The sequence below is a fragment of the Deltaproteobacteria bacterium genome (assembly GCA_035063765.1).
In the GTDB taxonomy this organism is placed as follows: Bacteria; Myxococcota_A; UBA9160; order UBA9160; family PR03; genus CAADGG01.
In genome coordinates this window covers 1-115,343 of sequence record JAPSFT010000010.1, presented here as the reverse complement: position 1 = coordinate 115,343, position 115,343 = coordinate 1, and the positions used below count along the sequence as shown (strand labels likewise).

General features: G+C 74.9%; 88 protein-coding genes (1 of these 88 running past the window's edge). 38 read left to right on the top strand and 50 right to left on the bottom strand.

Annotated elements, in window-relative coordinates:
* The 4 genes from egtD to OZ948_10005 form a co-directional block, all read right to left on the bottom strand.
* Positions 1-166, bottom strand: partial view of an L-histidine N(alpha)-methyltransferase gene (gene egtD / locus OZ948_10020; GenBank protein ID MEB2345069.1) — the start only. Its footprint begins 842 nt before the window's first position; 166 of the gene's 1,008 nt are visible here — the first part of the coding sequence; its start codon is at positions 164-166; its stop codon lies beyond the left edge, outside the window.
* Positions 163-1,446, bottom strand: a complete 1,284-nt coding sequence (egtB, locus tag OZ948_10015; protein ID MEB2345068.1) for an ergothioneine biosynthesis protein EgtB — start codon at positions 1,444-1,446, stop codon at positions 163-165. The genes egtD and egtB overlap by 4 nt, the downstream gene beginning before the upstream one ends.
* Positions 1,447-1,535: 89 nt before the next feature.
* Positions 1,536-2,018, bottom strand: a complete 483-nt coding sequence (gene bfr / locus OZ948_10010) for a bacterioferritin (protein ID MEB2345067.1) — start codon at positions 2,016-2,018, stop codon at positions 1,536-1,538.
* Between the two features lie 66 nt (positions 2,019-2,084).
* Entirely contained in the window at positions 2,085-2,321 is a 237-nt protein-coding gene (locus tag OZ948_10005; protein MEB2345066.1) for a (2Fe-2S)-binding protein, read from the bottom strand.
* A 319-nt stretch (positions 2,322-2,640) separates the two neighbouring features.
* On the opposite strand from OZ948_10005, the gene OZ948_10000 reads away from it, so the two are divergent.
* The gene (locus OZ948_10000) at positions 2,641-2,949 is read left to right on the top strand and encodes a hypothetical protein (GenBank protein ID MEB2345065.1); all 309 of its coding nucleotides are present in this window, start codon (positions 2,641-2,643) and stop codon (positions 2,947-2,949) included.
* Positions 2,950-3,036: 87 nt separating this feature from the next.
* On the opposite strand, the gene OZ948_09995 is transcribed toward OZ948_10000, so the two are convergent.
* Genes OZ948_09995 through OZ948_09975 form a run of 5 tightly spaced genes read right to left on the bottom strand, consistent with a single transcriptional unit; the run spans position 3,037 to position 13,159 of the window.
* Positions 3,037-6,681 (bottom strand): UvrD-helicase domain-containing protein, encoded by a 3,645-nt coding sequence (locus tag OZ948_09995; GenBank protein ID MEB2345064.1) that lies wholly within the window; start codon positions 6,679-6,681, stop codon positions 3,037-3,039.
* A complete protein-coding gene (locus tag OZ948_09990; GenBank protein MEB2345063.1) occupies positions 6,678-10,157 on the bottom strand; it encodes a PD-(D/E)XK nuclease family protein in 3,480 nt (1,159 codons plus the stop codon). The genes OZ948_09995 and OZ948_09990 overlap by 4 nt, the downstream gene beginning before the upstream one ends.
* A gap of 54 nt (positions 10,158-10,211) precedes the next feature.
* The gene (locus OZ948_09985) at positions 10,212-10,673 is read right to left on the bottom strand and encodes an OsmC family protein (GenBank protein MEB2345062.1); all 462 of its coding nucleotides are present in this window, start codon (positions 10,671-10,673) and stop codon (positions 10,212-10,214) included.
* 1 nt (position 10,674) lies between these two features.
* Positions 10,675-11,790 carry an S-(hydroxymethyl)glutathione dehydrogenase/class III alcohol dehydrogenase gene (locus tag OZ948_09980; protein ID MEB2345061.1) on the bottom strand — a complete coding sequence of 372 codons (1,116 nt, stop codon included), beginning with the start codon at positions 11,788-11,790 and terminating at the stop codon, positions 10,675-10,677.
* Between the two features lie 52 nt (positions 11,791-11,842).
* Positions 11,843-13,159 (bottom strand): DUF1329 domain-containing protein, encoded by a 1,317-nt coding sequence (locus OZ948_09975; GenBank protein ID MEB2345060.1) that lies wholly within the window; start codon positions 13,157-13,159, stop codon positions 11,843-11,845.
* Between the two features lie 223 nt (positions 13,160-13,382).
* Between OZ948_09975 and OZ948_09970 the strand changes: the two genes are divergently transcribed.
* Positions 13,383-14,324, top strand: a complete 942-nt coding sequence (locus OZ948_09970; protein MEB2345059.1) for an RluA family pseudouridine synthase — start codon at positions 13,383-13,385, stop codon at positions 14,322-14,324.
* A 27-nt stretch (positions 14,325-14,351) separates the two neighbouring features.
* On the opposite strand, the gene OZ948_09965 is transcribed toward OZ948_09970, so the two are convergent.
* From OZ948_09965 to OZ948_09955, 3 genes are all read right to left on the bottom strand, one after another.
* Entirely contained in the window at positions 14,352-14,966 is a 615-nt protein-coding gene (locus tag OZ948_09965) for a PilZ domain-containing protein (GenBank protein ID MEB2345058.1), read from the bottom strand.
* Positions 14,967-15,056: 90 nt separating this feature from the next.
* Positions 15,057-16,058, bottom strand: coding sequence for an EamA family transporter RarD (gene rarD / locus OZ948_09960; protein ID MEB2345057.1), 1,002 nt, complete (start codon positions 16,056-16,058; stop codon positions 15,057-15,059).
* Positions 16,015-17,526, bottom strand: a complete 1,512-nt coding sequence (locus OZ948_09955; protein MEB2345056.1) for a carboxylesterase family protein — start codon at positions 17,524-17,526, stop codon at positions 16,015-16,017. The genes rarD and OZ948_09955 overlap by 44 nt, the downstream gene beginning before the upstream one ends.
* Positions 17,527-17,633: 107 nt before the next feature.
* Between OZ948_09955 and OZ948_09950 the strand changes: the two genes are divergently transcribed.
* Positions 17,634-18,860 (top strand): MFS transporter, encoded by a 1,227-nt coding sequence (locus OZ948_09950; GenBank protein ID MEB2345055.1) that lies wholly within the window; start codon positions 17,634-17,636, stop codon positions 18,858-18,860.
* A 31-nt stretch (positions 18,861-18,891) separates the two neighbouring features.
* Entirely contained in the window at positions 18,892-19,290 is a 399-nt protein-coding gene (locus OZ948_09945) for a nitroreductase family deazaflavin-dependent oxidoreductase (protein ID MEB2345054.1), read from the top strand.
* A 54-nt stretch (positions 19,291-19,344) separates the two neighbouring features.
* On the opposite strand, the gene OZ948_09940 is transcribed toward OZ948_09945, so the two are convergent.
* Positions 19,345-20,652 carry a hypothetical protein gene (locus OZ948_09940; protein ID MEB2345053.1) on the bottom strand — a complete coding sequence of 436 codons (1,308 nt, stop codon included), beginning with the start codon at positions 20,650-20,652 and terminating at the stop codon, positions 19,345-19,347.
* 148 nt (positions 20,653-20,800) lie between these two features.
* Here OZ948_09940 and OZ948_09935 point away from each other — a divergent pair, with 148 nt between their 5' ends.
* Positions 20,801-23,326 carry a hypothetical protein gene (locus OZ948_09935; GenBank protein ID MEB2345052.1) on the top strand — a complete coding sequence of 842 codons (2,526 nt, stop codon included), beginning with the start codon at positions 20,801-20,803 and terminating at the stop codon, positions 23,324-23,326.
* 12 nt (positions 23,327-23,338) lie between these two features.
* Here OZ948_09935 and OZ948_09930 read toward each other — a convergent pair whose 3' ends face one another.
* Positions 23,339-24,160, bottom strand: a complete 822-nt coding sequence (locus OZ948_09930; protein ID MEB2345051.1) for a sterol desaturase family protein — start codon at positions 24,158-24,160, stop codon at positions 23,339-23,341.
* Positions 24,161-24,251: 91 nt separating this feature from the next.
* Here OZ948_09930 and OZ948_09925 point away from each other — a divergent pair, with 91 nt between their 5' ends.
* Both OZ948_09925 and OZ948_09920 read left to right on the top strand, forming a co-directional pair.
* Complete coding sequence (locus OZ948_09925) at positions 24,252-25,652, top strand: aldehyde dehydrogenase family protein (protein ID MEB2345050.1); 1,401 nt, start codon at positions 24,252-24,254, stop codon at positions 25,650-25,652.
* Positions 25,649-26,053 carry a hypothetical protein gene (locus OZ948_09920; protein MEB2345049.1) on the top strand — a complete coding sequence of 135 codons (405 nt, stop codon included), beginning with the start codon at positions 25,649-25,651 and terminating at the stop codon, positions 26,051-26,053. The genes OZ948_09925 and OZ948_09920 overlap by 4 nt, the downstream gene beginning before the upstream one ends.
* 50 nt (positions 26,054-26,103) lie before the next feature.
* Here OZ948_09920 and OZ948_09915 read toward each other — a convergent pair whose 3' ends face one another.
* From OZ948_09915 to OZ948_09905, 3 genes are all read right to left on the bottom strand, one after another.
* A complete protein-coding gene (locus OZ948_09915; protein ID MEB2345048.1) occupies positions 26,104-27,207 on the bottom strand; it encodes a ferritin-like domain-containing protein in 1,104 nt (367 codons plus the stop codon).
* Positions 27,208-27,227: 20 nt separating this feature from the next.
* Positions 27,228-27,899, bottom strand: coding sequence for a TetR/AcrR family transcriptional regulator (locus OZ948_09910; GenBank protein MEB2345047.1), 672 nt, complete (start codon positions 27,897-27,899; stop codon positions 27,228-27,230).
* 107 nt (positions 27,900-28,006) lie between these two features.
* Positions 28,007-28,312 carry a PilZ domain-containing protein gene (locus OZ948_09905; GenBank protein ID MEB2345046.1) on the bottom strand — a complete coding sequence of 102 codons (306 nt, stop codon included), beginning with the start codon at positions 28,310-28,312 and terminating at the stop codon, positions 28,007-28,009.
* A gap of 155 nt (positions 28,313-28,467) precedes the next feature.
* Here OZ948_09905 and OZ948_09900 point away from each other — a divergent pair, with 155 nt between their 5' ends.
* From OZ948_09900 to OZ948_09860, 9 genes are all read left to right on the top strand, one after another.
* Positions 28,468-29,325 carry a class I SAM-dependent methyltransferase gene (locus OZ948_09900; GenBank protein ID MEB2345045.1) on the top strand — a complete coding sequence of 286 codons (858 nt, stop codon included), beginning with the start codon at positions 28,468-28,470 and terminating at the stop codon, positions 29,323-29,325.
* The gene (locus tag OZ948_09895) at positions 29,322-30,392 is read left to right on the top strand and encodes a galactose mutarotase (protein ID MEB2345044.1); all 1,071 of its coding nucleotides are present in this window, start codon (positions 29,322-29,324) and stop codon (positions 30,390-30,392) included. The genes OZ948_09900 and OZ948_09895 overlap by 4 nt, the downstream gene beginning before the upstream one ends.
* A gap of 159 nt (positions 30,393-30,551) precedes the next feature.
* A complete protein-coding gene (locus OZ948_09890; protein ID MEB2345043.1) occupies positions 30,552-31,613 on the top strand; it encodes an efflux RND transporter periplasmic adaptor subunit in 1,062 nt (353 codons plus the stop codon).
* Positions 31,610-32,308 (top strand): ABC transporter ATP-binding protein, encoded by a 699-nt coding sequence (locus tag OZ948_09885; protein MEB2345042.1) that lies wholly within the window; start codon positions 31,610-31,612, stop codon positions 32,306-32,308. Before OZ948_09890 ends, OZ948_09885 begins: the two co-directional genes overlap by 4 nt.
* A complete protein-coding gene (locus OZ948_09880; protein MEB2345041.1) occupies positions 32,308-33,543 on the top strand; it encodes an ABC transporter permease in 1,236 nt (411 codons plus the stop codon). Before OZ948_09885 ends, OZ948_09880 begins: the two co-directional genes overlap by 1 nt.
* A gap of 3 nt (positions 33,544-33,546) precedes the next feature.
* Positions 33,547-34,785, top strand: a complete 1,239-nt coding sequence (locus OZ948_09875; GenBank protein ID MEB2345040.1) for an ABC transporter permease — start codon at positions 33,547-33,549, stop codon at positions 34,783-34,785.
* A 39-nt stretch (positions 34,786-34,824) separates the two neighbouring features.
* A complete protein-coding gene (locus tag OZ948_09870) occupies positions 34,825-35,868 on the top strand; it encodes a hypothetical protein (protein MEB2345039.1) in 1,044 nt (347 codons plus the stop codon).
* Positions 35,869-35,906: 38 nt separating this feature from the next.
* Positions 35,907-37,871: a DUF885 domain-containing protein gene (locus tag OZ948_09865; GenBank protein ID MEB2345038.1), complete on the top strand. Its 1,965-nt coding sequence runs from the start codon at positions 35,907-35,909 to the stop codon at positions 37,869-37,871.
* Positions 37,872-37,930: 59 nt separating this feature from the next.
* Positions 37,931-41,173 carry a hypothetical protein gene (locus tag OZ948_09860; GenBank protein ID MEB2345037.1) on the top strand — a complete coding sequence of 1,081 codons (3,243 nt, stop codon included), beginning with the start codon at positions 37,931-37,933 and terminating at the stop codon, positions 41,171-41,173.
* Here OZ948_09860 and OZ948_09855 read toward each other — a convergent pair.
* Positions 41,161-41,865: an XRE family transcriptional regulator gene (locus OZ948_09855; GenBank protein ID MEB2345036.1), complete on the bottom strand. Its 705-nt coding sequence runs from the start codon at positions 41,863-41,865 to the stop codon at positions 41,161-41,163. The two genes, OZ948_09860 and OZ948_09855, sit on opposite strands and share 13 nt — an antisense overlap.
* 10 nt (positions 41,866-41,875) lie before the next feature.
* Positions 41,876-42,532, bottom strand: coding sequence for a glutathione S-transferase family protein (locus OZ948_09850; protein MEB2345035.1), 657 nt, complete (start codon positions 42,530-42,532; stop codon positions 41,876-41,878).
* 335 nt (positions 42,533-42,867) lie between these two features.
* Here OZ948_09850 and OZ948_09845 point away from each other — a divergent pair, with 335 nt between their 5' ends.
* Positions 42,868-44,244: a M48 family metalloprotease gene (locus OZ948_09845; GenBank protein MEB2345034.1), complete on the top strand. Its 1,377-nt coding sequence runs from the start codon at positions 42,868-42,870 to the stop codon at positions 44,242-44,244.
* 19 nt (positions 44,245-44,263) lie between these two features.
* On the opposite strand, the gene OZ948_09840 is transcribed toward OZ948_09845, so the two are convergent.
* Both OZ948_09840 and grxD read right to left on the bottom strand, forming a co-directional pair.
* The gene (locus OZ948_09840; protein MEB2345033.1) at positions 44,264-44,521 is read right to left on the bottom strand and encodes a BolA/IbaG family iron-sulfur metabolism protein; all 258 of its coding nucleotides are present in this window, start codon (positions 44,519-44,521) and stop codon (positions 44,264-44,266) included.
* Between the two features lie 10 nt (positions 44,522-44,531).
* Positions 44,532-45,149 carry a Grx4 family monothiol glutaredoxin gene (gene grxD / locus OZ948_09835; GenBank protein ID MEB2345032.1) on the bottom strand — a complete coding sequence of 206 codons (618 nt, stop codon included), beginning with the start codon at positions 45,147-45,149 and terminating at the stop codon, positions 44,532-44,534.
* Positions 45,150-45,313: 164 nt separating this feature from the next.
* On the opposite strand from grxD, the gene OZ948_09830 reads away from it, so the two are divergent.
* The 4 genes from OZ948_09830 (at position 45,314) to OZ948_09815 (ending at position 52,325) form a co-directional block, all read left to right on the top strand.
* Positions 45,314-46,564 carry an efflux RND transporter periplasmic adaptor subunit gene (locus OZ948_09830; GenBank protein MEB2345031.1) on the top strand — a complete coding sequence of 417 codons (1,251 nt, stop codon included), beginning with the start codon at positions 45,314-45,316 and terminating at the stop codon, positions 46,562-46,564.
* Between the two features lie 3 nt (positions 46,565-46,567).
* Positions 46,568-49,741 (top strand): multidrug efflux RND transporter permease subunit, encoded by a 3,174-nt coding sequence (locus OZ948_09825; GenBank protein MEB2345030.1) that lies wholly within the window; start codon positions 46,568-46,570, stop codon positions 49,739-49,741.
* Positions 49,738-51,159, top strand: a complete 1,422-nt coding sequence (locus OZ948_09820; GenBank protein MEB2345029.1) for an efflux transporter outer membrane subunit — start codon at positions 49,738-49,740, stop codon at positions 51,157-51,159. Before OZ948_09825 ends, OZ948_09820 begins: the two co-directional genes overlap by 4 nt.
* A gap of 176 nt (positions 51,160-51,335) precedes the next feature.
* Positions 51,336-52,325: a hypothetical protein gene (locus OZ948_09815; protein ID MEB2345028.1), complete on the top strand. Its 990-nt coding sequence runs from the start codon at positions 51,336-51,338 to the stop codon at positions 52,323-52,325.
* Positions 52,326-52,328: 3 nt separating this feature from the next.
* Here the strand turns inward: OZ948_09815 and OZ948_09810 are convergent, their stop codons facing one another.
* The 4 genes from OZ948_09810 to OZ948_09795 form a co-directional block, all read right to left on the bottom strand.
* Positions 52,329-55,412 (bottom strand): discoidin domain-containing protein, encoded by a 3,084-nt coding sequence (locus tag OZ948_09810; protein ID MEB2345027.1) that lies wholly within the window; start codon positions 55,410-55,412, stop codon positions 52,329-52,331.
* Positions 55,409-58,792 (bottom strand): hypothetical protein, encoded by a 3,384-nt coding sequence (locus OZ948_09805; GenBank protein MEB2345026.1) that lies wholly within the window; start codon positions 58,790-58,792, stop codon positions 55,409-55,411. The genes OZ948_09810 and OZ948_09805 overlap by 4 nt, the downstream gene beginning before the upstream one ends.
* Positions 58,789-60,495: an ABC transporter transmembrane domain-containing protein gene (locus OZ948_09800; GenBank protein ID MEB2345025.1), complete on the bottom strand. Its 1,707-nt coding sequence runs from the start codon at positions 60,493-60,495 to the stop codon at positions 58,789-58,791. Before OZ948_09800 ends, OZ948_09805 begins: the two co-directional genes overlap by 4 nt.
* Before the next feature lie 66 nt (positions 60,496-60,561).
* Positions 60,562-62,964, bottom strand: a complete 2,403-nt coding sequence (locus OZ948_09795) for a phosphoketolase family protein (protein MEB2345024.1) — start codon at positions 62,962-62,964, stop codon at positions 60,562-60,564.
* Positions 62,965-63,086: 122 nt separating this feature from the next.
* Here OZ948_09795 and cax point away from each other — a divergent pair, with 122 nt between their 5' ends.
* The 3 genes from cax to OZ948_09780 are packed head-to-tail and all read left to right on the top strand — an operon-like array spanning position 63,087 to position 65,618.
* Entirely contained in the window at positions 63,087-64,166 is a 1,080-nt protein-coding gene (cax, locus tag OZ948_09790; GenBank protein MEB2345023.1) for a calcium/proton exchanger, read from the top strand.
* 8 nt (positions 64,167-64,174) lie between these two features.
* Complete coding sequence (locus tag OZ948_09785) at positions 64,175-64,840, top strand: potassium channel family protein (protein MEB2345022.1); 666 nt, start codon at positions 64,175-64,177, stop codon at positions 64,838-64,840.
* A 34-nt stretch (positions 64,841-64,874) separates the two neighbouring features.
* A complete protein-coding gene (locus OZ948_09780; GenBank protein MEB2345021.1) occupies positions 64,875-65,618 on the top strand; it encodes an LOG family protein in 744 nt (247 codons plus the stop codon).
* Here OZ948_09780 and OZ948_09775 read toward each other — a convergent pair whose 3' ends face one another.
* A complete protein-coding gene (locus OZ948_09775) occupies positions 65,619-66,299 on the bottom strand; it encodes a DUF4410 domain-containing protein (GenBank protein ID MEB2345020.1) in 681 nt (226 codons plus the stop codon). It lies immediately after the preceding gene.
* 297 nt (positions 66,300-66,596) lie between these two features.
* Between OZ948_09775 and OZ948_09770 the strand changes: the two genes are divergently transcribed.
* Positions 66,597-67,040 carry a hypothetical protein gene (locus tag OZ948_09770; protein ID MEB2345019.1) on the top strand — a complete coding sequence of 148 codons (444 nt, stop codon included), beginning with the start codon at positions 66,597-66,599 and terminating at the stop codon, positions 67,038-67,040.
* Position 67,041: 1 nt separating this feature from the next.
* Here the strand turns inward: OZ948_09770 and OZ948_09765 are convergent, their stop codons facing one another.
* From OZ948_09765 to pyk, 6 genes are read right to left on the bottom strand one after another with little or no spacing between them, the layout of a single operon-like run.
* On the bottom strand, positions 67,042-68,034 hold the full coding sequence (locus OZ948_09765; GenBank protein MEB2345018.1) for a succinylglutamate desuccinylase: 993 nt from the start codon (positions 68,032-68,034) through the stop codon (positions 67,042-67,044).
* Positions 68,031-69,368, bottom strand: a complete 1,338-nt coding sequence (gene astB / locus OZ948_09760) for an N-succinylarginine dihydrolase (protein ID MEB2345017.1) — start codon at positions 69,366-69,368, stop codon at positions 68,031-68,033. Before astB ends, OZ948_09765 begins: the two co-directional genes overlap by 4 nt.
* Positions 69,365-70,843, bottom strand: a complete 1,479-nt coding sequence (gene astD / locus OZ948_09755; protein ID MEB2345016.1) for a succinylglutamate-semialdehyde dehydrogenase — start codon at positions 70,841-70,843, stop codon at positions 69,365-69,367. The genes astB and astD overlap by 4 nt, the downstream gene beginning before the upstream one ends.
* Positions 70,844-70,852: 9 nt before the next feature.
* Entirely contained in the window at positions 70,853-71,878 is a 1,026-nt protein-coding gene (gene astA / locus OZ948_09750) for an arginine N-succinyltransferase (GenBank protein MEB2345015.1), read from the bottom strand.
* A gap of 23 nt (positions 71,879-71,901) precedes the next feature.
* A complete protein-coding gene (locus tag OZ948_09745; protein ID MEB2345014.1) occupies positions 71,902-72,621 on the bottom strand; it encodes a TIGR00730 family Rossman fold protein in 720 nt (239 codons plus the stop codon).
* On the bottom strand, positions 72,618-74,084 hold the full coding sequence (gene pyk, locus OZ948_09740) for a pyruvate kinase (GenBank protein ID MEB2345013.1): 1,467 nt from the start codon (positions 74,082-74,084) through the stop codon (positions 72,618-72,620). Before pyk ends, OZ948_09745 begins: the two co-directional genes overlap by 4 nt.
* A 90-nt stretch (positions 74,085-74,174) precedes the next feature.
* Here pyk and OZ948_09735 point away from each other — a divergent pair, with 90 nt between their 5' ends.
* A complete protein-coding gene (locus OZ948_09735) occupies positions 74,175-75,698 on the top strand; it encodes a M48 family metalloprotease (protein ID MEB2345012.1) in 1,524 nt (507 codons plus the stop codon).
* A gap of 49 nt (positions 75,699-75,747) precedes the next feature.
* Here OZ948_09735 and OZ948_09730 read toward each other — a convergent pair whose 3' ends face one another.
* Complete coding sequence (locus tag OZ948_09730) at positions 75,748-76,062, bottom strand: cupin domain-containing protein (protein ID MEB2345011.1); 315 nt, start codon at positions 76,060-76,062, stop codon at positions 75,748-75,750.
* Positions 76,063-76,207: 145 nt separating this feature from the next.
* Between OZ948_09730 and thiD the strand changes: the two genes are divergently transcribed.
* On the top strand, positions 76,208-77,005 hold the full coding sequence (gene thiD / locus OZ948_09725) for a bifunctional hydroxymethylpyrimidine kinase/phosphomethylpyrimidine kinase (protein ID MEB2345010.1): 798 nt from the start codon (positions 76,208-76,210) through the stop codon (positions 77,003-77,005).
* Here thiD and OZ948_09720 read toward each other — a convergent pair.
* Complete coding sequence (locus OZ948_09720; protein MEB2345009.1) at positions 76,981-78,186, bottom strand: metallophosphoesterase; 1,206 nt, start codon at positions 78,184-78,186, stop codon at positions 76,981-76,983. The genes thiD and OZ948_09720 overlap by 25 nt on opposite strands.
* 24 nt (positions 78,187-78,210) lie before the next feature.
* On the opposite strand from OZ948_09720, the gene OZ948_09715 reads away from it, so the two are divergent.
* Entirely contained in the window at positions 78,211-79,509 is a 1,299-nt protein-coding gene (locus OZ948_09715) for an MgtC/SapB family protein (GenBank protein ID MEB2345008.1), read from the top strand.
* On the opposite strand, the gene OZ948_09710 is transcribed toward OZ948_09715, so the two are convergent.
* The 3 genes from OZ948_09710 to OZ948_09700 all read right to left on the bottom strand — a co-directional run bounded on the left by OZ948_09710 (position 79,499) and on the right by OZ948_09700 (position 83,024).
* Positions 79,499-81,133, bottom strand: coding sequence for an alpha/beta fold hydrolase (locus OZ948_09710; protein MEB2345007.1), 1,635 nt, complete (start codon positions 81,131-81,133; stop codon positions 79,499-79,501). The two genes, OZ948_09715 and OZ948_09710, sit on opposite strands and share 11 nt — an antisense overlap.
* 64 nt (positions 81,134-81,197) lie before the next feature.
* Positions 81,198-82,202 carry an alanine racemase gene (locus tag OZ948_09705; GenBank protein MEB2345006.1) on the bottom strand — a complete coding sequence of 335 codons (1,005 nt, stop codon included), beginning with the start codon at positions 82,200-82,202 and terminating at the stop codon, positions 81,198-81,200.
* Positions 82,203-83,024, bottom strand: a complete 822-nt coding sequence (locus OZ948_09700) for an SDR family oxidoreductase (protein MEB2345005.1) — start codon at positions 83,022-83,024, stop codon at positions 82,203-82,205.
* A gap of 109 nt (positions 83,025-83,133) precedes the next feature.
* Here OZ948_09700 and OZ948_09695 point away from each other — a divergent pair, with 109 nt between their 5' ends.
* The 4 genes from OZ948_09695 to OZ948_09680 all read left to right on the top strand — a co-directional run bounded on the left by OZ948_09695 (position 83,134) and on the right by OZ948_09680 (position 86,259).
* Positions 83,134-83,844, top strand: coding sequence for an ABC transporter ATP-binding protein (locus OZ948_09695; protein MEB2345004.1), 711 nt, complete (start codon positions 83,134-83,136; stop codon positions 83,842-83,844).
* A 31-nt stretch (positions 83,845-83,875) separates the two neighbouring features.
* Positions 83,876-84,691, top strand: a complete 816-nt coding sequence (locus OZ948_09690) for a hypothetical protein (GenBank protein MEB2345003.1) — start codon at positions 83,876-83,878, stop codon at positions 84,689-84,691.
* Positions 84,688-85,374: a hypothetical protein gene (locus OZ948_09685; protein MEB2345002.1), complete on the top strand. Its 687-nt coding sequence runs from the start codon at positions 84,688-84,690 to the stop codon at positions 85,372-85,374. Before OZ948_09690 ends, OZ948_09685 begins: the two co-directional genes overlap by 4 nt.
* Positions 85,375-85,626: 252 nt before the next feature.
* A complete protein-coding gene (locus tag OZ948_09680) occupies positions 85,627-86,259 on the top strand; it encodes a hypothetical protein (protein ID MEB2345001.1) in 633 nt (210 codons plus the stop codon).
* Positions 86,260-86,370: 111 nt separating this feature from the next.
* Here OZ948_09680 and OZ948_09675 read toward each other — a convergent pair whose 3' ends face one another.
* From OZ948_09675 to gatC, 6 genes are read right to left on the bottom strand one after another with little or no spacing between them, the layout of a single operon-like run.
* Complete coding sequence (locus tag OZ948_09675; GenBank protein MEB2345000.1) at positions 86,371-87,306, bottom strand: branched-chain amino acid transaminase; 936 nt, start codon at positions 87,304-87,306, stop codon at positions 86,371-86,373.
* A gap of 9 nt (positions 87,307-87,315) precedes the next feature.
* Entirely contained in the window at positions 87,316-88,389 is a 1,074-nt protein-coding gene (gene mtnA, locus OZ948_09670) for an S-methyl-5-thioribose-1-phosphate isomerase (GenBank protein MEB2344999.1), read from the bottom strand.
* A complete protein-coding gene (locus OZ948_09665; GenBank protein ID MEB2344998.1) occupies positions 88,386-90,566 on the bottom strand; it encodes a DUF748 domain-containing protein in 2,181 nt (726 codons plus the stop codon). The genes mtnA and OZ948_09665 overlap by 4 nt, the downstream gene beginning before the upstream one ends.
* Position 90,567: 1 nt before the next feature.
* Positions 90,568-92,040: an Asp-tRNA(Asn)/Glu-tRNA(Gln) amidotransferase subunit GatB gene (gene gatB, locus OZ948_09660; GenBank protein ID MEB2344997.1), complete on the bottom strand. Its 1,473-nt coding sequence runs from the start codon at positions 92,038-92,040 to the stop codon at positions 90,568-90,570.
* Between the two features lie 19 nt (positions 92,041-92,059).
* Positions 92,060-93,529: an Asp-tRNA(Asn)/Glu-tRNA(Gln) amidotransferase subunit GatA gene (gene gatA, locus OZ948_09655; protein ID MEB2344996.1), complete on the bottom strand. Its 1,470-nt coding sequence runs from the start codon at positions 93,527-93,529 to the stop codon at positions 92,060-92,062.
* Entirely contained in the window at positions 93,529-93,831 is a 303-nt protein-coding gene (gene gatC / locus OZ948_09650) for an Asp-tRNA(Asn)/Glu-tRNA(Gln) amidotransferase subunit GatC (GenBank protein ID MEB2344995.1), read from the bottom strand. The genes gatA and gatC overlap by 1 nt, the downstream gene beginning before the upstream one ends.
* An 80-nt stretch (positions 93,832-93,911) precedes the next feature.
* Here gatC and OZ948_09645 point away from each other — a divergent pair, with 80 nt between their 5' ends.
* From OZ948_09645 to OZ948_09630, 4 genes are all read left to right on the top strand, one after another.
* Positions 93,912-95,414, top strand: coding sequence for a DEAD/DEAH box helicase (locus OZ948_09645; GenBank protein MEB2344994.1), 1,503 nt, complete (start codon positions 93,912-93,914; stop codon positions 95,412-95,414).
* Positions 95,415-95,426: 12 nt separating this feature from the next.
* A complete protein-coding gene (locus OZ948_09640; GenBank protein MEB2344993.1) occupies positions 95,427-96,020 on the top strand; it encodes a TIGR00730 family Rossman fold protein in 594 nt (197 codons plus the stop codon).
* Positions 96,021-96,090: 70 nt separating this feature from the next.
* Positions 96,091-99,447 carry a carboxypeptidase regulatory-like domain-containing protein gene (locus OZ948_09635; protein MEB2344992.1) on the top strand — a complete coding sequence of 1,119 codons (3,357 nt, stop codon included), beginning with the start codon at positions 96,091-96,093 and terminating at the stop codon, positions 99,445-99,447.
* Entirely contained in the window at positions 99,429-100,733 is a 1,305-nt protein-coding gene (locus tag OZ948_09630; protein MEB2344991.1) for a HEAT repeat domain-containing protein, read from the top strand. The genes OZ948_09635 and OZ948_09630 overlap by 19 nt, the downstream gene beginning before the upstream one ends.
* A 45-nt stretch (positions 100,734-100,778) precedes the next feature.
* Here OZ948_09630 and OZ948_09625 read toward each other — a convergent pair whose 3' ends face one another.
* The 3 genes from OZ948_09625 to OZ948_09615 all read right to left on the bottom strand — a co-directional run bounded on the left by OZ948_09625 (position 100,779) and on the right by OZ948_09615 (position 104,794).
* Positions 100,779-101,615 carry a hypothetical protein gene (locus tag OZ948_09625; protein MEB2344990.1) on the bottom strand — a complete coding sequence of 279 codons (837 nt, stop codon included), beginning with the start codon at positions 101,613-101,615 and terminating at the stop codon, positions 100,779-100,781.
* A 34-nt stretch (positions 101,616-101,649) separates the two neighbouring features.
* Positions 101,650-103,344 carry a hypothetical protein gene (locus OZ948_09620; protein MEB2344989.1) on the bottom strand — a complete coding sequence of 565 codons (1,695 nt, stop codon included), beginning with the start codon at positions 103,342-103,344 and terminating at the stop codon, positions 101,650-101,652.
* 76 nt (positions 103,345-103,420) lie between these two features.
* Positions 103,421-104,794 (bottom strand): DUF2142 domain-containing protein, encoded by a 1,374-nt coding sequence (locus OZ948_09615; GenBank protein ID MEB2344988.1) that lies wholly within the window; start codon positions 104,792-104,794, stop codon positions 103,421-103,423.
* Positions 104,795-105,085: 291 nt separating this feature from the next.
* On the opposite strand from OZ948_09615, the gene OZ948_09610 reads away from it, so the two are divergent.
* Positions 105,086-107,557: a sulfatase-like hydrolase/transferase gene (locus tag OZ948_09610; protein MEB2344987.1), complete on the top strand. Its 2,472-nt coding sequence runs from the start codon at positions 105,086-105,088 to the stop codon at positions 107,555-107,557.
* 22 nt (positions 107,558-107,579) lie between these two features.
* The gene (locus OZ948_09605; GenBank protein ID MEB2344986.1) at positions 107,580-109,544 is read left to right on the top strand and encodes a hypothetical protein; all 1,965 of its coding nucleotides are present in this window, start codon (positions 107,580-107,582) and stop codon (positions 109,542-109,544) included.
* 57 nt (positions 109,545-109,601) lie between these two features.
* Here OZ948_09605 and OZ948_09600 read toward each other — a convergent pair whose 3' ends face one another.
* From OZ948_09600 to OZ948_09585, 4 genes are all read right to left on the bottom strand, one after another.
* A complete protein-coding gene (locus OZ948_09600; GenBank protein ID MEB2344985.1) occupies positions 109,602-112,490 on the bottom strand; it encodes a fused MFS/spermidine synthase in 2,889 nt (962 codons plus the stop codon).
* Between the two features lie 15 nt (positions 112,491-112,505).
* Entirely contained in the window at positions 112,506-113,912 is a 1,407-nt protein-coding gene (locus OZ948_09595; protein ID MEB2344984.1) for a sulfatase, read from the bottom strand.
* 200 nt (positions 113,913-114,112) lie between these two features.
* Complete coding sequence (locus OZ948_09590) at positions 114,113-114,847, bottom strand: hypothetical protein (protein ID MEB2344983.1); 735 nt, start codon at positions 114,845-114,847, stop codon at positions 114,113-114,115.
* Positions 114,848-114,983: 136 nt separating this feature from the next.
* Positions 114,984-115,343 (bottom strand): PEP-CTERM sorting domain-containing protein (locus tag OZ948_09585; protein MEB2344982.1); only part of this gene is annotated, 360 nt, incomplete at its 5' end.

The window sequence follows — 115,343 nt, the reverse complement described above, 5'->3', positions numbered from 1 at the left end:
GCGCCGAGCCGGCCGCGTCGTAGAGCCATTTGCAGGGCAGGGTCTTGCGCGGCGCGGCGAGCCCTGCCCAGATCTCGTCGCGCATGCGCAGCCGGTCGGGGCCACGGTCGCGGAGCGCGAGGGCTGCTCCCGGACGGCCGCCAGCCGCGGGGTGCGGGAGGTTCAACCGCCGTCCTTCGCGAGCCGCAGGCCGCTCCACTGCCAGCGCGCGGGAGCCGGGAAGAAGTTGCGATAGCTCGCGCGCAGATGCCGTCGCGGAGAGACGCACGAGCCGCCTCGCAACACCATCTGGTTGCACATGAACTTGCCGTTGTACTCCCCGAGCGCTCCCGCGGCCGGCCGATAGCCCGGGTAGGCGACGTAGGGGCTCGCGGTCCACTCCCAGACGTCGCCGAACAGGCGAGCCGGCGCATCCCGGCCCTCGTCGGGGCCGAGCGGCGCGGGCTCGAGGGCCCCGTCCTCGACGAAGTGACCGGCAACCGCGGTCCCGGTGGCGGCGGCTTCCCACTCCGCCTCGGTCGGCAGGCGCGCGCCCGCCCAGCGCGCGTAGGCGTCCGCTTCGTAGAAGCTCACGTGACACACCGGAGCGTCTGGATCGAGCGGGCGCAGCCCCCCCAGCGTGAACACGGACCAGCCGGCCGGGCCGCGCTCCCAGTAGGCGGGGGCCTGCCAGCCTTCCGCGCGGACGGCGCTCCAGCCGTCGGAGAGCCACCACTCGGGCTGGCGATAGCCGCCTGCCTCCACGAAGCCGGCGTACTCGGCGTTGATCACGGGTCGCGAGGCCAGCACGAACGTGCCGAGCAGCTGCCGGTGGCGCGGCTCCTCGTTGTCGAAGCGGAAGCCGGCCCCGGGCCCGGCGCCGATCGCTCGCACCCCGGCCTCGAAGCGGTGCCAGCCGAGCGCCGGCGCGCCGCCGCTCCGCTCCGGAGACGGGAGATCGGCGCGGTAGGCGGGCCGCAGCGGGTGCTGCCCGAGCAGGTGCTTCACGTCGCTGAGGATCAGCTCCTGGTGCTGCTGCTCGTGCTGGAGCCCGAGCTCGACCCGCTCGAGCAGCTCCCCGGTAGCCTCCGTACCCGCGAGCCACGCCGTCAGGTGCCGGTCCACGTGCGCCCGATAGGCGAGCACGTCGGCGAGCGACGGCCTCGTCAGCAGCCCGCGCCGCGGGCGCGGGTACGGCTCACCGACCGCGTTGTAATAGGAGTTGAAGAGCACGCGGAAGGCGGGGTCGAAGGGCGCGAGGTCGGGCCGGGCGCCGGCGAGCACGAAGGTCTCGAAGAACCAGGTGGTGTGGGCGAGGTGCCACTTCACCGGGCTCGCGTCCGGCATCGACTGCGCGCTGCAGTCCTCGGGCGAGAGCGGGGCGGCGAGCCGCTCGGTCGCAGCGCGCACCGCGCGGTAGCGTGCCGCCAGGGCGGCGGCGTCGCGGGCCTGCGGACGGGGGGTCACCGACGCGCGCATGCGCGCCCTCCTGCCCTCCCCCGCTCCCGGCGCAGCGTAGCAGGCCAGGCGGGCCTGCCAGCCGGCTCCGGGGGCGCTCAGCTCTCCTCGCCGCCCCCGAGCTGCTCGGCCAGGTAGCGCTCCTTGCCGATCTCCGACACCACGTGGAGCTGGGACTCGAGCCAGTCCACCGAGTCCTCCTCGCCCCGCAGGTTGTGCTCGAGCAGCGCTCGGGTGCCGTTGTCGCCCTTCTCGCGTGCCAGCGCGATCGCGCGGTTGTAGCGCTGCACCGCGTCGAGCTCCATGGCGAGGTCCAGCCGATGCTGCTCGATCGGATCCTCGCCGACCCGCACCGGGTTCAAGCGCTGCATGTTCGGCACGCCCTCGAGGAAGAGGATCCGCTCGATCAGCCGATCGGCGTCCTTCATCTCGTCGATCGACTCGTCGCGCTTCTTCTTCTCGAGGCGCCGATAGCCCCAGTTCCCGCACATCCGCGCATGCAGGAAATACTGGTTGATCGCCGTCAGCTCCGCGGTGAGGATCTCGTTGAGCGCTTCGAGGATCTGCGGATCGCCGCGCACGGGCTCCCTCCTTCGCTGTCCCGCCGCCGGCGACGGGACCCCGAAGCTAGCAAGGAGCGTGCTTCGTCAGTGCGTGGCGTGGAGGTCGAGGTCCGCGCTGCGCGGCTCGAAGGCGCCGAGCTCGGAAGCAATGATCTCGTGGACCGCGCCGGCGCAGCCGCCGCAGGCCGACGCGGCGCCGCACGCGCGCGACACCTCCTGGAGGGTGACGGCGCCATTGCGCACGGCGCGGCGGATCTCGCGGTCGTTCTTGGCTCGGCAGTGACAGACGATCACGGCTTCCACTCCCAGGCGGGCGGGCATGGGGAATCGTAGTCGTGATGAAAATGAAAATCAATGTCGATATAGGACACTGGTGCCTCTTCGGCCTCACCCAGGGCAAGAGCCGAACCAGAACGACAGTTCATAAGATGCATATCCAGGATGCACTTCATCATTCAAGAGCAACTTTTTGATGCATTGCTGCATCTATTGGATGCATCTATTTGCGCTCGATTGAGCCCTTCCCAGCGTCTAGAGCCATCTCCTTTCGTTTCAAGCCTCTGGAGCATCCGGCACGACCCTTGCTCTCTCTTCTCGACGCGTCGCGTTGCTCGGCAACGGCGACAGGAGGAGAGACGAGATGTTGCGCTTCACCACGACGGCCCTGGCAGCCCTGGCAATCGGCACCTTCCCGCTGGTTTCGCTGGCGGAGACCGCCGTCGACCAGAAGGAGACCGCGGCCGTGGTCGTGGCCGCCGTCGAGGACGCCGAGCCGGTCCCCGCGCCGGTCGCCAAGGGCGAGCTGCGGAACGAGAGCAAGGCGAGCGACCGGCTCGTCGCGCACGGCTCGAGCCAGAGCGAGGCCGGCTACCGCTTCACGAACCCGTACGCGGTGCCGCAGCAGACGCTTCCGGTGACCTTCCCGGCGCTGGCCGTCTTCAGCTTCTAGCCCCGATCCCCGCAGCGTCCTTCGGGACGCCTTCCCCGACGCCCCGCTCCGGGCCCCGCCCGGAGCGGGGCGGCTCGTTCGTGGCGCTCAGTCGAGCGCCACGGCCTGGTCGGCGTCGAGGAACCACAGCTCGACACGCGGCGGCGTACCGAGTGCGAGTGCCTCCGCGAGTGCGCGCCGGTAGGCGAGGCCCTGGATGCGGTGGTGCTCGACGCGCGCCGCCAGCTCGCGACCCTGCACGGCGTCGGTCTTGAAGTCGACGATCGTCCAGCCATGGGCGGGATCGCGAACGACGAGATCGATCGCGCCGACACCTGCGCCGACAGGCTCCCCGCGCCACCCGCCCCCCTCGGGCCGGAGCAGCACCGGCAGCTCGCGGGCGACGACGTGCGGCGCGAACGCACGCAGCCGCTCGCCGAGGCGCCCGCTGCGCAGGCGCTCGACCAGGGCATTCGCACGCGCGAGCGCCCGCCCGAGCGCCGGCGGCGGGAGACCCGCGCTCGCCAGGCTCGCCCGCAGTCGCGCGCCCCCTGCCTCCCATTCGACATCCCCGAGCGCATCCAGCGCCAGCCCCTCGAGCAGCGCATGGATCGCGGTGCCGACCGCCACGGCGATCGCCCGCGCCTCGGGCGCAGGCGAGGGAGGGCGCCAGCGGGCGCGTCCTTCGTCGTCCTCGTGGTCCGCGGCGGCATCGCGCACCAGGGGGTCTCCCGTCACCGGCGCCGCGAGGGCCCGCTGCGACCGTGCGAGCGCCTCCGCGCGATGCCGCGCGAGTCGCTCGGAGTCCGCGGCCACCCGGGCCTCGTCGAGGGCGCCCTCGGACCCTGCCGACAGGGGCGTCTCGCGCGGCCGCCCGCTGTGGTCGAGGAAACGCCAGAGGGCGCCGTCGTGCTCGATCACGCCGTTCCACCCGGCGCCCGCCGCGCGCCCCCGCTCGGCGGCCTCCTCGAGGGCGGCACCCCGGCCTGCGGCGAGCAGGACGCCGTGGACGCCGTGGCTCGCTGCGCGGGACCAGTGTCCCGACACCACGAGGCGACGGCATGCGCGGGTCAGGGCGACGTAGAGCGTGCGCACGCGTTCGGCGCGCTCGATCCGCTCGCGGGCGCTGCGCACCTCGTCGAAGCCCAGGCTGGCGACGCGGGCCGCTCCGAGGCACCACTCGCCGGCGAGGACGCCCGTGCCGGCGAGGAAGGCCCCCGTGGAACCGCCCCCCTCGCGCTTGTGGACCTGGAGCAGGTAGACGTGCTCGAACTCGAGCCCCTTGGCAGCGTGGATCGTCATCACCTGCACGGCGTCGCCGCCGGGCCGCGCCGGGCGCCCCTCGTCGCGTTCGGCGTCGTGCTCGCCCGCGCGGCGCAGCCCGCGCAGCACGCTGGCCGTGTCGCCGCGGCTCGCCTCGAGCAGCTCGCCGAGCTCGCGAAAGAAGCGCTCGAGGTTGGCGAGCCGCCACGGGCCGAGGAAGCGCGCGGCCTCGCCCGCCGGGAGCAGCGGCAGCGTCCGCACCCGCTCGACGAAGCGCTCGGCCGGCTCCCGCGCGAACGACCGCCGCAACGTGGCCAGCACCTCGAGCGCGTGGAGGAGCGCCTGGTCCCAGCCCGCAAGCGCCGCCAGGCCCGGCGGCGGGGCAGGGTCCGAGGCCACGGCCGCCGCCGCGGTGCCCACGATCCGGACGATCTCGCCCCGCGCCCGTGGCGCTCCTTCGAGGAGCTCGCGCACGGCACCCGGGAAGCCGTGGACCCAGAGCGGCCGCCAGGCCACGTCGGGGACGCCGGCCCATGCGGAGCGCAGAGCCGCCACCAGCGCGATCTGGTCGCCGGGATCGAGCACGGCGCGCACGAGCGAGCGGGCCTCGACGACCTCGCGCCGGCTCGCGTACTGCCGGTCGCGCGCGACCGTGTAGGGAACCCCCGCCTCGCGCAGCGCTGCCAGGTAGACCTCGAGGTCGCCCGTCGAGCGCAAGAGGATCCCGACCCGTTCCCAGGCGAAGCGCCCGCCCCGCTCCCGGGCCTCGCGCGCGAGGCGCAGGAGATCCTGCGCCAGGTGGTCCGCCTCGCGCTCGCTCGCGAGCCTCTGGGGCGTGCCGGCGGCGCCCCCTGCCCCGGCTTCGAGGTCGTCCCGATTGCTCGCGATCCAGTACTCGACGAGCGGCCCCGATCCCTCCTGCGTACCGCTCGCCAGGAGCGGCTCGAAGGGCGGCTGCTCGCCCGGCGTCTCGATCATCACGTCGCGCATCACCCGCGCCACCTCGTCGAGCACGGCCGGCGTGGAGCGATGGTTCACGCACAGGAGGTGCCGCTCGCCGCCGGCCGCGAGGAGCCGCTCGCGAAACGCCTCGTAGGCGGCGAGGTCGGCGTTGCGCCAGCCGTAGATCGACTGCTTCGGGTCGCCGACGACGAACAGGCCCGGCCGGGGGCCGCCCTCCTCGTCGAGGGCGAGGCGCGCCACCAGCGCACACTGCTCGGCGTCGGTGTCCTGGAACTCGTCGACCAGGAGCTGGTCGATGTGCGCACGCTCGCGGGCCGCCACCTCGGGCCGGCGCGCGAGCAGCTCGTGCGCACGGAGCAGGAGGCCGTCGAAGCCCACAGCGCCGGCCGCGTGCATGCGCCGGAAGGCCTCGGCGTAGAGGGTGGCGACGACACGGTGGGTGCGCGCGAGGCGCGGCAGGTCGAGGCCGAGCGCGTGCTGCAAGAGGGGTGCAAGGCTCCTCGCCGCGGTGACGAGCGAGCCCTGTGCTTCGCCCAGGGCTGCCCGTTCGCGGTCGCCGAGGCGGCCCTCTGCGAAGGTGGCGAGCCTCTTCTGCGCGCGCTCCGGCCACGCGAGCCGGAGCTGCGCGAGGAGCACGGCGAGCCCGCCCCCGTCGGCAGTGAGGAGCGGGAGGCTCGCCGCCGCCGCCTCGGCGACCTCGCGGCCGTTGCTGCGCCCGCGGAGCGCGAGCAGCCGCCCGGCGCCCGCCGCGACGAAGGCGCCGAGCGCAGCGTCCAGCCGGGCCACGAGCCGCGCGAGGTGCGGCGGGGCGAGGGGGTCCTCTGCGAAGCGCCCGGGGTCGATCGCCGTGGCGAGCATCGCCTCGAGGGCGGCCTCGAGCTCGGGCGCCGCGACGCCGTCCTCGACCAGCGCGAGCAGGTCGGGATCGTCCGCCCGCGCCGGGTCGAAGAGCCACTCCTCGATGGCAGCGCGCGCCGCGGCGGCCCGCGCGACACCCGCCGCGTCGACCGTGAAGCGCGGGGGCAGGCCCGCCTCCTGTGGGTGCTCCGCGAGCAGACGCCGGCAGAAGGCGTGGATCGTCGAGACCCGCAGCCGGTCGAAGGCGGCCAGCAGCGCGCGCGCCCGGGTCCGACGCAGATCGGGGTCGGACGGCAGGGCCTCGGGGTCGAGCGGCTCGCGCCCCGCTCCGTCCACCGCGAGCGCCTGCAGGCCGGTGGCGATGCGTTCCTCCATTTCGGCGGCCGCCGCCTCGGTGAAGGTGATCGCCACGATCCGGTCGAGGACGCGCGCCGCCACCGTCTCCGGCTCGGGCGCGCCGCCGCGGCGGCCAGCCAGCACGCCGGCCGCACGCTCCCAGCCGCCGCCGAGACACCAGGCGAGGACGCGCGTCACGAGCACGCTCGTCTTGCCGGTGCCGGCACCGGCCTCGACCAGCAGCGGGCGCAGGAACTCCCGCTGGGCCCGGCGGCGCGCCAGGTCGTCGCGCGCGCGACGCTCGGAAGGTGCGCCGGAATCGGCCGGGCTCACGCGCCGCTCCCGCTTCCGCTGCCGGCGGCACTCGCTGCCTTTGCGTCCGCGAGGAGCCGCGCGAGGCCGAGCAGCGCGCGCTCGGGCGGCGAAGCCGTCTCCTCGCTGGCAGCCGCCTTCCACGCCGCGAACCGGCGCCGCGCGCTGCTCTCGCCCTGCAGGCAGGCGGCCGACACCTCGCACCAGGAGCAGGGCGGCTCGTCCGGACTGCCATCGAGGCGCGGCGCGAGCGCGCCGTGGTCGACGGCGGCGAGCACGCGCCGCACGGTCGTCGCGAAGACGCCGGCGACCGCGTCGCCGGGCGCGTCATCCGCCACCGAGACGACCCGCGCGGGCTGCGGGGCATCGCCGCCCAGGTAGAGATAGCGGCCCTCTGCCGCGCCCCCCGGCGCGAGGGCGGCCGCGGCGAGGCGGTACGCCGCGCCCTGGAGCAGCCGCCCCTCGCCGACGGCACGCACCAGCGCGCGCCAGCGCGCGTCCGCCCCGGCCGCGGTCGAGAGGGGCTTCGTCGCCTTGTAGTCGGTGACACGGAGCCGGTCGCCGGCCAGGTCGGCACGGTCGGCGACGAAGCCGATCCGGCGGATCCGGCCGCCCGCCTCGACCTCGAGCTCGCCGCGCAGCTCCGCGCCGAGCACCGGCGGGCCGGCGGGATCGGCCCAGTCCGTCGCGCGTGCGGCGTCCAGCAAGCTGCGCGCACGCCGCGCGAGCGCCTTTGCGAAGCCGGGGATCTCGATCCCCTCGCCCCGCGCCACGCGTGTCGCCGCCTCCTCGAGCCACGCCTCGAGGCGGGCGGCGTCCGGCCACGGCGCGCGCACCGGCCCGCGCGCGAGCGCGTCGGCGAGGCTCGCCCGCGGCGCGGGCAGCGCCTCCGCCACGATCCGCTCGAGCACGGCGTGCACGACCCCACCGAGCAGGAGCGTGGTCGGCGCCGGCAGGGCTTCGAGTGCATCGGGCACCGGCTCCAGACCGAGCTCGCGGCGCAGGAACGCCTGCCAGGGGCAGCGCGCCAGCTCCTCGAGCCGGGTCACGTAGAGCTCGGGGCCGGGGTCCGCGGGCGCCGCCGCCGCACGGCCGACCCAGCCGAACCAGGGCCCGGGCGGAGCCGGCGGCGCGCCGGGCGGCGGCGCGCCCTGGTCGAGCTCGCGGAGCGCGGCGAGCTGGTGACGGGCGAGCACGCCCGGGTCGGGCACGAGCGCCGCGGCCTCGCCGATCACGGGGTCGGCGCGCAGTACGGCCTGGACCTCCGCCAGGGCGAGCGCCCGCACGCCGGCCCGCGGAGCGCGGCGATGCCGGAGGCCGGCGAGCACGAGGTGCTCGCCCGCGGGCCGCGGCCCGCGCGGCTCCGCCTCGGCGTCGAAGAGCGCCGGCTCCTCCGTCGCGGGCGCGAGCTCGCGGCGCGCGACGCGCAGGCGCACGACGAAGGGCGACTCGATGCGCCTGCGCCCGTCGTCGTCCGCGTGCTGCCAGGCGAGCGTGACCTGCGGCGCCGCGTCGCACAGCGACGCGAAGAGGTGCCGGTCCTCGTCGCGCGCGCGCGCCTTCACGGGCATCTCCGGCAGGATCACGCGCAGGCGCGCGCGCAGCGCGTCGGGCAGCAACGGATCGTCCCCGATCCCGCGCGGGAAGGCGTCGCGGTTCAGCCCGAGCAGGAACAGGTGCTCGAACGTGCGACCGCGTGCCGCCGTGACCGTCAGCACCTGCACGCCCGCCCCGGCGCCTCCGAGCGAGGCCTCGCCGGCCTCCTCGAGCGCCGACGCCACGAGCTGCGCCAGCTCCTCGCGCGCCAGCAGGAGCCCCGGCGGCAGCTCGCGTCCGAGCTCGTCGAGCGCACCGAGCAGCGGCTCGCAGCCGGCGCGGTCGGCGCGCCAGCCGAGAGCGCCGGCAACGAGCGCGTCGAGCCGCTCGAGATGGGCCGGCAGCTCGGCTTGCGCCGGCCAGCTCGCGAGCGTTGCAACGGCCACGAGGGCGCGCTCACGGGCTCGCACGAGCCGGTCGAGCGACACGTTCCGGCGGCGGTTGCGCGTCGGGTCGGCCGGGGCCGCGGCCGGCGCTGCCTCCATGTCCTCCGCGCAGGGTGCCGCCTCGCCGGCCTCCGCGCCGCGCTCACCGCCGCTCGTCCCGACCGAGCCACCGCGCCGGAGCGGCAGCGAGAGGGACTCGCGGGGCGCGAGCCGTGCGGCCGGATCGAGCCCTGCGAGGGCCGTGAGCCGGCCCACGCCCAGCACGTGGAAGGCCATGCGGAGGTCGGCGTCCTCCGCCTCGCGGTGGGCGTCGGCGGCGAACCAGGTGTCGACCGGCGCCGCCGCCTGCTCGCGCAGCAGCGCGACGAGTGCCGCCGCCCGGCGCGTCGACGCATCGGGCCCGGCGCCGGCCCCGATCACCGAGAACGGCACGCCGAGCCGCCCGAGCTGCGCCGCGAGCGCCGCGCGATGGGGCTCGAGCCGGCGCGCGACGATGCCGATCGCCTCCGGTTGCACCCCGGCGTCGAGGCGCTCGCGCACGCGCAGCGCCACGGCGCGCGCCTCGGCCTCGGCACCGGGTGCCTGCAGGAGCTCGAGCGCGGCCGGCGCCGCCCGCGCCGCGAGCGCCTCGACCCGCCCCGCTGCCCCCGCCATGCGCTCTCGTAACGACGTGGTGTAGGCCTCCTCCCGGCGCGCGGGCTCGGCAGGGTCCGGCGGGAGGTCCACCACCACGCGCCCCGCGAAGGCGCGCGCGAGCGCCTCGAGCCAGTCGCCCACGAGGCCGGTGGCGTCGGCGAAGCCGTGGATCCAGAGGCCGGCGGTCGGCAGCACGGCGGCGGGCCCGGTGCCGGGCGCGCGCAGCACGTCGGTCGCCCGCGCGAGCAGGGCGGAGCGGTGGCCGAGCCCGAGCTCGTCGAGGGCGGCGAGCGTCTGCCCGGCGACGGCGGCCACGGCGCGCGCCCGCCCGGCCGTCGCCGCGCCGAGCTCGCCGGCAGCGACGAGCTCCGCGAGCGCGTCGTCGAGCGGCTCCGCGAGCCCGGCGTCGAAGCCTGCGTCGAGCAGATCGCGGACCGCGCCCTCGACGGCCGCGAAGCCCTCCTCGAACGTGCCGAGCCAGTCGCACAGGACGGGCTCCCGGGCCGCATGGCGGCGGACCAGGACCGGTACGAGCGAGTCGCCGCGCGGCGCCCCGGCGCCGGCCCGCGCCAGCGTCTCGAGCGCGACCGCCACGTGGGTCTGCACCGCGACCCCGAGCAGCGACCCCGCCCGCTCGACGAGCCGTGCGGCGAGGTGCTGGCGAAGACTGCGCGAGGGAACCACGACCCGTAGCGGGGCGCGCACGGACGTCAGCTCCCCGCCGCGCAGCCGCTCCGTACGGGCGCGCGCCGCCGTGAGCACCTCGTCGAGCACCCGCTCCTCGGCGACGCGCGGCCCGGCGGCGAGCAGGACGCAGCCCCGCTCGCGGGTGTCGAGCGGCAGCGCGAGCTGCCCGGGGCGACCGGTCGTGGAGGCCATGGCGGCCGATCCTGGGCCGCCGCTGCGACGGATCCGGTCACCCGTGCCCGGGGCTCAGGGGCCCGCGCGAACGCTGGCCTCGAGGTGGACCGGGCAGCGCAGCGAGTTCGAGATCAGGCAGCCCTTCTCCGCCTTCGCGAGCAGCCGCTCGCCGGTCGCCGCGTCGGCGCCGGCCGGCGCTTCGAGCTCCGCGCGCAGCTCGATCGCAGTGAAGCGCGTGACGCCCTCGGCGCGATCGAGGACGCCCTCGGCGTCGGCCCGCAGGCGCGTCCACTCGAACTTGGAGGCGCGCGCCACGGCGCGGAAGGTGAGCAGGAAGCAGTCCACCACGGCCCCGAGCAGGAGGGTCTCGGGCGACCAGCGGTCCCCGGGGCCGCCGAACTCGGCAGGCGGCGCACTCTCGAGCTCCGGCAGGCCCGGCGCGTGCAGCCGGACCGTCGCCGCCCCCTCCGAGGGGCCTTCCGGGTGGCCTTCCAGCCGTCCCGACACAGAGTAGTGATGAGGAAGGGGTTTCATGTCAGTCGAAGCCTACCACGGTGCGGATCGACTCGCCCTCGTGCAGCAGGTCGAAGGCCTCGTTGATCGCCTCGAGCCGGCGGCGGTGGGTGATCAGCGGCTCGATCCGGATCCGGCCGTCCATGTACCAGTCGACGAGCTTCGGCACGTCCGTGCGGCCGCGGGCGCCGCCGAAGGCGCTGCCGCGCCAGACGCGACCGGTCACGAGCTGGAAGGGGCGGGTCGCGATCTCCTGGCCGGCGCCGGCCACGCCGATGATCACGCTCTGTCCCCAGCCCTTGTGGCAGCACTCGAGCGCCTGGCGCATGGTCGCGACGTTGCCGATGCACTCGAAGGAGAAGTCGGCGCCGCCGCCGGTCAGGTCGACGAGGTGGGGCACGAGCTCGCCCTCCAGCTCGGCGGGGTTCACGAAGTGGGTCGCGCCCAGCGCCTCGGCAAGGGCCTGCTTCTGCGGGTTCCGGTCGACGCCCACGATCATGCCGGCGCCCGCGATGCGCGCGCCCTGGATCGCCGAGAGGCCGACGCCGCCGAGCCCGAACACGACGACGTTGTCGCCCGGGCGCACCTTCGCGGTGAAGAGCACGGCGCCGATCCCGGTCGTGACGCCGCAGCCGAGCAGGCAGGCGGCGTCGAAGGGCGCGTCCTCCCGGATCTTCGCCACCGCGATCTCGGGCAGCACGCAATGGCTCGCGAAGGTCGAGGTACCCATGTAGTGGCGCAGCGCGTGGCCCTGGGCGTCGGACAGGCGGCTCGTGCCGTCGGGCATCAGCCCCTGGCCCTGGGTGGCCCGGATCGCCTGGCAGAGGTTCGTCTTGCCCGACAGGCAGAACTTGCACTGTCTGCACTCTGGCGTGTAGAGCGGGATCACGTGGTCGCCGGGCTTCACCGAGGTGACGCCCGCCCCCACCTCGACGACGACGCCGGCGCCCTCGTGCCCGAGCACCGACGGGAAGAGCCCCTCCGGGTCGGCTCCCGAGAGCGTGTAGGCGTCGGTGTGGCAGACGCCGGCCGCCTTGATCTCCACCAGCACCTCGCCGGCCCTCGGGCCCTCGAGGCGAATCGTCTCGATCGTGAGGGGCTTGCCGGCGGCACGGGCGACGGCGGCGCGGATCTGCATGCGCGGTCCTCCTGCGACCAACGTAGCGTCACCGGAGGGACGTGCATGGGCCTCAGCGCCCGCGCGTGAGGCGCCCCACGTCGATGTAGCGCCGGATCCGCGCCTTGTTGCCGATCGGCTTGCCGCCCGCGTCCCAGAACTCGATGCGATTGCCGGTGCCGGTCTGCACGTTGATGATGGTGTCGCTCACCACGGCACTGATGCGCGGCTCCGGCACCTCCTCCCACGGCTCGTACCACTTGCCGGTGAGGGATTCGTCGCCGCTCCAGCGCTTGTTGTGGTAGATGATCTTCCACAGCTCGTTCTTCTGGTCGTAGGCCATCGAGTAGAGCGGCGTCATGTTTTGGGTGTCGATGTAGATGTCCTTGTGCGAGTAGGGATGGTCGGCGTTCTTCGGCTTCATGCGCACGATCACGGCGTGGCGCAGCTCCCAGCGGTCGCTCGCGAAGGAGAGCCCGTAGGGCCCGAAGTTCTGGCCCTTCACGTACGGGTAGCCCTTCACCTTGGTGTTGACGGGCGCGATCACGTCCTGCTTGCCGAGGCACTTCCACTCGTACTGCGGGACGATGCCGTTGAAGCTGAACAGGTCGTCGAAGGTGAAGTCGGTGCCCGAGATCGCGTCGGTGCGCTGGGCGGTCGAGATGCGGCGCACGCGGCGCAGCGTCGGCACGTAGACCCAGGTGTCGTCGTTGCGCGCCTTGCTCGGGGGCAGGTCCGAGTCCTTGTAGCGGTAGGTGAGCAGCATGATGCCGCGCGCGTCGAAGGGCGCGGTCACCTCGGCGCCAGCGGCGCCCTTGCGGCTCTCGCCGCGGAACAGGTCGCTGCCCTGCTCGAGGTACATCGGCTCGGGGCGGTGCGAGAGCATGACGCCGCCACCGGTGCCCTCATAGTAGAGCGGCAGCTCCTCGCCGCGGTCCCAGTACGAGTAGAAGAAGCTCGAGAAGCCGCTGATCGGCGCCCAGCGATAGGAGAAGTCCCACATGATCTTGGACCCGGCGTCGGGATCGGCCGCGCAGTCGATCGCGTCGATCGGGAAGGGCTGGCCGGCCGTGTAGTTCTCGAGCGAGCCGTCGGGTCCGAGCCTCGGCTGGCCCGCGAACTTCGCCGTGGCCTCCTGGTACGCGGGCGCCGGCGAGTAGTCGGCGAACGCGGGGCCGATCTCCATCTTCATGCCCTCGTAGAGGAAGAAGTCGCGGTTCGCCCAGACCTCCTTGGGCAGGTACGGCCGCAGCTTCTCGATGTCGCCGAAGCCGAGCACGTCGCCCTCCCGGAAGGGGGGCGGGCCGGCCGGCGCATCGTCCTGCGCGCGCGCGGGCGCGGCGGTGACGAGCGCGAGGAGCGCGAGGACGAGCGGAAACGGAGCGCGCATGGCGGGGGCCTCCAGGGTCGTGGGGCGGGCATCGTATATCGAAACGGGGCGTTTCGCATCCGGAACCGGGGTCGAGCGGGGCCTCTCCCGGCCGCCCCGAGCCGCTCCGGCCGGCTCGGACGCGGGCTCCCGCCCCGCTCTTCGATGCTCCTCGCCTCGATCCGCCTCCCCCTCGATCCGGTTTCCCTCGCCGCTCGCGCCGCCGCTACCCTCCCCGGCCGCGATGGCCCTTCCGCCCCCGCCGGCCTCCGCCCGCGAGCGCTTCGACCCCCCGGTGCTGCGCGCGCGCTGGACGCTCGAGGCACCTTGCTCCGGGGAGGCCTTCACGGCCTCCCTCCCGGCGCGGACGGGCTGGGACCACACCGTCGTCGAGCGCCTGCTCCGGCACGGGGGAGCGCACCTCGACGGGCGCCCGCACGGCGCGGACACCCTGCCGGCCCGGCTCGCGGCCGGCACCCAGGTCGACCTGCACGCGCTCGCCCGCGAGCCCGAGCCGCTCGTGCTCGGACCCGAGCACCTGCTCGCCGAGCGCGACGACTGGCTCGCGCTCGACAAGCCGGCGCACGTCGCGGTGCAGGCCACGCGCGCGAGCCGGCTCGCCGCGCTCGAGCCGGCGCTGCGGGCGGCGCGCGCCGAGCCCGGCTGGTCGGCGGTGCACCGGCTCGACCGCGAGACGAGCGGCGTCGTCGTGTTCGCGCGTGACGCGCGGGCCGCAGCGCGGCTCGGCGCGGCCTTCTCCACGCGACGCGCCCGCAAGCGCTACCTGGCCCTGGTGTCGCCGCCACCCGCAGCCGATGCCTTCACGGTGTCGGGCTGGATCGCGCGCACCCTGCACCCGACGCGCTACCGCTTCGCGCTGCGCGCCCGCGCGGCGCCGGGCCATCGCGCGAGCGAGACCCGCTTCCGGGTGCTCGCGCGTGCCGGCGACCACGCGCTCCTCGAGGCCGAGCCCCACACGGGACGGACCCACCAGATCCGGGTCCACTGCGAGGCGCAGGGCTGCCCGATCGTCGGCGACACCCGCTACAGCGGCGTCCCGGCGCCGCGCGTCCAGCTCCATGCCGCGGAGCTCACCTTCGGCGACCGCGGGGAGGAGCTGGTCCTGCGCGCGCCGCTCCCCGGCGACCTGGAGCCGCTCTTCCTCGCGCTCGCGCGCTCCGGGTGAGTCCGCCGCGGGCGGCGGCCGGCGTGGTCAGAGCCGCTCGAGGAGCTGCCGCACCGCCTTCACGAGCTTCTTGCGCTCGGCCAGCCGGATGTCGTGGAAGACCAGGCCGAGCTGGTCCCCCTGCTCGTAGGCCGCGACCGCAGGGCCGCCCAGGCGCTCGCCCCAGGGCATCTCGATCTCGAGCGCGAGCCGCGCGTCGAGGGCCGGCAGGCGCTCGCCGCTGACCAGGCAGCCGTTCTCGGAGAGCGACGTGATGCGCAGCTCGAAGCGCTGGCCGTCGTCGGGCACGGTCGCCCGCGCCGCGAGCGAGCAGGGAACGCGCGGCACGGCGCGCGGGTGCGCTTCGGTAGCGGCCTGGAAGAGCCGGTAGAGCTCGTGCAGGCCCGCGGGCCGCCGCACGCTGCCGACGACGCGCGGGTCGGCCGGCTTCGCCTTGCGCGCGCGCGTCAGGAGGATGATCGGCTCCGCGGTCGGCGCCGGGACCTCGTCCAGGCGGTCGTCACGCACGACGCGCAGGGCCGGCGAGCCGGCCTCCTCGGGCGGCAGCAGCGCGTAGCCGAGCTTCCAGAGCAGGACCCGCGAGGTCGGCGCGTAGTCCGAGTCCGCTGCGTGGGAGGCGATCGCGAAGCGGGGTTCCGTCATGGCGGAGGGTGGATCGGCGTGGGATCGACCGGGGTTGAGGGATCCGGGAGTGCGTCCTCCGTGTCCCGGAATCGGGACGCAACGCCACCGCTACGAGCCGGAGGAGGGCGGCTCCGGCAGGGCCGTCGCGGGGACCGCGACGGCCGGTCCGAGGGAGCGATACAGCCGCAACGACTCGAAGGAGTAGAGCGCGAGCGCGAGCCAGATGCAGCCGAAGGCCACGGCGTGGGCCCGCGTGAAGGGCTCGCCATAGAGCCCGACGGCGCACGCGAGCGAGAGGCTCGGCGCGATGTACTGGAAGAGCCCGAGGGTGGCGAGCCGGAGCCGCCGGGCGGCCGACGCGAACCAGAGCAGTGGCAGCGCCGTCACGATCCCCGCCGCGAGGAGCCCCGTGGTCTCCAGCGCGCCGAGCGCGCCCGAGCCGAGCGCGCCGGCGCCGCGCGCCTCGAGGAGCGCGATGCCGGCGAGCGCCGCGGGTGCGAGCAGCGCCGTCTCGACGGCGAGGCCCGCGAGGGAGCCGGCGGCGACCGTCTTGCGGATCAGCCCGTAGAGCGCGAACGACGTCGCCAGCGCCAGCGAGATCCACGGCAGGCCGCCCGCCGCGGCCGTGAAGTAGGCGACCCCGGCTGCGGCGATCCCGACCGCGGCGAGCTGGAGCCGCGTCAGCCGCTCGCGCAGGAGGAGCAGGCCGAGCGCCACGTTCGCGAGCGGGTTCAGGTAGTAGCCGAGGCTCGTCGCGACGATCTGGCCCCGCTGGACGGCCCAGATGAAGATCCCCCAGTTGGCCGCGATCAGCAGCGCCGAGCCGAGCAGCGCGAGCAGCCTCCGCCGGTGGCGCAGGATCGCGCGGACCTCGCCCCAGCGCCGTGCGAGCGTCAGCAGCAACGCCGCGAACAGCGCCGTGCCGGCGATGCGGTGCAGCAGGATCTCGAGCGGCGCGATCGCCGCGAGCCCTTTCCAGTAGACCGGCATCACGCCCCAGCTCGTGTACGCGAGCAGGGCGTAGAGGGCGCCGGCGGGTCCGGTGCGGCGGGCGCTCGGGGACGTCCTAGAGGACTCCGTCCCAGAGGGCCCGCTCGGCGGCCTGGGGATCGTCGTGCACCGGGCACTCGCGGCCGAGCTCCTGGGTGGCGCGGCGCTGCGCGTCGTAGACGGGCCAGGCGGGAAGGCCCGCGTGACCGGGATCCCCGCTGCGGGCGAACGCGAGCCAGGCGTCCATCGTGCGCTCGGCGAGGCGCTCGGCCTCCGGGCCCGTGCCCACGAACTGCTCGCCGCCCGGCAGGGAGAGCGCGCCGAACACGAAGGGCAGCTCGATCGCGTGGCAGGCGCCGAGCAGGCCGCCGAAGCCCGGCGACTCCCAGGTGAAGCAGTAGGCGTGCACGCTCGGCGCGTGCGCCGCCTGCGCCTCCGCGAGCCGGATCGCGGGGATGCGGAACACACGGTCCGTCTCGATCGCGAGCCACAGCGCGGCCCCGTCGGCCCCGGGGCGGCTCGCGCGATAGCCCTCGACGAGCCGGCGGCCGTCCGCGTGGGGCAGCCGCTGCTCGAGGCGCGCGGCGATCTTCGCGTCGTCGAGCTGGCGGAGCTCGGGGTCCAGGAAGCCGAAGAGCCTCCACTCGTCGCGCGTGGTGCCGACCAGCACCGGTACGCCCGTGGCATGGCCCGCACGCACGGCCTCGAACGGATGACGCGGGAGGGTGTCGCCGTCGACGACCGGCTGGAGCGGCAGCAGGTGGCGGCCGCCCGCCGCCATCGCCTGGAGGCTCACCTGCTGCTGCGCCGCCAGGAGCTTCTCGACCGGCAGCGCCCGCAGCGCGGGGAGGGCCGGGCCGGTGAGTCCCAGGGCCGCGAGCAGCGCGGCCGTCACCGCCCCCGCCGACTCGCGGTCGTGCACGTTGTGACAGGCGCCGCTCTGGGGGATCGCCTTGTGGAAGAGCCCGCGTGCGGCCGGTGTGCCGAGCAGCGTGCCGACGCTCATGCCGCCGGCCGACTCGCCGAAGATCGTCACGTTGCCCGGGTCGCCGCCGAAGGCCTCGACGTTGTCGCGCACCCAGCGCAGCGCGGCGATCTGGTCGAGGAGACCCGCATTCGCGGTCGCGTCCCCGGCCGGCTCGCCGGGATCGAGGAAGCCGAGCACGCCGAGCCGGTAGTTGATCGTGACCACCACCACGCCGCCGCGGCGCGCGAGCGGCGCGCCGTCGTAGACCGCCTGCGCGCCCGAGCCGATCACGAAGCCGCCGCCGTGGATCCAGACCAGGACGGGCTTGCGGTCGCCGGGGCGCGCGCCCGCCGGCGCATACACGTTCAGGTACAGGCAGTCCTCGCCCTGCGCGCCCACGTCCATGCCGGGCAGCGCCGCCAGCAGGAGGGGAGGCTGGGGCGCGGAGCCGCCGAAGCGGCTCGCGTCGCGCGTGCCGGCCCAGGGCGCGGCCGGCTCGGGCACGCGGAAGCGCAGCGCACCCACCGGCGGCTGCGCGAAGGGAATCCCGCGGAAGACGCGGACGCCCTCCACCTCGGCGCCGGCCACCCTGCCCAGGGCCGTCTCGACCTTCGCTGCCATGGATCCCTCCTCCTCGTAGGCCGCGCCGGAGCGCCGCAGCGTACCACACGGGTCGACGGTGCCTCGCGGCGCTTGCGGCGGTGCGGGCTCCGTGCGATCCCCCTCGCGTGGCCGCCGCCCTCCCTTCCCCCGTCGAGATCCCGCCCTCGTTCCGGATCTACCTCGCGAGCCGCTTCTGCGCGGCGACCGCGATGATGCTGATGCGCACCGCGATCTTCTGGCACGTCTTCGACCGCACCGGCTCGACCTTCCACGTGGGCATGGTGGGTGTGGTCCAGTTCGCGCCGACGCTCGCGCTCACCCTGGTGGGCGGCGCCGTCGCCGACGCCTACGACCGCCGGCGCGTGATGCGGCTGGCGCAGCTCCCGCTGCTCGCGGCCGGGGCGACGCTCTTCGGGTGTACGGCGGCCGGGGCCGCGTCGCTGCCGCTCCTCTACGGCGCCGTGTTCCTGGTCTCCTGCGCGTTCGCCTTCGACAGCCCGGCGCGCCAGGCGCTGGTGCCGACGCTGGTCCCGATCGCGGCGTTCCCGCGCGCCGTCACCTTCGCCTCCACGATCCAGGCGCTGGCCTTCGCCGCGGGGCCGGCGCTGGCCGGGCTCGCGATCGCACGCGGCGGCCCCGGGCTGGCCTACGGCCTGTACGTCGGGCTGATCGCGCTCAACTGGCTCGGGATCGGCTTCTTCCGCCCGCTGCGTGACTCCGGCGAGCGGCGCGCGCCGAGCTGGCTCGCGGTGCGCGAGGGGCTCGCCTTCGTGCGCTCGGAGCCGGTCGTGCTCGGCTGCATGGCGCTCGACATGTTCGCGGTGATCCTCGCCAACGCGACCGCCCTCTTGCCGGCCTACCAGGAGATCCTCGGGGTCGGCCCGCGCGGCTTCGGGCTGCTCGCCTCGTCGCTCGAGATCGGCGCGCTCGGGATGGCGGCGGCGATGGTGCTGCGCCCGCCCGCGGCGCGGCCGGGCCGCGCGCTGCTGATCGGGGTCGGCGTCTACGGCTGCGCGACGGTCGCCTTCGGCCTCTCGCGCGCCTTCCCGCTCGCGGTGGCGACCTACATGGTCGTGGGCATGGCCGACCAGGTGAGCGTGGTGATGCGACAGACCGCGATCCAGCTCTCCACGCCCGACGCGCTGCGCGGCCGGGTCAGCGCCGTCAACCTGATCTTCATCCAGGCCTCCAACCAGCTCGGCGCGGCGCGCGCGGGCTTCGTCGCTGCTGCCACGAGCCCCGCTTTCGCGGTCGTGAGCGGGGGGATCGGCTGCCTGCTCGTGCTGGCGCTCGTGGCCTGGCGGATTCCCGAGCTGCGCCGCTACCGGCTGGGTACACTGGCGCCCGCATGAGCCGGGCGACCCCGGCCAGCGAGGTGCGCGTGTGAGCCAGGTCGATCTGCGTCCCCTCGAGCGGCACTGGAACTGCCGGCTCACGGTGCGCGGGCGCCGGAGCGGCGAGCCGCGCACCGTCACCATGTGGTTCGCGCTCGACCCGGCGGCGCGCCGGATCTACCTCACCGGGAGCGGGGAGCCGCCGCAGTGGGTGCGCAACGTGCGGGCCCACGAGGCGGCGGGGGGCGCCGTCACCGTGCAGATCGGAGCGACCCGCCTGCACGGCCGGGCGCGCGTGGTCGACGATCCCGCCGAGGCCGAGGCGATCCGGCTGCGCTTCGTGCGCCGCTACCTGGGCGCGCGCCTGGCCCGGCTGCTCGGTCGCGGCTACGTCGACTCGACGGCGGTGGTCGTCGCGCAGCTCCGGGCAAGCGAGGCAGACGGGTAGCGCCGGCCGCGCGCACCGGGTGCTCCGCACGAGCAGGCCGGCGGGCGCCCCCCGTCAATCGGGCAGGCCGGCGCCGATCTCGCGCATTTCCTGGAGGGCCGGCTTCTCGCTGCCGTCGGCGCGATAGAGCCCCCAGTAGCCCTCCACCGCCTGCACGACGGCGGCGAGCTGGCTCTGCACGTAGTCGAGGTGGGTGAGCGCGTACTGGAACAGCGCCTCGGCGTCACCCGTCTCGAGGAAGCCCGCGAGCAGCGCGACCTGCTCGAGGTCGTAGGGCGTGATCGCGACCGTGTGGGTCTCGGAGGTGCGCGCGCCGAACAGGAAGAAGCCGCGGACGCCAGCCGCCACCGAGTAGGCGAAGGCGTCGCGCACGAAGGCGGCCTGCTGCGCCTCGTCGTAGCCGGACTCGGACGGACCCGTCGGGTAGCCGGTCTCCATCACGACGACCGGACGCCCGCAGGCCTGCGCTCGGACCAGGCCGGCGCGCACCCCCACCGTGAGGCCGTCGGGCGGCGAGGCCCGGTAGTAGTTCGGATAGGCGTCGAAGGAGATGACGTCCATCTGGTCGCGCCACTCGCGGATCGCGTCGAGCCAGCCCGGATGCCCGAAGTACTCGTTGATGCCCGCGTGCACGTCGGTGTGGAAGTTCATCGTGGTGAGCGCGGTGGGGTCCGCGTCGCGCACCGCGAGGCGCAGGGTCTCGAGGATCCGGGTCACGTAGGCCCAGTCCTGCCACGCCGAGCCGAAGGCATCGATCATCGCCGGGTGGCGCCAGCCGAAGATCGCCGTGAAGAAGGCCTGGTTCAGCTCGTTCTCGGTCTGCCAGAGCGGGATGCGCAGGCCCGAGGGCGCGTCGTCGACACCGTCGCCGTCGTAGCGCTCGACGACGGCGCGCGTGAAGCGGTACTGGCGCGCCAGGTACTCCTCGCGGCCCAGCACGTCGGGTGCAGCCGGCACTCCGCCGAGCAGCGGCAGCGTCGTCGTGTAGCCGTGGCCGACGATCGGCACCGGCTGGAGGCCCGCCGCCGCGATCGCGCCCAGGCGCTGGTCGAAGTTCGACCAGTCGCGGCTCGCGGCCCAGGTGGCGATGCCGGCCGGGTCGCCGCGCACGCCGGCGAGCGTGAGCCCCTCGGCCGTGAGGGCCGGCTCGACCACGCGCCAGGAGAGCGTCGGGCGCAGCGCGCCAGCGCCCACCTCCTGCGCGATCGCGATCGCATCCGCCGGCACCTGCGAGAGCCCGAAGAGGAACTCCGGCAGCTCGACCGGCTGGTAGCCCGCGGGGCAGCCGTCGTCGCAGGTCGCGCCCATCGCGAGCACGCCCAGGAGGGCGAGGGGAACGACCCTCGGGATGCGCTGCTGCATGGCCAGCCTCCACCGCCGCCGCGCGGCCGTCCGCAACGGCCGGATTATCCCCGGCCCGGGGTGGGTGGCAAACACCGCCCGCCCCCCTTTACAACCGGTCGATCGCATGAAACGATACGGCCCGGATCGGAATTGGGAGGAGCCTGCCGTGCATCGAACCCGAAGGATCGCGCTCTGGGTCGCCCTCGGACTCACCATCGGTGCGTCCTGCAACCCCGGCGCCCAGCTCCTGCTCGACTCCCCGGTGCACGGGACGTTCCTGAACGGCGCGCTGGTCACCGTGACGGGCCGCCTGGTCCAACCCGGCCAGTTCGCGAGCCTCGCCGTGAACGGCGTGCCGGTGACGCCCGCCGCCACCTGGTCGGTGGACGTGCCGGTCGACACGAGCGCGGTGTTCCAGCGGCTCAGCGCGGTGGGCGCGCTCCAGTCGGGCGCGAAGTTGAAGCGCTTCGTCACCGTGGTCGTGGGCGACGGTGTGCAGACCGGTTTCGTGCTCGACGGCGAGGCGTCACCGCAAGGCGTCGCGCTGCGCATCGCCGACACCGGCCTCGACCAGATCTCGCCGATCGTCGAGAGCCTGTCGGGCGACTCGCTCGACATCAGCGGCCTGATCACCGCCCAGAACCCGATCGCCCAGGGCAGCATGAGCGGGGTCTCCTACACCGCCAACGTCGTCGAGGTGGGCTTCGGAGGCTTCGGGATCGACGTGGACCCGACGCCGGCCGGCCTGGCCACCACGATCGCGATCGACGACTTCTTCCTCGAGATCGACCTCGACCTCGACTGGCTCGGTGCCTGCACGCTCGAGATCGAGACGGCGAATGCCACGATCGCCGGCACCTACGACCTCCAGCCCCTCGCGGCGGACCCTTCCCTCGTGGACGTCAACCTGGTGTCGCCGATCGCGGTGACGCTCGGCGGCTTCGGCTCGCAGTTCGTGTCGGGCATCTGCGACGACCCGCTGCTCGGCGACATCGTGAACTCGATCATCGGCGAGGGGGACATCCAGGCGCTGATGCAACAGGGCTTCCAGGACAACCTGGCGGACCCCGACGGTGCGGGCCCGCAGGACTCCCCGCTGGCAGGTGCGATCGAGAGCGCGCTGGCCGGGATCTCGATCGCGGGGCCGGTCGGCGCGGCGCTCGGCGGCGTGCTCGAGGCGCCGTTCACCGCGATCACCGAGGAGGCCACCGGCCTGACCCTCGCGGCCGACGCCGCCATCACCTCGACGGCACCGGCCCCGGGCGCACCGGACCTGCCGGCCTCGTACGCGGTCGCCGAGCCGTTCCCGAGCTTCGGTCCCTCGACGCCGAACGGCGGCCTGCCCTACGGGCTCGCCTTCGCGATCTCCACCTCCGCGATGAACCAGCTCCTGAAGACGCAGATCGAGAACGGCCTGCTGCGGACCGACATCACCGAGTTCATGGGTCTGCCGCTGACCGCGGAGCTGCTCTCGCTCTTCATCCCGCAGCTCGCAGCCGCCGATCCCTCCGAGCCGATCACGATCCGGCTCCGGCCGACCCTGGCCCCGGTCTTCACCGGCGCGGCCGGACCCGGTGGCGAGTTCGCCGAGCTGAAGATCGCGGCGCTCGCGGTCGACCTCGAGTTCTCGGCCCAGCAGCAGACCTTCCTCACGCTCGAGGTGGATCTCGACGCGGGCCTCGATCTGGCCTTCACCGCGGCCGGGCTCGAGTTCACGCTGGTGACGCCGCCCGCGAGCGAGATCGACATGACCGTCACGAAGAACCTGATCGGCGCCAACGAGACGTCGCTCGTCGAGACCTTCCGCATGCTGTTCCCGTATTTCGCGCCGCAGCTCGAGAGCGCGATCGAGGCCTTCCCGGTGCCCTCCCTGCTCGGCCTCGACCTCGAGCCGGTCGAGGTGGCGCGGCTCGCGGGCGGCTACATCGGGCTGTTCGCGAACCTGGTCCAGAAGCCGACCACCCGGCTCGCCAACGTGACCTTCACGGACCTCGCGAGCGGGGACTTCCGCGAGCAGGGGGGCTGCTGGCTGCGCGAGTGGCGCCACCGGCTCGCCGGGAGCGTGCTCGGCAACCAGGTCTCCACGAGCCTGCGCGGCATGCTCGGCGCCGACGCCGGCTGCACGACCAACGACGCCCACTCGACGGCGACGCTCTCCTATCGCGTGGAGCTCGACGTCGTCTCGGTCCCGGGCGAGCAGTGGACCCTCGACCTCGACCATGCCCTGCGCGGGGCCTTCGACCGCATCAGCGACGGCTACAACGACGGCATCGGCTTCCAGGACGGCGGCGGCACCGCGTCGCTCCTGCCCCCCGTCGAGGCCACCTGGTCGATCACCGGCGGCCCGAGCGGCAGCTTCGGCTTCACGCCCTCGGCGACCGGCATCAGCGACGGCGTCGGCGGCTCCTCGAGCAGCCAGGACCTGGAGTTCAGCGGGGCAGCGGCGGCGGCGATCCAGGGAACCGGCGACGCCCACGTGGTGGTGACCTTCCACACGGCGCTCGACGCCTTCTCGAACTCCAACACCGCCTTCCCGACCGCGAACGGCGACGAGATGGCGATCCGGCTCGGCAAGAACGACACGATCGACAACAACTTCACGGCCGGGGGCTACCCGGGCATGGGTAGCCGCAACATCGCCGGCGACGGGCACCGCGCGACGATCGAGCTGAGCTCCGCACCGACCCCCTGAGGCCGGGCGCGCTCAGCGGGTGCGGAAGGGCTGCGAGAGCATCCGATCCAGGCGGAGCTCCCCGGGATCGCGGAAGGCCTCGAGCCCGATCGTCATCCGCTCGTGGCCGGCCGCCGGGGCGGCGCGATAGGTCCCGAGCAGCCGATCCCAGCAGGAGAGGTTGAAGCCGAAGTTGCTGCCGGTCTCGGCGGGGACCGCCGAGTGGTGCACGCGGTGCATGTCCGGCGTCACGAGGAGCCAGCGCAGCGCGCGATCGAGGGGCCCGGCGAGGCGCACGTTCCCGTGGCCGAAGAGCGCGGTCGCGTTGAGCAGGACCTCGAAGAGGAGCACGGCGGCCGCGGGGGCGCCGAGCGCCACCACGACCGCGATCTTCCAGAGCATCGAGAGCAGGATCTCGATCGGGTGGAAGCGGTTCCCGGTCGTGACGTCCACGTCGAGATCGGCGTGGTGCATCCGGTGCAGGCGCCACAGCAGGGGCAGCGCGTGGAAGAGCACGTGCTGGAGGTAGATCGCCAGATCGAGCACCACGACGGCGGTGACCACCGCGGGCCAGCCCGACACGCCGAGCGCCGGCAGGAGCCCCCAGGCGCGCGCCTCGCCGAGCAGCGCCGTCCCGAACGCGGCGGTGGGCAGCAGGAGGCGGAGCAGCAGCGTGTCGAGCACGGCGATGCCGAGGTTGCCCGGCCAGCGCCGCCGGCGCCCGATCGCGAGCGGGCGCCGTGGCGCCCGGCGCTCCCAGAGCGCCATCAGCACGAACACGACGGCGAAGGCGGCGAGCCGGAGCGGGGGCTCGAGGGCGAGCAGCGCGGGCGCCGGAGCGGGCTCCACCGTCATGAGGGGACGCGCGGCCGCGCTGCCGGAGTCGGATCCATCCCGGCAGGCTACACTCGGGGCGCTCCCGCGCGCCCGCGCCCCGGAGGTTCCCATGAGCGCCGCCCCGCAGCCCGCCAGCCCCGTCGACGCGATCCCCGAGCGGGTCGCCCGCCTGCGGGCGACCTTCGACGCGGGCCGCACGCGCCCCGCCGCGTACCGGCTCGCCCAGCTCGACCGGCTGCGCGCGCTGCTCCACGAGAACGGCGACGCGCTGGTCCGCGCGCTCGAGGCCGACCTGCGCAAGCCCGACCCCGAGGGCTGGGTCACGGACGTCGGCTTCGCGATCGGCGAGATCGACATCGCCCGCAAGCAGCTCCGGCGCTGGATGAAGCCGCGCCGGGTCGCGACGCCGCTCCAGATCCAGCCCGCCCGCTCGTGGATCGTGCCCGAGCCGGTCGGCGTGGTGCTGGTGATCGCGCCCTGGAACTACCCGGTGCAGCTCGCGCTGGCCCCGCTCGCGGCGGCGATCGCGGCGGGCAACGCCGCGCTGATCAAGCCCTCCGAGGTGACGCCGCACGTCTCCGCCGCGCTCGCCGGGCTGCTCCCGCGCTATCTCGACCCCGATGCCTACGCGATCGTCGAGGGCGGCGTCGCCGAGACCCAGGCGCTGCTGGCCGAACGCTGGGACCACATCTTCTACACCGGGAACGGCCGGGTGGGCCGGATCGTGATGGCGGCGGCCGCGAAGCACCTGACGCCGGTCACGCTCGAGCTCGGCGGCAAGAGCCCCTGCCTGGTGGACGAGGACGTGGACCTCGACGTGGCGGCGCGCCGGATCGCCTGGGGCAAGTTCCTGAACTGCGGGCAGACCTGCGTGGCGCCCGACTACGTGCTGGTGCACGAGGCGCGCGAGCGCGAGCTCGTCGAGCGCCTCGCCCACTGGGTGCGGACGTTCTACGGCGACGCGCCCCAGCAGAGCCCCGATCTCGCGCGGATCGTGAACGAGCAGCACGTCGACCGGCTCGCGAAGCTCCTCGAGAGCGGGACGGCGGTGATCGGCGGACAGGTGGACCGCGCCGACCGTTACGTCGCGCCCACGATCCTGCGCGACGTGTCCCCGGACTCGCCGGTGATGCAGGAGGAGATCTTCGGCCCGATCCTGCCCGTGCTGCCGGTGCGCGACATGGAGCAGGCGATCGGGTTCGTGAACGCGCGCCCGAAGCCCTTGGCGCTCTACGTCTTCACGCGCCGCCAGGCCGTCGAGGAGGCGGTCCTCGAGCGGACCAGCGCCGGCGGCGTCACGGTGAACGCGGCGATCTGGCACCTCGCCAACCCGAACCTGCCCTTCGGCGGCGTCGGCGAGAGCGGGATGGGCGCCTACCACGGCAAGCACGGCTTCGACGCGATGAGCCACTGGAAGCCGGTGCTCAAGAAGAGCACCCGGATCGACCCGAAGCTCGGCTACCCGCCCTACACGAAGCTCGAGAAGGCGCTCATCAAGCGCTTCGCATGAGCGCGCCGCGTGCGCCCGCCGCCGGCACCCTGCGGCGCTACCTGCTCCTCCAGGCGCCGGGCTGGCTCCTGGCCGCCGTGATTCTCGCGCTCGCGATGCGCTGGTGGGCTCTGCCGCTGCCCTGGGCGCTGGCCGGCATGGCCGCCTGGCTCGCGAAGGACGCCCTCCTCTACCCGGTCGTGCGGCGCGCCTACGAGCCCGACGGCCGCGCGCCCCACGGACCGATCGGCGAGAGCGGCGTCGCCGACACCGTGATCGACGACGAGGGCTGGGTGCGGATCGGGCCGGAGCGCTGGCGCGCGCGGCGCGCGGCCGGTACGGCGCCGATCGCCGCGGGCGAACCGGTCCGGGTGCGGCGGCTCCGCGGACACGAGCTGGAGGTCGAGCGCGCCGGCCCCTGAGAGGGTTGCCGGCGGGGCGTGCGAGCGCGTTCCTGGCGACCCGGTGAGGCTCAGCCCGGCGCGCCCGGCGTCTCCGCCTGGCGGCTCGCCAGTACCTGGAGCAGGAGCTGCACCAGCTCGGCCGGCGGCTGCACCTCGGGGTCCTCGACGGAGTCCTTCAGATGCTCGAAGCGCAGCAGGTCGAGCTTCGCGTACGCCTCGCGCACGCGCGGCGTGAGCAGCCCCAGGCGCTTCAGGTTGGGCACGATCTTCGAGAAGAGCATCTGCCGGAAGCCGCGCATGAAGGGGGTCTCGAGCGCCCACGGCATCCACACCTCGAGCGGCCAGCCGAGGCGCTCGAAGACCGGCTGCATGAGCAGCCGCTCGCGCATCAGGTGCGTGGCCTCGATCACGAAGTCCTCGCGCTCGCGCAGCTCGGCAGCCGACATCCCCTGGTAGACCTCCTCGAGCGAGATCACGCCGAAGGCCACGTGTCGCGACTCGTCGGCCATGATCCGCGTCGTGATGTCCACGATCAGCGGCTCCTCGGCCATCATGAGCTTCTGCATGCCGAAGGCGGCCAGCGCGAGCCCTTCGATCAGGATCTGCATGCCGAGGTAGGTGACGTCCCAGCGCGAGTCGCGGAGGATGTCGTCGAGCATCGTCGCGAGGCTCGGGTGGACCTCGTAGGAGACGCCGAGCTTCTCGGTGAGGTAGCGGTGGTACACCTCGACGTGACGGGCCTCGTCGGCCACCTGGTTGGCGGCGTAGAACTTGGCCTCCGCCCAGGGCACCGTCTCCACGATCTTGGCCGTCGCCAGGAGCGCGCCCTGCTCGCCGTGCAGGAACTGCGAGAGCATGAAGGCGTTCATGTTCAGGTTGAGGGTCAGCGCCTCGCGCTCGTCGAGCGGGCGCGGGGGGGCCAGGAACTGGTTGACGACGCCGCCCCCGCCCGCCATCTGGCGCTGCGACACCATCTTCTCGATGTCCACGTCGATCGACCAGTCGAGGTCGGTGGCGTTCCAGGTGGCCGCCTTCCCCTTCTCGTAGAGCTCCATCAGCTTCTGGCGCTTCAGCTCGTACTGCCAGTCGAAGACGGCGTCGATCGTCGAAGAGACGCGCTGGAACTCACCGGCGGCGGGGATCGGAAGGGGATTGCGCTGGGAATAACGCACGGGGACGTGCTCTCCTGGGTTCAGGGTGCGGCCGAGCGGACCTGCAGGTGACCGAGGAAGTTCCGCGCGAGCTCCTCGGCGGCCTCCTCGGCGGGCAGCGAAGCGATGCCGTCGCGCGGGTCGCCGAAGAGCACGCCGGCGGTCATCGCGCCGAACACGATCGCGACCGCGACCCGGACGCCGAGCGCCGGCCGCGGATGGCCGATCGCGTCCGGGCGCGAGAGCAGGAGCGCCGTCACGCGGTCGGCCACCGCGCGCTCGAAGCGCTGCGCCTCGCCGCGGAACTCGAGGTCGTGGATCGCGCGCGCCACGAAGGCACGGATCAGCGTGCGGTGCTGGCGGAAGACCCCGACCAGCTCGGCCGCGCAGAAGCGCACGATCTCCGCGACGCCCGCCTGGCCCCAGGCCTCGGGCCGGGTGAGGCGCTCGAGGCGGGCCTGCTGCTCGCGGAAGAAGCGCTCCTCGAGCGCGCGCAGGAGCTCGGTCTTGTCGCGGAAGCGCGCGTAGAAGCCACCCACCGACGAGCGCGCGCGGCGCACGATCGCCGGGATCGAGATCTCCGCGGAGCCGGTCTCCTCGATCAGCGCCTCGGCGGCGTCGAGCAGCCGCTGCAGGGTCGCCTCGCTGCGGGCCTGCTTCGGGCGCGCGACGCTCGCGAGCGGGAGCGGGTGGAGCGGAGGGGAAGCGGACACCGGCGGCCCTCGTTGCGAATCGGAACCCGATTCGTATCTAGGCGAGCCGCCCGACTTCTGTCAAGTGGCCGACAGGAACCCCCGAGGGTGCGGTCCCCGTGCTCCGCTCAGAGCGGACGCGCGGAATCGAGCGGCGTCCAGCGCAGCCCGATCCCCGGCGTCGAGACCCAACGCAGGAACGAGGGCACCGGGCGCTCGTGCACCACCAGCGCGAAGCGCTCCTCACCCTCCCAGCGCACGCGGACCCGCGCGCCGCGCCGCACCGGCGCGTCGGTCCGCACGAACGCACCGCCGCGCGAGACGTCCTCGATCGTGCCCTCGAAGCGGCGCGCGCCGACGAAGAGCTCGCACGCGGTCCGGGGCTGCACGCGGCGCTGCCCGCGCCGCTCCAGCTCGGCCATCAGCTCGGGCATGACGCACACCTCCGCTGTTCCGTGGGTCCGCACGGCGCCGCGAAGGTGACGCGGCCGCCGCCCTCCCGCGCTCTTGCGCAGGGGAGGAGCGCGCACGAAGCTGCTCCGCTCGCGCGCAGCGCGCGCGCAGAACGGGGGTGTGGATGCGGGACTCCTTGCGGGATCTGCGGCTCGGGGCATCGGGGCCGCAGCCCCCCCCTGTCGCACGGCGCCGCGGCGCCACCGCCGCCGCCCGGGCCGACCGCTACGCCCTCTACCAGATCGCGGTCCAGGATCCCGAGGGCGACGTGGTCCGGGTGCGGCGGATGTACGAGCGGCTCCACGGCCGCACGCCCCGCACCCTGCGCGAGGACTTCTGCGGCGCGGCCGCCTTCGCGAGCGCATGGGTCGCGGCGCACCGCGAGAACCGGGCCTGGGGCGTCGACCTCGACCCCGAGCCGCTCGCCTGGGGCCGCGCCCACAACGTGGCGAAGCTGCGCCCCGAGCAGGCCGCGCGCCTGCGCCTGCTCCAGGGCGACGTGCGCACGGCCCGCACGCCCCGGGTGGACGTGCTCGCCGCCTTCAACTTCTCGTTCTTCCTGTTCAAGGAGCGCCGCGAGCTGCTCGGCTACTTCCGCCGCTGCCACGCCGCCCTGGCCCGGGACGGGCTCTTCGTCCTCGACGCCTACGGGGGGCCCGAGGCGATGGAGAAGCGCAAGGAGCGCCGCCGCTGCGAGGGCTTCACCTACGTCTGGGAGCAGGCCCGCTTCGACCCGATCACCCACGACGCGAGCTGCTACATCCACTTCGAGTTCCGCGACGGGAGCCGCCTGCCGCGCGTCTTCGGCTACCACTGGCGGCTGTGGACCCTGCCCGAGCTGCGCGACCTGCTCGCCGAGGCCGGCTTCTCGTCGAGCACCGTCTACTGGGAAGGCACCGAGTCCGGGACCAACGAGCCGAACGGGATCTTCCGGCCGCGCGCCTGCGCCGAGGAGGACCCGGCCTGGATCGCGTACCTGGCCGCGAAGAAGTGAAGACCCCGGCGGGCCGCCCGGAAGACGACCCGGCGCTCCGCCCGATCCTGCTGCGCAGCGACGCCGGCGTCGAGGCCGAGGTGCTGCCCTTCGGCGCCACCCTGGCGCGGCTGCGCGTCCCGGATCGCGAGGGCTGCCCCGGCGACGTCGTCCTCTCGCTCGCCACACCCGCCGATCATCTCGGCAACCACCCGCACGTGGGCGCGACGGCGGGCCGCTACGCGAACCGGATCGGCGGCGCGTCCTTCACCCTCGACGGGCGCCGCCACGCCCTGCCGGCGAACGACGGCCCCCACCATCTCCACGGCGGGCCGCGCGGCCTCGGCCGGCGGCCCTGGCGCGAGCTCGAGCGCTTCGCGCTGCCGGGAGGGGCCGGCGTGCGGCTCGGGATCGAGAGCCCGGACGGGGACGAGGGCCACCCGGGCGCCGTCTCGGTGCGCGCGTGCTACGCGCTCGACGCCGCGGGCGCGCTCCACGTCGAGTACCACGCGACGACCGATGCCCCGACCGTCCTGAGCCTCGCGAGCCACGCCTACTTCCATCTCGACGACGGCGGCGCGAGCTCCGTCCTCGATCACCGGCTCTGGCTGCGCGCCTCCCGCTACGCGCCGGTCGACGCCTCGGGGCTCCCGACCGGCACGCTCGAGCCCGTCGCCGGCACGCCCTTCGACTTCACGCGCCCGCGCGCGCTCGGCGAGCGGATCGAAGCCCTGGTCGCGCTGCGGGGCGGCTACGACCACCCCTTCGCGCTCGACGCGCCGGGCGAGCTCGCCTTGCCGGCGGCGCGCCTCGCGGCGCCGCGCAGCGGCCGCGTGCTCACCGTGCGCACCACCCAGCCCTGCCTCCAGCTCTACACGGGGAACTTCCTGGACGGCACGCTCCCTTGTCGCGACGGCGTCCGGCCGCGCCGCTGGGGGGCGGTGTGCCTCGAGGCCCAGGCCTTCCCGAACGCGCCGAACGAGCCGCGTTTCCCCTCCGCACGCATCGCGCCCGGCCAGCCCTACCACCACACGACGGTGTACGAGATCTCGGTGGACCCCCGAGCCCGGGCGGAGCGACCGTCCTGAGCGATCGCGCGCACCACCCCCTCGGGCCTGCTCGAGCGGGTCCGCTGCGAGCTCGACGCTCCGGCCGCCGGGCGCTGACTCCGTGATCAGCCGCCCGCAGCGTGCAGCGCGCCGCCTGCATTGCTGCGCCACGTCCGTGTCGAGTAGCATCGACGGTCCGTGTCGGCCCAGCTCCGCACCCGAGCGCGGACCCGACCCGCCCCCGGGCTGGCCGTCGCGCTCCTCCTCGCGTCGGGCTGCTCGGGAGGCCGCGACGGCGCGCCGCCGCCCACCGCCCCGGTCGAGCGCGGGCGCATCGAGCGGATCGTGGTCGCCACCGGCACGATCGAGCCCGAGCGCGAGGTCGAGGTGCGGCCGCGCACGCCCGGCATCGTCGAGCGCATCCTGGTGGACGACGGCGACACCGTGCAGCGGGACCAGGTCGTCGTCGAGCTCGAGAAGGAGCTGCTCGCGGCGCAGGTCCGGGAGGCGCGTGCGGCCGTCGAGGCTGCGCGCGTGGGCCTGCGCTACGCCGGCATCGAGCTCGAGCGCATGGCCACGCTGCACGAGCGCGGCGCCGCCTCCGACCAGAAGCAGGACGAGGCGCGCGCGAGCCACGAGACCGCGCAGGCCGGGCTCGCCCAGGCCGAGGCACGGCTCGCCTCGCTCGAGGTGCAGCTCCGCTACACGACCATCCGCGCCCCGCTCGACGGCACCGTGCTCGACGTCGCCATCGAGGAGGGCAACGCGGTGTCACCGGTGACGGCGGTGACGGGCGGCACGCTGCTGCTCTCGATCGCCGGTGGGAGCGAGGTGCACCTGAAGGGGCTCGTCGACGAGAACGAGGTGGCGCGCGTCGAGCCCGGGCAGCCGGCACGCCTGCGCACCGAGGCCTTCGCCGATCGGGTCTTCGCGGGACGCGTGCGCAGCATCAAGCCGCTCGGCCAGCGCGTGCAGAACGTGACCTACTTCGAGGTCGAGATCGAGATCGTGGACCCCGAGGCGACACGGCTGCGCCCGCGCATGTCGGCCGACGCCGACATCGTGACCGAGGTGGTGGAGGACGCCGTCGTCGTGCCCGAGACGGCGCTCCGCTATCGGGGCACCGAGGTGCAGGTCGACGTGTGGAACGGGGACGGTGCCGAGCCCTCACCGCGCACGGTCGAGCTCGGGATCGTGGACGGCGCGCGCGTGCAGATCCTGGCCGGCGCCGAGCCGGGCGAGGCGGTGGTGGTGCCATGAGCGCACCCGCGGTGATCGAGCTCGAGGGCGTCCACAAGCACTACGACTTCGGGCGCGGGCGCGTCCATGCGCTGCGCGGGGTCGACCTGCGCATCGAGGCCGGCGAGTGGGTGGCGGTGATGGGGCCCTCGGGCGCCGGCAAGACCACGCTGCTCGAGATCCTGGGCTGCCTCTCGCGGCCGAGCGGGGGCCGCTACCGGCTGGGCGGCCGTTCCGTCGACGATCTCGCTCCGGACGCGCTCGCGCGCGTGCGTGGCGAACGGATCGGCTTCGTGTTCCAGAGCTTCAACCTGCTCCCGCGCCTGTCGGCCGCCGACAACGTGGCGCTGCCACTCGTCTACCGGCGCCGGCCGCGCGCCGAGCGCGTGCGCCGCGCGCACGAGGCGCTGGCGCGGGTAGGCCTCGAGGCGCGCGGCGAGCATCGCCCCGCCGAGCTGTCGGGCGGGGAGCGCCAGCGCGTCGCGATCGCGCGCGCGCTCGTGAACGCCCCCTCGCTGCTGCTCGCCGACGAGCCCACCGGCAACCTCGACAGCGGCACCAGCGAGGAGATCCTGGCGCTCCTCCACGGCCTCCACGACGAGGGCAACGCGATCGTGCTGGTGACCCACGATCCCGCGATCGGCGGGCGCGCGCCGCGGCTCGTCACGATCCGCGACGGCCGCATCGAGAGCGACCGGCGCACGGGAGCCGGCTGATGGCCGACGCGCTGCGCGAGGCGCTCGCGACCCTGCGCGCCCACAAGGGCCGCGCGCTGCTCACGCTCTTCGGGATCACCTGGGGCACGGCCTCGGTGATCTTCCTGACCGGCTGGGGCGACGGCGTGCGGGTCATGATGGAGCGCGGCTTCTTCAAGGCCGGCCGCAACCTGGGCGAGGCGTGGGCGGGGCGGATCGGCGAGGAGTTCACGCCGGCGGTGGACCGCCGCTGGCTCTGGTTCGTGTCGGAGGACCTGTTCGCGCTGCGCGAGCGCGCGCAGCTCTCGGAGCGGGTCGGCGGCGAGAGCTGGGCGTGGGCCGCCGCCACCTTCGGGAGCCGCGCCCGCCACGTGGACCTGCGCGGCGTCGATCCCGAGGCGCAGGCCGTGCGCGGCGTCCCGCTCGCCGCGGGCCGCCCCATCACCCAGAGCGACCTCGACCACCGGCGCCGCGTGGTGGTGCTCGGCGACGAGCTGCGGCGCACGCTCCTCGGCCCGCAGGGGGGAGTCGGGAGCTGGATCCGGCTCGACGGCCGGCCCTTCCAGGTGGTCGGCGTGCACGCGCGGGTGGGGGTCCAGCTCTCGCAGGACCGGATGCTGATCGACAAGCAGATCTGGGCGCCGCTCACGACCGTGCAGCTGCTCTGGCCCGCCTGGTGGACCGACGAGCCGGTGGTCTCGAAGATCGTGTTCCGGATCCGCGACCGCGCGCTCGTGGCGGAGGCCAAGCAGGAGGTGCGCGCGATCCTCGCCGAGCGGCTCGGGGTGTCGCCGTACGACGACGAGGCGGTCGGCATCTTCAGCCCGCTCGAGATGCTGAACCGCTTCCCGCTCGACGAGAGCCGCGGGCTCATGCTCGTCCTCGCCGTCACCACGCTCGGCGTGGGCGGGATCGGCGTGCTCTCGATGATGCTCGACGCGGTGCACGAGCGGCGCCAGGAGATCGGCGTGCGGATGGCGCTCGGCGCCACGCGCGGCGCCGTCGTGCGGCTGTTCTTCGTCGAGACCTTCGCCATCACCGCGCTCGGCGGCCTGGCCGGGGCAGCGCTCGGCGTCGCGATCGCCTGGGGTCTCGGCCGGCTCGAGGTCCCGGACCTCGTCCCCCTGCCGGTGCTGAAGGCGTCTCTCGTGTGGGTGGCGCTCGCCGTCATGACGATGGTGGGGGTGGCGGCCGGCGTGGTCCCGGCCTGGCGCGCCGCACGCGTCGATCCCGCCGTGACCTTGCGGATGGAGTGAGCCGTGCGCGATCTCCTCGCCGAGACCGTCCGCACGCTGCGCGCCCACGCCTTCCGCTTCGCGCTCACCTCGCTCGGCGTGAGCTGGGGCACCCTCATGCTCACCTACCTGACGGCCTCGGTGACCGGCATGGACCGCCACTTCTCGCGCGAGATCGAGGAGGTGGGGCCGCGCATCGTCTGGGCCTTCCCGGGGGTCGTGATCAAGGACAAGGTGGGCGAGCGCGGGGCGCGCCCCGTCGAGCTCGAGGTCGAGGACGCCGAGCGGCTGGCTACGCTGCGGCTCGTCGAGCACGCCGCGCCGAACATCGCGGTCTGGTCGTCGGTGGTGCGCGGCGGGGGCCGCACGCGCCTGTTCACGGTGTACGGCGTGGCGGCCGAGTCCGCGGAGATCCGCCGCCTCGAGCCCGAATACGGCCGCTTCCTCAGCGCGCGCGAGGTGGAGGCCGGCGCGCGCGTCGCCTTCCTCGGCCACGAGGTGGCCATGCGCCTGTTCCGCCGCAGCGACGTCGTGGGCGAGACGCTCCAGGTCGAATCGCTGCGCGTGCGCGTGGTCGGCGTCGGCCGCGCCAAGGGCGACCAGCTCGTCAACATGGGCGGCCAGGACGACAAGGCGCTCTACCTGCCCCACACGACCGTCCAGCGCTGGTTCGAGCACGAGGCGCCGCTCGAGGTGATCGTCTTCGCGCCGGAGACCGCCGGGGCCACCGCCGCCACGATGGAGCAGGCGCGCGCCCTCGTCGGCCTGCACCACGACTTCGACCCGAGCCTCGACACGGCGCTCTCCTTCGTGAGCATCCAGGACGTCCTCGACCTCGTGCGCGGCATCGGCTTCGGCCTGCGGATCTTCCTGTTCGCCGCCGGCGGCATCACGATCCTGGTCGGCGCCGTCGGCGTGATGAACATCATGCTCGTCGTCGCGAACGAACGGCGCCGCGAGATCGGCCTGCGCAAGGCGCTCGGCGCGCGCGACCGTGACGTCTTCGTGCAGTTCCTCGCCGAGGCGGCAGCGGTGTGCGTGCTGTCGGGCGCACTCGGCGCCGCGCTGGGCGTGCTGGCGATCCGCGGCATGGCCGCGCTGATCCGCTCCCAGGGCTCGAGCTTCACCTCCCCGCCGGAGCTCGGCACCGCCGCCGTCCTGGGCATCGCCGCGGCACTCGGGCTCGTGGGAATCGCGGCGGGCCTGCTGCCGGCGCTACGGGCGGCCCGGGTGGAGCCCGCGGAGTCGTTGCGGGCGCCCTAGCCTAGCCACCGCGCGGGGCGCTGGAGGAGGACGAGCGGGATGGCAGCGATCGGTGTCGAAGGGGTGCGGCCGATCGAGCAGCGCCTGGCCGAGGCGACGCGCCTGCCCGCGCCCGTCGTGTGGATCGCCGTCACCCTGGGCGTCCTCGTGCTCTGCACGGCGTGGCACAACCTGACGGGGGCCTGGCGTGGGCTCGCGGTGGGCGGCGAGCCGTTCTGGCGGACCTCCTGGCGGCTCGAGATCGTGTTCGCTGCGATCCTCGGCTACCTCTTCGCGTGCGGAAGCTGGATCGTGCGCAGCGTCCGCTGCGACCTCGATGCGCTGGCCCCCGTGCTGGCGATCGAGCCCTCCGAGCTGGCCTCCGAACAGGCGCGGATCGGCCGCTTCGCGCCCGCTTCGCTCCTCGTCGCGTCCGCCGGAGGCGCCGCGACGGGCATCACCGTCCACGCGATCGTGAACGCCATCCTCCCGCCGGGGCATTCGGCCCTCGAAGATCTCGCCTGGCGTTTCGCCCGCGACGTGGCGACCTGGATCCTCGCGATCCGGCTCATCACCGTGGTGACCGGAAGCTCGCTGCGCGTGTCGCGGCTGTCCGAGCGCGCGGCGCGCATCGACCTCCTGGACCTGCGCGGCCTGGCGCCGCTCGCGCGCATCGGCCTGCGGAACGCCTTCGCGTTCGCGCTCGCGGGGACGATGACCGCTGCCATGGCTGGCGACGAGCTCACGCTTCCCGTGACGCTCGTCACGGTGGCGATCGTGGCCACCGTGGGAGCGTTCACGCTGCTGCTGCCCGTGCGCGGCGCGCACCGCGCGATCCAGGCCGCGAAGGGCACCGAGCTGCGCGCCGTGCGCGAGGCGATCACGCGCACGCGCGCCCCGGCCCTCGCCGGGGGGCCGGGGTCCGAAGCCGCCGCGACCCGCCTGGGCGGCCTCCTCGCCCTGGAGGCCCGGATCGCCGGTGTCGGCGAGTGGCCCTTCGACGTCGGGACGGCCCTGCGCTTCGTCGCGTTCCTCTCGCTGCCGCTCGCTTCCTGGATCGCATCCGCCCTCGTGGAGTGGGGCGTCTCACACGCCTTGGACTGACGGGGTAGCATGGGCCGGTCTTTCGCCGAGGGGGGGCCATGCGAAGGATCCTGCGCGGCGCGGCCGTGCTCTTCGTCCTGGCGCTGGCGGCGCTCGCGGTCTTCGCGATCCCGACGATCTGGGGCCGCCCGTGGTCGATCGAGCACTTCTACACACGGGTGTTCGCGGAGACGCTCTGGGAGCACCCGATGCTGCTCTCACAGCTCCGGGTGCTCGAGCCCTACGGCATCCGCTGGCACGACGACGAGCTCGACGACTTCTCGGTGGCCTTCGCGGAGCGCGAGGCCGAGCGCGTCCGCAAGAACCTCCGGACGCTGCGCGAGTACCCGCTCGACGAGCAGAGCGAGGAGCAGCGCTTCTCGACCCGGGTGCTCGCGTGGTATCTCCAGGTCCTCGCCGACGGCGCGGAGTTCCAGTTCCACCCGTTCCCGCTGAACCAGTTCGACGGCATCCAGACCACGATCCCGGACTTCCTGCTCAACGTGCACCAGATCCGCGACGCGCGCGGCGCGCGCGACTACGTGACGCGGCTCGAGAAGACCGGCGTCGCGATCGACCAGGTGATCGCCGCGATGCGCTTCCGGATGGAGCGCGGCATCGTGCCGCCGCGCGTGATCGTCGAGCGCGTGGGCGCGGACGTGGAGCGCTTCCTGGCCGGCGGGCCCGAGGCGAGCCCGCTGCTCACGCACTTCGGCGAGCAGGTCGCGAAGCTCGACGCGGTCTCCGACCAGGAGCGCGGCCAGCTCCTCGGGGCCGCGCGCCGGGCGGTCGGCGAGGTCGTGTGGCCCGCCTGGGAACGCCTGCGCGGCTTCGTCCCCGAGCTCGCGGCGAAGGCGCACGAGGAGGTGGGCGCGTGGGCGCTCCCCGAGGGCTCGCTCTACTACGGCTGGGCGCTCCGCTACCACACCACCACGAACCTCGGCGCCGACGCGATCCACGAGCTCGGCCTGCGCGAGGTCGAGCGCATCCACGGAGAGATGCGGGCGATCCTCGCGGCCGAGGGCTTCGCGGTCGCCGAGGTCGCGACCGAGGCGGTGGCGCCGCCGCCGGCCTTCACCGAGGCAGCCCCGGCAGGGGGCGAGCCCGCCGCCCCAGCGCCGGCGCCCGATCCCGCGGCGCAGGCCGCCCCGGCGCCCGCGCCCGCCGTCGTGCCGAGCCTCGGCGACGTGCTGCGCGCGGTGCAGGCGAACCCGCCGGTCCGCTACGGGGACGACGAGGCCGGCCGCCAGCGCATCCTCGCCGACTACCAGGCGATCGTCGACGAGGCGCAGCGGCGGCTCCCGGAGCTGGTGACGCGGCTGCCCCGGGCTCCCGTGCGCGTCGAGCGCGTGCCGGCCTTCAAGGAGAGCGGCGCCGCGGGTGCCTACTACATGCCGGCGCCCCTCGACGGCTCGAAGCCCGGCGTCTTCTACGCGAACCTGCGCAGCCCGGCCGAGGTCGTGCCCTTCTCGATGCGCACGCTCGCCTACCACGAGGCGATCCCCGGCCACCACCTCCAGATCGCGCTCGCGCAGGAGATGGGCGGCGTCCCGTTCTTCCGGCGCGTGATCCCCTTCACCGCCTTCATCGAGGGCTGGGCGCTCTACGCGGAGCGCATCGCGGGCGAAGCGGGCTGGCACCCGACGCCGATGGACCGCCTCGGCCAGCTCGTGGCGGAGGTCTTCCGCGCGGCGCGGCTCGTCGTGGACGCCGGTCTCCACGCGCGCCGCTGGACCCGCGAGCAGGCGATCGACTACATGCTGCGCAACACGGGGATGCCCGAGACCGAGGTCGAGGCGGAGGTCGAGCGCTACATCGTGCTGCCGGGCCAGGCCACCGCCTACAAGGTGGGCCAGATGAAGATCCTCGAGCTGCGCGAGCGCGCCCGCGAGGCGCTCGGCCCGCGCTTCGACGCGAAGGCCTTCAACGATCTCGTCCTCTCGCGGGGCGCGCTGCCGCTCGAGCTGCTCGAGGAGGTCGTCGGCGAGTGGTTGGTCCGCCAGCCGACGTCCGATCGACCTTGAGCCGCGGGCTCGGATCGGAGTAGAGTCGGACGCGCGAGCCCGCTTCCCGAGGAGGGGTCATGTCGAGGCCGTCCGCACTGGCGCGCGCGCTCGTCGCCGCCGCCACCTGCCTTGCCGCGCCCGCGGGTGCCTTCGAGTACTTCGACGGGCGCCTCCAGGTCCACGGCTACTTCGAGGGCCAGTTCCGCGCCATCGCCCGCGACATGAGCGCCAACGACGACTGGGATCTCACCCAGTGGTACAACGTGCTCAACGTCGAGATCGAGGCCGCCCTCGCCCCCGACGGCTTCGGCCCCTTCGACCTGGTGTCGGCGTTCGTGCGCGTGGAGGCGCGCTACGACTGCGTCTGGACCAAGGCGTGCGGGATGTTCCCCTCCGTCGACACCTACGGGAACAACGCGCGCCACTTCCCGTTCCGCTACGCCGACGGGCGCGAGTCGGGTCTCACCGGCGCGGTCGAGACCGGCGACCGGCGGCTGCGCCACGGCATCCCGATCGACCAGCTCGGCTTCCACTTCAAGGACTTTCCCCAGAGCGGGACGCGCACCCCCGCCTACATCTGGCACGTCCCGGGCGTCTCGACCCTGTTCGGCGTGCCCGGGCCGGACGGCGTGCAGGGCACGGACGACGATCCCGCCTTCTACGTCTTCGACCGCTACGTGCAGCAGGGCGAGGAGTACCGCTTCGGCCTGCGCCGCGTGAAGGGGGGCGAGAACGGCCGCGAGCTCCAGGTGCTGGGGCCCTGGGGCCCGCGCAATACCATCGTCCCGAACGCCGCGCTCTCCGACCGCGCGAACCCCTTCAACCCGCTCGACGTGAACCCGATCTTCGGCACGCCGGGCGCGGCCGCGCTGCCCTTCCGGCCGGCCCCCGAGGTCCCGGTCACGCAGGCCACCACCGCCGACCGCAGCCGCGGCCTGCACTATCCGAACGCGGCCGTGGCGCGCCTGCTGCGCAGCGAGGAGTTCGACGACTTCGACCAGAACTTCAGCGAGGAGGAGCTCGCCTGGAACCGCGGCGCGAGCCAGCAGGACGAGAAGGAGCTGAAGGAGGCCTATCTCGACATCGAGATGTTCGACTCGCGGCTGTGGATCCGGGTGGGCAAGCAGAGCATCGTGTGGGGCAAGACGGAGCTGTTCCGCACCACCGACCAGTTCAACCCGCAGGACCTGGCGCTCTCGACCCTGCCGAGCCTCGAGGAGTCGCGCATCTCGCTGTGGTCGGCGCGGGCGGTGTGGTCGTTCTACGACGTGGGCCCGCTCGAGGACGTGCGTGCCGAGATCGCGGCGAACTTCGATGACTTCGAGCCCGCCGACATCGGCCGCTGCGGCGAGCCCTACACGCCCTTCCCCGCCTGCGACAAGACCGCCGGGCTCTTCGCGCACGGCCTGGCCGGCTTCGGCCTGGCCGGTGAGGTCCGCCCGCCCGATCCCTGGGACAGCCAGAAGGGGATCGAGATCGGCGCCCGCCTCGAGTTCCGCTGGGACCGCTTCAGCTTCGCCCTCACCGACTTCTACGGCTACGAGGACCTCCCCTGGGTCGACCCGGTCTTCCTCTACGAGCGCAACGTGGATCCGCGCACCGGGCGCCCGCGCCGCGCGGGCAGCCGCGCCGGCTGCGACCCCGACGGCCTCTTCGACGGCGACACGAGCGGCTGTCTCCAGCCCGGCGTCGACGCGGCCCGCAACCACCACGCGAACCTCTCGCGCTTCGCCGTGATCTGCGCCGCCAGCGTGGGCTTCAACGAGCTCGACCGCTCCGCGTGCGCCCAGAGCGTCTTCAACAGCGCCGAGCTGGCGGATCCGCCGATCGGGCTGGTGAGCGAGCTGCTCGGCTGGGCGATGGCCGGCTCCCCGGAGTCCGCCCTCACGATCGGCGGTGCGCTCGCCGGGGTCACACTCCCCACCGTGCCGCTCAACCAGGGCCCCACCGACGGGCCCGGCCAGGGCGTCGCCGCGGCGGCCAGCCTGACGCTCGGCAACACGCTCACCGACGAGCAGGAGGCGCTGCTCGGCTGCGGGAGCTTCTGGGGCACGACCTGCGACGTCTCGACCACCACGGCCTACGGCGGCCTCGACCTGCTCAACGCCGACCTGAGCATCCTCGCCCAGTCCTGGCTCGGCGCGCAGGGCACGAGCGGCGACCCGACCACGCTCGACGCGAGCTTCGCCCAGCCCGGCACGGTGGGCTTCCGGGGCGGCCCGGCGGGCCGCGTCTTCTACGAAGGCGTGTCCTACGTGCTGCCCGGCGCGCGCTCACCCTTCGCGACCGAGACCGACCTCGACCCGTCGGGCTGGAACGCCAACGTGGACGGCTGCGTGAGCGCCATGCACGCGGGCTGTGCGGGGCAGGGCGAGCTCCTCCACCCCTACACCGGCCAGTACTTCGCGAGCGAGCTCGCGACCTTCTCGTGGAACTTCGAGCAACTGCTGGTGGCGCTCTCGGGCCTGGGCAAGCCCGCGGTCGCCTGCCCGGACGGCCAGGTCGACACCTCCGGCTGCCGGCAGATCGACGAGTTCCTGACCAGCGAGCCGCTCCGCCTCGACGGCTGCTCGTTCGCCAAGCCCCAGCTCTGTGCGAACGTGCAGGCGCTCTTCGCGGTGGCCCACACCACCCGCAAGACGGTGCGCGCCGGCGGCAACGGGCGCCTGGGCCGCATGCAGTTCGACTGGCACGACGGCGGCTCGGGCGTGCTGCGCTACGAGCGGCGCAACGTGCTCGGCTTCGCGATGGACTTCGCCGAGGACCGCAGCAAGTCCACCTGGAGCCTCGAGGCCACCTGGATCGAGGGCGTCCCCTACGAGGACAACGACCAGATCGACGGCACCACCGACGTCGACGCCTACAACCTGACGGTCTCGGTCGACCGCCCGACCTTCATCGACTTCCTGAACGCCGACCGCACCTTCTTCATCAACACCCAGTGGTTCTTCCAGTACCTGTCGGGCTACCGCGAGGGCATGGTGAGCCACGGGCCCTTCAACGTGCTGGCCACGCTGCGGGTGGAGACCGGCTACTACCGCGACCGGCTCACCCCGGGCTTCACGCTGGTCTACGACTTCAACTCGGCGTCGGGCGCGATGATCCCCGACATCAGCTACCGCTTCACCGAGAACCTCTCGGCAACCGTCTCGGTCGCGTGGTTCTGGGGCCGCTTCGACCGCATCGTGCCCCCGACGCACCCGGTGGGCGGCACGCCCTTCCGGGGCGGCAAGCACGCCCAGAACGACTACACCGAGGAGGGCCTCTCGCCGGTCTCGGACCGCGACGAGGTGTCGCTGATCCTCCGCTACACCTTCTGACGTCGGGCGGGGCGGCGCACGGCCCGGCGGCGGCGGCCGCGCGGAGCGAGCCCCTCCTGCTCGGCGACGAAGCCGAGCGCCAGCTCGAAGGCCGTGCGCAGGAAGGCGAGCACGCGCTCGAAGCCCTCGTCGGAGAGCTCGCGGGCCACGTCGTGGCCGCGGAACAGGTTCAGGAAGCGGCGCTCGCGCTCGAGCTGGAGCGGGATGCGCCCGACCCCCCAGTCCTCGAGCACGCTCCACAGCGCCGGGTTCGAGCCGCGCGCCATCTGCGCGACGAAGGGGATCGGGTCGTTGCGGGCGACGAGCGCCGACAGGCGCAGGATCAGCTCGAAGGAGAGGGTCGCGGTGCCGGCCTCGACGGCCTCGAGGAGCGTGCGGTCGCGCAGGTCGAGCGCCCGGGCGAGCTCGTCGACGGTGAGCCCGGCGAGCTCACGCAGCTCGCGCAGGGTGCGGCCGGCCTCGAGGCGCATGCGGGCCGCCTCGCGCGAGAGCAGGAGCCTGCGGCCCACCTGGAGGCCGATGCCGGGCGTCGCCGCGACGGTGCCGCGCACGCCGCCGGTGAGGGCGCCGAGGCCGCGCGCGAGCGCGGCCGAGAGCCCGCCCGCACCCGCCGGGGCCGGCGCGCCGGGCGATCGCGAAGGAGCCTTCCCCTTCTTGCGCGGGCGGCCCCGCTTGCGGGTGCGCGCGGCCACGGCGCGGTCCTCAGCCGAGGCCCAGCAGCCGGGTCTCCTCGGCGATGCAGCTCGCGAACGAGGGCCGCGCCAGCGCCCGCTCCGCGAACGCCGCCACGTGCGGCCAGCGCCCGGCGTCGAGCGTCTCGCCGGCGTGCCGGAGCTGCTGGAGCATCGAGGCCGCCGCGATGTCGGCGACCGTGAAGCGCCCGCCGGCCAGCCATTCGGCGCCGTCGAGCTGGCCCTCGAGGTAGTCGAGCGCCGGCGGGAGCAGCTCGGCGAGGCTCTTGCGCACGAGCGCCTCGTCGGGCTCCTGCTGCAGGACGAGCTTGCGCACGACCCGCTGGAAGAAGGCCGGCCCGGTCGCCTCGACGAGCCGGGAGTCCGCGAACTCCTCGAGCCAGAGGGCGCGGGCGTAGGCCCGGGCGTCGCTCGGGTAGAGCGGCGGCGCGGGGTGCGTGCGCTCGAGGTAGGCGCAGATCACCGACGAGTCGGAGATCGCGAAGTCGCCGTCGCTGAGCGCCGGGATCTTGCCGAGCGGGCTCATGCGCCGGAACTCCGGCGTCGCGTTGGCCGGCGGGAAGGGCAGCACCGGCACCAGCTCGTAGGGGATGCCCTTCTCGATCAGGGCCACGCGGACCTTGCGGACGAAGGGGGACGGCGCCGCGCCGTGCAGGACCAGGGCCATGGGTGCTCCTTTGCGAGGCTCGCGCCGGGGGCCGGTTCCGAACCGGGTGAAGCTCGGCTACTCCTCGGCGGTCGAAGCCTGGACGCGGCGGGAGGGTAACCATGTCCGGAGCCGCTCGGCTCCCGTCCGGACGCCGCCGCGCCGCGGCGGCCAGGGCCGCCCTCGGACTCGGACGCGGACGAGGCCTCGGGCTCGGACGCAGACTCGGACTCGGGCTCGGACGCAGGCTCGGGCTGGGCCTCGGGCTGGGCCTCGGGCTGGGCCTCGGACTTGGCCTCGGGCTCGGCTGCGCGACCGCGGTGAACCCGGTCTCGGGCCGGACGGAGCTCACGACCATGTCCCCCGAGCGCGAGATCGCGCTCGGGCGCCAGGCCTCCGTCCAGGTCGAGCGCGAGATCGGGCTCGTCCGCGACCCGAAGCTCACCCGCTACGTCGGCGAGATCGGCGAGCGCCTCGCGGCGGCCTCGCCGCGCCAGGACGTCACCTACCACTTCGCGGTGGCGGACATGGCCGAGGCGAACGCCTTCGCGCTGCCGGGGGGCTGGGTCTACGTCTCGCGCGGCCTGCTCGCGCTCGCCAACAGCGAGGACGAGCTCGCCAACGTGATCGGTCACGAGATCGGGCACGTCGCCGCCCGCCACGCGGCGCAGCGCGAGACGCGCTCGACGGGGGTCGGCCTGCTCTCGGCGCTCGGCTCGATCGCCGCGGCGGTGGTGGGTGGGCCGCAGGCGGCGCAGATGGTGGGCCAGCTCGGCCACGTGGCCGGTGCCGGGCTGATCGCGTCGTATAGCCGCGACCAGGAGCGGCAGGCGGACGTGGTCGGGCAGGACATCGCGGCGGAGGCGGGCTGGGATCCCGCCGGCATGGCGGGCTTCCTCGCGACGCTCGAGCGCGAGGGGCGGCTCGAGGCCCGGGGTGCCGGGCGCGCGCCGAGCTTCCTCGACTCGCACCCGGCGGCGGGCGAGCGCGCGCTGGCGGCGGGGCGGCGCGCGGAGCAGATGGGCGCGCACCGGAGCGCGCCGATCGCGCGCAGCCGGGCGGACTTCCTGCACCGGATCGAGGGCGTCCGCATCGGGCCCGACCCGCGCGAGGGCGTCTTCGAGGACACCCGCTTCCTGCACCCCGAGCTCGACTTCGCGATCGACTTCCCGCGCGGCTGGCAGACCCAGAACTCGCGCGAGGCGGTGGGCGCGATGGCGCCCCGGCAAGATGCGGTGGTGGTGCTCGAGTCGCAGGGTGGGCGCGAGCAGCCGGCGACGGCGGCGCGCCGCTGGCTCGCGTCCAACCCGGACACGCGGGTGGTCGACGGCGGCTCGCTGCAGCTCGGGCCCTGGCCGGCCTACCGGGCGCTCGTGGAGGCCCCGACCCAGCGCGGTCTCGCCGTTCTCTCGCTCACCTGGGTGGCGCACCCGAGCGGGACCTTCCGCCTGACCGGCATGACCGCACCCCCCGCGTGGCGCTACTACGCGCCGGTCTTCGACGCCGTCGCGCGCAGCCTGCGCCCGCTCTCGAGCGCCGAGCGGAGCGGGATCCGCGGCCTGCGCCTCGCGATCGCCGAGGCGCGCGGCGGCGAGACCCTGGCCCAGCTCGGCCGGCGCACCGGCAACCGCTGGAGCCTCGACGAGACCGCCGTCGCCAACGACCTCCCCCGCGACGCCCGCCTCGAGTCCGGCCGGCTCGTCAAGATCGCCCTCGCCACCCCGCTCGATTGAGGGGACCGCTCCCCGGGACTCAGGGGGCTTCGGTGGCGAGGTGGTCGATGGCGTGGACGGGAGGGGCGTCGCCGGCCATGAGGGGGGCGATGGCGGCGTACACGAGCTGCTGCTGCTGGAGGCGCGAGCGGCCGCGGAAGGCCTCGGCGACGACGCGCAGCTCGAAGTGGCCGGCGCCCGCGGCGCGCACCTCGACCACGGCGCCGGGCAGCGCACCCGCGATCGCGTCGCGCAGGCGCGTGCCGGTGGGGGCCTCGGTGTCGAGCATGCGAGGCATTCCGGCGGGCCTAGGAGCGCCCCGCCGGCGCGTTCGGGTTGTCGATGCGGAGCTCGTGGCCGCCCGGGGTCTCGACGTGGTCGATCACCAGGCCCTCGGCGCGCCCCGCGCTCGCCAGGTCGAGCAGGATCCGCACCCCGTTCGACTCGGCGGCGATCTCGCCCGGCTCCTCGGGCCCGAGGTAGGCCTCGTTCTGGAACGCGCGGTCGATGCGCAGGTGGATCTCCTTGCCGCCCGCGCGGGTCGCGGCGTCGCGCAGGAAGGCCGCCGCGGCGTCGCTCACGTGGAGGTTCGGCACGCGCCGCTCCGGCACCGGCACGCCGAGCTTCCCGTGCAGCTCGCCGCTCCCGTAGAGCTCCTTCACGATGTCGCAGCCGCCCAGGAACTCGCCCTTCACGTAGAGCTGCGGGATCGTCGGCCAGCTCGAGTAGGCCTTGATGCCGTCGCGGATCTCCGGGTCCGAGAGCACGTCCACCGTCGCGTACTCGGGGAGCAGCTCGTCGAGGATGCGCACGACGGTGGCCGAGAAGCCGCACTGGGGCTGGCGGCGGTCGCCCTTCATGAAGAGCACCACCGGGCCCGAGGCGATGGCGGCGTCGATGCGCTGGCGGGTCTGGTCGGACAGCATGACATCCTCTCCTGGCGCGGGGCCCGAGGGTAACGAACGCGACCCGCCTCGGCGCGGACCCAGATCCAGCTCGGCGCGGACCCCGCCCGGCGCGGCCCCGGCCGGGACGGACCCGATCGACGCCGCTACGATCCGCCGCACCTCGAGTGTCACCGGGAGCGTGGATGCCGATCGCCTGGCGCCGGACCGCTTGGCCCCACCTCCTGCTCCCCCTGCTCGCGGTCGCCCCCGCCTGCGGCCCCGAGGCTCCGGCGCCCCCCGCGCCTCCCGAGGTGCTGACCGTCGAGGCGGTGGCGCGCGACGTCCCGGAGATCAACGAGTGGCTCGGCACCACCGAGGGCTCGGTCGACGCCGAGATCCGCGCGCAGGTCTCGGGCTACCTGGTCTCGCGCGACTACCAGGAGGGCTCGCGGGTCGCGAAGGGCACCCTGCTCTTCCGCATCGACCCGCGCCCGTTCCGCGCCGCCCTCGACCAGGCGCGCGGCGACCTGGCGCGCGCGCAGGCCGCGCTCGAGCGCTCGCGCCTCGACGTGGCCCGCTACCGGCCGCTCGTGGCCGACGGCGCCGTGAGCCAGCAGGAGTTCGACAACGCCGTGCAGCGCGAGCTCGCCGACCAGGCCTCCGTGCAGTCGGCGAAGGCGGCCGCCGAGCGCGCCGGGATCGAGCTCGGCTTCACGGAGATCCGCGCGCCGATCGACGGCCTGGTCGGCATCGCCCAGCGCCAGCTCGGCGACTTCGTGGGGCCCAGCGATCCCCAGCCGCTCACCACGATCTCGCAGCTCGACCCGATCCAGGTCGAGTTCCCCGTGAGCGAGCAGGAGTACCTGCGCTTCGCCCAGGCCTTCCAGGAGGCGCTGCGCGAGGGCCACTTCCGCCCGGGCAGCCTCGAGCTGATCCTCGCCGACGGCAGCTCCTATCCCCACCGCGGCACCGGCTATCCGGCGGGCCGCGAGATCGACCCCCGCACCGGCACGATCACCGTGAAGGGCGTCTTCCCGAACCCCGACCAGCTCCTGCGCCCCGGGCAGTACGCGCGCATCCGCGTCGAGACGAACGTCCTGCGCGGCGCCGTCGTGGCGCCGCAGCGCGCGATCCAGGACCTCCAGGGCATCGGGCAGGTGGCGGTCGTCGGGGCCGACGCCAAGGTCGAGCTGCGCACGGTCGAGCTCGGGCCCGCCTGGGGCACCCTGCGCGTGCTCCGGAAGGGCGTGGCGCCGGGCGAGCGGCTGGTCGTCGAGGGCTTCCAGAAGGTCCGGCCCGGGATGGAGGTCGCGGCCCAGGAGGCTCCGGCCGAGCTCGCGGGCACGCCGGGCCCTCCGCCTCGCGTCGAGAGCCCCGCGGAGCCGGTGGCGGGCCTGCCCGAACGCGAGCCGCCGCCCGCCGCGACGCCGCCCGGTCCGGCCCCGGAGCCCTGAGGGGTGTCGTCGTTCTTCGTCCGGCGCCCGATCGTCGCGATCGTGATCTCGATCCTGACCGTGCTGCTCGGTCTCGTCGCCATCGTGCAGCTCCCGATCGCGCAGTTCCCCGACATCGCGCCGCCCGCGATCCAGCTCGCGACCACCTACGTCGGCGCCGACGCGCTCACCGCCGAGCAGGCGGTGGCGACGCCCATCGAGCAGCAGATGAGCGGCGTCGACGACTCGATCTACATGTACTCGGTGAACACCAACGCCGGGAACAGCACGCTCTACGTCTACTTCGAGGTCGGCACCGATCCCAACATCGACCAGGTGCTCTCCCAGATGCGCCAGTCGCAGGCGGAGTCGCAGCTCCCCGAGGACGTGCGCAGCTACGGGGTCACGATCAAGAAGTCGACCACGAGCCCGCTCGCGCTCTTCTCGCTCTACTCGCCGAACGGCACCTTCGACGCCGAGTTCCTCGCGAACTACGCGTACATCAACGTGAACGACCCGATGTCGCGCGTGTACGGCGTGGGCCAGGTCTCGATCTTCGGGGCCGGCCAGTACGCGATGCGCATGTGGGTCCGGCCCGACGTGCTCGCCCAGCGCGGCATCACGGTGCCCGAGATCGTCTCGGCGATCCAGCAGCAGAACCGGGTGAACCCGGCCGGCCAGGTCGGCAGCGAGCCGGTGCCCCCGGGCCAGGAGTTCACCTACACGGTGCGCGCGCAGGGCCGCCTCGTCGACGCGGAGGAGTTCGGCGACATCGTGGTGCGCGCGATGCCGGACGGCTCGGTGATCCGCGTGCGCGACGTGGCCCGCATCGAGCTCGGCGCCCAGTCCTACAACGTGACCGGCCGCCTGAACGGCAAGCCGGCGGCGATCGTCGCCATCTACCAGAAGCCCGGTTCCAACGCCCTGCAGTCGATCCGCGAGGCGCGGGCGCTGATGGAGGAGCTGAAGCAGCGCTTCCCGGCCGACCTCGACTACGAGGTCTCGCTCGACACCACGCTCGCGGTGAGCGAAGGCATCACGGAGATCCTGCACACGCTCTGGGAGGCGATCGTGCTGGTGATCCTGGTGGTGTTCGTGTTCCTGCAGGGCTGGCGCGCCACCCTGATCCCGCTGCTCGCGGTGCCGGTCTCGCTGATCGGCACCTTCGTCTTCTTCCCGCTCTTCGGCTTCTCGATCAACACGATCTCGCTGCTCGCCCTGGTGCTCGCGATCGGCATCGTGGTGGACGACGCGATCGTGGTGGTGGAGGCCGTCGAGCACCACATCGAGCACGGGCTCTCGCCGCGCGACGCCACCTTGAAGGCGATGTCCGAGGTGTCGGGCCCCGTCGTCGCGATCGCCCTGATCCTCACGGCCGTGTTCCTTCCCACCGCCTTCGTGCCCGGCATCACCGGCCGGATGTACCAGCAGTTCGCGGTGACGATCTCGATCTCGGTGCTGCTCTCGGCCTTCAACGCCCTGACCCTCTCGCCGGCGCTGGCGGCGCTGCTCCTGAAGCCCCGCAAGGAGGCGCGCGGCCCGCTCGGCGCCTTCTTCCGCTGGTTCAACCGCGTCTTCGGCCGCGTCACCGACGGCTACGTGCACGGGTGCAGCGTCCTGATCCGCAAGTCCGCGCGCGCCATGCTGCTGCTGCTGGGCGTGACGGTGCTCACCGGGCTCGTGGGCTCGCGCCTCCCGAGCGGCTTCCTGCCCGAGGAGGACCAGGGCTACCTCTACCTCGCCGTCCAGCTCCCGAACGCGGCGTCGCTCCAGCGCACCGACGTGGTGTGCCAGCAGATCGAACGGATCCTCGCCGAGACCCCGGGCGTCCACAGCTACAACACCGTCGTCGGCTTCAGCCTGCTCTCGACGGTGTACGCGACCTACAACGCCTTCTTCTTCGTCACCTTCGACGAGTGGGGCGAGCGCACCGCGCCGGACGAGCAGTACGCGGCCATCAAGGCCCACATCAACCGCGAGCTCGGGAAGCTCCCCGAGGCGATCGCCTTCGCGTTCCCGCCGCCGGCGATCGCCGGCGTCGGCACCGCCGGCGGCGTCACCTTCATGCTCGAGGACCGCTCGGGCGGGACCCCCGCGTTCCTGGCCGCCCAGACCCAGCGCTTCCTCGCGGAGGCCCGCAAGCGCCCCGAGATCGCGTCGGCGACCACGGTCTTCGTCGCCGACGTGCCCCAGCTCTTCGCCGACGTGGACCGCGACAAGACGCTCAAGCAGGGCGTCGCGATCGCAGACGTGTTCCAGACCCTCCAGGCCTTCATGGGCGGCTACTTCGTCAACTACTTCAACCGCTTCGGCCGCACCTGGCAGGTCTACGTGCAGGCCGAGGGCGAGTTCCGCACGCGCGCCGAGGACGTCGGCCAGTTCCGCGTGCTGAACGACGCGGGCGAGAGCGTGCCGCTCTCGGCGCTGGTCGAGATGAAGCCGACCGCGGGGCCCGAGTTCACGATGCGCTTCAACCAGTACCGGGCCGCGCAGATCAACGTGACCGCGAACGCGGGCTTCAGCTCCGCGCAGGTGATGCGGGCGCTCGAGCAGGTCTTCGCGGAGACCATGCCCCGCGAGATGGGCTTCGACTACAACGGCATGTCGTTCCAGGAGAAGGTGGCCCAGGAGGGCATCTCGGCCGGCGCCATCTTCGCGCTCTCGCTGCTGGTCGTGTTCCTGATCCTGGCCGCCCAGTACGAGAGCTGGTCGCTGCCCTTCAGCGTCCTGCTCGGGATCCCGATCGCGGTCTTCGGCGCCTTCCTGGCGCTCTGGCTGCGCGCCTTCGAGAACAGCCTGTTCGCGCAGATCGGCCTGGTCGCCCTGATCGGGCTCGCCGCGAAGAACGCGATCCTGATCGTCGAGTTCGCGAAGCTCGAGCACGAGCAGGGCAAGAGCGCCGCCGAGGCCGCGCTGGCCGGCGCGCGGCTGCGCCTGCGCCCGATCCTGATGACCGCCTTCGCCTTCATCCTGGGCGTGGTCCCGCTCGCCCTCTCCTCGGGCTCGGGGGCGGAGGCGCGCAAGCTGATCGGAACGACGGTGATCGGCGGGATGCTGGCCGCGTCGCTGCTCGCGATCTTCCTGATCCCGGTGTCGTTCTACGTCGTCGAGCGGCTCGCGGGCCGGAGCCGTGCGCCCGCCCCGGCGCCCGCGCCGCCGGCAGGCGATGCCACGCCGCCCGGCGGAGGGCACCCGTGACGCCGCGCGGCGCGCTCGCGGCGCTGCTCGCCGTGGCGCTCGCCGGCTGCGCCGTCGGCCCGCGCTACCGCCGTCCCGAGGGGGTGGCGCCTGCCGCCTACCGCGCGAGCGCCGAGGACCCGGCCTCGATCGCGGACCTGCCGTGGTTCGAGGTGTTCCGCGATCCCGTGCTGCGCGCGCACGTCGAGGAGGCGCTCGCGAACAATCGCGACCTGCTGGCCGCCGCCTCGCGGGTCGAGCAGGCGCGCGGCCTCGCCGCCGTGCAGCGCGGCGAGCTGTTTCCCGACGCCGGCTACGAGCTCGACGTCCATCGCGAGCACGACGCGACCTTCGGCTCGCCGACGCCCGACACCGGCACCGAGAGCCTCTACCTGGGCGTGCTGAACGCAGCCTGGGAGCTCGACGTGTGGGGCCGCATCCGGCGCGCCACCGAGGCCGCGCGCTCCGAGATGCTCGCCAGCGAGGCGTTCCGGCGCGGCATCGTCCTCTCCCTCGTGACCGGCGTCGCACAGGCCTATTTCGAGCTGCGCGAGCTCGACCTCGAGCTCGCGATCACGCGCCGGACCGTCGAGTCGTTCCGGGAGACCCGTGACCTCTTCGAGCGCCAGTTCCGCGGCGGCGTCACCTCCAAGCTCGACTACCTGCGCGGCGAGGCGGCGCTGGCGCAGGCCGCGGCGTCGCTCCCCGACCTCGAGCGGCGGATCGTCGCCAAGGAGAACGAGCTGTCGGTGCTGCTCGGCCGCCCCGCCGGCGAGATCGAGCGCGGCGCGGTGCTGACGGCGCAGGAGCTCCCGCCCGAGGTCCCGCCCGGGATCCCGTCGCAGCTCCTCGAGCGCCGGCCGGACGTGATCGAGGCCGAAGAGGTCCTGCACGCGGAGACGGCACGCATCGGCGAGGCCTTCGCCGGGTTCTTCCCCCGCATCGGACTCACCGCGGTGGCCGGCCGCACGAGCGGCGAGCTCGACTCGGCGCTCTCGGGCCCGAGCTTCTGGACGCTCGTCGGCAGCGCCGTCGGCCCGCTCTTCACCTTCGGCCGCACCTGGTACGGCTGGCGCGCGAGCGAGGCGGGCGCGCAGGCGGCGCTCCACGACTACCAGCAGTCGGTGCTGGTCGCCCTGCAGGACGTCTCGAACGCGCTGACGGCGCGCGAGAAGCTCGCCCAGATGCGCGTCGAGCAGGGGCGCGCGGTCGAGGCTCTCGGCGAATCGCTGCGCATCGCGCGGATCCGCTACGTCGGCGGGCTCGCCACCTACCTCGAGGTGCTCGACGCGCAGCAGCAGCTCTTCCCTGCCGAGCTCGACCTCGCGCGCACCCAGCGCGACGAGCTGAACGCGGTGGTGGCCCTCTATCGCGCGCTCGGCGGGGGCTGGCAGGAAGCGCCCCCCGCGCCGACCATCCCCCAGCCGCTCGCGCCCTGAGTCTCCCCGGCGGACCGGGCTTGGACGCCTGGTCCGCTCCTCCCCGAGAAAGCGAGGACCGCGATGACGAGAACCCATTCCCCGTTCGTTCCGAGCCGGACCAGCCGCGGCTACACGGCCCGATGACGCGCCGCCGATAGCGTCCCACCCGTGTCGGCGGATCGGAAGGAGAGCCCATGCCCACCCCGGAAGCACAGGGAGGAGGTCTCGGCTTCCTCGACTCCCTCGGCCGGCTGTTCCGAGCGAAACCCGAGCCGGCAGCCGCCCCCGGGCCGCAGAGCGGCTTTGCCCGGGTCGAAGCCGACTTCGAGGCCGCGATCCGGGGCCTGAACGAGCGCATCGAGGAGCAGCGCCGGGCGGGGGGCGCCACGAGCCTGGCGTCCCCCACCGCGCGCAAGCGGAGCGCCGAGGAGCTCGCCGCGGAGCGGGCGCAGCGCGTCGAGGCCGCGCATCGCGCGATGCGCGAGGACATCGAGCGGATGCACGGGGAGCTCGGCACGGGGCTCTCCGGGAGCGACCTCGACGCGATCCAGACGCTGCTCGGGGAGCTCGAGGTGATGGGGGCGGCCGGCAAGGGCTCGCACGAGCTCGTGCCGCGCGCTCGCCATGCGATCGCGGAGCGGCTGCGAGCGGAGGCCGGTGAGCTCGCGGTGGCGCGCGTGGTGGCGCTGCTCGGGGAGAAGGGACGGACCTGGCCCGACCCGAGCCGCCCCCCGGCGTCGGCCACGCCCGACGAGATCGAGAGCGCGCGCCGGCGGCGCCTGGCCGACGTGCGCAGGGCGTTCCTCGGCGAGGGGTTCGCGCGCACGGCCGAAAGCCTCCAGGGCGTCGTGAAGGGGTGGGGCGGCGACTATCCCGAGCGCGGCTCGCCCTTGTGGGAGGCGTGCGTGCTCGAGGGCGTGGCGGCCGGCATCCGGGGCCGGCTCGTGCGCGACTTCGTCGCGCTCCTGCGGCGCGACAGCGACTGGCTGCTGGCCCAGGTCGAGGCCGCGGTCGGCAAGGAGACCCGGACGCTCCAGGAGGCGATGGCGGGTGGGGTGCGCTCGGTCGAGCAGGCGAGCCGCGCGGTGCAGAGCGCGCTCGAGGTGGTCGACGAGGTGCTCCCGGCGATCGCCTGGGAGCGCATCCGCGACCAGCTTCCCGAGGCGCGTGGCGAGCAGGCGTAGCGCTCACGACTCCATCGAGACGATCGCCGGCGTGCGCCGCAGGGTGAGCGTGTCTCCGCCAACGTCCGGGACCGGCGCGCCGTCCACGGTGACGCGCGCGAGCGGGCGCGCGAGCGGCGGCCGCACCACGATGCCGCCCGGCGGTGGGCGCAGGCCGGGGCCGAGCTCGAGGCGCAGGGCGCCCGGCCCGCTCCGCCGCAGCGTGTAGGACAGGGATCCCCACCAGGTGGGCAGGCCCGCAACCGCCACCTCGCCGGCGTCGAGCCAGGCGTCCGAGACGCCGGCGGCGACGACCAGCGCGCCGTCCGCGGGGCGCTCGTAGGCGAACATCGCGAGCAGGGCCAGCACGTACTCGGCGCCGATCCAGGCATGGGGGACGTCGCCCAGGTGGCCGGGGCTTCTCGGGTCGCGCCAGGAGATCTCGGGCCACTGGTTCCAGGCGCGGGGGCGGCGGTCGCCGAGGAAGAAGGCGAGCAGCTCGTGCGCGTCGGCGCGCCGGCCGAGCCGGACGAGCGCCCCCAGGATGCGGATCTCGTAGGCGCTGTAGTTGTTCCACTCGATCTCGCCGCGGCGCCGGCGGCGCAGGCCGGCCAGGTACTCGTCGTAGGTGGCGGCCAGCACGCCCGGCGGCAGGCGCTCGGCGGCGTCGGTGGTCGTGAGCGCGGTGGCCGTGGCGGCCGGGTCGAAGTCGGCCCATTCGACCGAGCCGGGGACGTAGGCGAGGCCGCGCTCCTCGATCGTCGCCTCGATCGAGGCGTAGAGCGACGCGTGCAGCGCATCGCGCAGCGCTGCGAGCCGGAGGGCTTCCGCCTCCTCGCCGAGCGCGCGCGCGAGGTCGGCCGCGTCACCGATCCCGCGCAGGGCCCAGAAGTCGTCCCAGTAGGAGTGGACCGGCTGCGCGAGATAGCCCTCGTGGCTCGCGGACTCCGGCAGGATCCCGAAGCGGGCCCGCTGCTCGGGCGCCCGGTACTCCGGCGTGCAGCGCTGCGCCCGCAGCCCCTCGAGGTAGGCGACCGCCCGCTGCGCCGCAGGCCACAGGCGGCGCGCGAACGCGAGATCGCCGGTGAAGCGGGCGTACTCGACGAGCGTGAACACGAGCTGGCCGTGGCTGTCGTGCTCGGGCAGCCAGTCGGGACCGCTGCGGTCCACCGCGCAGGGGACGTTGCCGTCCGCGGCCTGGTGCGGCGCGTACCACGCGAGGAAGTCGCGCACCGGGCCGGCGCAGCCGATCCGCAGCAGCGCAGCCGACATGGTGGCGCCGTCGCGGATCCACGAGCGGGTGTAGCGGCGCGGGCCGGGCTGGAGCGCCGGGCCGTCGCGCACCGCCAGCACGTGGCCGGCGGCGGTGCGCAGCGCGTCCACGCAGCCCGCGTCGGCGGCCAGCGCGATCCGGACGCGCCCGAGGGCCTCGCCCCAGGCCTCCGTGACCTCCCGCAGCGTGCCGGCGGGCTCCGACCCGAGCGCCACCGGCCCGAGCGGCTCGCGCTCGACGAAGGGCACCGCGAGCTCGATCTCGCCCGCCGCGCCCGGCGCGAGCTCGAGCTCGAAGAGCAGCGCGCCGGAGGCGTGCGCGAAGGGGTCGGCGACCTCCGCGCGCGCGGGCAGCTCGCCGCGCGCGAGCGCGCGCAGGACGCCGCCCTGCTCGAAGGCCGCGGCGCCGAAGCCCGTGGGTGTCCCGAGCGGCCACACGCGCGCGATGCCGTCCACCTCGACGGCCCCGTCGCGCCACGCGAGCGTGCGGATCGGCGCCGTCCCGCCGATCCCCTGGAACGACTGCCAGGGCGGCGAGACCTGGAACGGTCGCAGCGCCACGAAGAGCCGCACCCGCGGCGTGTCCGCCGCCTCGTTCACGAGCCGGTAGCGCACGCGCGCCGCGGCGCCGGAGGCTTCCGCCACCGCGAAGGCCGTCGTCTCGAGCGACCAGCCGCGCCAGCGCCAGGTCACCGACGGGATCGGCAGCCAGCCCCGCGCCAGGGTGAGGTCGATCGCCGCGTCCGCCCAGGTGCCGAGCGTGCCCCCGGCGAACAGGAAGGGCTCGAGCGTGAAGCTGCCGCGGTCGGGCTCGAGCAGGCCCTCCTCGTTCAGGATCGCCGCCGTCGTCCCGCCGGCGACCCCGGCCGGCGTCCAGTACGACTGCTCGCGGTGCAGCCAGCGCGGATGCCGGCCGCGCGGCTCGCGGGCCGCGACGGCATGGAAGAACTCGGCGAGCGAGCGGGAGAACTCGAAGGGCTGCACCTCGAGGGAGCGGATCGCGAAGCCGCCGGCGCCCGCGGCGGGCTCGAGCAGGTGGAGCCGCAGATGGCGCGAGGAGCCGCCCGGCAGGTACACGTAGCTGCGCTCGCCCTCCGCCTGGCGCGCCGACCAGAGCGTCGCCCAGGAGGCGCCGTCGCCGGACGCCTGCACCTCGAAGGCACGCGGGGCACCCTCCTCGGCCCAGTCCACCACGAGCCCGCCGTACTCGTGCTCGCGGCCGAAGTCGAGCGCGAGCCACTGCGTGCCGCCGGCGCCGGGCGCGCTGCGCCAGCCGCTTCCCCCGGCGGCGAGCGCGCACTCCGGATCGCGGCCGGGTGCGGCACTCGAAGCCGTCGCGCGCGGCGGCCCGGCGAGCGAGCGGTCCTCGAAGCGCAGGTCGGCGATCCAGAGCGATCCGCGGCCGCCCGGCCCGGCGGCGATCGCGATCTCGAGCGCGCCGAGCTCGCGCAGCACCCCCCCGCCCGCAGGTCCCCAGGCAAACGCGACCTCGCTGCTGCGGATGCGCAGCGGCGTCCACTCGGCGGGGAGCTCGAAGGCGTCCCGGTGCCACCACCAGACGTTGCGGTTGCTGGGATCGGCGAGCTTGATCTCGAGCTTGTTGGCCGGCGCGGCGCCGCGCACGCGCAGGGCGAGCGCCCACGCGCTCGGCAGCGCGAGCGGAAGGCTCCTGCGTGCCACGACGAAGCCGCCGCCGCCGCGGAAGTCGTAGTCGAGGCGCATCGCCGCGCCGCCGTCCGGGCCCGCGCCGCTCGTGATCGCGAGCTGCGCCTCGCCCGAGGCCACGGCGCTCCACGCGGAGACGTCGCGGAAGTCGTCGAGGAGCGCGTCCGTCATCCGAGCTCGATCGTGAGCTCGCCGGCTCCGCTCCGCAGGCGCTCGCGCAGCTCCTCGGCGGCGACGACGGCGCCGCCCTCGCGGTAGGGATTGGCTTCCCGTGCGAAGCGAAGTGGAGATCCGTTCCAGGTGAGCCGCACCGGCCCGTAGCCGCGCGCGCCCACCTGATAGCGCACGCGCACGGACTGCCCGAAGAGCTCGACGCCCGCGCACAGCCCGTCGAGCGCCCGCGCGAGTACGGGATCGAAGACCACCCCGGAGCGCCGCAGGCGCAGGCCGAGGAGGCGCTGGCGGAGCAGGCTCACCGCGATCCCGGCGCCGCTCGAGTACACCCGCCAGCCCCCTTCGACGGCCACGGCGCCGGTCCGGACCGCGTCGTAGCCCGCCGAGGCGGCGTAGCGATCGGGGAAGTCCGCGTCCGAGCTCGACGTGTAGCAGTTGGCCTGGCGCAGCCGCGCGCTCGGCACGACCTCGCGCAGGCCGGCGGACAGGGCCTGACGCAGCGCGAGGTGGAAGGCCTCGGCGTCGCCCAGGTGCGCCATCGCCTCCGCGTAGCGCAGGTGCGCATGCGTGTACATGATGCCGATCTCGCGGCCGAAGAAGGTGCTGGTCTCGGCGCGCTGGAAGCGGCGCTGGGTGCCGCCCCGGTACGGGAACGGCCGGTCGAAGAGCCGCGCGCCGTCGGCGGCGAGCAGGTGGCGGCGGATCACCGCTCCGTGTCGGGCTGCCTGCTCGGGGGTGAAGAGCCCGGCCAGGATCGCGTGGACCATCGGGAGCAGGCTGTAGTGGACGTCGCCCTCCCGGTCGCGCGGGTGGATCCAGTGCTCGACGGCCCCGTCGGGGCGGAAGCGCGCGAAGCCGGCGACGACCCCGTCCGCGACCAGGAGCCGCTGGAAGTCGTCGCGGATCGGGCCGAGGGAGGCCTCGAGCGGGGCGGCGAGCGCACTCCGGTCCACGCTGCGCAGCGCCTCGGCGAGGGTGGCGAGGGTCTGGTGGTGGAGCGTCACCGTCCAGGCGCTGCAGAGCTGCTCGGCGAGCGCGGGATCGGCCGGCTGGAGCGAGTCGTTCCAGTCGCCGTGACCGTAGGCCGCGAGCCGCGTGCCCGGGATCACGCGCCGCTCGATCAGCGCGAGCGCGCGCTCGACGTGGCCGAGCAGGGTCGCGCGCTCGGCGCGGGCCTCCCCCTCCGGGTGGAAGAAGGGCAGCTCCTCGTCGAGCAGCGCCGCGTCCTCCGAGGCCAGCAGGTACCTGGCGAGCGCCAGGAGCGGCCAGAAGACGATGTCGCCGTGCGAGTCCCCGGGGCGGATCGAGCGCTCGCGCTCGAAGAACATGAACCACTGCGGCCAGTCGCCGTCCGGGTCCTGGTTGCGGAAGACGGTGCGGAGCAGCGCGCGCACCGGCTCCACGCGCCCGAGCCCGAGCAGCAGCTCGACGGGCCCCTGGCACACGTCGCGCGTGCCCCAGCCCCCGCCCGAGTACTGCTCGAGGCCACGGGGAGCCAGGTGGTGGATCCACGCGTCGTGCGCGAGCCAGGGCAGGACGGCTTCGAGCCGCTCGCTCTCGGCGGGCGCCGGCGCCTCGAGCGTGAGCCCGCCCGTCAGGTCGCGCCAGAAGCGCCCGGCCTGCGCCGCGTCGGCCGCGTGGCGCTCCTCGACCGCTCCGGGCGGCACCGGCATCACGAGCTGCCCGGTGATGCGCAGGGCCAGGGACGCGGCCGGCGCCGTCACCAGCGTGAGGAAGGGCTGTCCACGCGAGCGGCCGTCGGCGAAGAGCAGCTCGTCGCCGCCGATGCGATCGATCGGCGTGTCCGGTGTCGGGTCGATGCGGAAGCCACCACCAGGGAAACGGCGGCCGAGGTCCGTGTCCGGCAGCAGGGCGATCGCCACGCCCTGCGCGTCGCGCGTCCAGCGCGCGGCGACGGCGTCGGCGCCGTCGTCGCCGTTCACCGCGAGGTGGTGGGAGACCAGGAAGCGGCAGGGGGATCCCGCCAGGACGCGTGCGGCCAGCCACAGCTCGTGGCGGTCGGTCGGCGCCCAGCTCCGGACCTCGAGCAGGCCCGCCGCGTGCTGGTACCACCAGGTGGCGCTGCTCGGGGTCATCGCGAAGGCCGACGGCACCCCGAGCAGCCGCCAGCCCTCGCCCGCGTCGACGAAGATCCGTTGTCCGTGCGAGCGGAACAGGCCGAGGTACGAGTGGGTCGTCGAGAGCAGGCGTCCGATGCTGACGTGGCCCTGCGTCACCATGGAGTGGAAGACGCCGCCCATCCAGACCGTGGTCGTGAGCGAGGCCTCGTCGGGCTCGAGCCGCTCGCCGGTGCGCAGGATCTGCCCGTGCGGGCGCAGGCTCGCGCGCTCCTTGGCCGGCAGGACGACGTGCGCGCCGCCGCCCGTGAAGAACGACAGCAGGCGGCCGCCGTCCTCCTCGACCGCACGGCGCTCGCTCCCGCAACGGGCGGCGAGCGCGGCAGGCTCGAGGTCGTGCACCGCGAGCACGGGCTGCTCGCTGAAGAGGGTGACGGCGGGTGGCGCGGCGGAGGGTGCCGTGCGCTCGCCGGGGGGCGCGGCCTCCGGGAGCGCCAGCGCGCGGTCGGCGAACGCGAGATCGCCGGCCGAGCTCGCGTCCGGGTGGTCCGGCTCGAGCCAGGCGAAGAAGCCGAGCGTCGCGCGCGCGCCGGGGGCGAGGCGCAGCGGCTCGTCCTGGATCCCCGCGAGCGAGTGCTCGTGCTGGTGGCGCACGCCCGGAAGGCCGGCGCCGGCGAGAGCTGCCGGCGCGTCCCCTGCGCGGGTCGAGAGACCGTGGAGCTGGATCGCGTCCGTGCAGAAGCTCGCCGCCCGGGCCAGCGAGCCGGTCACGAGCCAGGGGTGGCGCCCCCCGATCGCGAGGTTCTGCCGCACCGCCAGGACCACGCCGTGCCCGGGGTGGTCGAGCGGCGTGTAGTCGACGTACTGGCTCACGTAGTACTCGTTGAGCCGCACGGCCCCGTAGTCCGCGAGCGCCAGATCCTGCACGTGCACGAGGTCGATCGTCGCCACCGTGGCTCCCGCGTTCTCGAGCGCCACGTGCCAGAACCAGGCCGGCGCCGACCCGGCGAGCACGAGCGCCACCCGGAAGCGCAGGCCCGACCACTCGCCCGTGACCTCGAGCCCGCGCTCGTCGAGCCGGACCCGGCCGGGGCTGCGGGGCCCGAGGAGCGGCGTCCAGGCACCGGCCTCGTCCCGGCGGCGCAGGAACAGGTTCGCGGGCCCGCCCTCGAGCGCGTTGCCGGGGAACAGGTTCACGATCACGTCGCGGTGGTCGATGCGCCGGAGCGAGCCGTTCGCGTGGACCTCCGCCACGAGCCCGGAGGGGCTCGCGATCCGGACCGGGCCGGGCGTGCTCATGCGCTGCGGCTCGCCTGGGCGAGGGGCCGCCAGACCCAGCGGCCGCCCTCGCCGATCTCGAGCTGGGCATCGTGGTGCGCGGCGAGCGCCGCGTCGCGCTCGAAGGTGACGACGGTGATCGCCGACTCCGCGAGCAGCGCGCAGGTACGCTCCACGAGCTCGCGCGGCAGCAGGGTCGCGGGGCGATCGAGGACCGCGAAGCGCGGCTTCGCCAGCACGATCCTCGCGAAGCCGAGGAGCTGCTGCTCGCCGAGCGACAGCAGGTCGTCCCAGTCCTGCTCGGCGTCGAGCCCTCCGCTCCGGGCGAACACCCCGTCGACCCCGAGCGCCCGCAGCACCTCGGCGATGCGCGCGTCGGAGATCGCCTGCTCCTGCCCGGTCTGCACCAGCGCCTCGCGCAGGGTTCCCGGCGGCAGATAGGGCCGCTCGGGCACGAACAGGATCGTGCCCGGCGGCGGCCGCACGATGCGCCCCTCGCCCGCGTTCCAGAGCCTGGCCGTCGCCCGGAACAGGGCGAAGCGCGCGGCCTCGTTCGGCCCCGTGACGAGCACGCGGGTGCCGGAGCGCACCGAGGCCGACAGCCCGGCGAGCAGCACCGTCCCGTCGTGCGGCGAGCGCAGCGTGAGCTCCTGCCAGGCGATCCCGTCCCCGCCGTCGTCGTGCACGATGCCCCGGGCGCCGTCGGCGGCCACCTCCTCGACGCTCTCGGCGAAGACCCCGAGGCGCGCCAGCACGACGGCGTACGACGAGATCTGCTGGAACTGCGTGACGATCAGCGAGAAGGCGCCGATCAGGGTCGAGAAGGCCATCGAGGACTGGGTGATCACCCCGAACTCGACGTGTCCCCCGATGAAGAGCGGCGCCACGATCAGGACCGGGATGATCTGGATCAGGTAGTTGTAGCCCGTCGTGAAGAAGCCGAGGTTGCGGTTCACCGCGATGATCCGCCTCGTGTTGGCGACCAGCGCGTCGACCCGCTTCCCCAGGCGCGCGCCGAGCCGGCCCTCGCGGTGCAGGAGCGCCACCGACTCGGCGTTCTCGCGCACGTGGACGAGGCTCGCGCGCAGGTCCGCCTCGCGGTCGGACTGCTGGTAGTTGAGCCAGATCAGGGGCCTCCCGAACAGGACCGTGAGCCCCGAGCCGAGCGCGGCGTACGCCACCGCCGTGCCGAAGAGCAGCGGGCTGATCGACCACAGGACGCCGGAGAAGGCGACGATCGTGAAGGTCGCGTTGAGCAGGATCAGCAGGAGCGAGAGCGTGGTGGCCGTGAAGGTCCGGACGTCCTCGGCGATCCGCTGGTCCGGATTCGGAAGCTCGTCGTGCTCGCGCAGCCAGTAGTAGGTGTCGTCGTGCAGGTAGCGCTCGATCAGCCCCCGCGTGAGCCAGGCGCGCCACAGCAGGCCCAGCCGCTGCTCGCAGAAGCTGTAGATCACCGCGGCCACCGTGGACGCCGCGAAGACGCCGACGTAGAGCAGGGCCTCGAACAGGAAGCCCGACTTGCTGCGCGCCTCGATCGCGGTCATGAAGTCGCGGCCGACGTAGCTGTTCACCACGTTCAGGCCGTTGATCGCGACCAACAGCGCGAGGAGCGCCAGGAACAGGGCCCGGGCCCGCCCCCCGACCTCCGACCTGACGAACCTCCAGGTCGCGCGGCGCCAGCGCTGCCAGGTGAGTCGATCGAGCGGGATCCGGCGGCCTTCCATCGTCCCCTTCCCCGGCGACGAAGCGCGCCGGAGCCTAGCCCCCCGGCCGGCGCCCGGCCGCGAGCTTCAGGAGGGCCACCGCCACCCGTCGAGCTCGGGCTTGTCGACGCCCCACTCGTAGGCGTAGCTCTGGCATTCGATCTGCATGCTGCGCAGCGCCTCCTTGGCGTGCGCGCCGGCGACCCGGAGCCCGGGCACGCGGTCGATCACGTCGATCGCGAGGCTGAAGCGGTCGATCTGGTTCTGGATCGCGAGGTCGAGGGGCGTGTTGATGCTGCCCTTCTCCTTGTAGCCGCGGACGTGCAGGTTCCGGTGGTTGGTGCGCCGGTAGGCGAGCCGGTGGATCAGCCAGGGATAGCCGTGGAAGTTGAAGATGATCGGCCGGTCCACGGTGAAGAGGCTGTCGAAGTCGCGGTCCGCGAGGCCGTGCGGGTGCTCGCTGGAAGGCGTCAGCTTGTAGAGGTCCACCACGTTGACGAAGCGGATCTTGAGCGCGGGGAAGTGCTCCCGGAGCAGCACCACCGCCGCCAGCGCCTCCTTGGTCGGGATGTCGCCCGCGCACGCCATCACGACGTCGGGCTCCTCGCCCTCGTCGTTGCTCGCCTGGCGCCAGATGCTGACGCCCTTGGCGCAGTGCACGATGGCCTCGTCCATCGTCATGTACTGGAGGTGCTTCTGCTTGTCGGCGACGATGACGTTGATCTCGTTCGTGCTGCGCAGGCAGCGGTCGGCGATGCACAGCAGCGTGTTCACGTCGGGCGGCAGGTAGATCCGGCACACGTCGGGGCTCTTGTTCACGACCACGTCGAGGAAGCCCGGGTCCTGGTGCGTGAAGCCGTTGTGGTCCTGGCGCCAGACCGTCGAGGTGATCAGCAGGTTCAGCGACGACACCGGCGCGCGCCACGGCTGCTCGCGCGAGGCGGCGAGCCACTTCGCGTGCTGGTTGAACATCGAGTCGATGACGTGGGCGAAGGCCTCGTAGGTCGAGAGGAAGCCGTGGCGGCCGGTCAGCAGGTAGCCCTCGAGCCAGCCCTCGAGGGTGTGCTCGGAGAGCATCTCGAGGACGCGCCCGTCGGGCGCCAGCTCGCCGCCGTCGGCGTCCTCGGGCAGGGAGTCGGCGAGCCAGAGCTTCTTGCTCACCTCGTAGATCGCGTCGAGCTTGTTCGAGGTGTTCTCGTCGGGCCCGAAGACCCGGAAGGTGTCCGGGTTCGAGCGCATCACGTCGCGCAGCAGGCGCCCGAGCGGGCGGGTGTTCTCCGCCGTCACCTGGCCGGGCGCCTCGAGCTCGATCGCGTAGTCGCGGAAGTCGGGCATGCGCAGCGCCTTGCGCAGCAGGCCGCCGTTGGCGTGCGGGTTGGCGCTCATGCGCCGGCGCCCGGCCGGCGCCAGCGCGCGCAGCTCGGCGACCAGCCGCCCGCTCGCGTCGAAGAGCTCCTCGGGCCGGTAGCTGCGCAGCCACTCCTCGAGCTGCTTCAAGTGCGCGGGGTTCTCCCGGACGCCTGCGAGCGGGACCTGGTGCGCGCGCCAGGAGCCCTCGACCTTGTGACCGTCCACCTCCTTCGGGCCGGTCCACCCCTTCGGGCTGCGCAGCACGATCATCGGCCAGCGGGCCCGCAGCGCCCTGCCGCTCGCGCGCGCCTCCTCCTGGATGCGGCGGATCTCGAGCACGCACTCCTCGAGGGTCGCCGCCATCGCCTGGTGCATGCGCTCGGGCTCGTGGCCCTCGACGAAGCGCGGGCTCCAGCCGTAGCCCCGGAACAGGCTCTCCAGCTCGTCGTGGGAGATGCGGGCGAGCAGGGTCGGGTTGTTGATCTTGTAGCCGTTCAGGTGGAGGATCGGGAGCACCGCGCCGTCGCGGATCGGGTTCAGGAACTTGGTCGAGTGCCACGAGGTGGCCAGCGGCCCGGTCTCGGCCTCGCCGTCGCCGACCACCACCGCGACGAGCAGATCGGGGTTGTCGAAGGCCGCCCCGAACGCGTGCGACACCGAGTAGCCGAGCTCGCCGCCCTCGTGGATCGAGCCGGGCGTCTCCGGGGTGCAGTGGCTGCCGATCCCGCCCGGGAACGAGAACTCCTCGAGGAAGGCCCGCATCCCGTCCAGGTCCTCGCTCTTGTTCGGGAACACCTCCGAGTAGGTCCCCTCGAGGTAGACGGGCGCGAGGACGCCGGGCGCGCCGTGCCCCGGGCCGGCCAGGAAGATCGCGTCGAGGTCGTACTTGCGGATCAGCCGGTTCAGGTGCACGTAGGCGAAGGAGAGGCCCGGGCTCGCCCCCCAGTGGCCGAGCAGGCGCTGCTTGATGTGCTCGCGCTGGAGGGGCTCGCGCAGCAGGGGGTTGTCGCGCAGGTAGATCATCCCGGCGGCGAGGTAGTTGCAGGCGCGCCAGTACGCGTCCGTCCTGCGCAGCTCGTCCGCCGAGAGCGCGGTGCCCTCGGGTGTCTCTCGCCGCGGATCGGTGTAGGTGCGAACCATCTGCTCCTCCGTTCGGATCCCGGACGGACCGGACATCGCCTCGGGGCCCATGACGCTCCTGCGTAGTATGCTGGGAGACGCTCCATGCCTTGTCGACCCCGGCCCCGGTCCCTCAGGAGGCGATGGATTTGCGCTGGATGCTGCTGCTCGCGCCCGTCGCGCTCGTCCTCGACGCCCTCGGGACGATGCCGGCACCGGCGGTCTTCTTCTGCGCCGCCCTGGCGATCGCACCGCTCGCGATGCGGATCGTGGAGAGCACCGAGGCGATCGCGGTCCGCACCGGTCCCGCCGTGGGCGGCCTGCTGAACGCGACCTTCGGCAACCTGCCCGAGCTGATCATCGCGGTGGTCGCCCTGCGCGCCGGGATGATCGAGCTGGTGCGAGCGTCCCTGGTGGGCGCGCTGCTCGCGAACCTGCTCCTCGGTCTCGGCCTGTCCTTCCTGCTCGGCGGCCTGCGCTACCACGCGCAGGACTACAACCCGCTCGCCGCGCGCTCCTACGCCTCGATGATGCTGCTGGCGGTGATCAGCATGGCGGTGCCGAGCGGCTTCCACCGCTTCTTCGGGGCCGAGCAGGGCTTCCGCCACACGGGGGTGCTCGACACGAGCGTCGCGGTCGTCCTGCTCGCCACCTACGGGCTCTACCTCCTCTACCAGCTCCGCACCCACAGCGAGACCTTCTCGAAGCACGAGGGCCCCCCACCGGGCGAGCCCGCCGCAGGAACGCACGCGAGCGTGCAGCGCGCCCTGCTGCTGCTGGTGGCGGCCTCCCTCGGCGCCGCCTGGCTCAGCGAGGTGCTGGTCGGCGCCGCCGAGGCGACCGGCCACGCCCTCGGGATGTCGCCGACCTTCCTCGGGCTCGTCGTGCTGGCGGCCGTCGGCGGCGCGGCGGAGATCGGCTCGGCGGTGGCGATGGGGCGGCGCAACGAGATGGACCTCTCGATCGGCATCGCGCTCGGCTCGTGCATCCAGATCGCGCTCTTCGTGGCGCCGCTCCTCGTGCTGCTCGGCGGCCTGATCGGCCCGCAGCCCTTCTCGCTCTCCTTCACGCGGGGCGAGATGGGGTTCCTGTTCGTCTCGGTGCTGCTCGGCGGCCTGGTGGCCTCCGACGGGCGATCGAACTGGTTCAAGGGCGTGCAGCTCCTGGCGGTCTACGTGCTGCTCGCCCTGGTCTGCTACCTCGTGCCCTCGGTCTCCCCCTAGGACCTCGCATGCTGGGCTCCCTGCTCGAGCGCTATCGCCGCCGCCGCTTCGCCTGGCTGTTCGGGGCGCTGCTCGCGACGCTCGGCGCGCAGCCGGTTCTCGAGACCTTCGGCTCGGACGGGAACGTCTTCGAGCTGCTGGTCGGCGTGAGCCTGTGCGTCGCCGCGCTCGGGCTCGCCCGCGAGCCCGGCATGCGCTGGCTGGTGGCGGCGGCGGCCGCCCTGGTGGCCGTGCAGGGCATCCAGGCCGTGCTGGGGGCGGCACCCGCGCAGACCGCCGGCGCGCTGCTCTGGCCGGCGGGCTTCGCGCTGGCCGCGACCGCCAGCGTGCGGCATGCCTTCGCCTCCGGCCGGGTGGACGGCGAGCGGATCTTCGCGGCGCTCGACGCCTACCTGCTCGTCGCGATCCTCTTCGGCGTCGGCTACCGGGCGATCGATCGATGGCGACCCGGCTCGTTCGCCGGCGACGTCGGGGCGGACGGGCTGGGCCTCCAGGATGCCGTGTACCTGAGCTTCGTCACGATCGCGTCCCTCGGCTACGGCGACCTGGTGCCGAAGAGCGCGGCGGCGCGGGGCCTCGTGATCGTCGAGGCGGTGGGGGGCCAGATGTACATCGCGGTCCTGCTCGCGCGTCTCGTGAGCCTCTATGCGCGGGAGCGGGAGCCCCGGGCTTGAGCCTCCGCTCCGGCTGCCCTACACGCTGCGCACGATGAGCGACGACCCGACCTGCTTCGACCGGCCCGACGCCGTCCCGCTGAGCGACGAGGAGGCCACGGCTGCGCTCTTGCAGGGCGCCGTGAAGGGCCTCTGGGAGGTCGTCGGCCAGCTCACCCGGCTCCGCCGCTCCCGGCGCTCCCGCTACCGCGTCTCGATCTTCGGCTCCGCCCGGATCGCCCCGGGCACGGCTGCGTACGAGCAGGTGGCCCGGCTCGCGGCGGAGCTCACGCGCATGGGATGCGACGTCATCACCGGAGGCGGCCCCGGCCTGATGCAGGCGGCCAACGAAGGGGCTGCCAAAGCCGGTTCCGGACGCCCCGAGGGATCGGTCGGGATCCGCATCACGCTGCCCTTCGAGCAGCACGTGAATCCCTTCGTCGGGGATGCCTACGAGCACCGGACCTTCTTCACGCGCCTCCACCACTTCGCGCTGCTCTCGGACGCCTTCGTCGTGGTGCCCGGAGGGATCGGGACCCTGCTCGAGCTGTCGATGGCCTGGCAGCTCCTCCAGGTCCGGCAGCTCCACGACGTGCCCTTGATCCTGGTCGGGAAGATGTGGCCCGAGCTGATCGCGTGGGCGAGGCGATCGATGCTGGCCGAGGGGAGCGAGCTCGCCGGGGCGGCGGACCTCGACCTCCCGCAGTGCGCCACGGGCGTCGAGGACACCGTGGAGCGGATCCGGGCAGGCCGCGAACGATGGCTCCGCGCGCAGGAGCCCTCGCCCCGGGGCCGGTGATCAGTCGGCGATCCAGCCCCGCTCGCGGTAGGCGCGCACGATCCGCTCCGCGAGCTCCCGCCCGGTGCGCCGGGCGTCCGCCTCGGCGCTGGTCAGGAACAGCTCGCTCACGGTCGTGGTGCCCGCGGCGACGACGGCGGCCGTGGCCGCCGTTCCGGCCGCGGCCCCCGCGCCGAGGGTCACCGCGGCACCCGGCTTGCGGCCGCTCTTCGCCGTGGTCTCGGCCTCGGCGATGAGCTGGCCGTCCATCCAGGCCTGGGCGCGCGTGCGCACCTCGCTCGCGCCCGCGCCGAAGCCGACCAGCGTGCGCATGGTCTGGTTGCCCTCGTCCAGGGTCAGGAACTTGCCCGCGATCACGAGCGTGGTCGGCGTGAGCGACACGCGGCCCGAGGAGCGCTGGGCGGGCAGGCCGGCTTCGCGGAGCTTCTTCGTCAGCTCGTCGGCCAGGGCGTCGGCCGCTGCGCGGCCGAGCTGGAGCTCCTCGCTGCTCGTCACCTCGCCGGTCGCCTCGCGCGCGATCGTCGGGCCGATCCCCCGGTCGAGATCGACGTCCGCCATCGTCACGGCGAAGGTGCGCACGAGGATGCGATCGGGCTTCGCGAGCACACCGGCGCGCCGGGTCTGCTCCACGTTGGTGGACGCACAGCCGGCGGCCAGTGCGGCCACGGACAGGCACGCCACCCCTACGGACGCTCGCACGAGCCGTCGCATCGGATCCCCCCTTCGGCCGGCATCGTATCGGCTCGCGGCGCGGCTCGCACCGCCATGGGTGCCGGATCGAATCTGCACGCGAAGACCTGTGCCCACGATCCGTATCGAGCACGGCTTCCCGCATTGCCGAAGCCCGCGGCTGCTCCTCGCCGAGGTCGCTGGCCGCGGCGGCGGCGCGCTCGTACCGGTCCGGCCGTGTCGCAGCGGCCACGGGCTCCGGGCGGTGCGGCTGCGGTAGCCTCCTCGCCGTCGCCGGGAGGATCACAGGTGCGGGAGCGGCATGCGTGGCTCGTCGGAACCGTGGGGCTCTGGGCGGTGTTGGCCGTCGCGACGGCGCGACCGTCCGCAGGAGCGCCGGAAGCGCGCCCGGCGGCGGCCGAGATCATCCGGCTCACGGTCCGGGAGGGACACGAGACCCAGATCGAGGAGTTCCTCGCCCGGCTGGCGGAGGCCGCCCGGCGCACGAAGGCGCCGGTCCGCTGGCGTGTCCACCGGCGGGTGGACGGCGAGCGCCCGCTCTACGTGCTCGTGCTGCAGGCCCCGAGCGCCGAGCAGCTCGAGGCCTGGAGCAGCCTCGACGCGAGCTCGACGCTGCAGGCCGCGTATGGCGGCGACGAGGCGCAGCGCCTCCTCGCTCTGCGCGAAGCGGCGCTGGAGGGCATGCAGCGCGAGCGCTTCCTCGCGCAGCCCGCGCTCGGCTTCGACGACTGAGTCACGACCCGGCGTGCTCCGCGGGCGCGCGCTCGGCGATCACGAGCAGGCCCGCGCGCAGCCCGGGGGCGACCTTCGGGTTCGGGAACACGATCCGCTCGCCGGGCTCGGCGATCCAGGTGGTGTCGCCGTCGCAGGCGATCGGCTCGCCCGGCGCGAGCGGCGTGAAGTTCGGGGCGTCGGGTGGGATCGTGAGCCGGAAGCCGTCGCTCTGCTTGAGGAGCTCGCGGCGCACGCGATAGACCACGGGCGCCGGCGCGGCGGGCGGCAGGGGTGCGCCCGCGATCAGCGCGCGGACGCCGCCCCCGGCGGCCGCCAGCTCGCCCGCCGCCCCTTCGCCGAGCGCCCGCACGCGGCCGAGCTCGAGCGTGTAGGCCTCGCAGCCGTGGGCGCGCGCGGTATGGCCCGTGAAGGTGGGCGACGGCAGGCTGCTGCGGACCAGCGCGTCGATCCCGAGGCCCGCGAGCAGGCGCAGCGCGGCGGGCGGGAGCGCGGCGGCCTCGTCGAGCGGGTGGACGGCGAAGCTCGGGTGCAGCGAGGCGCGGATCGCGCTGTGGAGGTCGAGGTGGAGGGCGCCCGGGTGGCGCGCGCAGAACGCCCCGGCCGCGGCCTCGAGGGCCGCCGCGCGGGGCGCGTCGCGGGCGTCGCGGCGCGCGCCGTGGCGGCCGCCGAAGAGGCGGTTGAGATCGTGGTCGAGGTAGCGGAGCCCGGCGCGCAGCGCGCCGAGGTTGCCGAGCGCCAGGAGGACGGGCGCGCCGACCGGGAGCGCGCCCGCCGCGATCGCGTCGGCCGCCGCGCACAGGAGCTCGACGGGCGCGGTCTCGTCGCCGTGGACGCCGGCCGAGAGGAGGAGCGGCCGCGCGTCCCTCGCTCCGCCTGCGGGCTCGATCCGCCAGATCGCGGGCCCGAGCCGCTCGATGGCGGCGCCCGACGGCGCGCGGGCCGGGAGCGCCGCGTCGTCGCCGGCGAGCACGGCGGCGAGCAGGCCCGTCATGCCTGCTGGAACGGGTAGAGGGCGCCGAGACCCAGGATGGCGGTCAGCTCGTCGAGGGCGGTCCGGCACTCGTCGAGGAGCGCCGGGTCGGCGAGCTCCCGGGCGGTGAGCCGGTCGCGGTGGTGGCGGCCGATCCAGGCGACGAGGCGGGCGTCGAGCGCGTCGTCGAGCCAGACCCCGGGCGCGACGGCGGCCGCGCGCTCGCCGTCGAGCACCACGCGCAGGCGCAGGCAGGCCGGGCCGCCGCCGTTGCGCATCGACTGGCGCAGGTCGAAGGTGAGGACCTCGGCGACCGGGCCGCCCGAGGCGAGCAGCTCCTCGAGCCATTGCCACACGCGCGGGCTCCGCCGGCACTCCTCGGGCGCGACCAGCAGCATGCGGCCGTCGGGGCGCGCGAGGAGCTGGCTGTTGAAGAGGTAGCTCGCGACGGCGTCGCCGAGCCCGAGCGCCGCGTCCGGCACCTCGATCGCCCGCAGCGGCACGGGGTCGAGCGCCCGCCGCAGCTCGTCGAGCACGCGCGCGCGCTCGCGGAAGGCGCGCTCGTGGAAGAAGAGCACGTCGCGGCTCCCGACGGCGACCACGTCGTTGTGGAAGGCGCCCGCGTCGATCGCGTCCGGGGCCTGCGCGGCGAAGACGGTGCGCGCCGGGTCGAGCCCGTGCAGGCGGGCGATCGCCTCACCGGCCTCGCGCGCCTGGCGCGCCGGATAGCGGAGCGGCGCGGGCTCGCCCGCGGCGGCCGAGCGCCCGTACACGAAGAGCTCGACGCCGGGGGCGCCCTCGTCTCCACACAGCCGCGTGTGATTGGCCGCGCCCTCGTCGGCGAGGGCGGGGCCGGCCGGCAGCGGCGCGTGGTGCGCGAAGGCAGCGCCTTCCGGGAAGATCGCGCGCAGGACGCGGGCGGTGGTCGGCGCCTCGATCGAGCGGTGCAGGTGGCTGCACAGGTTCGCGGGGGTGAAGTGGGTGCGGCCGTCGGCGGTGTCGGGTCCGGGGCTCACGGTGGCGGCGTTCGCGGCCCACATGGCGGACGCCGAGCCTGCCTGCGCGAGGAGGCCCGGCGCCTCGGCGGCGGCTCTTCGCAGCACGGCCGCGTCGTCCCCCGTGAAGCCCACGCGCCGCAGCAGCAAGAGGTCGGGGCGCTCGTGCGGGGGCAGGACGCCCTGGCGGAAGCCGCGCCGGGCGAGCGCGCGCATCTTCGCGAGCCCCTGGAGCGCCGCTTCGCGCGGGCTCGACACGAGCCCGGCGTGGCGCTCGGAGGCCAGGTTGCCGAAGGAGAGCCCTCCGTAGTGGTGGGTGGTCCCGACCAGCCCGTCGAAGTTCGCCTCGAAGGCGCTCATCGCGGCTCGCCCCCGAGCGTGAGCCCCGGCGGCAGGACCTCCGGGAGCGTGGGGTGCGGCGCCTCCAGGCCGGCGACCGGGTAGGCCACGGAGTCGGCGGCGTAGTACGCGCTCGGCCGGTGGTTGCCGCTCCAGCCGACACCGCCGAAGGGCGCGGCGCTCGAGGCGCCCGTGAGCGGCCGGTTCCAGTTGACGACGCCGGCCCGGATCCCGCGCCAGAAGCGCTCCCAGGCGGAGGGGTCGTCCGAGATCAAGCCCGCGGCGAGCCCGAAGCGCGTCGCACCGGCCCGCCGCAGCGCGTCGTCGAAGCCCTGGAAGCGCGCGACCAGGAGCAGCGGGCCGAAGTGCTCCTCGTCGGCGAGCCCTGCGACCGCGCCGACGTCGAGCACGCCGGGGGCGAGCAGCCCGGTGCCCGGCGCGAGCGGGCGCATCGCGAGGAGCGGCACGGCGCCGCGCGCGACGAGCTCGGCCTGCACCGCGAGGAGCTGCGCGGCGCGCGCGGGCGTGATCAGCGCCCCCATATAAGGCTGGGGCTCGTCGTCCCAGCGCCCGACCGCGAGCCGCTCCGAGACCTCGACGAGCCGCGCGAGGAGCGCGTCGCCGGCCGGGCCGGCCGGCACGAGGAGCCGGCGCGCGCAGGTGCAGCGCTGGCCCGCCGACAGGAAGGCCGACTGCACGATCGTGACGACAGCGGCGTCCCGGTCGGCCACCTCGTACACGACCAGTGGGTTGTTGCCGCCCATCTCGAGCGCGAGGAGCTTCTCGGGCTGGCCCGCGAGCTGGCGGTGGAGCGCGACCCCCGCCGCGCGGCTCCCGGTGAAGAGCACGCCGTCGACCCCCGGCTGCCCCGCCAGCGCGGCGCCGGTCTCGCGCCCGCCCTGCGCGAGGCCGAGCACGCCCGGCGGCAGCCCCGCCTCCTGCCAGAGCCGGAGCGTGTCGCGCGCGACGCCGGGCGCCAGCTCGGAGGGCTTGAACACGACGGTGTTGCCCGCGAGGAGGGCCGGCACGATGTGGCCGTTCGGCAGGTGGCCCGGGAAGTTGTAGGGCCCGAGCACCGCGAGGACCCCGTGCGGGCGGTGGCGCACGGCGGCGCGCACGCCCGCCGCCTCGCTCTCGCGCGAGCCCGTCCGCTCGGCCTGCGCGCGCGCCGAGTGCTCGATCTTGGCGATCATCGCCTGGACCTCGCCGGCCGCCTCCCAGCGCGGCTTGCCCGTCTCGCACCCGATCGCCGCCGCGAGCGCCTCGGACCGCGCGGCGAGCCGCTCGCCGAAGCGGCGCACGATCGCGAGCCGCGCCTCGAGCCCGAGCTCGCGCCAGGGCTCGAAGGCGGCGCGGGCGGCGGCGACGGCGGCCGCCACCTGCTCGGGGCCGGCCGCCCGGCCCTGCCAGACGGGCGCGCGCGTGACGGGATCGAGGCTCGCGAAGGCCGCGCCCGTGCCCGGCTCCCAGCGCCCGCCGACGAGCTGGTCCGGCACGCAGCCGCCTCAGCGCGCGGGCTGCACGGGCACGACCCGCACGCTCGCCCCGGCCGCGACGCCGAGCGCCTCGAGATCGGCCTCCGCCAGCGCGAAGCCGCCCTCCGCGCCGACCGCACCCGGCGCCAGCAGCACCCGGAACGCGCGCTCGTCGCGGTTCGAGACGAGGTGCAGGGGCCCCGCACCCGGGCCGCCGGCGGCCGCCTCGCAGACCCTGCTCTCGCGCACCGCCCGGATCGCGGCCCGCGCGCACGCGAGCGCCGGGCCCGCGTCGAAGATGTCCACGTAGCCCTGGTAGGAGAAGCCCTCCGCCTCGAGCAGCGCGCGCGCCGGGCGCGTGTGCTCGTGCACTTCGCCGATCGCCGCCCGTGCCGCCTCCGACAACAACGAGGTGTAGACCGGGTGCTGCGGCATGAGCTCGGCGATGAAGACCTTGTTGCCGACCCCGGAGAGGTAGTCCGCGCGCGAGAACTCCATGTCGAAGAAGTGCCGGCCGAGGCTGTCCCAGAACGGCGAGCGGCCCTCGGCGTCGGCGACCCCGCGCAGCTCGGCGATCACCTTCTCCGTGAAGCGCTCCGGGAACTCCGCCAGGTAGAGGAAGCGCGCCTTGGAGAGCAGCGCGCCGTGGGCGCCGCGCCGGGAGCCCGGGTGCAGGAAGAGCGAGCAGAGCTCGGTCGCACCCGTCAGGTCGTTGGTCAGGAAGAGGGTCTGCATCTGGCGGTGCACGCCGATCTCTCGCGAGCTCGTGACGAGGGTGCCCACGCGGTAGTTGTACCAGGGCTCGTCGAGGCCCACGGCGGCGGCGATCCCGCTGGTGCCCGCGACGCGGCCGCCCGCCGGGTCCTCGAGCACGAAGAGGTAGCTCGCCCGGGCGGGCTCGAGGCGCCCCGCGAAGGCCTCGCACGAGATCTCGATCCGGCGCGCGAGCCGCGCCTCGTCGGGCGGCAGCGTGGTGACGCCGATCCCCGCGCCGCGCGCGAGCTCGATCAGCGCGGGGAGGTCCCCGGCCGCGATGGGCCGGACGACCGGACGCATCGGCGCGCCGGCCCCTGCCCCGCTCACGTGCCGGCCGGCGTCACGCGCGCGATCGCCTGGACGTGCGCGAGGGCTTCCGCGGGCGAGTCGGTCGAGAACACCGCGAGCTCCCCCTCGCCGACCGTGCCCGCGCGCAGCGCCTGGCCTCCGAAGGCCGACAGGATCGGCGCCCAGTAGTCGACCCCCATCGCGACCAGCGGGAAGCGCTCGATCTTGGCGGTCTGGATGAGGGTCGCCGCCTCGAAGAGCTCGTCCATCGTGCCGAGCCCGCCCGGCAGGATCACGAAGGCGCTCGAGTACTTCACCAGCATCACCTTGCGCACGAAGAAGTGGTCGAAGGTGAGGATCCGGTCGAGATAGGGGTTGGGGCGCTGCTCCTCGGGCAGGAGGATGTTGCACCCGACGCTGAGGCCGCCGGCCTCCCGCGCGCCGCGGTTCGCGGCCTCCATGACGCCCGGCCCGCCGCCGGTGACCACCGCGTAGCCGGCCTCCGCGAAGGCCCGCCCGACCGCCCGCGCGAGCGCGTACCAGCGATGCTCCTCGGCGAAGCGCGCCGAGCCGAACACGGTGACGGCGGGGCCGAGGTCGTAGAGCGCCCGGCAGCCGCGCACGAACTCCTGGAAGATCCGGAACGCGCGGTCGAAGTCGAGCAGCAGGTCGTCGGGCCCGCGCAGCCAGGCTTCCTCGGAGTGCACGCGGTTCGGGGGCTCTCCGCCGGGAGGCTGCGGGAGGTCAGCGCTCATCGCGGCTCCTGCCGGGCCAGGTCGAGGATCTCGATCCGGTCGTTGGCGTCGGGGTGGCGGGGCGAGGGTCCCTCGGTCACGAGCACGAGCTCGCCGTCGATCCCGTGCGCGCGCAGCCAGTCACGGGCGAAGGGGCGCCAGTCGTGGGGCCGCTCGACGACCCGCACCGGCAGCACGCCCCAGGTGAAGAGCAGCCGCTGGCAGGAGGCCTCCGAGGCGCTCACCGCGACGATCCAGGGCCCCGGGCGGAAGCGCGCGATGCGCCGCGCGGTGGTGCCGCCGATCGTCGGCACGAAGACGGCGGCGGGCGCGGCGCGCTCGATCAGCGTGTCGACCGAGAGCGCGATCAGGTCGTAGACGGGAGCGCCCTCCTCGCGCGGCCGCTCGCGCAGCGCGTCGCGCACCGCGCGTGCCGGCCGCAGCCGCTCGATCGCCGCCGCGATCCGGGCCAGCATCGCCACCGCCTCGACCGGGTAGCGGCCGATCGCCGACTCGCCCGACAGCATGACGGCGTCGGTGCCGTCGAGGATCGCGTTGGCGACGTCGGTGGCCTCGGCGCGCGTCGGGCGCGGGCTCCCGGTCATCGACTCGAGCATCTGGGTGGCGGTGATCACGGGCTTGCCCGCGAGGTTCGCGCGCTGCACCAGGCGCTTCTGCACCAGCGCGATCTCCTCGATCGGGATCTCCACCCCGAGATCGCCGCGCGCGACCATCACGCCGTCGGCGGCGGCCAGGATCTCGGCGACGCGGTCGAGCGCCCGGCGCCGCTCGATCTTGGCGATCACGAAGGGCTGCGCGCCGAGCTCGGCCGCCGCCCGGCGCAGCGCCGCGATGTCCTCGGCCGACTCGACGAAGGACTGCGACACCGCGTCGACGCCGGCGCCGAGCGCGAAGCGCAGGCACTCGCGGTCGCGCTCGGTGAAGGCCGGGATGCCGAGGTCGGAGCCCGGCAGGTTGAGGCCCTTGCCCGAGCGCAGCTCGCCGCCGACCTCGACCCGGCAGTGCACCCGGCCGGCGGCCACGCGCTCGACCGCGAGCCGCACGAGCCCGTCGTTCAGGAAGATCGGGTCGCCGGCGCGCACCGCGTCGGGCAGGCGCGCGAAGCTCACCGAGGCGCCGTGCTCGTCGCCCACGTGGTCGCCGGGCGCGAGCTCGAAAGGGTCGCCCGCCCGCAGCTCGATCGGCTCGCGGGCGAGCGCGCCGATCCGCAGCTTCGGGCCGGGCAGGTCGGCCAGGATCGCGAGCGGGCGGCCGGCCGTGCGCGAGGCCTCGCGCAGCCGCTCGATCACCCGCGCGTGGCCCTCGAAGTCTCCGTGCGAGAGGTTGAGGCGCGCCACGGAGAGGCCTGCCTCGATCATCCGGCGCAGCACCTCGGGTGCTTCGGACGCGGGGCCGATCGTCGCGACGATGCGGGTCTTGTGGGCCGGGAGCGTCTTGTGGGCGGGAAGCGGATGGGGCGGCAACGCTCGCTGCTCCAGTGCGCGCGCTCCGGTTGCAGTCCGACGGGGGCTGGGCGAGGCTCGCGCGGGCCCAGCCTCACCTGCGGAGAGCGCGTGCGCAAGGCCGATCTGCCGCCGACCGACCCGCCGCGCCCCGTTCCGCCGCCCCGCCTCGCGCCTCGCCTCGCGCCCCGCCTCGCCGGGCTGGCGCCGGTGCTGCTCCTGGCGGCGGGCTGCGGCCTCTTCTCGCGCCCCGCTCCGGAGCCGCCCGTCGCCGGCGAGCCCCGGCGGCGCACGGTGCTCTCCACCGAATGGGACGACCGGCGCGCCGGCGAGGAGGCCGAGCAGTCCGCGATCGCCGAGCTCGGCCTGCTCCAGGACGAGGCGCTCCAGGCCTACGTGCGCGAGGTGGGCGAGCGCGTGGCGAGCCACGCCCGCCAGGGCGCCTTCGACTACCGCTTCCAGGTGGTCGACGCCTGGACGCCGAACGCCTTCGCGCTGCCGGGCGGCGCGATCTTCCTCTCGCGCGGCCTGCTCGCCCTCACCAGCTCCGAGGACGAGCTCGCCAACGTGCTCGCCCACGAGATCGTGCACGTGGCGAACCGGCACGCAGCCGCCCAGCAGCTCGTGGTGGCGGCGACGCCCTTCGCCTTCGGCTGGTGGGGCGCGGCGCAGGTGGCGGCCTACGCGCGCGACCAGGAACGCGAGGCCGACGACGGCGGCCAGCGCCTCGCGGCGGCCGCCGGCTACGACCCGGCCGCGATGGCGAGCCTCCTGCGCGGGCTCGAGCAGGAGGAGCGGCTCCAGCTCGGCGCCTCGCGGCTGCCGAGCTTCCTCCAGCACCATCCCGCCAACACCGAGCGCATGGCGGCCACCTTCTCGCTCGGCGCCGAGCTCGACGCGCTCACACCGCCGCGCGCGCACGATCCGGCCGCGCACCTGCGCCGGCTCGAAGGGCTCGTCGTGGACGCCAACCCGGCCGAGGGCGTCTTCCTCGGCAGCCGCTTCGTGCACCCGGACCTGGGCTTCGCGCTGAGCTTTCCCGAGGGCTGGAAGCTCGTGAACACGGCCCGGATGGTGGCGGCCTTCTCGCCGCAGCGGAACGCGCGCTTCGCGCTCGAGGGCGCCGGCCCCGGCGACGACCCGAAGGTGGCGGCGGGGCGCTTCCTGGCCGTCGAGGCGCGCCAGCTCGGCGCGCAGATCGTCGCCGCCCAGTCGCTCGAGATCGACGGGCGCCCGGCCTACGAGGTGCGCGGCCAGGTCTGGACGCCGAACGGCGCGATGGCGGGGCAGCTCACCTGGATCGCGCACGGGGGCTCGGTCTACCGGCTCTCCGCGGCGGCGCCCGCGCCCTTCGCGAGCAGCTACTTCGGCCGCGCCCGCGCAATGGCGCGCAGCTTCCGCGCGATCACGCCCGAGGAGCGCGCTGCGATCCAGGTGCAGCGGCTGCGGATCGTGCCCGCGCTACCCGGCGAGGACCTGGCCGAGCTCTCGCGGCGGACCGGGAACGCCTGGGACCCGGCGCGCACCGCGGTGCTCAACGGGCTCGTGCCCGGCACGAAGCTCGCGGGCGGGCGGCTCGTGAAGATCGTGATCTCGGAGCCGTACCGCGGGCGCGCCGCCGGGACTTCGCAGTAGGCCCGCGGCGGGGCGTCCGGAACACGCGCGAGCGGCGGGGCCGCGTGCGTCAGGCCTCGTCGAGCCGGCGCGCGATCAGGTAGACGGCGCCGTCGGGGCCGGCCTGGGCGCTGTGGAGGGTGCCGCGCGGGAGCTCGAGGGCGTCGCCCGGTCCGAGCGGGAAGACCCGTCCCGCGACCTGGAAGACGATGCGCCCGCGTACGACCTGGAGGCGCTCGTCGTCGGCGTGGGTGTGCGCGTCGTAGCTGCGGTCGGCGGGATCGCGCCAGACCGTCACCTCGAAGCCGTCGGCCTCGAGTCCGCGGCGCAGTGACAGCTCGCCGGGCGCCCCGAGGTCGGTCCACGGAATGTGTCGGAGCTCCACGTCGTCCTCCGATCGTGGCCGCTCCGCGCCGCCCGGGCGGGCGGCGCAGGCGGGGGGATGCGGGTAGCGTACCGGGCGACCCCACCCGCCGCAGCGCCCCAGCCGACATCCCCCTCCCCCGCCCCGCAAGGATCCCGTCACGTCGATGCCGCCGCCGATCGCGCTCACCATCGCCGGCTCGGACCCGGGCGGCGGCGCCGGGATCCAGGCCGATCTCAAGACCTTCCATCGCCTCGGCGTGTACGGGACCAGCGCGCTGACCCTGGTGACCGCGCAGAACACCCTCGGCGTCGAGCGGGTGGACGTGCTCGCGCCGGCGACCGTGTCGGCCCAGATCGACGCGCTGGCGGCGGACCTGCGCCCGGCCGCGGTGAAGACCGGGGCGCTCGGCGCGGCCCCGGTCGTCGCGGCGGTGGCCACCGCGCTCGCCCGGCACGGGCTGCGCCCGCTGGTGGTGGACCCCGTCATGCTCTCGAAGCACGGCGATCCCCTGCTCGCGACCGGCGACGTCGACGCCCTGCGCCGGCTCCTGCTCCCCCACGCGACGCTGCTCACGCCGAACCTCCCCGAGGCCGCCGCGCTGCTCGGCGGCGGGGCGCTCGAGCGCGAGGCCGACGTCGAGGCGGCGGCGCGCGCGCTGGCCGCGCTCGGCCCCGCGGCGGTGCTCGTGAAGGGCGGCCACGGAGAAGGCCCGGAGGTGGCCGACCTCCTGTTCGCGGACGGGAGCTGCACCTGGCTGCGTGCGCCCCGCCTCCCGACCCGACACACCCACGGGACGGGCTGCGCCCTCTCGGCGGCGATCACGGCGCGGCTCGCCCACGGCGACGGCCTCGAGCGCGCGGTGCGCCGGGCGCGCGCCTGGCTCCAGCGCGCGATCGCCGGTGCCCCGGGGCTCGGCGCGGGCCAGGGGCCGCTCGACTACTGGGCGGAGCCGCCCGGGTAGCGCAGCACCAGCTCGCTGATCTCGGCCGGCGCGCGCAGCCGCATCGGCGGGCCCCAGAAGCCGGTGCCGCGGCTCACGTAGAGCGTGCTGCGCCCGACCCGGTGCAGGCCCTCGACCCACGGCACGGTGAGCCGCACCGCCCAGCGGAAGGGCCAGATCTGGCCGCCGTGGGTGTGGCCCGAGAGCTGGAGGTCGACCTCGCGGCGCGCGGCGCGCCGGAAGGTCGCCGGATCGTGCGCGAGCAGGACGACGGGGCGCTCCGGGTCGCGCCCGGCGAGCGCGCGCTCGAGGTCCTCGCCGCCGCCGGGCCCGACGAGCGCGCCGTGGTGGTCGTCGACGCCCGCCAGGTCGAAGCCCGCACCGTCCGCCCCGATCGCGACCCGCTCGTTGCGCAGCGCGCGCCAGCCGAGCGCGCTCACGCGCGCCACCCAGTCGTCGGCGCCCGAGTAGTAGTCGTGGTTGCCGGTCACGAACCAGACGCCGTGGCGCGCACGCAGCGCGCCGAGCGGCGCCACCTCGTCCCCGACCCGCCCGACACCGCCGTCGACCAGGTCGCCGGTCACCACGACGAGGTCGGGCGCGAGCGCGGTGACGCGCTCGACGAGCGAGGCCGCGAAGCGCCGGTCGAGGAGCGGGCCCAGGTGCAGGTCGGAGAGCTGCACGATGCGGAAGCCGTCGAGCGCGCGGGGCCAGCGGGCGAGCGGGATCTCGACGCGCACGAGCGACGGCGGGGCCATGCCCCCGCGCAGCGCGGCAGCGGCCAGCGAGAGCCCGACCACCGCCGCCACCAGCGCGCGCACCCGGGCCGGGGCGACGCCGCCGGTCGCGCCGGCCGGCTCGGCGGCGCCGAGCAGGGCCAGCGCCGCGTCGCTCGCGAGCGTGGCGACGAGCAGCAGGAACACGAGACCGAGCCAGGTGTAGGCGCTCCAGGCGAGCACGCCGAGCGCGCGGCTCGTGCGCCGGCGGACGAAGACCTGCACGAGCAGCGCCGTGAAGCCGGCGCCGAGGAGGCCGAGCCCCGCGGCCTGCCAGGCACCGGGCCAGGCGGGGGCCAGGACCAGCCGCTGCGCCAGATAGGCGTGGATCGCCAGCGCGAGCGTCAGGAACACCGCCAGGAAGGCGAGGCCCGCCGTGACGCGGCGCGAGCGGGCAGCGGGGCGGGCGGCGGGGCCGGAGGCCATCGCGCGCAGGCTAGCATCGGCGCGATGGACCTCGACGACCCTCCGGCGCTCGTCGGCTTCGCGATCGCGCTCCTGCTCGGCGCACTGATCGGGCTCGAGCGCGAGAAGCGGATCGCGGAGGAGCTCGAGAGCGGCGTGCGCAAGCAGCGCGGGATCGGCGGGCTGCGCACCTTCATCCTGTTCGCCGAGGCGGGCGCCCTGGCGGCCTGGCTCTCGCTCGAGCTCGGGACGCCGTGGCTCTTCGTCGGCGTGGGCGCCATGGTGACGGCAGTGGTCCTGGCCGGCTACACCGCGACCTCGCGCGAGGAGGGCCAGCTCGGCCTCACCACCGAGACCGCCGCGCTCGTGACCTTCCTGCTCGGCGCGACGGTCCTGGTCGGACACGCCGGAATGGCGGTCGCGCTCGCCATCGCCACCTCGGCGGTGCTCGCCTTCAAGCGACCGCTGCACGGGCTCGTCGAGCGCATCGACCGCGACGATCTCTACGCCGGGCTCGAGCTCCTGATCGCGGCCTTCATCGTGCTGCCGGTGCTCCCGAACCGGCCGGTCGACCCGTGGGGCGTGCTCAACCCGTGGAAGATGTGGTGGCTCGTGATCCTGATCTCGGCGCTGTCGCTGGTCGGCTACGTGGCGACGCGCGCGCTCGGCGCGGGACGCGGGATCCCGCTGACGGGGCTGGCGGGGGGCCTCGTGTCGTCGACCGCGGTGACCCTCTCGCTCGCGCGCCGCAGCGCCGAGGGGCGCGGCGACGCACGCCTCGACCACGCCCTGACCGCGGGGATCCTGCTCGCCTGGGCGACGATGTTCGCCCGCATCGGGGTCCTCGTGGCAGCGGTGAACGCGCCGCTCCTGCCGGGGATCGCCGGGCCGCTCGGCGCGATGATCGCGGTCACCGGCCTTGCCGCCGCCTGGCATCACGGGCGCAGCCGTGCGCACGGCGCCGGCGGCGATGCGCTCCCCCTCGCGAATCCCTTCCGCCTCGTGCCGGCGATCCGCTTCGCGCTGCTCTACGCGGGGGTGCTGCTCGCGGTCGCGTTCGCCGAAGGCCGCTTCCCGGCACGCGGCCTCTACGCGGTGGCAGCGCTCGCGGGGCTCACCGACGTCGACGCGATCACGCTCTCGGTGGCACAGCCGAACGAAGCCGTGGCGGCCGGGCCGGCGATCGCGGCGATCGCGATCGCAGCGGCCAGCAACACCCTGGTGAAGTGCGCCCTGGCCGCCGGGATCGGGTCCCGCGCGCTGCGCCGCCACGTCGTGACGGTGACGGCCGCGCTGCTCGTGACCGCCGCCGCCGCATGGGCGCTCGCGACCCTCAGTACGTGACGAAGGGCAGCGGCTCGAGCAGCTCGAGGCAGGCCGGCAGTGGCGCCGCCGGATCCTCCCAGAAGCTCTGCATCGCCCCGTAGGTGCAGGCGTCGAAGCCGGCGGCGCCGTGGCCCGCGCGCGGCGCCGAGACGAAGCGCGCGTTCGGCATGCGTGCGGCCTGGGCCTGCGAGTCCTCGTGGGGCGTGATCGGGTCGAGCGTGCCGGCGAAGACCAGCGTCGGGACGTCCACCGTCACCGGGTCCTGGAAGCTCCGCGGCACCGACTCCACGTCCCACACGTCGCAGAAGGGCTGCGAGAAGCCGAGCAGGACCAGCCCGTCCCGGCCGGCGCCGCGCAGCGCCCCGCGAACCCGCCGCGGGGGGTGGAGGCGCTGCCCGTCGGCGCAGTCCACCGACAGGTAGGCGCCCTCGGAGAGCTGGAGCAGCTGCGGGACGCCCAGGCTGATGAAGAGCGGGATGATGCCGCGCTCGCCCGCAGCGAGGCTGTCGGCCACGGAGGGCAGGAGCGGGATCAGCGACGTCTGGTAGAGGGCCGAGAACAGGCCCCCGCGCACGTCCGCACCGGTCAGCGTGAACGAGCGCGTGAAGGTCTCGCCGCCCACCGTGTAGGTGGCGTCGATCGTCTCGGGATCCGCGTCGAACGACGCCGCGGCGGCGTCGATCGTCGCGCCGAGCGCGGGGAAGGAGGCGTTGCAGGCGGGGTCGGCCGCGCATGCCGCCGCCAGGACGTCCACGGCGCGGTCCGGCAGCGACAGCGTGCGGTGCACGCCCCCGACGTCGGGCGGATACACCGAATCGAGGAGCAGGGAGCGGACCCGGCGCGGGTGCTTGCGCGCATAGTCGAGGGCGAGACGCGTCCCGTACGAGCCACCGTACACGTTCCAGGTGTCGACGCCGAACGCGCGCCGGATCGACTCCATGTCGGCGACCGAGGCCGGCGTGTCGTAGTCGTCGAGATCGACGCCGGAGCGGACGAGCCGGTCGCGGCAGGCCTTCACGGCCCTGCGGTTGTCGGCGAGCTCCGTCCTCCACGAGGCGGCGGCGCCGAGCGCGGCCAGGATCGCCTCCTCCTTCTCGGGGCACTCCAGGCTCGGGAGCGAACGGCCGGCCCCGCGCTGGTCGAAGGTGATGAGGTCGCGGCCGGCAAGCGCGGGCAGCCTCGCCAGGCCGGCCGGCGCCGCCGTCAGGGCGCTGCCGCCGGGCCCGCCGTGCAGCACGAGGATCGGCGGCGCGGCCGGGTCGGCGCCCGCGCGGTGGATGCGGGCGACGGCGAGCTGGATCCACGACCTGCCCCGCCAGGGGTGCCACGGCGGCGGGCGCTGGCGCTCGCGATCGTCCGGCACCGCGACGGTGCCGCAGGTGATGGTGGTGTCGGCCGGGATCGTCTCGGGGCGCGGCCACCAGCATTCGCGCTCGACGAAGACGGGGGACTCGAGCACGGGCCGCTGGCGATGCGCGAGCCCGCTCTCGTGCTCGCGGGCGGGCTCGCGCCCGACGCCGCTCCCGTTCCAGGACGCGTGCGGCCCGCCCGCAGCGGCCGCACCGGCCGCACCGGTGGCGAGCAGCGCCGCCAGTCCGGCCGCGAGGGCCCGATTCCTCCCCCTGCTCGCGCTCCCGGTCATGGTCCGCCTCCCCCTCGCGTGGCGCGGCATTGTCGGCGGTGATCCGCCCGGGCGCAAACCACGCTCACCAGCCCCGCAGGTCGACGGCCCAGCTCTCGACGACCCGGTCGCCCTCGACGAGGTGGAGGCGCTCGTGGTAGGCGACGGTCGGGTCCACGTGCGCCGGCCACACGCGCAGGCGGTCGCCGACCTTCACCTGCCGCGCGCCGCCGGGCGCCTCCGGGTCGGCGGCGAAGGTCACGTGCTCGTCCGAGCAGAACCAGACCCGGGCGCCCTCGATCGCGGGATTGCCGTGGTCCATGCCGAGGGACTTGAGCCCCGCGTCGCACACCGCCCAGGCGGGGCCCACCGACACCACCGTGCTCCAGACCGCGAGCGCGGGCCGGAAGGGCAGCCCGAGCTTCGCGTAGGCCGTGTCCATCAAGGAGTAGGAGCCGGCCTGGATCTCGGTCGCGAGCTCGTTCAGGTCGAAGGAGCCGGTCCCGCCGGCCGACACGACCTCCCCGCCGACCTCGGCGTGGGCCGCCGCCAGCTTCGCCATCGCGGCATCGACGGCGGCCTTGCGCTCGGCGCGGCCGGCGAGCCCGACCGCGTGGCCCTCGTAGCCCATGACGCCGCGCACGGAGAGGCCGCGCCGCCGCGCGCGGTCGGCGAGGGGGCCCGCCTGCTCGGGGGCGCAGCCGCAGCGCGGGAGCCCCACGTTCACGTCGATCAGCACCTCGCGCACGCCGCCCGCCACGGCGGCCTCGATCGTCTCCGGCGAGTCCACCGCGACGGTCACGCGCGCGTCGAGGCGCCCGAGCCGGCGCGCGTCGAGGGTCTCGTTGGCAAGGAGCAGGTCCTCGCCGAGGCCCGCCGCCGCCAGGCCCTCCATCTCGCGCACGGTCGCGCAGCAGAAGCCGCGGTGGCCGAGCGCGGCCTGGCGGCGCGCCAGGGCCGTCGCCTTCGTGGCCTTCACGTGGGGCCGCAGGCGCGGGCCGGGGAGCGCGCGGGCCATGAGCGCGAGGTTGTGCTCGAGGGCGGCGGTGTCGACCACCAGCGCCGGCGTCACCAGATCGTCGAGCCTCATTCAGAGCGCGATCTGCCGCGGCGGGCGCACGACGATCTCGGCGACGTTCACCTCGATCGGCTGGGTGACGGCGTAGAGCACCGCCTTTGCCACGTCGTCGGGGCTGCCGAGGAGCTGCTGTAGCGCGGGCTGGAGCTTCTCCACCACCTCGTCGGGCAGCCGCTCGCCCTTCTTCACCTCGACCTCCAGGCCGGTCGCCTTCACGATGCCCGCCACGAAGGCGGGGTCGAAGTTCCGCGCGAAGTTGGTGGCGATCGCGCCGGGCATCACGTTCACGACCCGGATCGTGTCGCCCTCCAGCTCCTCGCGCAGCGTGTGGTGGATGCAGTTCACGGCGTGCTTGGTGGCGCCGTACACGCCGGAGTTGTTGCGCTGCGCCGCGATCGAGGAGATGTTCACGATGTGGCCCTGCGCGCCGCACCGGCGCATCGCGCGGATCGCCGCCTGCGCGCCGACCAGGAGCGCGAGCACGTTGGTCTCGAGCATCGCGCGCCACTCCTCGGGCTCGCCCTCCGCGATCTTGCCCGGAAACGACACGCCGGCGTTGTTGACCATGACGTCGAGCCGGCCGGTCGCCTCGACGGCGCCCTCGACGAGCGCGCGCACCTGCGCCGGCTCACGCACGTCGAGGGTGACGACCCGCGCCCCGCCGCCGGCCTTCTCGAGCTCGCGGGCGGTCTCCTCCATCGCGGCGCGGGTGCGCCCGCCGAGGGTCACGTGGGCGCCGGCCAGGCCGAGCTGGCGGGCGATGGCGCGGCCGATGCCGCTCGAGGCGCCGGTCACGACCGCGGTCTTGCCGGCGAGGGGATGGGCTGCGGACATGGTGCCTCCGGGTCCGGAACGGGTGCGCGGGCCGAAGGTACCAGGCTCGGCGGGCGGGGCGGGCCGAAGCGATGCGCGCGCGGGGGAACCTGCCTACGCTGCCGCCGCCGTGTTCGCCTTCGAGCTCGCCGCCGCCACGAAGCACTACGCCCGCCGGCGGGCCCTGGCCGGGGTGGATCTCGTCGTCCGCGAGCACGCCGCGGTCGGCCTGCTCGGCCCGAACGGCGCCGGCAAGACGACGGCGCTGCGCCTGCTGCTCGGCTTCGCGCGCCCGAGCCGCGGCGCCGCGCGCCTGCGCGGGCGCGATCCCTACGACCCGGCGTCGCGGGCCGGCGTCGGCTACCTGCCCGAGCGGCTGGCCCTGCCGGGCGCGCTGACCCTGCGGCGCTTCCTCCGCGTCCACGCCGCGCTCGCCGGGCTCTCGGGCACCGCGGCCGGGCGCGCGCTGGAGGCCGCTGCCGACACGACCGGCGTGCGCGAGCGGCTCGACGAGCGCCTGGGGTCGCTCTCGAAGGGGCTCGCGCAGCGTGCCGGCTTCGCGAGCGCGCTGCTCGGCGACCCGGCCGTGCTCGTCCTCGACGAGCCGACCAGCGGCCTCGACCCGCTCGGCGTCCGCGACGCGCGCGACTGGATCCAGGCCGCGCGTGCGCGCGGCGCCACGGTGCTGGTCTCCTCGCACGTGCTCTCCGAGGTCGAGCGCACCTGCGACGAGGTCGTGATCCTGCACGAGGGGCGCGTCGCCGCGGGCGGCCCGCTCGGCGCGCTGGTGCAGCCGGGGGAGTCGCTCGAGGACGCCTTCGTGCGCGCGGTACGCGGGTGAGCGCGCGGGCCTTCGCGCGGGCGGTGCGCGGGTGAGCGCGCGGGCCTTCGTGGTCCTCGCCGGGGAGGCGGCGCGCGACGCGCTCCGGCGCCGCTTCGCGCTCGCGATCGCGATCCTGCTCGTCCTCTCGCTCGGCTGGACGAACACCTGCACCGGCTTCGGCTCGAGCCTCAGCCTCGACGGCCAGCCGGTGGATCCGGCCCTGCTCGCCGGCTTCCTGGCGCCGATCCTCTTCTCGGTGCAGGCGCTGGCGGTGCTGGTGGTGGCAGGCGTCCTGGCGTCGGACCACCTGGCGCGGCCGCTCGCCGAAGGCAGCGCCGCGCTGTGGCTCGCCAGGCCGGTCTCGCGCAGCGTCTTCGCCGGCGCGCGGCTCGCCGGGGCGCTCGCCGTGACGCTGCTCGCCGGCGCGGTGCTGCTCGGTGGAACCGCCGCGCTGCTCTCGACGCGACACGGTGTCGGCCTCGAGCCCGCCGCGATCGCCTCGCTGGCGACCGCGCTCGGGGCGGTCGTGGTGGGGGCGCTGGCGGCAGCGGCCTCGCTCGCCGTCGGGCGGAGCGCGGTGCTCCTCGCGCTGGCGGCGGCGGTGCCGCTGCAGTTCGCGGCCAACGCGGCAGGGCTCCTGATCGCCCTCGTGCAGCCCGAGGTCTCGCTGCCCGGCCTGCTCGCGGTGCTCGACCGCTTCGGGCCCCCGCTCGGCACGGCGGTCTTCGCGGCAACGGCGGCGTGGAACCCGCACGTCGAAGCGGGGGGCGCGCTGGCCGCAGCCCTCGGCCGGCTCGGGCTGTGGGCGGGCGGCGCCGTCGCGCTGCTGCTGCTGGCCTTCCGCCGCGTCGAGCTCGGGCGGTGACCCGCGAGGCGCGCCGCACGGCCGCAGCGCTGGCCGCGCTCGCGCTCGGAGGGCTCGCGGTCGCCTGGGCCGCCGGCTGGCTCGGCGCGCTCGGCCGGCGGCTCGAGGCGCGACAGGGCGGCGCGGTGCGCGACGCGATCGTCGCGGAGGTGTTCGCGCCGGTCTTCGACGATCCCGCCTTCCAGGCGCGCGCGGAGGGCATGGGCGAGGCCGAGCAGCAGGCGCTGCTCTTCGAGCTGGCCCGCGACGGGCTGGCACGGCTTCCCGACGCCACCCTGCTCGACCGGCTCGCGCTGCTACGCGACGTCGTGCACGGCGGCGACGAGCGTACCTGCGCGACGGTGCTGGTGGGCGGCGCGCCGGGCGCGGCCGGGGACCTGCTGGCGGCGCTCGACGAGGATCCCTTGCGGCGCTGGCTCGCCTTGAGCCGCGCGGCGGTGCTGGCGACGCTGCGCGAGGATCCCGTCCGGCAGCTCTCGCCCGAGGACGCGGAGCGCGCGCGCGCCGCCCTGCTCGGCGGGCTCGGCCCCGCGGACGCCGAGCGCTTCGAGGCCGTGCGCCACTCGCTCGCGGGCCTCTCGCAGCGCGAGGCCTGCGCTCTCGCTCGCGCGACCCTCGACGCCGCGGGCCGCCTGCCGGCGCACGACCGGCAGCTCGTCGCCCGTCTCCTCGCCGCCGGCTGACCCGCCCGCGCCAGCGCGGGTACGCGCAGGCGTGGGGATGCGGATTGCGCAACCTGCGCTCCTCGCCTTGCGCGATCTGCGCAACCAGCGGCGACGGAGGTGACGGTCGACACGCACGCATACGAGCTGCCGTGTGCGCGGTCACGCGGCGCCGGCGGCACGAGGCCGACACGAGCCGGGTGGACCGCTCGAGCCCTGCGCCGAGCGAGGGGTCGTCTGGCGCAGGCATCGTGCAGGACCGTGGAGGCTCGCATGCAAGTGTTCCGTGCCTGGTGGTTTCCGATCGCTGCGGCGATCGCGCTGGCCGTACAGCCGGCGCGCGCGCTGACCCTGGCCGACCTGGATGCCGGAGGCGGCTTCAGCGTCGGCGGACTCTCGTTCTCGGACTTCGACGTGCTCGTGAGCGGCGACGTGTCCTCCGACCTCGCCGACTACCCGGTGCAGATGCTCGCTGACGGCTTCCGGCTGACCGGGCCGCTGTCGGTGACGCTCGGCGGCGAGGCGACCGTGCTGGTCTCCTACGTCGTCGAGGCGGCGGCCGGGATCGAGGGCGCGGCGCTGTTCTCGCCGCTCGTGGCGGTCGGGACCGGCGCTGCGGCGCTGGTCAGCGAGTCGCTGCTCGCGGAGGGCGGGGGTCCCCTCGCGACCCTGCTCGCGCTGAGCGTCGACGGCGGCAGCTCGGATCCCTCCGACGCCGCCGGCTTCGCGGCGGTGACGCGGATCGAGGTCGTGAAGGTGATCAGCCTGACGGGCACCCTGCTGGCCGTGGCTCCGCACGTGGACCAGCGCTTCACGGTGGTCCCGGAGCCGCTACCCCTGGCGCTGCTGGCCGGAGGTCTGACCGGCCTGGCGGTTGCGGGTCGCCGCCGCGAAGTGGTGGCCTAGCGCCCGGCGACCCGGGCGGTCGCGGCAACTCCGCCGCGACCGCCTCTTCGGGGACAGACCCGGCGATCCGGCGATTCTCTCCGAGAATCGCCGGATCGCCGGGTCTGTCCCCTAGCAATACCTCAGCCACCCCTCGTACTTCCGATCCTTCCCGGCCACGAGGTCGAAGAACGCGGTCTGGAGCGCCTTGGTCACGGGGCCGCGGCGGCCTTCGCCGATCCGGCGGCGGTCGATCTCGCGGATCGGGGTCACCTCGGCGGCCGTGCCGGTCAGGAAGACCTCGTCGGCGATGTAGAGCTCGTCGCGGGTGATCCCGCTCTCCTCGACCGGGATGCCGCGGTCGCGCGCGAGGGCGAGGATGGCCTCGCGGGTGATCCCGGCCAGCACGGCCGGCAGCGGCGGCGTGCGCAGGACGCCGCCGCGCACCAGGAACAGGTTCTCCCCGCTCGCCTCGGCGACGAGGCCCTGGGTGTCGAGCAGGATCGCCTCGTCGTAGCCGTCGAGCAGCGCCTCGCGCTTGGCGAGGATCGAGTTCACGTAGTCGCCGCAGGTCTTGCCCTTGGTCATCTTCGCGTTGACGTGGTGGCGCGCGAAGGTCGAGATCTTGGCGCGGATGCCGCGTTCCATGCCCTCGTCGCCCAGGTACTTTCCCCAGGGCCAGACGGCGATCGCGACGCGCACCGGGTTGTCGCCCGGGTTGAGCCCCATGGCGCCGTGCCCGACGAAGACCAGCGGCCGGATGTAGCCCTCGGCCAGCCGGTTGGCCGCGAGCGTCTCCAGGATCCCCTGCTCGATCTGCTCCTTCGTGAACGGCACCGCCATCAGGTTGATGTGCGCCGACTCGAGCAGCCGCCGCACGTGCTCGCCGAGCCGGAAGACCGCCGAGCGGCCGTCCGCCGTGCGGTAGCAGCGGATCCCCTCGAAGACGCCGAGCCCGTAGTGCAGCGTGTGCGTGAGGACGTGCACGGTGGCCTCGTCCCACGGCACCAGCGCGCCGTCCATCCAGATCTTCTCGCCGCGGACCTGTGTCGTGCCCGAACTGCTCATGGCGAACGCTTAGCCCGCCTCGCTCGCCGCTTCCACCCGGGCCGCGTCGAGCAGCGCGCGCAGGCTCTCCGCGAAGGGCGCCCGTGCGATCCCGCGCTCGGTCACGATGCCGCTCAGGAGCCGGTGCGGCGTCACGTCGAAGGCCGGGTGGCGCACCGGGACGCCCTCGGGCAGGAGCTCCGTCTCGCCGATCCGCGCCAGCTCGGCGCGCCCGCGCTCCTCGATCGGGATCGCGCCGCCGTCCGGCGTCACGGGGTCCACCGTCGAGAGCGGCGCCGCGACGTAGAACGGGACCCCGTGCTCGCGCGCCAGCACCGCCAGCGGATAGGTGCCGATCTTGTTCGCGACGTCGCCGTTGGCCGCGATCCGGTCGGCGCCCACCACCACCACGTCCACCTCGCCCTGCTGCAGCAGATGGCCCGCCATCACGTCGGCGATCACGGTCACCGGGATGCCGTCGCGCGCGAGCTCCCAGGCCGTGAGGCGCGCCCCCTGCAGGAAGGGGCGTGTCTCGTCGGCGAGCACGCGCTCGAGCCGGCCCGCTTCGTGCGCCGCGCGCACCACCCCGAGCGCGGTGCCGTAGCCCGCGGTCGCGAGCGCGCCGGCGTTGCAGTGCGTGAGCACGCGCGCCCTCGGAGGGATCGCCGCGAGCCCCGCCCGGCCGATCGCCCGACACGCGGCCACGTCCTCCGCGACGATCCGCTGCGCCTCGGCGACGAGCCGTTCGCGCAGCGTACCCGCGCGGTCCCCCTCCGCGAGGACGGCGCGCATGCGCCCCAGCGCCCAGAACAGGTTCACCGCGGTGGGCCGCGTGCGCGCGAGGCGCGCGATCGCGTCCTCGACCTCGCCGCGCAGGGCCCCGGCGCCACCCGCCGTCGAGCGCACGGCCGCCAGCGCCACACCGAGCGCCGCCGTGCAGCCGATCGCGGGCGCCCCGCGCACCACCATCGTCTCGATCGCTCGCGCCACCTCCTCGACCGTCGCGAGACGCACCACGACCTCTTCCCGCGGCAGCCGGCGCTGGTCGAGCAGCAGCACGGCGTCGCCGTCCCAGCGCAGCGTGAACCACCCCGGAGCGCTCATCGGCGCGGCTCGCGCGGCGCGAACAGGCCGTCGAGCGCGTCGAGGACGCTGCGGCCGGCGCCCTCCCCGAGCGCCCGGTCGAGCTTGCGCTCGAGCTTGTCGCGCTTGCCGGCGGTCGCGAAGGTCGCGGCCAGGGCCAGGGCGGCCTGCGCGTCGATCGCGATGCGCGGCTCGTCGAGGGTGCCGCCCACCGCTGCCAGCGGCAGCACGCGCTCCCGCCCGCCGGGCCGGGGCTCCTCGCCCGCCAGCGCCGCGTAGGCCTCCTCCTCGAGCACGAGGCGCCCGCGCGCGTCGAGCCCGCGGTCGGCGAGCCGCACCGTCCCGGTCAGCTCGAGGGCATAGCCCGGATAGCGCAGCACGAGGTCGTCGCTGCGCGCCACCCCGTCCGACACGGTGAAGCGTCCCGCCAGCGACTCGAAGCGATCGCCGTAGAAGCGCTCGAGACGCGCCCTCCGCCCCTCGCCGAGCCCGCCGATCGTCTTGCGGAGCTGCTCGACGACGAGCTCGAAGGGCGCGACGCCGGGGATGCGGCCGGGCCCGGCCGCGACCCGTGCGGTGCCCGACAGACCGGCCAGCCAGGCCTCGCCGCCGGCGAGCGGCCCCGCGAGCTCGGCCGCGGCGCCGAGCGGCCCGGTCATCGCCTCGGGCTCGCCGGTGAGCGCGGCCAGCAGCGGCTGCGCGTCGGCGTGCTCGAGAACGATCCGGGTCTGGTGTCGGGGCGTCCCGCCGAGCCCCGCGACGGCGAGCGCGAGCGCGGCCGGCTGGCCACCGGCTTCGGCCACGAGCCCCTCGCTGCGCAAGCCGTCTCCCGCACCGACGAGCGCGCCGTGGAGCACGATCGGCCCGCGCCCGTCCGGCGACACGCGCACGCCGTCGAGCACGATGCGTCCAGCCAGCGCGAGTGGCGGCGTCCGGAGCTCGAGCGCCTCGGGGGCCGCCCGCCCCTCGGGCGCGAGCGGCGCGAGGCCCGGCACCAGCTCGCCGAGGTCGGCCACCGGGAAGGGCGGCGCGTCGAGCCGGGCGGCGAGCGGCCGCCCGCCGCCGAAGCCGAGCGAGCCCTGCCCGCCGATGTCCTTCAGCCGCACCCGCACCTGCTCGATCTCGATGCGGCCGTCGGGCGCGGTCGTGAGGCGGCCCTCGGCGCTCGCCGCCGCGCCCGGCGGCTTGCGCACGATGCCGCCGCCGTAGAGCAGCTCCGCGCCGGTCGCGTCGAGCGCGAAGGTGCCGGTGGGCCGGTCGAGCGCGCCGCGCAGCTCCGCCGCGAGCGACACCGGCCCGCGGATCGCGGCGTCGCCGATCGCGAAGGCGGCGTCGCCGATCCGCACCTCGAGGTCGGCGGCATCGGGCGTCCGGGCGGGACCGCGCAGGGCGAGCGTGCCGTCGAGCGCGCCGCCGAGCGTCGCGCCGTCGCCGAGGTAGGGTGCGAAGGCAGCGGCCGGCAGGCGCTCGAGCGTGAGCGTGGCGGCGAGCGTGCGGCTGGCGTCCACGCGGCCCTCGCCGCGCAGGCCGCCCTCGCCGACCCGCGCCGAGCCCGAGAACACGAGCGCCCGCGCCTCGCTCGTGCGGGCGCGCGCCTCGAGATCGGCGAGCACGAGCGTCACCGGCGGCGTCACGGTGCGGTCCTCGAAGGTGAGGCGGGTGTTCTCGACGTCGAGGCGGCGCACGGCGAAGGTGAAGCCGCCCTCCCCTTCGGGTGCGCTCGGCGCCGCGCCGCCGGGCTCCGCGGGCGCCGTGCCGCCGGGCGCACGGGGCTCCGCGCCGCCGGGCTCGCCGGGCGCCGCGCCCGGAGCGGGCTGCGCCGCGGGGCCCTGCCACGGCCAGCGCAGCCCGTCCGCGGTGCGCACCGCGCGCAGCACGCCGCCCTCGATCGCGACGCGGTCGATCACGACCGCGCCCGCGAGCAGCGGCAACAGCGCGACGCGCAGCTCCGCGCGTTCGACCGCGAGCGCCGTGCCGTCGCCGAGCTTCGCCTGCTCGACCCGCACGCGCGGGGGCAGGACGCCCACCTCGAGCGCCTCCCAGCCGGGCTCCTGTCCGGTCGCCCCGCGGACCGCCTCGCGCAGGCGCGCCCCGAACGCGTCGCTCGCGACGTAGCCCGAGAGCCACCAGCCGAGCCCTCCCAGGGCCGCGGCCGCCAGCACGGCGAGAGCGAGGGCGACGCGCGCGAGCGCCCGCATCTCAGCCGCCCCGGAGCCGGCGCAGCAGCACCTCGCGCGCGGCGGCGGGGCTCGCCTTGCCGCCCGTGCGCCGCATGATCTGGCCCATCAGGAAGTGGAGCCCCTTGTCCTCACCCGCGCGCACCTGCTCGGCCACCGCCGGGTGCGCGGCGATCACCTCCTCGACCGTCGCCTCGAGCGCGCCGGCGTCGGAGACGGCCTCGAGCCCGCGCTCGCGCACCAGCGCCTCGGGGTCGCCGCCGTGCTCGAGCAGCTCCGCGACGAGCGGGCGCGCGTTCGCCGCGGTGACGCGGCCGGCCTCGACGAGGGCGATCAGGCGGCCCAGGGCCGCGGGCTCGAGGCGCGTGGCCTCGAGCTCGAGCCCGCGCTCGCCGAGCGCCTGGAGCACGTCGCGCTGGATCCAGTTGGCGGCGCTCTTCGCCGCCTTCGCACCGCCGCCGAGCGCCGCCGCCACGGCCTCGAAGCAGTCGGCGACCGCACGGCTCTCGGCGAGCAGCCGCGCGTCGTAGGGGGAGAGCCCGTAGTGCTCCTCGAAGCGCGCGCGCTTCGCCTCCGGGAGCTCCGGCAGGGCCTGCCGCACCGCCTCGATCGCAGCCTCGTCGACGACGAGCGGGATCAGGTCGGGGTCGGGGAAGTAGCGGTAGTCGTCCGAGTTCTCCTTGAGGCGCATCACGCGCGTCGCCTTGCGCTCGGCGTCGTAGTGCAGCGTGCACTGCTGCACGCGCCCGCCCCGGTCGAGGAGTGCGGCCTGGCGCGCGATCTCGGCGTGCAGCGCCTCCTCGACGAAGCGGAAGCTGTTCAGGTTCTTGAGCTCGGTGCGGGTGCCGAGCCGGGTCTCGCCGTGCGGGCGCAGCGAGAGGTTTGCGTCGCAGCGGAACTGCCCCTTCTCCAGGTCGGCGTCCGACACGCCGGCGTAGCGGAGGATCCGGTGCAGCGCGCGCAGGTACGCAGCCGCCTCGGCGGGTGAGCGCAGGTCCGGCTCCGAGACGATCTCGAGCAGCGGGACGCCGGCGCGGTTCAGGTCGACGTGGGTGTCGTCGGCGCCGGCCACCGCGGCGTCGTGGATCGACTTGCCGGCGTCCTCCTCCATGTGGATGCGGGTGAGCCCGATCCGCACCGGCTCGCCGCCGGTATCGACGTCGAGCCAGCCGCCGGTCGCGAGCGGCTCCTCGAACTGCGAGATCTGGTAGCCCTTCGGCAGGTCGGGATAGAAGTAGTTCTTGCGCGCGAAGACCGAGCGCGCGTGCACCTTGCAGTGGGTGGCGAGCCCCGCGCGGATCCCGAGCTCGACCGCCTTCGCGTTCAGCACCGGCAGCACGCCGGGCAGCCCGAGGTCGATCGGGTGGACCGCATGGTTCGGCGGCTCCCCGTAGCGCACCGGCGCCGGGCTGAAGAGCTTCGACTCGGTCCGGAGGTGCACGTGCACCTCGAGCCCGATCACCACCTCGTAGCGGGCGTGCACCCGACGCGTCATGACGGAGCGTCCCGCCCGCTCATCGCCCGGGCTCCCAGAGCGCCGGATCCGGCGTCCGCGCGTGCCAGTCCGTGCGCCGCTGGTACGCGTCCGCCGCGCGCAGCAGCGTCGCCTCGTCGAGCGGCCGCCCGAGGAGCTGGAGGCCGACCGGGAGCCCGTCCGCGAAGCCACAGGGCAGCGAGACGCCCGGGATGCCGGCCAGGTTCGCCGACACCGTGTAGATGTCGGAAAGGTACATCGCGAGCGGGTCGCCGGTCTTCTCGCCGATCCGGAACGCCGGCTCGGGGGTGGTGGGGCCCGCGAGCAGGTCGCAGCCGGCGAAGGCCTGCTCGAAGTCGCGGCGCAGGAGCGTGCGCACCTTCATGGCCTTGCGGTAGTAGGCGTCGTAGTAGCCGGCCGAGAGCACGTAGGTGCCGAGCAGGATGCGCCGCTTCACCTCGGGCCCGAAGCCCTCCGAGCGCGTGCGCCGGTACATCTCGCCGAGCGTCGCCGCCTCGGCGCGGCGCCCGAAGCGCACGCCGTCGTAGCGCGCCAGGTTGCTCGACGCCTCGGCGGTGGCGATCAGGTAGTAGGTGGCGATCGCGTGCGGCGCGTGGGGCAGCGAGACCTCGCGGGTCTTGGCGCCCGCCCGCTCGAGCTCGGCGACGGCCTCGCGCACGCGCTCGGCGACCCCCGGCGCGAGCCCTTCCTTCGCGAAGAACTCGCGCGGAAGCCCGATCACGAGCCCGGAGACGTCGCCGCTCAGGGCCGCGCGCAGCCGCGGCGGCGGCTCCGGGAGCGAGGTCGAGTCGAGCGGGTCGTGCCCGGCGATCGCCTCGAGCACGAGCGCGCAGTCGGCCGCCGTGCGCGCGAAGGGCCCGATCTGGTCGAGCGAGGACGCGAAGGCCACGAGCCCGTAGCGCGACACGCGCCCGTAGGTGGGCTTGAGTCCCGTGACGCCGCACAGCGACGCCGGCTGGCGGATCGAGCCGCCCGTGTCGCTGCCGAGCGCGATCGGCACGACACCGGCCGCCACCGCCGCCGCCGAGCCCCCCGACGAGCCGCCCGGCGTGCGTCCGGGATCCCAGGGGTTGCGCGCCACCCCGTAGACCGAGTGCTCGGTAGACGAGCCCATCGCGAACTCGTCCATGTTGGTGCGGCCGATCACGACGGCGCCGGTCGCCCGCAGGCGCGCCGTCGCCGTGCCCGGATAGGGCGCGACGAAGCCCTCGAGGATGCGCGACGCGCAGGTGCAGGGCTCGCCCTCGTCGACGAGCAGGTCCTTGAGCGCCACCGGCACGCCGTCGAGCGGCCCGCGCGCCTCGCCCCGGGCGCGCCGCGCGTCGCTCGCCGCGGCGTCGTCGCGCGCGCGCGCGGGCGAGAGGTGCACGAAGGCGCCGAGCCCCTGCGCGCGCCCGGCCGCGGCGAGCGCCGCGTCCGCCAGCTCCAGGGCCGAGACGCGCCCGCCCTCCAGCGCGGCCGCCAGGTCCGACGCGGTGGCGAAGCGCACTAGCCCTCGTCCTCCTCCAGCACCTTGGGCACCACGAAGGCGAAGCCTTCGCGGGCGGGGGCGTTGGCGAGGGCGCGCTCGGGCGGGAGCGGCGCCTCGGCCCGGTCCGGCCGCAGCGGGGTCCGCAGCGCGAGCGCGTGGTCGGTGGGCTCGACCGCCCCGGTGTCGAGCGCGTCGAGCTGGGCGACGTAGCCGAGGATCGCCCCGAGCTCCGCCGTCATGCGCTCCGCCTCACCGGGCCCGAGCTCGAGGCGCGCGAGCTCCGCGATGCGCTCCACGTCGGCCCGTTCGATGCGCGCCATGGGCGCCAAGGTAGCGCCGTGCGCGGGCCCCCTCCCCTGCTTGCCACGCCCGGGGCCGAGCAGTAGCCTGCGGCGCCGAAATGCCCGAAGACGCTGAACCTTCGTCTCCCTCCGCCTCCGCAGCACCCGCCGACGCCTCCTCCGAGAACCTCTTCGCCGCGCTGCCCGAGGACATCCAGAGCGGCCTGCGCGAGCTCGGCTGGCGCACGCCGATGCCGGTGCAGGCAGCCACGATCCCCGCCATGCGGGCGCGCCGCGACCTGATCGTGCAGGCGCGCACCGGCAGCGGGAAGACCGGCGCCTTCGGCATCCCGATCGTCGCCGAGGTGGACGCGGACCTGCGCGCGCCGCAGGCGCTCGTGCTGACACCGACTCGTGAGCTCGCGAACCAGGTCGCGAGCGAGCTCGTCACGATCGGCAAGCACCGCGGCATCGTCTGCCTGCCGATCTATGGTGGGGTCGGCTACGGGCCGCAGCTCGAAGGGCTGGCGGCCGGGCCGCACATCGTGGTGGGCACGCCCGGGCGGATCCTCGACCACCTCGGCCAGCGCCGGCTCGTGCTCGACCGCGTGCGCTTCTTCGTGCTCGACGAGGCCGACGAGCTGCTCTCGCTCGGCTTCTGGCCCGACATGCGCGAGATCGACCGTTACCTCCCGCCGAAGGAGAGGCGCCAGACCTGCCTGTTCTCGGCCACGATGCCCGAGAAGGTGCGCGCCCTCACGCGCGTCTTCATGCGCGATCCGGAGTTCGTGACGCTCTCCGAGGGCCAGATCGCACCCGCCGAGATCGAGCATTTCTTCTACCTCGTGAGCGCACAGGAGAAGGAGCAGGCGCTGGTCCGGATCCTCGAGTACGAGGACCCCGAGAGCGCGATCATCTTCTGCAACACCAAGGACGACGTCCGCTACGTGACGGCCTTCCTCCAGCGCCGCGGCTTCGACGCCGACCAGATCTCGGGCGATCTGGCCCAGGCCGCGCGCGAGCGGGCGATGGCGCGCATCAAGGCCGGCGAGCTGCGCTTCCTGGTCGCCACCGACGTGGCCGCGCGCGGCATCGACATCTCGGACCTGACCTGCGTGATCGGCTACACCGCACCGGACTCGCCGGAAACCTACGTGCACCGCACCGGCCGTACCGGCCGCGCGGGCAAGGCCGGTTTCGCGATCTCCCTCGTGTCGGCGCTCGACATCGGCAACTTCAAGTATCTCCAGAACGTGAACCGGATCCAGATCACGGAACGCAAGCTCCCGTCCGACGCCGAGCTCCTCGACCGGCTGCGCGAGCGGCTCACGGTCAAGGTGGAGCAGGAGATGCGCGCAGTGCCCGAGCGCGAGCGCGCCTGGAAGATCGACCGCTGGGTGGCCGTGGTGTCGGCGATGGCGGCCAGCGACGAGGGGCGCCGCGAGCTGGCCGCGATCTGCTCGGCCTACCTGAAGGAGCACCGCCCCCAGACCACGGTCGGCGAGGTCGAGGTGGGTGCCACACGCGACGCCGATGCCGAGCGCGCCCCGCAGCGGCGCGAGGGCGGTGGGCGCTCGCGGCGCGGTGGCGGGCGCGGGCGCGGCGGTCGCGGGCGGCGCTAGCCGGAGCGCGCGATGCGCATCACCGTCTTCGCGGGCTCCAGCCGCCAGGCGGCCGAGCCCTTCCTCGCGGTGGCCACGGCGCTCGGCGCCGAGATCGCGCGCCGGGGACACGATCTCGTCTATGGAGGAGGACGCACCGGGCTCATGGGCGCGCTCGCCGACGGCGCGCTCGCAGCCGGTGGCCGGGTCCACGGCGTGATCCTGCGCCGCTTCATCGACGAGGACGTCCATCATCTCGGGGTCGAGATGTGTGAGGTCGACGACATGCGCGCGCGCAAGGCCGGCCTCGACGAGCGCGCCGACGCCTTCGTCGCCCTGCCCGGCGGCCTCGGCACGCTCGAGGAGCTCGCCGAGGTGCTCTCGTTCCGCAAGCTCGGGCTCCACCACCGGCCGGTGGTGCTGCTCGACGCCGCGGGCTTCTGGGACCCCCTGCTCGAATGGCTCGGGCGCGCGATCGACACGGGCTTCGAGAAGCCCACGGCGCGCGCGTGGTGGGCGGTCGCCGGGAGCGCGGCCCGGGCCGTGGAGCTCTGCGAGACCCTCGCGGCAACCGCAACCCCGGGGGAGCCGGGGCGCGATCGCCGGCCCGGCAACGATCCTCCTTGAAGCGAGCGGCCTCCCCCCCATAGACTCGCGCGTTCCGGACGCGCCCGTGGCGAGGAAGGGGGTGGTGTCGATGCGCGCGCATCTGCTCGGCGGCCGGGGAGCCTGGCTTCCCGTGATCCTCCTGCTCTCGCTCTCCCAGGTCGGGCTCGACTGCGACGAGCCGTCGCCCTTGCTCCGGGTCGTGACGCCGGCCCACGAGAGCACGGTCACGACGCTCTCCTTCCCGCTGCAGATCGACCTCCACCCGAGCGCGGACGCCGCGACGCTGCGCGTCGAGCTGAACGGCGAGGACGTCACCGATCGGCTGACGGGCGGGCCGGCGACCTGGACCGCCACGATCGCGCCGGGCGCGCCGCTGCGCGACCACAACGAGATCTTCGTCGCGGTCCGCTCCAGCGAGACGCCGGCGCTCGAGAGCGGTCGTCGCTCCCGCTTCGACTACCTTCCGCCCAAGGCGCGCGCGTCCCGGATCGACGACCCCGCCGACTGCCCGACCGGCCCGCTGGCGCACTGCACGGCCGACGACTACCTGCTCGCCAACGACGTCGCGCGCTTCGTCGTCCAGAAGCCCACCCAGCGCGAGCTGATCTTCGTCGGCACCTGGGGCGGCAACCTGATCGACGCCGAGCTCGTGGAGGACGGCGTGCGCCAGGGCAACGAGAGCTTCTTCGAGCTGCAGCCGGCCGTGAACGTCGAGACCGTGGTGAACGCCGTCAGCGCCGAGATCCTGAACGACGGCGCGGATGGCACCACCGCCATCCTGCGCACCTGCGGCCCCGACGACCTGCTCGACGACATCAATCCCTCCTCGGTGATCGAGCAGGCCGGCGCCACGTTCCCGCCCGGCGTGGACGACCAGGACTACGAGGTCTGGGGCTGCACCGAGTACCGCCTCGAGCCCGGCACGCGGACGGTGGAGCTGCGCACCACGATCGCGAACATGGAGGCGGTGGATCTCCCGCTCTACGTCGGCGACTACATCAACGGCGGCGGCGAGCTCGAGCAGTGGACGCCGCTCTCCGACCAGGCGCCGATCCCGATGGGCCAGGCCGGGGTCGGCGAGATGCTCGCCAACTGGGGCGTCTCGCTCGTGTCCTTCTTCGGCTACGACGATGCCGAGGGGGTCGACTACGCGCTGCTCGACGCCCGGCCGCCCGACGTGGCGCTGCCCTCGAGCACCTTCACGACCTCCGGCGTGTCCTTCGTGCTCCACGGGCACGCGGTGCCGGCCGTGCTCGGCGCCGGGATCCCGCCGAACTTCACGGTGCCTGCCGGCGGTGCCAACACCTTCACGCGCTGGTTCTCGATCGGCGACGGCAGTGGGGCCAACGCCGTCGAGGCCTTCGCCGACGTCCACGGCCTCCCGACCGGCCGCCTGCGCGGCTGCGTGCGCGACGCCTCGGGCGACCCCCTACCCGGCGCGCGCGTCGCGGCCGGCCGCGACACCGCCGGCGGCACCACGGCGCTCCACCTGCTGCGCGCCCACTGGGTGACGGACGCCGAGGGCTGCTACGACGGCCGCATCCCGGCCGGCTCCTACCTGGTCGCCGCAGCCAAGGAGGGCTTCCCCTACGAGGGCGGCGGCGCGGCGCCCGCGACCCACCTGGTGACCCTCACCGCAGGCGCAACGACCGTCCAGGACGTGGTCCTGCCCGAGACGGGCCGCCTGCACGTGACGGTCGTCGATCACGCGGGCCAGCCGGTCCCCGCCCGCGTCTCGGTGGTAGGCTTCGACCCGAGCCCCGAGCCCAGCCTGTTCGCCACCGTGCTGTCCGCGAACGACACGCGCACCCACCTCTTCTACGACCTGAGCCAGGACGCGGTGCCGACCGGCCTCTCGCGCAGCGAGTACACCGAGGCGAACGGCGTCGCGGACCTGCTGCTCGAGCCCGGCACCTACCAGATCGCGGTCTCGCGCGGCGGCGAGTGGTCGCTCTACACCGAGCAGGTGACGATCGCCGCCGACGCCACCACGAACGTGTCGGCACAGATCGCGCACGTGCTCGACACGAGCGGCTGGATCTCCGCGGACTACCACGTGCACATGATCGACAGCCAGGACTCGCGCGTGAGCCGGCGCGCCCGGATCCGGTCCTACGCCGGCGAGGGCGTCGACTCGATCGTGGCCACCGACCACGCCCACGTGACGGACCTCGATCCCGAGATCGCGAGCCGGGGCTTCACGCCCTTCGTGAACGCCACGCCGGGCGAGGAGATCACGACCTTCGACTACGGGCACTTCAACGCCTACCCGCAGGGCCCGGATCCTGCGCAGCCGCAGACCCAGGGCGCCACCGACCACGGCGGCGCGGCGCCGCCCGGCGAGGGCTTCCCGAGCAACGGTCACTTCAACCTGTCGCCCGCCGAGATCCACGCCGCGGTGCTGGCCGACCCCTCGAACGCGGGTCTCGAGACGGTCGTGCAGGTGAACCACATCGACGGCCACTTCGACCCGCTCAAGATCGACACGGCCGTGACCCCGCCGCGCTCGTTCCTGGACCCGGGCGAGCCGGCGATGTTCCGGCTCGACCCCTCGATCCCGAACTTCTTCCACGCCTTCCCGGCCCTCGAGCTGTGGAACGGCGCCTCGGCGCAGAAACAGGAGACCGAGTTCCTGGGCGAGCGCATCGGGATCTGGATGAACCTGCTGAACCAGGGCCTGCCCGCGACCTTCGTGGCGGACACCGACACCCACGAGTACCACAGCCTCTCGGCCGCCGGTGCGCGCACCTGGACGCCCGCCTCGAGCGACGCGGTGCCGGCGGTCTCCGACGCCGAGATCGCACGCGCGATCCACGCCGGCAAGGCGGTCGGCGGGCAGGGCGTCTTCCTGACCGCACGCCTGCTCGCCACCGACGGCTCGGCCGGCAGCGCGCAGCTCGGCGGCGTCGTGCCGGCGGGGACGGCACCCGCAACCACCGCAGCGGGGACGCTGCTCAGCGTCGGCAACGGGGAGGTCGACCTCGAGATCCGGGTCCAGGCCCCCACCTGGGCGCCCTACGACCGCATCGTGCTCTACCGCAACGCCACCACCGCGGTCGCCCGCCGCAACGACGGCATCCCGACCCTCTACTCCGCGCTGCCGGCGCAGACGCTGCTCGCCGGGACCGACTTCACGGTGGACACCGTCGCGGTGAACGGCTCGCAGCGGCTCGAGACGAACCTGACGCTCCGGCTCGACGGGATCACCGGGGACGAGTGGATCGTGGTGGCGGCGCGCGGCCTGCAGGGCGTCTCGCCGCCGATGTTCCCGGTCTACCCGCACCCGACCGACGTCGCGACGGAGAACCCCACGCTCGCCGACCTGATGGACGTGACCGCCGCCGAGAAGGGCGTGCGTGCGCTCGGCGTCACGAACGCGCTCTTCCTCGACGTGGACGGCAACGGCGTCTTCGACCCGCCCGGCGTGTGGGTGGTGAGGCCCTGAGCGCAGCGCGCGTCCTCGCGAGCACGCGGGTCCTCGCCGTGCTCGCCGTACTCGGCGGGCTCGGCGGGCTGGCAGGGCTGGCCGGCACGGCCGCGGCGGCGAGCACGGCGCCGCCCCCGGCCGCGGGCGGCGGCCCGCTCCTGCGCGCCGTCGAGGGCGCACGGCGCGTGGTGGCCGGGACCATCGAGACGCCCGCCGCCGTGGATCGCAGCGGCTGGTCCGCGTGGCTCCGCGTCGAGGACGACCTCGACGCGCCGGGGCGCGGCGTACCGGGCGGGGAGCGCCTGCGGATCGCCTGGGAGGAGCTGGCTCCCGTGCGGCCCACGCGCTTCGCGGCGGGCGAGCGCGTGCTGGTCGCCCTCGAGCCGCTCCCGGGCTGGTCGCTCTGGCGCGAGCGCTTCCCGGAGCGCGACGCGCTCGCGGTCGCGGCCGAGGGCTACGCGTTCCTGCGTGCCCCGGATCCCGCCACGATCCAGGGCCTCCGGCACTGGCGCGCGCTCGCCGGCGACGCCCGCGACCGCGCACCGGGCGCCTCCGCGCTCGCGGCGCTCGCGGCGCGGGGTGCCCCGCCGGTCGCGGAGGCCGCCGCCGCCCGGCTCGCCGAGATCCCGGGCCTCGCGACCCAGCTCGACGCAGCGGCCGTCGCGGACCTCTCCGCCGCGCTCGCCGATCCCGCACGCTCCGTCCCGCTCCGGCTCGCGCTCCTCCGCCTCGCGGGCCCGCACCGGCTCGCCGCCCTGCGCCCCGCCGTGGCGGCGCGGAGCGAAGGGGGCCCGCCGCTGGCCGCCGCCGCCTGGGAGGCGCTCGCCGAGCTCGACGGAGGCCTCCCGGCGCCGACCCTGCGGCGCCTGCTCGCAAGCGACGACCCCGAGCTGCGCGCCGTCGCCGCGAGCCGCGCGGCCGGCACGCCGCTCGCGGCGCGCGCCGCCGCGCTCGCGCGGCGCGACCCGGCGCCCGTCGTACGCGAAGCGGCCGTGCGCGCGCTCGTCGCAACGCGCGATCCGCCCTACGTCGATCTCGCCTTCGAGGCGCTCTCCGATCCGGCCCTCGGGGTGCGCGGCGCCGCCGCGCAGGGCCTCGGCGCGATCGGCTCCGCGCTCGTGCCGCGCCTGCGCGCCCTCGCGGAAGCTTCGAGTGGGCGCGAAGCCGCGGGCGCCATCACCGCGCTCGCCTACGCGGGAGCGGAGGGACGCGAAGCCCTGCACGCGATCGCCCGCTCGCATCCCGACGCCGCCACCCGCCAGCTCGCGCGGCTCTTTGCCGGCGAGCCCCTGCGCGCGCACTGAGAGCGCCCCGCGCCCTCGCCCAGGGGGTGCGCCGTCCGGCAAGGCTCAGGGCGCGAGGGCAAGGCGCTCGGCGGAGCGATCCGGCTCGCGCAGGGTGAGGGCGCGCCCCGCCGGATCGAGCTCGCACCAGGCCTCGCGCTCGTCGCGGGCGGGCTCCAGCGCGTCCGGCTCGCAGCGCGTCCGCCGCTCGCCGTCGAGGTCGATGGCACCGGCTGCGCCGGCGGCGTCGGCGAAGACCAGGCGCGTGCACCCGCCGGCGGGCCTGCGCTCGCACCACTCGAGGGCCTTCTCGACGCTGTCGAGACGTTCGAGGCACTGGTCGAGCAGCAGCGCACCCGACACCGCACAGCGATCGCGGCCGCCCCCGCGTGCGGCCGGCCCCTCGAGCCGGTCGATCGCGCCGGCCAGGCCGCGCTGGTTCACGCCGGCCAGCGCCACGACCAGCGCGGGGCGCGTGAGAGCGAGGAAGGGGTAGGCCCCGTCCGGGTGCGCCTCGCGCACGACGAGACCCGTCGGCGGAAGCGGTGCGCGCAGCCGCAGCACGACGCGCGGCGCGCCGCCGGCGGCGGGCGCGACGCCGGCGGCAAGGAGCGGCGCGCCGGCGAGCTCCTCCTCGAGCAGCGCCAGGAGCGCCTCGCGCGGCAGGCCGGCGCCGGCCGCCAGGCCGGCGACGCGCTCGTCGAGGTGCGGGAAGTGGCGCGCGAGGTCGCGGGCGAGGGCGCGGCCGGGGCGGGCACCAGACCCCCGGCGCAGCATCGCGAGCCAGCCCCGCTCGCCCTCCCAGCCGAGCGCCCGGGCATCGGCACGCACGGCCTCCCGGCAGGCGCGGCCCTGATCGAGGCCCAGATCCCGGGGCGAGCCCTGGCCGGCGATGCGCTGCATGGCGCAGGGGTCTAGCGTACCGGCCCCGCCCCGATCAGGGCGCCGGCTGCCGGCGCAGGACCGCCAGCTCGTCCGCCACCGTCTGCCGGTAGGGGCCGTCCTTGCGGAGCGCCTCCTCGAGCGCCGCGATCGCCTCGGCGCGCTCGCCACGGGCCTCGTGGGCCATCGCCGCCACGCGAAGCTCCCCCTGGTTGGCGACGTGCCGCCGGGCTGCGAAGCGCTCGAGCCAGAGGCCGGCCACCTCGGCCCGGGCGGCCCGGAAGGCGGGGTCGCGCAGGATCGGGCCGAAGGCCGGGACCCGCTCGAGCGCCACGAACTGGTCGAAGCCCTTCGCGCGCGCGGCCCGCAGCGCGGCGGCGGCGCCCTCGGCATCGTGCTGCTCGCCGGCGCGGAAGGCGCGCGTCAGGGACGCCTGGATGCCCTCCGGGTAGTTCCGGGCCGCGTCGACCATGAGGAGCGGCTCGGAGCGCCAGATCGCCGCTCGCGACGGCACGCGCGCCGTGAGCCCCCCGAGCAGCACGAGCGCGCCCGCCAGGGCGGCGGCCGCGAGCGCGTCGGCGCGGGCCGGCGCGCGGGCCCCGAGCCGCCCGAGCCCGCGCTGCGCGAGCAGCAGCGCCACGCCGACCAGGCCCGGCAGCGGCATGTAGAGGTAGCGGTCTCCGAGCGGATAGGTGAAGGGGAAGAACTGTGCGATCGGGATCCAGCCGCCGATCGCCCAGGCCCAGTAGACCGCCTCCTCGTCGCGGCGCAGGAAGCAGCGGAGCGCCCGCGCCGCGAAGAGCACGAGCGCGAGCGCGCCGAAGAGCCACCAAGGATCCGCCGCCGAGAGGGCCCGGGGCGGATCGTGGAAGGCCGAGAGCCCGGTGCCGGTCGCGGCCATCACCAGGTAGCGGGCGAGGAGCGCGACGATCGTGCGCGCGCTCACCCAGGCGTCCGGGTGGAGCCCCAGGTCGGACTCCCCGATGCGCTGGAAGGCGGCCCACTGGGGCGGCGCGTAGAGCGCGAAGACGGCAAGCCACGCGAGCAGCCACCAGCCCGCGCGCGCAGCGCTCCGCACCTCCCCGGCACGAGGGCACGGAGGGGGGCCGCACCAGACCCGCACGATCGCCACCGGCAGCGCGAAGACCGCCAGCGCCTTCGACAGCAGCGCCAGGGCGAAGAGCAGCACCGCCAGGGCGGGCCGCCGCTCCTGGAGCTGGAGCGCGCCGAGCGCGAAGCTCATCGCGAGCAGCGTCTTCACCTCGGAGATCCAGGCCACCACCTCGACGTTGGCCGGGTGCAGGAGGAAGAGCGCGCCGCCGAGGAGGGCGCCGAGCGGCGCCACGCCCGAGCGCCGGTAGAGCGCCACGAGCTGCACCGACACCAGCGCGTGCAGGGCCACGTTGGTCAGGTGGTAGCCACGCACGTCTTCGCCGAAGAGCCGCCACTGCAACGCGTGGGTGAGCAGGTGCACGGGTGCCCAGTTGGCGGCGTACTCGGTGACGGGGCCCCAGGGACGCAGGATCGCCAGCAGGTGGGCAGGCGTCGGGTCGCGGATCCACGGGTTGTTGACGACGAATCCCCAGTCGTCGGAGACGAAGGCGCCGGCGAGGGCCGGGGCGTAGAGCGGGAGCAGCAGGAGGAGGCAGGCTCCGAGCAGGACGGCCCAGGCGCGGCGTCGTCCGGCCAGCGCGGCGAGGCGCGCGTCGAGGGAACGCACCCGGGAGATCGCCTCGCTCGCAGCGCGCACGGCTCGGGACCCTAGCACGGGGGCCCGCGCCTCCCGGCTCCCCGCCTTCCCCCGCGCTCCCGCCGCCGGCGCGGGCTCAACCCCAGTAGCGCATCAGGACCCGCTGCACCGACACGCCGAGGAAGAGCGCCACGCAGCCCACCACGAGCCCGTGCAGGAGGGGCGGGAGCGGGCGCGCTCGCGGGACGTGCAGGGCGACGAGCACGAGCGGCGCGAGCGGCGCGAGGTAGCGCCCCTGCACGCCGCGCACGAGCGGAGCCGCGACCTCGTTCCAGCCGAGGTAGGCGATCCCGAGCGTGGCGAGCAGGCCGGCACCCGCGAGGCCCAGGGCCAGCGCGCGGCCCCGGCCACGGACGGGGCTCGCCGGCCCGCCGTCGAGGAGCGCCACCGCGAGCAGCAGGGCGAGGGCCGCGCGGTAGAGCCACATCGGGAGCCAGGTGTCCGCGTGGCCGAGCAGCCCGACGAAGCTCGTCGCCCACAGCCAGCCGAGCTCCCGGACGGTCCGGGCGAGGACGCCGGCGAAGCCGGCGGGGTGCGCGGCGATCCAGCGGAGCTGCGCCCCGGGATCGGCGCCGGGGACCAGCGGCTCGTGGCCGAGGTTCGCGACGTAGGCCGCCCACAGCACGCCCGGGACGACGCCGCACGCGAGCCAGGCACCCTGCGCGGCGAGCCAGCGGGCGCGCCCCCCGAAGCGCGCGCGCGGCACCAGGAACGCGAGCCCGACGACCGGCAGGTAGCCGGGCTTCGCGAGCCCGAGCGCCGCCGCGAGCGCCGCGAGCCCGACGAGCGGCCTCCAGCCGAGCGGCCCGCGCTCGGGCTGCGCTTCGCGCAGGACGGCGGCCACGAGCAGGAGCGCGATCCCGAGCGTCGGCGCGTCGGCCGCGAGCGAGGCGGCGAGGAAGAGCGACATCGGCAGCAGCCCGAGCACGAGGAACGCGCTGCGGTGCGCCGGGGCCAGGCGCAGCGCGGCGGCGAGCAGCACCAGGTACGCGAGCAGGTTGGCGATCCGCCCGAGATACAGGAGCTCGACGGGCGAGGCTCCGAGCGCGCGCGCCGCCCCGACCCCGAGCGCCCCGGGGAGGTAGGCGAGCGGTGAGTAGAGGCTCGGCAGGGGGCGCCACTCGCGCACCTCCGGGCGGAGGGCGACGCGGAGCTCGCGCTCGAGGCGCCAGGGCTCCTGGCGCCGCTCGGGATGCATCTGGATTCCTTCGCCGAGCCGCGCCGGCATGCGCAGGAGGGTGCGCGGAACCGAGACCTGCGCGCGTCCCTCGTGCAGCTCGGCCCCGAAGCAGCCCTCGGCGATCAGGAAGGCGCGGGCGAGATGGCGGATCTCGTCCGGCGGCTGGAGCGGCGGCGTGAACCACGCGAAGGCCAGTCCGAAGGGCAGCCCGATCGCGAGGCTCCAGCGCGCGGGCGACCACGCCGCGAGCCGGCGCGCAAGCCGGCGCACGAGTCGGGGCTTCCCGGGCGCGGTCTCGGCTGCGGACGGAGGCCGGTCCATCGAGGGCGGGAAGGTGACCGATCGCCACGCCCACAGCGAACCAGCCGGCGGGCGCGTTGCTAGCCTCCGCGGCGCGGCGCGGCGCGGCGCGGCGTGAGGAGCGCGAGGCGCGGCGTGGCGCGGCACGGCACGGGCACGGGCACGGCACGGCTCGGGCACGGCTGGGGCACGGGCACGGCGCGGAGTGGCGTGGCGTCGGACGGCGGTCGGTCGAGCGGTCGGATCGGACGGTGGGTGGGAATGGAGCGAAACGCGAAGCGGCGCTGGCGCAGACGGATCGCCGTCGCCTGCCTGCTGCCGGGCGCCCTGGCGTGCACGCCGGACGCGCCGCCGCCCCCCGCCCCCGAGCGGCCGCTGCGGGTGGTACTGGTCTCGATCGACACCCTGCGGGCGGACCACGTCGGTGCCTACGGCGCCGGCCCCGGGCGCACCCCGGCGCTCGACGCCCTGGCCGCCACCGGCGTGCGCTTCGAGAACGCCATCACCCCGGCCCCGATCACGCTCCCCTCGCACACCACCCTGCTGACCGGCCTCGACCCGCCCGAGCACGGCATCCACCACAACGGGCTCTTCCGCCTGCGCGACGACGTGCCGACGCTCGCGGCCCACCTCCGCGAGGCAGGCTACGCCACGGCGGCCTTCGTCGGGTCCTTCGTGCTCGCGGAGCGCTTCGGGCTCGCCCGCGGCTTCGACGTCTACGACGACACCTTCGCGCTCGGCTCCCCGTCCCACGGTGGTGTCGCCGTCGCCGAGCGCCCGGCGGACCAGGTGGTCGACGCCGCCCTCGCCTGGCTGGCCGCTGCGCCCGATCGCTCGTTCCTGTTCGTGCACCTCTACGACCCCCACGCCGAGCACCAGCCCCCGGAGCCCTTCGCGACGCGCCATCGGGGCAACCTCTACGCGGGCGAGATCGCCTTCGCCGACGCAGAGGTGGGGCGGCTCCTGGACGCGGTCGCGGCCCGCTGGCCCGACGGCGCCACGCTGGTCGCCGTGACCAGCGACCACGGCGAGAGCCTCGGCGAGCACGGCGAGGACTCCCACTCCTTCACGCTCTACGACGCAACCCAGCGGGTGCCGCTGCTCCTGCGCGGCCCGGGGCTGCCGGCGGGGGTCACGGTGGCGCCGGTGGTGCGGCTCGCGGACGTGGCGCCGACGCTGCTCGCGGCGCTCGGCGCGTCCCCGCTCCCCGGCGCGACCGGGCGGCCGCTCCAGCCGCTCCTCGCCGGCCCGGAGGTCGAGCCTCGCAGCGCCTACCTCGAGACCCTGGCGACCCACTACGACTGGCGCTGGAGCCCGGTCTACGGGATCCGCACCGCCACCCACAAGTACCTGCGGGCGCCCCGCCCGGAGCTCTACGACCTGCGCGCGGACCCCGGCGAGACCCACGATCTCGCCGCCACCCTGCCGGAGCTCGCCGCGACGCTCGACCGCGCCCTCGACGAACGGCTCGCGGGACGCAGCGCACCGCGGCCGAACCTCGCCCTCGACCCCGCCGAGCGCGCCCGCCTCGAGGCGCTCGGCTACGTCGCGCCCGTGCCCGCGGGCCCGGGCCAGGCGCCGCCGCTCGGCACGGTCGGGGGCACCGACCCCAAGGACGAGCTGTTCCTGGTCGGCGAGATGCACCGGCTCAACGAGCTGCTCGGCGCGCAGCGCTTCGACGAGGCGCTCGCGGTGGCCGGGGAGCTCGGGGAGCGCGGCCTCGAGATCGGGGTGCTGCAGCTGCGGGCGGCCCTCGGAGCCGGCCGCTACGAGCAGGCCCGGGCGCTGGCCGAGCGCCTGATCCGGGAGCTGCCCGAGGAGGGCCGGCTCCATGCCCTGCTCGGGCGCATCCTCGAGGCACGCGGCGACGCGCCCGGTGCGACCGCAGCCTACGAGCGCGCGCTCGCCCTCGAGGCCCCGAGCGCGCTGCCCCTCACGGGCCTCGGCCGGCTCGCCGAGGCGGCGGGCCGCACGGAGGAGAGCCGGAGCTGGTACGAGCGAGCCCGCCAGGCGCCGATCCCGGATGCCGAGCCGACCTGGCGGCTCGCGGCGCTGGCGCTCGAGGCCGGGGACGTGGAGCGCGGCGGCGCGCTCCTGCGCGCGCTGCCGCGGGGCTACCTGCGCCACGAGGACGCTGCGCTCCGCGTGGCGGGCGCCGAGCTCGCGGCCGGCCGCGCCGAGCTCGCGCGCATCCGCGTCGAAGCCGCGCTGCAGGACGCGCCGGAGTCGACTGCGCTGCTCACCCTGCGGGCCCGCATCCTCGACGCGCTCGGGGCACTCGACGAGCTGGTGGGTGTGCAGGAGGCGCTGCTCGCGCGCTTCCCGGACCATCCGATCGTCCAGAACGACCTCGCGTGGACCCTCTTCCGGCTGGGCCGCGAGCTGCCGCGCGCCCACGCGCTGGCGCGTGCCGCCGTCGAGGGCTCCGGGCGCCGGCCCGAGGCGCTCGACACCCTGGCCGCCATCCAGATCGCACAGGGGCAGCTCGACGAGGCCGGACGCGGGATCGAGGAGGGGCTCGCCGGGGCCGAGGGGCTCGCGCGGGCGCAGCTCCTGCTGCGCCGGGCCGAGCTGCTGGCCGCGCGCGGAGAGCGCGACGCCGCTCGCGCCGCGCTGGCCGAGGCCGGAGCGGCCGCGGGCGAGCCCCACGCGGCCCTCGCGGCCGAGGAGGAGCGCGTCCGCGCCCGGGTCGCCGGGGCGCAGCCGCCACCCATCCGCGGCGGGCCCCCGTGAGACACCCGCACCGGCCCGCACCGTGAGCCCGACGGGCAGCGCGCCCTCCCCGCTCGCGCCCCTGCGCCCGACCGCGCGCCTGCTCGCCGTGCCGGGTGCGCTCGCGCTCCTCTTCGCCGCGCTCGTGGGCCTGCGGCTCCACGGCTTCTCGCTCGCGCAGTGGAACGTGCTCCTCGGCGAGCCCGCGCGGATCGAGGTGTGGCTCGGCGAGCCGCGCGCGATCCGCGCCGACGACTACGCCGTGATCCTCCCGCTCGCGCTGGCCCAGGAGGCACACGACCCGCCCTTCCCCGTCGTGAACCGCCTCGTCGGCACGGGGCAGAACGCGCTGCTGCCCTTCTCGCTGCCGGTCGCCCACCCCCTCGTCCTGCTCCGCCCCGACACCTGGGGCTTCTTCCTCGGCGCCGACGTCGGCCTCGCGTGGCGCTGGTGGTCGCGCACCTTCGGGCTGTTCCTGGTCGCCTGGGCGCTGCTGCGGGTCGTGACGCGCGGCGACGGTGCGCTCGCCGCGTTCGGCGCGCTCGCGCTCGTGGCCTCGCCCTTCGTCCAGCTCTGGACGCTGCGGCCGGCGCCGGTGGCGATCCACACCGGACTGCTCGTGCTGGCAGCGCTCGGCGTGCTCTTCGCGCGGCGCGCCGGGGCGATCCTGCTCAGCGGGCTGCTCCTCGGCTATGCAGCGGCCGGCTTCGCGCTCGTGCTCTATCCGCCCTTCCAGGTCCCGCTCGCGAGCGTCGCGCTGCTGCTCGCGGCGACGTTGGCCTGGGAGCATCGCGACGCCCTCGACCTGCGGGCGCGGGCGGGCCTGCGGCTGCTCGCGCTCGGGGCGGCCGGCGCCGTCGTGGGGCTCGCGGCCACCGCCTTCTGGGCCGCCGCGGGCGACGCGGTCACGCGGATGCTCGCAACCGCCTACCCCGGCCGGCGCGTCGCGCTCGGCGGGGGGCGCTCGTGGGCGGAGCTCGCCGCCGCCAACCTGGGGGTGCCGCTCCTGGTCGAGGACTACGGGCCGCTGCTCAACGCCTGCGAGGCGGCCTCGTTCTGGCTGCTCTCGCCCGTGCTGCTGGCGGCCGTGCTGTGGCGCTCCGCGCGGGGCGGCCGGCGGCCCGGCGCCGTCGAGGTCGGGCTCGCGGCGGGTCTCGCGGCGCTGGCGCTGCACGCGACGACCCGGCTCCCCGGCTGGCTCGTGCGCGCCACCGGCTGGTCGCTCGTGCCGGGCCCGCGCTCGATGATCGCGCTCGGTCTCGTCGAGGTGCTGCTGGTGGCGCGGCTGCTCGCGAGCGGCGAGCGCAGCGCGGGCGGGCGTCGTGCGGGGCTCGCGCTCGTCTGGGGCGGGCTGCTCGGGCTGGCCTGCCTGGGCCTCGCCCGGCGCCTGCCCGGCTTCCCGCTGGCCAGCGGGCTTGCGTTCGCCGGCGGCAACGCCGCGCTGGCCTGGCTCGCGCTCGGGGCACGCCGTCCCTGGCACGCGATGGCGGGCTTCGCGGCGGCCTCGGCCGCGGTGTCGCTCGCCTTCAACCCGCTCGCGCAGGGCGGGGCCGGGGCGCTGCGCGCGCATCCGCTCGCCGCCGCGATCCGCACGATCGACGCCGCGTCCGGCGGGACGAGCGTGTGGGCGACCTTCGGCCCCTACCAGGTGCCGAACCTGTTCCGCGCGCTCGGCGTCCGCGCGATCGACGGGGTCCAGCCGGTGCCGCAGCTCGAGCAGTGGGCGCGCTGGGATCCGCGGGGCCGCGCGCGCGAGGTCTACGACCGCTACGCCCACGTGTCGCTGGTGGCCGACGCGGGCCGGACGCACCCGCGCTTCCGCCTGCTCGGCCCCGACGCCTTCGCCGTCGACGTGGACCCGGGCGCGCCGGCGCTCGCCGCGCTCGGGGTGACGCACCTGCTCGTGGAGGGCGACGGCGCCCGCCGCCTCGCGGAGCGGGGCGGCGCCCGCTGGCTGCGCACGGTCGGGCGCTTCCACCTGCTCGAGGCGGCGCGCCCGGAGCCCTGATCGGGAGGACGCGTACGGCCACTCGAGCAGGGCCTCCTGCGGGAGCCTCCTGCCCCCTCAGCCGCCCCGCGCCGCCCGAACCGGGGCCTCCAGCGGCCCGAGCGCCCGCTCGGTCGCGGCCCGGCCGGCGAGGCAGGGATCCAGCGGGCGGCGCCGCGCCTCGCAGCGTCGCCACTCCTCGGCGAGCACGCGGCGGTCGAAGGGAAGGGCGTGGTGGTACTGGCTCGAGAACAGGGCCACCGCCTCGTTGGCGGCCGTCGCGAAGTCCCCGCTCGCGCTCTGGAACGGCTGCCCCGGTCGCACCAGGCTCGCGAGGTTCGCGAGCCGCTCGGGCTCGAGCGCGGCGGCCAGCTCGGGGGAGAGCGAGCGCGCCTGCTCGAGCAGCTCGAGGCGGCCCGGCGAGTCCGGGTAGTCGCGCTGCCAGCGGCCCAGGATCGTGGCGCACTCGACCACGAGGCCGAGCCGGCAGGTCTCGACGCCGACGGTCTCGAGCACCGGCTCCGGGGGGCGGTCCGCCGCCGCGCCGAGCCGGCGCCGGAGGAGCGAGTGCTCGCGGCCGACCTCGGCAGCGGCGCGGGTGGCGAGGCGCGGCAGCTCGGCCTGCTGCCCGCGGAAGAAGGCGCGCGCGGCGTGATGGCTGAGGATCGGGTGGCGCAGCGTGTGGATGGGCCCTTCGAGACCGGCCGCGTGCACCGTGCCGAGGGGCAGCACCTCGTGGGCGAGCAGCGCGTCGAGGCTGCCGATCCCCGCCCGCGCCAGACCCGCCGCGAAGTCCGCGCGCTCGACGCGCCGTGCGAGGCGGTCGACGTCGAGGGCGAGCTCCGGCGCATCGAAGCCGAGCAGCACCAGGTCGGCGCCCATCGTGAACCACACGCTCACGTGGTCGAAGACCTCGGCGTAGGTGCGCATGACGAGCTCGACGGTCTCGCGGTCGAGCTCGTAGGTGTGGATCCACTGGGCGTAGACCCCGCCGGGAGCCAGCCGCTCGCGAGCGACCTCGAGGAACTCGCGGCTGAAGAGCATCTCCACGCCGACGACCCAGGGATTGCTCGGCTCGGAGACGATCACGCCGAACCGGCCCTCGCTGCGCTGCAGCGCCCGGTAGGCGTCGGAGCGGACGATGCGGACCTTCGGGTGCCGGGAGGCGCCGTGGTTGCCGAAGTCGAACAGGGGCGCCGCGTCGACGACCCCTTGCGAGATCTCCGCGACGATCACCTCGCGGCTCTCGTCGAGGGCCGCGAGCTCGCCGGCGCTGACCCCCGTGCCGAAGCCGATCACGAAGGAGCGCTCCGGGGACTCGGACAGCAGGGCCGGCAGGAGCGCGGCGAGCGCCATGGTCGGGTAGTCGCCCTGGAGGTTCCCGTCCGGCTTGCCGTTGGTGATGATCGAGCGCGAGGCCTGCCCGTTCGGCAGGTAGCTCTCGCGGACCGTCACGGTGCTGGCGGGATCGTCGGTGTGGAAGACGGTCCGGAAGGACCCGTTGAAGGCAGCGACGAACGGGCCCGGGCCGGCCAGCGTCATCGGCGTCGGCTTGCGCACGCGGAAGCTGCCGGAGGCGATCCAATCGGGGTTCCAGGGCGGGAGCCAGGCGATCCCCGCCAGCGCAGCGGCCGTGAGCGCCGCCGGCAGCCAGGCCGGCACGGCCAGCAGGCGCCAGGTCAGCAGGCCCGCGCCCACCGCCAGGGCGCCGAGGCCGATCGCGTACACCTGGTGCAGGTCGAGCCAGATCAGGAGCGCGTAGCCGCCGAGCAGCGCGCCGAGGAGCGAGCCCACGGTGTTCCAGCTGTAGAGCCGCCCGGCCACGGCGCCGAGGTCGCCGAGCTCGCGCCGGAGCTGGTGGAAGAGGAGCGGGAGCAGGGCCCCCGAGAGGCCGATCGGGAGCCCGAGCAGGGCGAGGATCGCGAGGAAGGCGGCGCCGTAGTAGAAGGGGAAGGCGAAGTCGTCGTCGCGGAACACCGAGCGCAGCACGTGCGCGTAGTAGGGCGCCGCGTCCATGCGCAGGTAGAGCAGCGCGAGGATCCCCACCAGCGTCCACTGCGAGGCCACGATCAGGAGCGGCGGGATGCGCGAGAGGGCCGACACCGCGAAGCTGCCGAGGGCGATGCACAGGACGAACACCGCCACCACCATCGCGAAGGTGAAGTGGGAGGCGCCGAACGCCATCCCGCCGACGCGGTTCAGCACGGTCTGCAGCGCCATCATCGCGAAGCCGGCCAGCAGCGCGACCACCGCATAGAGCGCGAACGAGGAGCCCGCCCGCCCGGCCTCATCGACACCAGACGGTGTCTCCTGCGCCGCGGCCGCCCGGCCGGCGCCGCGCTGGAGCAGGACGAAGGTGGTCCCGGCGAAGAGGTTCACGAGACCCATCGTGTAGAGCACCCCGTCGAGCCCGAGCCGGGGCACCAGCACGAAGCCGCCGGCCAGCGCGCCGGCGAAGGCACCGAGGGTGTTGAAGGCGTAGATCCAGGCGTGGACGCGGGTGGCGTCCTCGAGGTCCTCGGCCAGCGCCTGGGTGAGGACCGGGATCGTGCCCCCCATCAGCACGGTGGGAGGGCCGAGCAGCAGGATGGTGAGGAAGACGTCGAAGGCGAAGCCGGCGATCTGCGATCCGTGCGCCGGGAAGCGGAACGACACCGCCTGGGCCAGCCCGAAGAGCGTCGGGAACAGCATCACCCAGGCGCCGATCCCCGACTCGACCAGGCCGTAGAGGAACAGCAGGCGGGGCGCCTCGCCCCGCGCCCGCGCGCGCGCGACGACGCGCGCGGTGGTGGCGCCGAACACCGAGTAGCCGGCCGCGAGCCCGCCGAGGAAGATCGCGAGCACGGCCGCCGTGGCCTCGCTGTGCGAGCCGAGCAGGGTGGCGAGGTACTTCTGCCAGGCGACCTGGTAGGCGAGGCCGCTGAAGCCCGTGAGGACCGTGAGCAGCAGCGCGACCGCGCGCGTCATCGTCCGGGGGCCCGGCTACTTCACGACGTAGCCGAGGGCCCGCAGCATGTCGCGGCTCAGCTCGTCGAGCTCGACCTCGGGAACCTGGTCCCAGAGCGGGCGCAGCTCCCGGGTCGCCTCGAGCCCCGGGAGCAGCTCGCCGGCCCACTCGGGCCGGGCCTCGGCGAGGTCGTCGAGCTCCGCCGGATCGGCGGCGCCGTCGAAGAGCTCGACCACCCGCTGTGGCTCGCTCTCCGAGAGGCTCAGGATCAGGCGTCGATCCCCGTCGCGGACCGAGAGCGTGGGGCGACTCGGGGCCCCTTCCGTGCCCCAGCTCCGCTCCAGGTAGGCGAAGGCCGGTCGCCCGGGGCCGCTCTCCTCCTGCCGGGCGGCCGCCTCGATCTCCGGCACCAGCGAACGCCCGTCGGTGTCGGGGAGCGGCGGGAGCCCGGCCAGGTCGAGCAGCGTCGGCCAGATGTCCAGGTTGCTCACCGTCTGCTCCACCACCACGCTCCGGGGGAGCCGGAACGGGAGGGCCACGATCCAGGGTACGCCGGTGACCTCGCGATAGAGGTTGCGGGCGTGCCCCTCGTATCCGCGTTCGCCGAGCGCCTCGCCGTGGTCCGAGGCGACCACGACGATCGTGTTGCGCGAGAGGTCCCGCTCCTCGAGCCGGGCGATCAGCGCGCCCACGTTGCGATCCACCCAGTGGACCGCCGAGTCGTAGGCGTCCGACACGGAGGTCCCGAAGCCGAGCTCCGCAGAGTCCTGGTCGTACGCGTACTGGTGCACGTCCATGTAGTGCACGTACAGGAAGAAGGGCTGGTGCCCGTGGCTCGCGAGGAACTCGAGCGCGGCGCCGGTGGCGTCCTCGTCGGTGCCCTTGATCACGAGCGGGCCGGGGGCGCGCCGCTCGAACCGGCGCGGCGCGCGGGAGGCGGACGGGCGCAGGTAGACGTCGAAGCCCTGCCCGAAGCCGAACAGGGAATCGACCCAGCCGTTGCGCCAGACGCCGCCGGTGGCGTAGCCGGCCTCGCGAAAGATCTCGGCCGGGAGGACGGCCTCGGGCGGCAGCGCTTGTCCGAAGCCGAGCATGCCCGTGTGGGTGGGCAGGAGCCCCGTCCACAGCGAGGCCATCGAGGTCTTGGTCCAGCTCGACTGCGCCTCCACCCGCGCGAAGCGCAGCCCGCGCTCGGCCAGCACCTCGAGGACCGGGGTGGTCGGGCGCTCGTAGCCGTAGGCGCTGGTGCGGTCGGCGCGCAGGGTGTCGATCAGGACGAAGACGACGTTCGGCTTGCGCTCGCGGAGGGCGGCGATCTCACCGATCTCGCCGGCCGGGCGCGAAGGGCCCTGGATCCGGAACTGCGAGGCGAGGGCGATCACGGCGAGCAGGGCGGCGAGCGCGAAGTAGGTCCGGGGCGAATCGAGGAGCCTGCGCAACAATCCGACGACCTCCGCCTGGGTCCGGCCAGAACCGGCGGACGGTAGCGGCTTCCGTGGCGCTGCGCCGATCCACACGCGCGCGGCCGGGGTGCGGCGGGACGAGGCCGGGGCCGCGAGCGGGCGGCGGCTGCCCCGGATCCGGAGCAGCCGCCGGAAGCACCCTCACGAGCAGGCCGCACGCGGCCTGCGCACGGGCGTTGCTAGGTCCGGCGCCGGCGGTAGGCGAGCGCGCAGACGGTCGCGATCGCGCCGGCGAAGGCCAACGCCGTGGTGGGCTCCGGCGCGGCGTAGCTGAGCGCCAGCTCGGCGAAGGCTGCGTAGTTTCCCTCGGGAAGATTGGTCATGATCGTCACGGGAGCGACGAGCGTGATCGTCCCCGCACCGCTCGCGCTCAGGTTGTTCGTGCCCGTGCGCGTCACGGTGGCCACGAACGGCACGCCCGCCACGCTCGCCTGGTCGGTCGTCCAGGTGCCCGAGATCGCGGTGATGCTGATGACGCCGCCGGCGCCGGTCGCGATGACCGTCTCGCCCGAGCCCACGTTCAGCGGCACGCCGAGGAGCGTGACGCCGCCGAAGGCCAGGACGTTCGCGACGCCCTCGAACGTGGCCGAGCCGGCGAGGGTGCCGGCGCCCGCGAAGCTGCCCGAGCCGTTCTTGCTGAGGATCGCCTGGATCCCGGTGACCGGAACCGCCGCGGGATCGGTCACGGGCGTCGTGAACGAGCCCGTGATGGTGCTGCCTGCGTCGATCGTCGCGAGCGTGTTGCTGGTGGCCGTACCGGTGGTCCCGGAGCCGGTGAAGCTGGCGGGCGGCAGCGTGCCGATCTGGAACGAGAACTCGGCGGTGTCGAGCTGCCCGGCCGACGCCGGGCCCGCGCCCAGGACAGGCAGGACAGCGGCCAGCGCCACGAGGAAGGCTGCGGACGACTTGCGCATGGAGGACCCCCTGGTTCGCGATGGCGTGCATAGTACCCGAGGCGCGCGAAGAAAGGCGAGCCCTTCCGGCAGAAAGGAAACGGCCACCCCGTTGCCGGGGTGGCCGTCCTTGCAGCCGTGGCTGCGCCGGATGGCGCTAGCTGAGGCGGCGGCGGCCGAGGATCGCGAGGCCCGCCACGCCCGAGCCGAGGAGCAGCAGGGTGCCCGGCTCCGGGACGTACGTCAGGACCAGCGTCGCGAAGGCCGCGAAGTTGGTGCCGCCCGACAGGTTGCTGAGGACCGTCACCGGGGCCACGAGCGTGACCGTGCCCGCGCCACCCACGAGGCCGTTCGAGCCCGTGATGGTCACGACGGGCTCGCCCGGCACGCTGATCGCCACCGAGCCGGTCGTCCAGGTGCCGGAGATCGCGGTGATGTTGATGCCGTAGGCACCCGCGGTCGAGGTCTTGCCCGAGCCGACGCTCAGCGGCACGCCGAGGAGCGTGAGGCCACCGAA

Bases quoted from the DNA above. Each gene is read 5' to 3' on its own strand.
- astB (MEB2345017.1), bottom strand. From the start codon at position 69,368: ATGAGCGCCTTCGAGGCGAACTTCGACGGGCTGGTCGGGACCACCCAC.
- OZ948_09640 (MEB2344993.1), top strand. From the start codon at position 95,427: ATGCGCATCACCGTCTTCGCGGGCTCCAGCCGCCAGGCGGCCGAGCCC.
- OZ948_09805 (MEB2345026.1), bottom strand. From the start codon at position 58,792: ATGAGCACGCCCGGCCCGGTCCGGATCGCGAGCCCCTCCGGGCTCGTG.
- OZ948_09955 (MEB2345056.1), bottom strand. From the start codon at position 17,526: ATGGCAGCGAAGGTCGAGACGGCCCTGGGCAGGGTGGCCGGCGCCGAG.
- OZ948_09600 (MEB2344985.1), bottom strand. From the start codon at position 112,490: ATGACGCGCGCGGTCGCGCTGCTGCTCACGGTCCTCACGGGCTTCAGC.
- OZ948_09675 (MEB2345000.1), bottom strand. From the start codon at position 87,306: ATGAGCAGTTCGGGCACGACACAGGTCCGCGGCGAGAAGATCTGGATG.
- OZ948_09780 (MEB2345021.1), top strand. From the start codon at position 64,875: ATGAGCGACGACCCGACCTGCTTCGACCGGCCCGACGCCGTCCCGCTG.
- cax (MEB2345023.1), top strand. From the start codon at position 63,087: ATGGATTTGCGCTGGATGCTGCTGCTCGCGCCCGTCGCGCTCGTCCTC.
- OZ948_09645 (MEB2344994.1), top strand. From the start codon at position 93,912: ATGCCCGAAGACGCTGAACCTTCGTCTCCCTCCGCCTCCGCAGCACCC.
- OZ948_09800 (MEB2345025.1), bottom strand. From the start codon at position 60,495: ATGGAAGGCCGCCGGATCCCGCTCGATCGACTCACCTGGCAGCGCTGG.
- gatC (MEB2344995.1), bottom strand. From the start codon at position 93,831: ATGGCGCGCATCGAACGGGCCGACGTGGAGCGCATCGCGGAGCTCGCG.
- OZ948_09940 (MEB2345053.1), bottom strand. From the start codon at position 20,652: ATGCAGCAGCGCATCCCGAGGGTCGTTCCCCTCGCCCTCCTGGGCGTG.
- OZ948_09980 (MEB2345061.1), bottom strand. From the start codon at position 11,790: ATGCAGATCCGCGCCGCCGTCGCCCGTGCCGCCGGCAAGCCCCTCACG.
- OZ948_09870 (MEB2345039.1), top strand. From the start codon at position 34,825: ATGGCAGCGATCGGTGTCGAAGGGGTGCGGCCGATCGAGCAGCGCCTG.
- gatB (MEB2344997.1), bottom strand. From the start codon at position 92,040: ATGACGCGTCGGGTGCACGCCCGCTACGAGGTGGTGATCGGGCTCGAG.
- OZ948_09625 (MEB2344990.1), bottom strand. From the start codon at position 101,615: ATGCAGCGCATCGCCGGCCAGGGCTCGCCCCGGGATCTGGGCCTCGAT.
- OZ948_09845 (MEB2345034.1), top strand. From the start codon at position 42,868: ATGTCCCCCGAGCGCGAGATCGCGCTCGGGCGCCAGGCCTCCGTCCAG.
- OZ948_09665 (MEB2344998.1), bottom strand. From the start codon at position 90,566: ATGCGGGCGCTCGCGCGCGTCGCCCTCGCTCTCGCCGTGCTGGCGGCC.
- OZ948_09990 (MEB2345063.1), bottom strand. From the start codon at position 10,157: ATGGCCTCCACGACCGGTCGCCCCGGGCAGCTCGCGCTGCCGCTCGAC.
- OZ948_09865 (MEB2345038.1), top strand. From the start codon at position 35,907: ATGCGAAGGATCCTGCGCGGCGCGGCCGTGCTCTTCGTCCTGGCGCTG.
- OZ948_09610 (MEB2344987.1), top strand. From the start codon at position 105,086: ATGGAGCGAAACGCGAAGCGGCGCTGGCGCAGACGGATCGCCGTCGCC.
- OZ948_09850 (MEB2345035.1), bottom strand. From the start codon at position 42,532: ATGGCCCTGGTCCTGCACGGCGCGGCGCCGTCCCCCTTCGTCCGCAAG.
- OZ948_09700 (MEB2345005.1), bottom strand. From the start codon at position 83,024: ATGTCCGCAGCCCATCCCCTCGCCGGCAAGACCGCGGTCGTGACCGGC.
- OZ948_09880 (MEB2345041.1), top strand. From the start codon at position 32,308: ATGGCCGACGCGCTGCGCGAGGCGCTCGCGACCCTGCGCGCCCACAAG.
- astA (MEB2345015.1), bottom strand. From the start codon at position 71,878: ATGCGTCCGGTCGTCCGGCCCATCGCGGCCGGGGACCTCCCCGCGCTG.
- grxD (MEB2345032.1), bottom strand. From the start codon at position 45,149: ATGCTGTCCGACCAGACCCGCCAGCGCATCGACGCCGCCATCGCCTCG.
- OZ948_09715 (MEB2345008.1), top strand. From the start codon at position 78,211: ATGGACCTCGACGACCCTCCGGCGCTCGTCGGCTTCGCGATCGCGCTC.
- OZ948_09590 (MEB2344983.1), bottom strand. From the start codon at position 114,847: ATGCGCAAGTCGTCCGCAGCCTTCCTCGTGGCGCTGGCCGCTGTCCTG.
- OZ948_09975 (MEB2345060.1), bottom strand. From the start codon at position 13,159: ATGCGCGCTCCGTTTCCGCTCGTCCTCGCGCTCCTCGCGCTCGTCACC.
- OZ948_09785 (MEB2345022.1), top strand. From the start codon at position 64,175: ATGCTGGGCTCCCTGCTCGAGCGCTATCGCCGCCGCCGCTTCGCCTGG.
- OZ948_09930 (MEB2345051.1), bottom strand. From the start codon at position 24,160: ATGACGGTGGAGCCCGCTCCGGCGCCCGCGCTGCTCGCCCTCGAGCCC.
- thiD (MEB2345010.1), top strand. From the start codon at position 76,208: ATGCCGCCGCCGATCGCGCTCACCATCGCCGGCTCGGACCCGGGCGGC.
- OZ948_09985 (MEB2345062.1), bottom strand. From the start codon at position 10,673: ATGAAACCCCTTCCTCATCACTACTCTGTGTCGGGACGGCTGGAAGGC.
- OZ948_09860 (MEB2345037.1), top strand. From the start codon at position 37,931: ATGTCGAGGCCGTCCGCACTGGCGCGCGCGCTCGTCGCCGCCGCCACC.
- OZ948_09815 (MEB2345028.1), top strand. From the start codon at position 51,336: ATGCCCACCCCGGAAGCACAGGGAGGAGGTCTCGGCTTCCTCGACTCC.
- OZ948_09745 (MEB2345014.1), bottom strand. From the start codon at position 72,621: ATGAGCGCTGACCTCCCGCAGCCTCCCGGCGGAGAGCCCCCGAACCGC.
- OZ948_09970 (MEB2345059.1), top strand. From the start codon at position 13,383: ATGGCCCTTCCGCCCCCGCCGGCCTCCGCCCGCGAGCGCTTCGACCCC.
- OZ948_09920 (MEB2345049.1), top strand. From the start codon at position 25,649: ATGAGCGCGCCGCGTGCGCCCGCCGCCGGCACCCTGCGGCGCTACCTG.
- OZ948_09710 (MEB2345007.1), bottom strand. From the start codon at position 81,133: ATGACCGGGAGCGCGAGCAGGGGGAGGAATCGGGCCCTCGCGGCCGGA.
- OZ948_09885 (MEB2345042.1), top strand. From the start codon at position 31,610: ATGAGCGCACCCGCGGTGATCGAGCTCGAGGGCGTCCACAAGCACTAC.
- OZ948_10000 (MEB2345065.1), top strand. From the start codon at position 2,641: ATGTTGCGCTTCACCACGACGGCCCTGGCAGCCCTGGCAATCGGCACC.
- OZ948_09795 (MEB2345024.1), bottom strand. From the start codon at position 62,964: ATGGTTCGCACCTACACCGATCCGCGGCGAGAGACACCCGAGGGCACC.
- mtnA (MEB2344999.1), bottom strand. From the start codon at position 88,389: ATGAGCGCTCCGGGGTGGTTCACGCTGCGCTGGGACGGCGACGCCGTG.
- OZ948_09965 (MEB2345058.1), bottom strand. From the start codon at position 14,966: ATGACGGAACCCCGCTTCGCGATCGCCTCCCACGCAGCGGACTCGGAC.
- OZ948_09635 (MEB2344992.1), top strand. From the start codon at position 96,091: ATGCGCGCGCATCTGCTCGGCGGCCGGGGAGCCTGGCTTCCCGTGATC.
- OZ948_09925 (MEB2345050.1), top strand. From the start codon at position 24,252: ATGAGCGCCGCCCCGCAGCCCGCCAGCCCCGTCGACGCGATCCCCGAG.
- OZ948_09905 (MEB2345046.1), bottom strand. From the start codon at position 28,312: ATGCCCGAGCTGATGGCCGAGCTGGAGCGGCGCGGGCAGCGCCGCGTG.
- OZ948_09830 (MEB2345031.1), top strand. From the start codon at position 45,314: ATGCCGATCGCCTGGCGCCGGACCGCTTGGCCCCACCTCCTGCTCCCC.
- OZ948_10005 (MEB2345066.1), bottom strand. From the start codon at position 2,321: ATGCCCGCCCGCCTGGGAGTGGAAGCCGTGATCGTCTGTCACTGCCGA.
- OZ948_09840 (MEB2345033.1), bottom strand. From the start codon at position 44,521: ATGCCTCGCATGCTCGACACCGAGGCCCCCACCGGCACGCGCCTGCGC.
- OZ948_09705 (MEB2345006.1), bottom strand. From the start codon at position 82,202: ATGAGGCTCGACGATCTGGTGACGCCGGCGCTGGTGGTCGACACCGCC.
- OZ948_09720 (MEB2345009.1), bottom strand. From the start codon at position 78,186: ATGGCCTCCGGCCCCGCCGCCCGCCCCGCTGCCCGCTCGCGCCGCGTC.
- OZ948_09680 (MEB2345001.1), top strand. From the start codon at position 85,627: ATGCAAGTGTTCCGTGCCTGGTGGTTTCCGATCGCTGCGGCGATCGCG.
- OZ948_09810 (MEB2345027.1), bottom strand. From the start codon at position 55,412: ATGACGGACGCGCTCCTCGACGACTTCCGCGACGTCTCCGCGTGGAGC.
- OZ948_09765 (MEB2345018.1), bottom strand. From the start codon at position 68,034: ATGACGGGCCTGCTCGCCGCCGTGCTCGCCGGCGACGACGCGGCGCTC.